Annotated in this window: 90 protein-coding genes and 6 tRNA genes; 69 read left to right on the top strand and 27 right to left on the bottom strand. The window is 66.8% G+C overall.

The annotated features are described in order from the left end of the window. A partial coding sequence (locus tag ABIS05_RS18360; protein WP_348012055.1) for a sodium-translocating pyrophosphatase occupies positions 1-1639 on the bottom strand: 1639 nt, incomplete at its 3' end. 162 nt (positions 1640-1801) lie between these two features. On the opposite strand from ABIS05_RS18360, the gene ppa reads away from it, so the two are divergent. Then, positions 1802-2341, top strand: a complete 540-nt coding sequence (gene ppa, locus ABIS05_RS18355; RefSeq protein ID WP_348012054.1) for an inorganic diphosphatase — start codon at positions 1802-1804, stop codon at positions 2339-2341. A gap of 18 nt (positions 2342-2359) precedes the next feature. Here the strand turns inward: ppa and ABIS05_RS18350 are convergent, their stop codons facing one another. Beyond that, the gene (locus ABIS05_RS18350) at positions 2360-3568 is read right to left on the bottom strand and encodes a GNAT family N-acetyltransferase (protein ID WP_348012053.1); all 1209 of its coding nucleotides are present in this window, start codon (positions 3566-3568) and stop codon (positions 2360-2362) included. Between ABIS05_RS18350 and ABIS05_RS18345 the strand changes: the two genes are divergently transcribed. Together ABIS05_RS18345 and ABIS05_RS18340 are read left to right on the top strand one after the other, a co-directional pair. Next, a complete protein-coding gene (locus ABIS05_RS18345) occupies positions 3567-5240 on the top strand; it encodes an NAD+ synthase (protein WP_348012052.1) in 1674 nt (557 codons plus the stop codon). The genes ABIS05_RS18350 and ABIS05_RS18345 overlap by 2 nt on opposite strands. Positions 5241-5267: 27 nt before the next feature. Next, positions 5268-5606, top strand: coding sequence for a P-II family nitrogen regulator (locus ABIS05_RS18340; RefSeq protein ID WP_056198291.1), 339 nt, complete (start codon positions 5268-5270; stop codon positions 5604-5606). Positions 5607-5830: 224 nt separating this feature from the next. On the opposite strand, the gene ABIS05_RS18335 is transcribed toward ABIS05_RS18340, so the two are convergent. The 7 genes from ABIS05_RS18335 to ABIS05_RS18305 form a co-directional block, all read right to left on the bottom strand. Further along, a complete protein-coding gene (locus ABIS05_RS18335) occupies positions 5831-6442 on the bottom strand; it encodes a LysE family translocator (protein WP_348012051.1) in 612 nt (203 codons plus the stop codon). A gap of 66 nt (positions 6443-6508) precedes the next feature. Then, entirely contained in the window at positions 6509-7300 is a 792-nt protein-coding gene (locus ABIS05_RS18330; RefSeq protein WP_348012050.1) for an AraC family transcriptional regulator, read from the bottom strand. Between the two features lie 18 nt (positions 7301-7318). Further along, positions 7319-7696, bottom strand: a complete 378-nt coding sequence (locus ABIS05_RS18325; RefSeq protein ID WP_348012049.1) for a diacylglycerol kinase — start codon at positions 7694-7696, stop codon at positions 7319-7321. A 73-nt stretch (positions 7697-7769) separates the two neighbouring features. Continuing rightward, positions 7770-8273, bottom strand: coding sequence for an RDD family protein (locus ABIS05_RS18320; protein ID WP_348012048.1), 504 nt, complete (start codon positions 8271-8273; stop codon positions 7770-7772). Then, complete coding sequence (locus ABIS05_RS18315) at positions 8270-9109, bottom strand: DUF3106 domain-containing protein (RefSeq protein ID WP_348012047.1); 840 nt, start codon at positions 9107-9109, stop codon at positions 8270-8272. Before ABIS05_RS18315 ends, ABIS05_RS18320 begins: the two co-directional genes overlap by 4 nt. Before the next feature lie 4 nt (positions 9110-9113). Further along, positions 9114-9587, bottom strand: a complete 474-nt coding sequence (locus ABIS05_RS18310; protein ID WP_348012046.1) for a DUF3619 family protein — start codon at positions 9585-9587, stop codon at positions 9114-9116. After that, positions 9584-10150 (bottom strand): RNA polymerase sigma factor, encoded by a 567-nt coding sequence (locus tag ABIS05_RS18305; protein ID WP_348012045.1) that lies wholly within the window; start codon positions 10148-10150, stop codon positions 9584-9586. The genes ABIS05_RS18310 and ABIS05_RS18305 overlap by 4 nt, the downstream gene beginning before the upstream one ends. 233 nt (positions 10151-10383) lie before the next feature. Here ABIS05_RS18305 and ABIS05_RS18300 point away from each other — a divergent pair, with 233 nt between their 5' ends. The 3 genes from ABIS05_RS18300 to ilvC all read left to right on the top strand — a co-directional run bounded on the left by ABIS05_RS18300 (position 10384) and on the right by ilvC (position 13882). After that, positions 10384-12165 carry an acetolactate synthase 3 catalytic subunit gene (locus ABIS05_RS18300; protein WP_348012044.1) on the top strand — a complete coding sequence of 594 codons (1782 nt, stop codon included), beginning with the start codon at positions 10384-10386 and terminating at the stop codon, positions 12163-12165. A gap of 164 nt (positions 12166-12329) precedes the next feature. Continuing rightward, positions 12330-12821: an acetolactate synthase small subunit gene (gene ilvN / locus ABIS05_RS18295; RefSeq protein WP_348012043.1), complete on the top strand. Its 492-nt coding sequence runs from the start codon at positions 12330-12332 to the stop codon at positions 12819-12821. Between the two features lie 44 nt (positions 12822-12865). Then, positions 12866-13882 carry a ketol-acid reductoisomerase gene (gene ilvC, locus ABIS05_RS18290; RefSeq protein ID WP_348012042.1) on the top strand — a complete coding sequence of 339 codons (1017 nt, stop codon included), beginning with the start codon at positions 12866-12868 and terminating at the stop codon, positions 13880-13882. Positions 13883-13941: 59 nt separating this feature from the next. On the opposite strand, the gene ABIS05_RS18285 is transcribed toward ilvC, so the two are convergent. Further along, positions 13942-14442, bottom strand: a complete 501-nt coding sequence (locus ABIS05_RS18285) for a DUF1579 domain-containing protein (RefSeq protein WP_348012041.1) — start codon at positions 14440-14442, stop codon at positions 13942-13944. 91 nt (positions 14443-14533) lie between these two features. Between ABIS05_RS18285 and pssA the strand changes: the two genes are divergently transcribed. The 4 genes from pssA (at position 14534) to pbpG (ending at position 20127) form a co-directional block, all read left to right on the top strand. Further along, positions 14534-15358, top strand: a complete 825-nt coding sequence (gene pssA, locus ABIS05_RS18280; protein WP_348012040.1) for a CDP-diacylglycerol--serine O-phosphatidyltransferase — start codon at positions 14534-14536, stop codon at positions 15356-15358. Between the two features lie 190 nt (positions 15359-15548). Then, complete coding sequence (gene leuA, locus ABIS05_RS18275) at positions 15549-17246, top strand: 2-isopropylmalate synthase (protein ID WP_348012039.1); 1698 nt, start codon at positions 15549-15551, stop codon at positions 17244-17246. Next, complete coding sequence (locus tag ABIS05_RS18270) at positions 17243-18784, top strand: 2-isopropylmalate synthase (RefSeq protein ID WP_348012038.1); 1542 nt, start codon at positions 17243-17245, stop codon at positions 18782-18784. Before leuA ends, ABIS05_RS18270 begins: the two co-directional genes overlap by 4 nt. A 407-nt stretch (positions 18785-19191) precedes the next feature. After that, the gene (gene pbpG, locus ABIS05_RS18265; RefSeq protein WP_348012057.1) at positions 19192-20127 is read left to right on the top strand and encodes a D-alanyl-D-alanine endopeptidase; all 936 of its coding nucleotides are present in this window, start codon (positions 19192-19194) and stop codon (positions 20125-20127) included. 51 nt (positions 20128-20178) lie between these two features. Here pbpG and ABIS05_RS18260 read toward each other — a convergent pair whose 3' ends face one another. Beyond that, entirely contained in the window at positions 20179-20949 is a 771-nt protein-coding gene (locus tag ABIS05_RS18260) for an IclR family transcriptional regulator (RefSeq protein WP_348012037.1), read from the bottom strand. A gap of 76 nt (positions 20950-21025) precedes the next feature. Here ABIS05_RS18260 and ABIS05_RS18255 point away from each other — a divergent pair, with 76 nt between their 5' ends. After that, positions 21026-22096, top strand: coding sequence for a TIGR03790 family protein (locus ABIS05_RS18255; protein WP_348012036.1), 1071 nt, complete (start codon positions 21026-21028; stop codon positions 22094-22096). Here the strand turns inward: ABIS05_RS18255 and hpnE are convergent. The 3 genes from hpnE to hpnC are packed head-to-tail and all read right to left on the bottom strand — an operon-like array spanning position 22024 to position 24990. Next, positions 22024-23310, bottom strand: a complete 1287-nt coding sequence (gene hpnE / locus ABIS05_RS18250) for a hydroxysqualene dehydroxylase HpnE (protein WP_348012035.1) — start codon at positions 23308-23310, stop codon at positions 22024-22026. The genes ABIS05_RS18255 and hpnE overlap by 73 nt on opposite strands. Continuing rightward, on the bottom strand, positions 23307-24155 hold the full coding sequence (hpnD, locus tag ABIS05_RS18245) for a presqualene diphosphate synthase HpnD (protein WP_348012034.1): 849 nt from the start codon (positions 24153-24155) through the stop codon (positions 23307-23309). The genes hpnE and hpnD overlap by 4 nt, the downstream gene beginning before the upstream one ends. A gap of 10 nt (positions 24156-24165) precedes the next feature. Continuing rightward, positions 24166-24990 carry a squalene synthase HpnC gene (gene hpnC / locus ABIS05_RS18240; RefSeq protein WP_348012033.1) on the bottom strand — a complete coding sequence of 275 codons (825 nt, stop codon included), beginning with the start codon at positions 24988-24990 and terminating at the stop codon, positions 24166-24168. A gap of 117 nt (positions 24991-25107) precedes the next feature. On the opposite strand from hpnC, the gene ABIS05_RS18235 reads away from it, so the two are divergent. The 26 genes from ABIS05_RS18235 to ABIS05_RS18110 all read left to right on the top strand — a co-directional run bounded on the left by ABIS05_RS18235 (position 25108) and on the right by ABIS05_RS18110 (position 47752). After that, positions 25108-26238, top strand: a complete 1131-nt coding sequence (locus tag ABIS05_RS18235; RefSeq protein WP_348012032.1) for an efflux RND transporter periplasmic adaptor subunit — start codon at positions 25108-25110, stop codon at positions 26236-26238. Positions 26239-26251: 13 nt separating this feature from the next. Continuing rightward, positions 26252-29437: an efflux RND transporter permease subunit gene (locus tag ABIS05_RS18230; RefSeq protein ID WP_348012031.1), complete on the top strand. Its 3186-nt coding sequence runs from the start codon at positions 26252-26254 to the stop codon at positions 29435-29437. 139 nt (positions 29438-29576) lie between these two features. Next, positions 29577-29663: transfer RNA gene (locus ABIS05_RS18225), tRNA-Leu, on the top strand. Between the two features lie 31 nt (positions 29664-29694). Further along, positions 29695-31008 (top strand): trigger factor, encoded by a 1314-nt coding sequence (gene tig / locus ABIS05_RS18220; protein ID WP_348012030.1) that lies wholly within the window; start codon positions 29695-29697, stop codon positions 31006-31008. A 110-nt stretch (positions 31009-31118) separates the two neighbouring features. Next, positions 31119-31727 (top strand): ATP-dependent Clp endopeptidase proteolytic subunit ClpP, encoded by a 609-nt coding sequence (clpP, locus tag ABIS05_RS18215; protein ID WP_348012029.1) that lies wholly within the window; start codon positions 31119-31121, stop codon positions 31725-31727. Positions 31728-31859: 132 nt separating this feature from the next. After that, positions 31860-33128, top strand: a complete 1269-nt coding sequence (clpX, locus tag ABIS05_RS18210) for an ATP-dependent Clp protease ATP-binding subunit ClpX (protein WP_348012028.1) — start codon at positions 31860-31862, stop codon at positions 33126-33128. A 70-nt stretch (positions 33129-33198) separates the two neighbouring features. Further along, the gene (lon, locus tag ABIS05_RS18205) at positions 33199-35616 is read left to right on the top strand and encodes an endopeptidase La (RefSeq protein ID WP_348012027.1); all 2418 of its coding nucleotides are present in this window, start codon (positions 33199-33201) and stop codon (positions 35614-35616) included. A gap of 76 nt (positions 35617-35692) precedes the next feature. Continuing rightward, a tRNA-Gly gene (locus tag ABIS05_RS18200) sits at positions 35693-35768 on the top strand. Between the two features lie 87 nt (positions 35769-35855). Beyond that, a tRNA-Cys gene (locus ABIS05_RS18195) sits at positions 35856-35929 on the top strand. A gap of 12 nt (positions 35930-35941) precedes the next feature. Continuing rightward, positions 35942-36017 (top strand) — tRNA-Gly (locus ABIS05_RS18190). A gap of 40 nt (positions 36018-36057) precedes the next feature. Continuing rightward, a tRNA-Gly gene (locus ABIS05_RS18185) sits at positions 36058-36133 on the top strand. 68 nt (positions 36134-36201) lie between these two features. Next, a tRNA-Leu gene (locus ABIS05_RS18180) sits at positions 36202-36289 on the top strand. Positions 36290-36475: 186 nt separating this feature from the next. Then, positions 36476-37726: a phage integrase central domain-containing protein gene (locus tag ABIS05_RS18175; protein WP_348012026.1), complete on the top strand. Its 1251-nt coding sequence runs from the start codon at positions 36476-36478 to the stop codon at positions 37724-37726. Positions 37727-37774: 48 nt separating this feature from the next. Next, a complete protein-coding gene (locus ABIS05_RS18170; protein ID WP_348012025.1) occupies positions 37775-38407 on the top strand; it encodes a hypothetical protein in 633 nt (210 codons plus the stop codon). Positions 38408-38507: 100 nt separating this feature from the next. After that, a complete protein-coding gene (locus tag ABIS05_RS18165) occupies positions 38508-38753 on the top strand; it encodes a hypothetical protein (RefSeq protein ID WP_348012024.1) in 246 nt (81 codons plus the stop codon). Beyond that, positions 38753-39019, top strand: a complete 267-nt coding sequence (locus ABIS05_RS18160; protein WP_348012023.1) for a hypothetical protein — start codon at positions 38753-38755, stop codon at positions 39017-39019. Before ABIS05_RS18165 ends, ABIS05_RS18160 begins: the two co-directional genes overlap by 1 nt. Then, on the top strand, positions 39016-39285 hold the full coding sequence (locus tag ABIS05_RS18155; protein ID WP_348012022.1) for a hypothetical protein: 270 nt from the start codon (positions 39016-39018) through the stop codon (positions 39283-39285). The genes ABIS05_RS18160 and ABIS05_RS18155 overlap by 4 nt, the downstream gene beginning before the upstream one ends. Then, entirely contained in the window at positions 39285-40268 is a 984-nt protein-coding gene (locus ABIS05_RS18150) for a hypothetical protein (protein ID WP_348012021.1), read from the top strand. The genes ABIS05_RS18155 and ABIS05_RS18150 overlap by 1 nt, the downstream gene beginning before the upstream one ends. Next, on the top strand, positions 40265-41104 hold the full coding sequence (locus tag ABIS05_RS18145) for a hypothetical protein (RefSeq protein WP_348012020.1): 840 nt from the start codon (positions 40265-40267) through the stop codon (positions 41102-41104). The genes ABIS05_RS18150 and ABIS05_RS18145 overlap by 4 nt, the downstream gene beginning before the upstream one ends. A gap of 40 nt (positions 41105-41144) precedes the next feature. Beyond that, on the top strand, positions 41145-42074 hold the full coding sequence (locus tag ABIS05_RS18140; RefSeq protein WP_348012019.1) for a helix-turn-helix transcriptional regulator: 930 nt from the start codon (positions 41145-41147) through the stop codon (positions 42072-42074). A gap of 186 nt (positions 42075-42260) precedes the next feature. Next, positions 42261-42479 (top strand): helix-turn-helix domain-containing protein, encoded by a 219-nt coding sequence (locus tag ABIS05_RS18135; protein WP_348012018.1) that lies wholly within the window; start codon positions 42261-42263, stop codon positions 42477-42479. A gap of 145 nt (positions 42480-42624) precedes the next feature. Continuing rightward, complete coding sequence (locus tag ABIS05_RS18130; RefSeq protein WP_348012017.1) at positions 42625-43452, top strand: hypothetical protein; 828 nt, start codon at positions 42625-42627, stop codon at positions 43450-43452. A gap of 74 nt (positions 43453-43526) precedes the next feature. Beyond that, positions 43527-44258 (top strand): hypothetical protein, encoded by a 732-nt coding sequence (locus ABIS05_RS18125; protein ID WP_348012016.1) that lies wholly within the window; start codon positions 43527-43529, stop codon positions 44256-44258. Next, positions 44255-44893 (top strand): hypothetical protein, encoded by a 639-nt coding sequence (locus ABIS05_RS18120; protein WP_348012015.1) that lies wholly within the window; start codon positions 44255-44257, stop codon positions 44891-44893. Before ABIS05_RS18125 ends, ABIS05_RS18120 begins: the two co-directional genes overlap by 4 nt. A gap of 5 nt (positions 44894-44898) precedes the next feature. Then, complete coding sequence (locus ABIS05_RS18115) at positions 44899-45708, top strand: terminase small subunit (protein ID WP_348012014.1); 810 nt, start codon at positions 44899-44901, stop codon at positions 45706-45708. A 1-nt stretch (position 45709) separates the two neighbouring features. Beyond that, entirely contained in the window at positions 45710-47752 is a 2043-nt protein-coding gene (locus ABIS05_RS18110) for a hypothetical protein (RefSeq protein ID WP_348012013.1), read from the top strand. Here the strand turns inward: ABIS05_RS18110 and ABIS05_RS18105 are convergent. From ABIS05_RS18105 to murI, 6 genes are all read right to left on the bottom strand, one after another. Then, positions 47749-48453, bottom strand: coding sequence for a hypothetical protein (locus ABIS05_RS18105; RefSeq protein ID WP_348012012.1), 705 nt, complete (start codon positions 48451-48453; stop codon positions 47749-47751). The two genes, ABIS05_RS18110 and ABIS05_RS18105, sit on opposite strands and share 4 nt — an antisense overlap. Continuing rightward, entirely contained in the window at positions 48453-49034 is a 582-nt protein-coding gene (locus ABIS05_RS18100; protein WP_348012011.1) for a Rha family transcriptional regulator, read from the bottom strand. The genes ABIS05_RS18105 and ABIS05_RS18100 overlap by 1 nt, the downstream gene beginning before the upstream one ends. Before the next feature lie 249 nt (positions 49035-49283). After that, positions 49284-49538, bottom strand: coding sequence for a helix-turn-helix domain-containing protein (locus ABIS05_RS18095; RefSeq protein ID WP_348012010.1), 255 nt, complete (start codon positions 49536-49538; stop codon positions 49284-49286). Continuing rightward, positions 49535-49831 carry a hypothetical protein gene (locus ABIS05_RS18090; protein ID WP_348012009.1) on the bottom strand — a complete coding sequence of 99 codons (297 nt, stop codon included), beginning with the start codon at positions 49829-49831 and terminating at the stop codon, positions 49535-49537. Before ABIS05_RS18090 ends, ABIS05_RS18095 begins: the two co-directional genes overlap by 4 nt. A 226-nt stretch (positions 49832-50057) precedes the next feature. Next, entirely contained in the window at positions 50058-50399 is a 342-nt protein-coding gene (locus ABIS05_RS18085; RefSeq protein ID WP_348012008.1) for a hypothetical protein, read from the bottom strand. A 294-nt stretch (positions 50400-50693) separates the two neighbouring features. Beyond that, a complete protein-coding gene (gene murI, locus ABIS05_RS18080; protein ID WP_348012007.1) occupies positions 50694-51536 on the bottom strand; it encodes a glutamate racemase in 843 nt (280 codons plus the stop codon). A gap of 171 nt (positions 51537-51707) precedes the next feature. On the opposite strand from murI, the gene ABIS05_RS18075 reads away from it, so the two are divergent. The 4 genes from ABIS05_RS18075 to ABIS05_RS18060 all read left to right on the top strand — a co-directional run bounded on the left by ABIS05_RS18075 (position 51708) and on the right by ABIS05_RS18060 (position 56219). After that, entirely contained in the window at positions 51708-52457 is a 750-nt protein-coding gene (locus ABIS05_RS18075; protein ID WP_348012006.1) for an electron transfer flavoprotein subunit beta/FixA family protein, read from the top strand. Next, positions 52457-53389 (top strand): FAD-binding protein, encoded by a 933-nt coding sequence (locus tag ABIS05_RS18070; RefSeq protein WP_348012005.1) that lies wholly within the window; start codon positions 52457-52459, stop codon positions 53387-53389. The genes ABIS05_RS18075 and ABIS05_RS18070 overlap by 1 nt, the downstream gene beginning before the upstream one ends. A gap of 77 nt (positions 53390-53466) precedes the next feature. Continuing rightward, positions 53467-55254 (top strand): acyl-CoA dehydrogenase, encoded by a 1788-nt coding sequence (locus tag ABIS05_RS18065; protein ID WP_348012004.1) that lies wholly within the window; start codon positions 53467-53469, stop codon positions 55252-55254. Positions 55255-55265: 11 nt separating this feature from the next. Then, positions 55266-56219, top strand: a complete 954-nt coding sequence (locus tag ABIS05_RS18060) for a nitronate monooxygenase family protein (protein WP_348012003.1) — start codon at positions 55266-55268, stop codon at positions 56217-56219. A gap of 213 nt (positions 56220-56432) precedes the next feature. On the opposite strand, the gene ABIS05_RS18055 is transcribed toward ABIS05_RS18060, so the two are convergent. The 5 genes from ABIS05_RS18055 to ABIS05_RS18035 form a co-directional block, all read right to left on the bottom strand. After that, positions 56433-56801 carry a hypothetical protein gene (locus ABIS05_RS18055; RefSeq protein WP_348012002.1) on the bottom strand — a complete coding sequence of 123 codons (369 nt, stop codon included), beginning with the start codon at positions 56799-56801 and terminating at the stop codon, positions 56433-56435. A gap of 11 nt (positions 56802-56812) precedes the next feature. Then, positions 56813-57460: a trimeric intracellular cation channel family protein gene (locus tag ABIS05_RS18050; protein ID WP_348012001.1), complete on the bottom strand. Its 648-nt coding sequence runs from the start codon at positions 57458-57460 to the stop codon at positions 56813-56815. Between the two features lie 8 nt (positions 57461-57468). Beyond that, positions 57469-59412 carry an ATP-dependent helicase gene (locus ABIS05_RS18045; RefSeq protein WP_348012000.1) on the bottom strand — a complete coding sequence of 648 codons (1944 nt, stop codon included), beginning with the start codon at positions 59410-59412 and terminating at the stop codon, positions 57469-57471. A 79-nt stretch (positions 59413-59491) separates the two neighbouring features. After that, positions 59492-61069: an ABC transporter substrate-binding protein gene (locus ABIS05_RS18040; RefSeq protein WP_348011999.1), complete on the bottom strand. Its 1578-nt coding sequence runs from the start codon at positions 61067-61069 to the stop codon at positions 59492-59494. A 342-nt stretch (positions 61070-61411) separates the two neighbouring features. Then, positions 61412-62254 carry a 2OG-Fe(II) oxygenase family protein gene (locus ABIS05_RS18035; RefSeq protein ID WP_348011998.1) on the bottom strand — a complete coding sequence of 281 codons (843 nt, stop codon included), beginning with the start codon at positions 62252-62254 and terminating at the stop codon, positions 61412-61414. Positions 62255-62550: 296 nt separating this feature from the next. On the opposite strand from ABIS05_RS18035, the gene ABIS05_RS18030 reads away from it, so the two are divergent. The 6 genes from ABIS05_RS18030 (at position 62551) to ABIS05_RS18005 (ending at position 70456) form a co-directional block, all read left to right on the top strand. Beyond that, positions 62551-65406, top strand: coding sequence for a 2-oxoglutarate dehydrogenase E1 component (locus ABIS05_RS18030; RefSeq protein WP_348011997.1), 2856 nt, complete (start codon positions 62551-62553; stop codon positions 65404-65406). An 89-nt stretch (positions 65407-65495) separates the two neighbouring features. Then, a complete protein-coding gene (odhB, locus tag ABIS05_RS18025) occupies positions 65496-66749 on the top strand; it encodes a 2-oxoglutarate dehydrogenase complex dihydrolipoyllysine-residue succinyltransferase (RefSeq protein WP_348011996.1) in 1254 nt (417 codons plus the stop codon). Between the two features lie 7 nt (positions 66750-66756). Continuing rightward, on the top strand, positions 66757-67284 hold the full coding sequence (locus ABIS05_RS18020; RefSeq protein ID WP_348011995.1) for a hypothetical protein: 528 nt from the start codon (positions 66757-66759) through the stop codon (positions 67282-67284). Next, positions 67285-68703, top strand: coding sequence for a dihydrolipoyl dehydrogenase (gene lpdA, locus ABIS05_RS18015; protein WP_348011994.1), 1419 nt, complete (start codon positions 67285-67287; stop codon positions 68701-68703). A 65-nt stretch (positions 68704-68768) separates the two neighbouring features. Next, positions 68769-69869 (top strand): cell division protein ZapE, encoded by a 1101-nt coding sequence (zapE, locus tag ABIS05_RS18010; RefSeq protein ID WP_348011993.1) that lies wholly within the window; start codon positions 68769-68771, stop codon positions 69867-69869. Beyond that, positions 69869-70456 carry a hypothetical protein gene (locus tag ABIS05_RS18005; RefSeq protein WP_348011992.1) on the top strand — a complete coding sequence of 196 codons (588 nt, stop codon included), beginning with the start codon at positions 69869-69871 and terminating at the stop codon, positions 70454-70456. Before zapE ends, ABIS05_RS18005 begins: the two co-directional genes overlap by 1 nt. On the opposite strand, the gene ABIS05_RS18000 is transcribed toward ABIS05_RS18005, so the two are convergent. Beyond that, entirely contained in the window at positions 70457-71227 is a 771-nt protein-coding gene (locus tag ABIS05_RS18000; protein WP_348011991.1) for a PP2C family serine/threonine-protein phosphatase, read from the bottom strand. A gap of 62 nt (positions 71228-71289) precedes the next feature. Between ABIS05_RS18000 and ABIS05_RS17995 the strand changes: the two genes are divergently transcribed. Together ABIS05_RS17995 and ABIS05_RS17990 are read left to right on the top strand one after the other, a co-directional pair. Next, positions 71290-71493 carry a YdcH family protein gene (locus ABIS05_RS17995; RefSeq protein ID WP_348011990.1) on the top strand — a complete coding sequence of 68 codons (204 nt, stop codon included), beginning with the start codon at positions 71290-71292 and terminating at the stop codon, positions 71491-71493. A gap of 483 nt (positions 71494-71976) precedes the next feature. After that, positions 71977-73860, top strand: coding sequence for an ATP-dependent DNA helicase (locus tag ABIS05_RS17990; protein ID WP_348012056.1), 1884 nt, complete (start codon positions 71977-71979; stop codon positions 73858-73860). Positions 73861-74006: 146 nt separating this feature from the next. Here the strand turns inward: ABIS05_RS17990 and ABIS05_RS17985 are convergent, their stop codons facing one another. After that, a complete protein-coding gene (locus ABIS05_RS17985; RefSeq protein WP_348011989.1) occupies positions 74007-74822 on the bottom strand; it encodes an outer membrane protein assembly factor BamD in 816 nt (271 codons plus the stop codon). 43 nt (positions 74823-74865) lie between these two features. On the opposite strand from ABIS05_RS17985, the gene ABIS05_RS17980 reads away from it, so the two are divergent. From ABIS05_RS17980 to ABIS05_RS17885, 20 genes are all read left to right on the top strand, one after another. Next, positions 74866-75885 (top strand): RluA family pseudouridine synthase, encoded by a 1020-nt coding sequence (locus ABIS05_RS17980; protein ID WP_407074867.1) that lies wholly within the window; start codon positions 74866-74868, stop codon positions 75883-75885. Between the two features lie 271 nt (positions 75886-76156). Further along, the gene (gene scpB / locus ABIS05_RS17975; RefSeq protein WP_348011987.1) at positions 76157-76924 is read left to right on the top strand and encodes an SMC-Scp complex subunit ScpB; all 768 of its coding nucleotides are present in this window, start codon (positions 76157-76159) and stop codon (positions 76922-76924) included. After that, positions 76921-79011 carry a pseudouridine synthase gene (locus tag ABIS05_RS17970; protein ID WP_348011986.1) on the top strand — a complete coding sequence of 697 codons (2091 nt, stop codon included), beginning with the start codon at positions 76921-76923 and terminating at the stop codon, positions 79009-79011. The genes scpB and ABIS05_RS17970 overlap by 4 nt, the downstream gene beginning before the upstream one ends. A gap of 86 nt (positions 79012-79097) precedes the next feature. After that, a complete protein-coding gene (gene ndk / locus ABIS05_RS17965) occupies positions 79098-79526 on the top strand; it encodes a nucleoside-diphosphate kinase (protein ID WP_348011985.1) in 429 nt (142 codons plus the stop codon). 40 nt (positions 79527-79566) lie between these two features. Continuing rightward, entirely contained in the window at positions 79567-80679 is a 1113-nt protein-coding gene (gene rlmN, locus ABIS05_RS17960; protein ID WP_348011984.1) for a 23S rRNA (adenine(2503)-C(2))-methyltransferase RlmN, read from the top strand. A gap of 29 nt (positions 80680-80708) precedes the next feature. Then, positions 80709-81500: a type IV pilus biogenesis/stability protein PilW gene (pilW, locus tag ABIS05_RS17955; RefSeq protein ID WP_348011983.1), complete on the top strand. Its 792-nt coding sequence runs from the start codon at positions 80709-80711 to the stop codon at positions 81498-81500. Positions 81501-81532: 32 nt separating this feature from the next. Beyond that, on the top strand, positions 81533-82420 hold the full coding sequence (locus ABIS05_RS17950; protein WP_348011982.1) for a helix-turn-helix domain-containing protein: 888 nt from the start codon (positions 81533-81535) through the stop codon (positions 82418-82420). Beyond that, positions 82420-83676 (top strand): flavodoxin-dependent (E)-4-hydroxy-3-methylbut-2-enyl-diphosphate synthase, encoded by a 1257-nt coding sequence (gene ispG, locus ABIS05_RS17945; protein ID WP_348011981.1) that lies wholly within the window; start codon positions 82420-82422, stop codon positions 83674-83676. The genes ABIS05_RS17950 and ispG overlap by 1 nt, the downstream gene beginning before the upstream one ends. Then, positions 83677-84981: a histidine--tRNA ligase gene (gene hisS / locus ABIS05_RS17940; protein WP_348011980.1), complete on the top strand. Its 1305-nt coding sequence runs from the start codon at positions 83677-83679 to the stop codon at positions 84979-84981. 36 nt (positions 84982-85017) lie between these two features. Further along, complete coding sequence (locus ABIS05_RS17935) at positions 85018-85686, top strand: tetratricopeptide repeat protein (protein ID WP_348011979.1); 669 nt, start codon at positions 85018-85020, stop codon at positions 85684-85686. Continuing rightward, entirely contained in the window at positions 85683-86828 is a 1146-nt protein-coding gene (bamB, locus tag ABIS05_RS17930; RefSeq protein ID WP_348011978.1) for an outer membrane protein assembly factor BamB, read from the top strand. Before ABIS05_RS17935 ends, bamB begins: the two co-directional genes overlap by 4 nt. Then, positions 86825-88162, top strand: coding sequence for a ribosome biogenesis GTPase Der (der, locus tag ABIS05_RS17925; protein ID WP_348011977.1), 1338 nt, complete (start codon positions 86825-86827; stop codon positions 88160-88162). Before bamB ends, der begins: the two co-directional genes overlap by 4 nt. A gap of 91 nt (positions 88163-88253) precedes the next feature. Beyond that, positions 88254-88496, top strand: a complete 243-nt coding sequence (gene hfq / locus ABIS05_RS17920) for an RNA chaperone Hfq (protein ID WP_056198163.1) — start codon at positions 88254-88256, stop codon at positions 88494-88496. Between the two features lie 5 nt (positions 88497-88501). Continuing rightward, the gene (hflX, locus tag ABIS05_RS17915) at positions 88502-89755 is read left to right on the top strand and encodes a GTPase HflX (RefSeq protein ID WP_348011976.1); all 1254 of its coding nucleotides are present in this window, start codon (positions 88502-88504) and stop codon (positions 89753-89755) included. A 47-nt stretch (positions 89756-89802) separates the two neighbouring features. Next, positions 89803-90999: an FtsH protease activity modulator HflK gene (gene hflK / locus ABIS05_RS17910; protein WP_407074866.1), complete on the top strand. Its 1197-nt coding sequence runs from the start codon at positions 89803-89805 to the stop codon at positions 90997-90999. 15 nt (positions 91000-91014) lie between these two features. Next, complete coding sequence (gene hflC / locus ABIS05_RS17905) at positions 91015-91911, top strand: protease modulator HflC (protein WP_348011974.1); 897 nt, start codon at positions 91015-91017, stop codon at positions 91909-91911. Further along, entirely contained in the window at positions 91908-92090 is a 183-nt protein-coding gene (locus ABIS05_RS17900; protein ID WP_348011973.1) for a DUF2065 domain-containing protein, read from the top strand. Before hflC ends, ABIS05_RS17900 begins: the two co-directional genes overlap by 4 nt. A gap of 62 nt (positions 92091-92152) precedes the next feature. Continuing rightward, positions 92153-93316, top strand: coding sequence for an ATP phosphoribosyltransferase regulatory subunit (locus tag ABIS05_RS17895; protein WP_348011972.1), 1164 nt, complete (start codon positions 92153-92155; stop codon positions 93314-93316). A 45-nt stretch (positions 93317-93361) separates the two neighbouring features. Further along, positions 93362-94696 carry an adenylosuccinate synthase gene (locus ABIS05_RS17890; RefSeq protein WP_348011971.1) on the top strand — a complete coding sequence of 445 codons (1335 nt, stop codon included), beginning with the start codon at positions 93362-93364 and terminating at the stop codon, positions 94694-94696. Between the two features lie 29 nt (positions 94697-94725). Continuing rightward, the gene (locus ABIS05_RS17885) at positions 94726-95247 is read left to right on the top strand and encodes a phosphoribosyltransferase (RefSeq protein ID WP_348011970.1); all 522 of its coding nucleotides are present in this window, start codon (positions 94726-94728) and stop codon (positions 95245-95247) included. Positions 95248-95323 lie beyond the last annotated feature (76 nt).

Raw genomic sequence — 95323 nt, 5'->3', positions numbered from 1 at the left:
CATCGGCGAACTGCTTGCGCACCTCGACGACGACCGCCCCGGCCGCGCGGCCCACCGCTTCCATCGCCATGGCGGCGAACAGGAAGGGGATCAGGCCACCGAGGAAGAGGCCGAGGATGACCTTGTGGTCGGACAGCGAGAACACCTCGTGCAGCCCGCGTGCTTCCAGCGCGTGCGTGTAGTCGGCAAACAGCACCAGCGCGGCCAGGCCGGCGGAGCCGATGGCATAGCCCTTGGTGACGGCCTTGGTGGTGTTGCCCACGGCGTCCAGCGGGTCGGTGACGTCACGCACGCTGGCCGGCAGCTCGGCCATCTCGGCAATGCCGCCGGCGTTGTCGGTGATGGGGCCATAGGCGTCGAGCGCAACGACGATGCCGGCCATGCTGAGCATGCTCGTTGCCGCCACTGCGATGCCGTAGAGGCCCGCCAGCGCAAAGGCCGAGTAGATGGCCGCGCAGACGAAGAGCACCGGCCAGGCGGTGGACTTCATCGACACGCCCAGGCCGGCGATGACGTTGGTGCCGTGGCCGGTGGTAGAGGCCTGCGCGACGTGCTGCACCGGGTGGTACTGCGTGCCGGTGTAGTACTCGGTGATCCAGACCATGGCCGCCGTCAGCAGCAGGCCGACCGTGCAGGCGCCGAACAGTGCCATCGCGCTCGTCGTGCCGCCAGCGGTCAGCTCGATGGGGCCGGGAAACATCGCCCTGGTGACGAAGAAGAAGGCGATCAGGCTCAGCACGCCGGCCACGATCAGGCCCTTGTACAGCGCCGGCATCACGTTCTTCATGCCCGGGCTGGCCTTGACGAAGTAGCAGCCGATGATGGACGCGATGATGGACACGCCGCCCAGCGCCAACGGGTAGACGACGCCGGCCAAGGCGCTTGTTCCGGTGATCATCAGCGAGGCCAGCGCCATCGCGGCGATCAGCGTGACGGCGTAGGTCTCGAACAGGTCGGCCGCCATGCCGGCGCAGTCGCCGACGTTGTCGCCCACGTTGTCCGCGATGACGGCCGGGTTGCGCGGGTCGTCCTCCGGGATGCCGGCTTCCACCTTGCCCACCAGGTCGGCGCCCACGTCGGCGCCCTTGGTGAAGATGCCGCCGCCCAGGCGCGCAAAGATCGAGATCAGCGACGAGCCGAAGGCCAGGCCCAGCATGGGCTTGAGCGCCGTGCTGTCATGCCCGCCGCCGATGGCAAGATAAAAGCCGCCCACGCCCAGCAGGCCCAGGCCCACCACCAGCATGCCGGTGATGGCGCCGCCCTTGAAGGCGACGTCCAGCGCCGGGCCGATGCCCTTGGAGGCGGCCTGCGCGGTGCGCACGTTGGCGCGCACCGAGATGTTCATGCCGATGAAGCCGCAGATGCCCGACAGCACCGCGCCGATGACGAAGCCGACGGCCGTCGTCAGGCCCAGGCCCGACACCGCGATGGCAATGGTCAGCACGACGCCGACGATGGCGATGGTGCGGTACTGCCGGCCGAGGTAGGCGGCGGCACCTTGCTGGATCGCCGCAGCGATCTCCTGCATGCGGGCATTGCCCGGGTCTTGGCTCAGGATCCAGCTTCGTTGTATGAAGCCATAAAGAACGGCCGCGAGGCCACAGGCCAGCGCAAAGTACAGCGCCATTTCCGTCGACATGTATGAGTCTCCTGTTCAGCGTGTGATCCATGGCCCGCAGCAGGGTAGGCGCGGACTCGGCGGTTTGAGCTTACGGGCCGGGCTTGACACCGCAGTTGCGCGTTTACCAGTGCAGTACGGGAAATCTAGAATGCGGGTTTTCCAGCCCCCAAGAACGAGACCATGAGCCTGCACAACGTGACCCCCGGCGCCAAGGTGCCCGACGAGTTCAACGTGATCATCGAGATCCCGATGAATGCCGACCCGATCAAGTACGAGGTGGACAAGGAGAGTGGCGCGTTGTTCGTCGATCGCTTCCTGACCACGCCGATGTACTACCCCTGCAACTACGGGTACATCCCCAGGACGCTGGCGGACGATGGCGACCCGGTCGATGTGCTGGTCATCACCCCGTTCGCGCTGACGCCCGGCGTTGTCGTGACCTGCCGCCCGCTGGGCGTGTTGATGATGGACGACGAAGCGGGTGGCGACGCCAAGCTGCTGGCCGTGCCGACCAACAAGATCCTGCCCATGTACAGCCACTGGGAAACGGTCGACGACGTGAACCAGATGCGCCTGAAGGCCATCCAGCATTTCTTCGAGCATTACAAGGACCTGGAGCCGAACAAATGGGTCAAGGTCAAGGGCTGGGAAGGCCCGGAGAAGGCCAAGTCCGAGATCACCGAAGGCATGGAAAACTACGCCAAGGCGCTGGCCAAGTAAGCCTCGCGCTGCCTTGACTCACGAAGACGCCGCATCAGCGGCGTCTTTCGCTTTGAAGGGTGCGTGTTCGCCCAGTTCGTTGATATAGCCGGCCATCGCCTCGCCCTCGCGCGCCAGGAAGTCGTCGACCGCATTGCGGAAGTCCGGGTGCTCCAGCCAGTGGCTCGATGCAGTCGGCGTCGGCATCAGCCCGCGTGCCATCTTGTGCTCACCCTGGGCGCCGCCTTCAAAGCGCGTGTAGCCGCTGGCGATGCACCAGGCCAGCGGCTGGTAGTAGCAGGCGTCGAAGTGCAGGTTGGGGATGTGCTCGGTCGCGCCCCAATAGCGGCCGAAGGCGGCGCGGCGGTCGGGGTCCAGCGCGATCAGCGACGTGGCGACGCGCTCCTCGCCGCCATCACCTCGTTTGGCCGTGAACATCAGCCAGTGCTCGGGCATGTCGCTCGCCATGCGGGCAAAGAAGTCGCGGCTGAGGTAGGGCGTGCTGTGGTGTTCGCGATAGGTCTGCTGGTAGCAGCGGTAGAAGTAGGCCCAGTCTTCCGCCGTGATGTCGCGGCCTTGGCGAGCTTCGAACACGACACCCGCCTCGCGCACGCGGCGCTGCTCCTGCTGGATCTTTTTGCGCTTGTCGCGTTGCAGCCGGGCGAGGAAGGTGGCGAAGTCGGCATCGCCCTCGCTCGTCCAGTGGAACTGCACGCCCGCGCGCGCCGTGCAGCCGGCCTCAAGGAGCGCCGCCTGGTCAGCCTCGTCGCCGAACAGCACATGCAGCGACGACGCGTCGGTCTCCTTCGCCAGCGCCCGCAGCGCCTGGGCCAGCAAGGCCCGCGCCTCGTCGTCCACCGCCAGCAGCCGGCTGCCCGGCACAGGCGTGAACGGCACGGCGACCAGCAGCTTGGGGTAGTAGGCGAGGCCGTGACGGCGGTAGGCGTCGGCCCAGGTCCAGTCGAAAACGTATTCGCCGTAGCTGTGCGTCTTGAGCCAGGCCGGGCAGGCCGCCACCAATTCGTCATCCAGCCAGATCGACACGAACTGCGGCTGCCAGCCGGTTTGGGCCGTCGCGCTGCCCGAGGCGTGCATGGCGCGCAGATAAGCCATGCGCATGAAGGGCGTCGGCCGTGCTTGCCGGGCGAGCAGCGCGTCCCACGCGTCCAGAGGCAGTGCCGCCGGGTCGGCATCGACCCGGATGACATAATTTTTTGCTGCCGTCGCACCGTTTGAAATGAGTCCCATGCCCTCGCCGTCCGTCAAAGTCGCCCTCGCCCAGATCAATGTCACCGTGGGCGACCTTGCGGGCAACGCGGACCGCATCATTGCGCAAGCGCGCCAGGCGCACGCGGCCGGGGTTGATCTGGTCGTCACGCCGGAGCTGGCGCTGTGCGGTTACCCGCCCGAGGACCTGCTGCTGCGCCCGGCCTTCCTGGCCGCCTGTGGCGTGCAGCTGCAGCGCATTGCCACCGAGCTGGCCGACCTGGCGGGCTTGCATGTGGTGGTGGGCCACCCGATGGCGCGCGAGGACGGCGTGGCCCGTGAGCGAAGCTGGTCGCTGCCGCCGTGCCTGAACGCGGCGTCGGTGCTGACGGGCGGCCACGTCACGCAGACCTACGCCAAGCGCGAGCTGCCCAACTACCAGGTCTTCGACGAACGCCGCTACTTCTATTCGGGCCGGGATGCGGGCCTCGGCCCCGTCGTCTTCGACGTGCGCGGCCTCAAGGTCGGCTTGCTGATCTGCGAGGACGCCTGGTTCGACGAGCCGGCCGCCGCCGCGCAAGCCGCAGGCGCCGAAGCACTGTGCGTCATCAACGCCTCGCCCTTCCACATCGGCAAGGTCGCGGAGCGCGAGGAGCGCATGGCCGAACGCGCACGCGCCTCGGGCCTGCCGCTGTTCTACGCCCACCTTGTTGGCGGGCAGGACGAGGTCGTCTTCGACGGCGCGTCGTTTGCCATGCAGGCCGACGGCACGCTGGCCGCGCGCGCGCCGCTGTTCGAGGAGGCGTTGGCCGTCGTCGAGGTGGACGTGGCCACCAAGCACCTCAGCGGCGCCATCGCCCCGGAGCCCGAGTTCGAGGCGCAAGTCTGGCAGGCCCTCGTCACCGGCGTGCGCGACTACCTTGGCAAGAACGGCTTCCCCGGCGCGCTGATCGGCCTGTCCGGTGGCATCGACTCGGCGTTGGTGCTAGCCATCGCGGTCGATGCGCTGGGCGCCGACAAGGTGCGCACGGTCATGATGCCGTCGCCCTACACGGCCGACATCTCATGGATCGATGCGCGTGACATGGCCGAACGCCTGGGCGTTCGCTACGACGAGAAATCCATCGTGCCGGAGTTCGATGCCTTCCTCGGCACGCTCGCCGACGAATTCAAGGGCCTGCCGCTGGACGCGACCGAAGAGAACATCCAGGCGCGCATCCGCGGCACGCTGTTGATGGCGCTGTCCAACAAGTTTGGCAGCATCGTGCTGACGACCGGCAACAAGAGCGAGATGGCCACCGGCTACTGCACGCTCTACGGCGACATGGCCGGCGGCTTCGCCGTCATCAAGGACGTGGCCAAGACGCTGGTCTTCCGCCTCGCCCGCTGGCGCAACGCGCAAGGCGCCGAGATCATCCCGGACCGCATCATCACGCGCCCGCCCTCGGCCGAGCTGCGCCCCGACCAGAAGGACGAGGACAGCCTGCCGCCTTACCCGGTGCTGGACGCCATCCTCGCCCTCTACATGGAGCAGGACCAGTCCATCGCCGAGATCGTCTCGGCCGGCTTCAAGCCCGAAGACGTCGAGCGCGTCACACGGCTGATCAAGATCAATGAATACAAGCGCCGCCAGGCGCCGGTGGGCATCCGCATCACCCACCGAGGCTTCGGCCGCGATTGGCGCTACCCCATCACATCCAAGTTCCGTGCGTAAACTCGGCACAGACAACCGGAGCCCGTCATGAAGCAGATCACCGCCATCATCAAACCCTTCAAGCTCGACGAGGTGCGCGAGGCGCTGGCCGAGGTGGGCGCCTCGGGTCTGACGGTCACCGAAGTCAAGGGTTTCGGTCGCCAGAAGGGCCACACCGAGTTGTACCGCGGCGCCGAGTACGTGGTCGACTTCCTGCCCAAGGTCAAGGTCGAGGTCGTCGTGAAGGACGACGAGGTCGATCGCTGCATCGACGCCATCCTGAAGGCCGCCAAGACCGGCAAGATCGGCGACGGCAAGATTTTCGTGCTGCCGGTCGAACAGGTCGTTCGCATCCGCACCGGCGAGACGGACGAAGCTGCAGTGTGAGGTGCCCCTCGCCCAGCCGCGCGAGCTGAACGCCGCGCAGTTGGTCGGTCTTGCAGACCGCGCTGCGGCAGTGCCGCAGCCCTTCGGCAGGCACATGCCGCCCACTGGGCGCCATGTGTCCGGCCTCAGCCCCGAGGGGACGGCGATGCTCGCGGCATTAGGCCGCGAGCACATCGCCAGACGGGCCGGCTTGGGAGCGGCCCGGCGCTCGGCCCAGAAGTGAATCAGCGCTCCGTCAGAGCCAGCTTCAAGCCCAGGGCCACGAATGTGGCCGCAAAGCTGCGACGCAACCACGCCATCGCCGTTGCGCTGCCCAGCACTCGGTCGCGCATACGGGCCGCGAAGGCGCCGTAGAGCGCGAAGACCGCGAAGGTCATGGCCATGAAGATGGCCGACAACCGCAGCATCGCGACGGTCGGCGCCGCTTCATCCTTCGCGATGAACTGCGGCAGGAAGGCCAGGAAGAACATCGACAGCTTGGGGTTGAGCAGGTTCACGAGCACGGCGTGCCGGATCACTTGCCAATCTGTGCGCCGGGCGCTGTCCGGCTCGATGCGCAGCACGCCTTGTTCGCGCCACGTCATCCAGGCGAGGTAGAGCAGGTAGGCGACCCCGGCGAACTTCACCGCCTCGAAGGCGAGGGCGCTGGCGTGCAGCAGCGCCGCCAGGCCGGTTACCGCCGCCAGCATGTGCGGCACGATGCCCAGCGTGCAGCCCAGGGCCGCGACGGCCGCCGTGCGCGTGCCGCGCGACAGGCCAGTGGCGATGGTCACCGCCGCGCCCGTGCCTGGCGAGGCGACGACGAGCAGCGAGACGGTCAGGAATTCGAGGTTCATATGGGCGCTCCTTGACGAGAGGGCCAATGCTGCGGCCGCCACCCAGGTGCCGTCTTGAACGAAATTTCAGCGGCGGTTGAACGGTGTGAAGGCGCCGGGTGTCAGCCCCAAGTTGCGCGCAAAGCAGCGCGTCATGTGGCTCTGGTCCGCAAAGCCGCTGGCTGCTGCGGCCTCGGCCAGCGGCAGGCCGCCGCGCACGAGCTGGCGGGCGCGCTGCACACGGCGCTGCAGCAGGTAGGCGTGGGGCGGCAGGCCGGTCAGGCGCGTGAAGGCGCGCAGGAACTGGTAGCGGCTCAGGCCGGCGCCGGTGGCCAGCGCTGCCAGCGTCAGTGTGGCGGCGGGGTCGTCGTCGATGCGCTCGCGCGCGGCGGTGACGCCGGCGCTCACGGCCGGGCGTTCGGCAGGCGAAGGCAGCAGCAGTTGGGCGGTCAGCGCCAGCAGCGCGGCCTCCGACTGCAGCGCGTCGTCGGTCGTCGCCGCGTCGAACAGCGCGCGAAAGCGGGCCGACAGCACCGCATCGCGAATGACTGGGGCCTTGAACTCGAAGGTCGAGGCGGGCGTGATGTCTGCCGCTGCGTCCAGCAACCGCGCCGGGTCGACGTAGAGCATGCGCCAGCGCCGCCCGCTCGCGTCGTTAGGTCGGCCGTCATGCACCTCGCCAGGGTTGACGGTGATCAGGTCGCCCGCACCGGCCTCGACGACGCCGCACCCGCTGGCCGATTTTTGCGCGCCGCGCTCGATGAGGCCGATGCCGAACTCATCATGCGTGTGGCGGCCGAAGGCTTGGGCGGAGTCGGCCAGCACCACCTCGACGCCGTCGACGCGGCTGGGGAGGAGGTTGAAACCGCGAGCCTTCACGGGCCCGACTTTGGCACGTCAGCGCAGGTGCTGCCAGGCGGCCGCGGCCCAGATGCCGGCTGCCAGGAGCAAGGCCATCAGCACGGCGGCGCTGGCGATGTCCTTGGCGCGCTTGGACAGCTCATGCCGCTCGAAGGACACGCGGTCGACGACCGCCTCGATGGCGGAGTTCAGCAGCTCGACGATGAGCAGCATCGCCAGCGAACCGAGCAGCAGCGCGATCTGCACCCAGCCCTGGCCCAGCCAGAACGCTAGCGGCGCGGCAATGACGCAAAGCCAGGTCTCCTGGCGGAAGGCGCTTTCGCCCGTGTAGGCGGCCTTGAGCCCGGCCCAGGAATAGCCGGCCGCGTGAATGATGCGGTCCAGGCCGGTTCGGCCCTTGTGCGGGTTGGTCATGGTGCACCCTTCGGCCTGCGGCCTTGTCCCGCCAGGCGGGAGCGAGCTTGCTTGGGGCGGCCCGGCGCGGCGCTCATGAACGCACCGGTAGTTGGGTGATGACGCGCGACCCGCAGATCGCATCGTGCAGGAATTGTCGCTGCGGGTGCAGGCGGGCGAGGAGCGCGTAGCCCACGATCCACGCCCCGATGCCCGCAGCCAACGCACCCCCTCGCGCGCCGAGCAGCCACAGGCTCAGCCCAGGCAGTATCCAGAGCCAGCTGAGCACGTAGCGGGCGAAGGCCCTGCCCACGCGCAGCGGCTGACCGTGCAGATCCACCACGCGCAGGTGCCAGGTCTTCAGCGCGAGGGTCTGGCCGCTGCGCGTCCAGAACGTCACGAAGTACACGCCCGGTACAACGAAGGCGAACACATAGCCTGGCAGTCCGAAGAGGGCGTCCTCTTGCCGGGTCAACACCACGTAGACGAAGCAGGCGAAGAACAGCACGCCGAACAGCAACACAGCTTCGTAGACGAAGGCCGCGAAGCGTCTCGCCAGGCCAGGAGGCGTGGCGTGCAGGTCGGCCGGCGCCGTCATTGCCGAGGGGCTGACGCGGGTCGCTGCGCCTTCAGTGACCGGGGCAGCAGCGTCTTCGGGTCGACAAGGGCGGGGTCGGCGATGACCTTGGTCTGTCCCGCCGACTGATGGTCGGGCAGGGCCGTGCCACGCGTCATCAGTACCGTCGTCGCGCCGGGTTTGGCCTGGACGAGACTGCCGGCCACCGGGGTCGGCGCCACCAGTTTGGGCGCGGCGGGGACGATGTTGGATTTCGCCTGGGCCGCGAGCGACTTGGGCGCACGCGCCGGCACGGCGGCCTGCGCCTGGCGTCGGGCGATGCCCCTGTCCGCCAATGCCTGGCGCTCCGCGAGCGGCAAGGCTTGATAGGCCTCCCAGCGGGCCTGCCGTTGCTCGGCGGTCACCTGTCTGGCGACCTGAAAGCCGATGCGCGCATTCACGCGTTCGGAGCCGCTCAGGCGCGTCCAGTCACGAATGCGGTCGTGCACACGCTTGATTTCGTCGCCCGACATCGTCGCCAGCGTGGGCGTGGCGCTGAGCCATTTGCTGCGTTGCGAATCGGAAATGTCGGCCCAGTCCCGCTCCAGCGGTGCGAGCAACGCCTGCTGCTTCGGAGTCAGGCCGCTCCATGTGGCGGGCGGCACGCTGAGGGCGGCCGGTGCCACCGGCTTGGCCAGCGGCGGCCTCTTGTTGCCCGGGGCTACAGGTGCAGCGGCCGCGCTTGCACCGGTTTCGGGCGCCGCAGTGGCGTCCGGCGCTTGCGCAAAAGCAGAAAGCCCCGCTGCGCTGAGCAGCAGGGCCAACAGCAGGCGGGGGAGGGTGGCGGGCAGCGTCGACGCGGCTCGGGTCTTGCGCATCCGGTCATTCTTCCCCGTCTCTGAGGAACTCTGCGAAACCCGGGTCGCTGAAGGCGGCGGGCGGCAGGTTGTCGCTGAGCAGGGCGGTGTCGACCTCTGCGGCCGCCGCAATCTGCTCGTTGACCTGGCCCTGCTGCATCAGCAGCAGGCCCGCCAGCAGCAGGATCAGCGGCAGCGCGGAACCGAGCTTGGCCCACAGGCCGTTGCCGCCATCGCCGCCGCGCGGGCCGCCGTTCAGCGCCAGCGTCGAACCCATCTGCACGGCTGCGGGGGCAGCGTTGCTGACGACAACGGCGCTGGCCGCGCGGGCCTGGACAGCGCGCGCGAGGGCCTGTTCGCGTGCAAATCGCAGGCGCTCCGACACGTCATGCGGCAGGGCGTTGTTACGTTCGGTCAGGCTGGCGGCGACACGCAGGCCGAAGCGCGTGATGCGGGCATCAAGTTCAGCGGGCGGTGCGGAAAAATTTGGCGAATTCATAGCGTGATCCCCTTGGCCTTGAGCGCCTTGGCCAGTGAGTGAACCGCTCGGGAGCAGTGCGTTTTGACACTGCCTTGCGAGCATCCCATCACGGCAGCCGTCTCGGCTACATCCAGTTCCTCCCAGTAACGCAGCAGGAAGGCTTCTCGTTGACGAGTCGGCAACTGTTCGACCTCGGCCTCGATGCGCTGCAAGATCTGCGCCCGGCTGACCTCGTCGGCGGCGCTCAAGGCGCCCAGTGCACCTTCCTGGGATTCGAGGACTTCCAGGATGTCAAAGTCTTCGTCGGACGAGCCGCCTTCGAAGTCGGACATGTTCGTCATGACCGACTGGCGCACCTTCTTGCGCCGGAAGTGGTCCATCGTCGCGTTCGACAGGATGCGCTGGAATAGCGGTGGCAGTTCGGCCGCAGGGCGGTCGAAATACTTCTCCGCCAGCTTGATCATGGCTTCCTGCACGATGTCGAGGGCGGCATCGTCGTCGCGAACGAGGTAGGCCGTGCGCTTGAAGGCGCGGCGGTCCACGGTACGCAGGAAGTCGTTGAGTTCTTTGTCGGTGGCCAAGGCTTGGGGCGTGGAGGTCCAGGCAGCAGCGCGGATTATGTCATTCGCCGGATACGAAGGCTCGGGCGTTTTCGACCGGCATAATACGGTTTCGCAATAGCGTCACTGGTCTCTTGGTGGCTGCCCGACTCGGGTCCCATCTGTTGATCGCGCAGGTTCCGAATCCACCTCATGAGGGTGAGAAGAGGAGCACCAATGGTTTTTCGTTAGAGAAATTCACAAAGGTTCTAAAAATGGACATGTCTGCCGCGGAAATCAAGCGCGCCTCCCAGGCGCAGCCGCATACCCCCTCCCAAACACCGACGGAGCTCAATGGCTCCGAAATCCTCGTTCGCTGCCTGCAGGCCGAAGGGGTGCGCCATCTCTGGGGTTACCCGGGCGGCGCGGTGCTCTATATCTACGACGCGCTCTACAAGCAGGACAGCATCCAGCACGTGCTGGTGCGCCACGAGCAGGCCGCCGTCCATGCCGCTGATGGCTTTGCCCGCGCGAGCGGTGAAGTCGGCGTGGCGTTGGTGACGTCGGGCCCGGGCGTGACGAATGCCGTGACCGGCATCGCGACGGCCTACATGGACTCGATCCCGATGGTCATCATCACGGGTCAGGTGCCGAGCGCGGCCATCGGCCTGGACGCCTTCCAGGAGTGCGACACGGTCGGCATTACGCGCCCCATCGTCAAGCACAACTTCCTGGTGAAGGACGTGCGCGACCTGGCTGTCACGCTGAAGAAGGCCTTCCACATCGCCCGCACTGGCCGTCCCGGCCCGGTCGTGGTGGACATCCCCAAGGACATCTCGCTGGCCCGCACGACGTTCAGCTACCCGGACCGCGTCGAGATGCGCTCCTACAACCCGGCGAAGAAAGGGCACAGCGGCCAGATCCGCAAGGCCGTGCAGCTGCTGCTGCAGGCCAAGCGGCCCTATATCTACACGGGTGGCGGCGTCATCCTCGGCGAGGCTTCTGCCGAGTTGCGCCAGTTGGTCGACATGCTCGGATTCCCGTGCACGAACACGCTGATGGGCCTGGGCGCCATGCCCGGCACCGATCCGCGCTTCCTGGGCATGCTGGGCATGCACGGCACGTATGAGGCCAACATGACCATGCAGCACTGTGACGTGCTGCTGGCCGTGGGCGCGCGCTTCGACGACCGCGTCATCGGCAACCCCAAGCACTTCGCTTCGGTCGAACGCAAGATCATCCACGTCGACATCGATCCCTCGTCGATCTCCAAGCGCGTGCGTGTCGACATCCCCATCGTCGGCGACGTGAAGGACGTGCTGCAGGAGCTGATCGCCCAGATCAAGGAGTTGCAGGCCAAGCCCGATGCCAACGCCCTCAGCGCCTGGTGGAACCAGATCAACGAGTGGCGCCGCAAGGACTGCCTGGTTTTCAAGGACTCGGACGAAGTCATCAAGCCGCAGATGGTGGTCGACACGTTGTGGAAGCTGACCCGCGACCGTGACACCTACATCACCAGCGACGTCGGCCAGCATCAGATGTGGGCCGCGCAGTACTACAAGTTCGACCAGCCGCGCCGCTGGATCAACTCCGGCGGCCTGGGCACGATGGGCGTGGGCTTGCCCTACGCGATGGGCATCAAGCTTGCCAAGCCGGAGGCGGACGTGTTCTGCATCACCGGCGAAGGCAGCATCCAGATGTGCATCCAGGAGTTGTCGACCTGCTTCCAGTACAAGACGCCGGTCAAGATCGTCTCGCTGAACAACCGCTACTTGGGCATGGTGCGCCAGTGGCAGCAGATCGATTACGGCAGCCGCTACTCGCACAGCTACATGGATGCGCTGCCCGACTTTGTGAAGCTGGCCGAGGCCTACGGTCACGTCGGCATCCTGGTTGAGAAGCCCTGCGACGTGGAGCCGGCGCTGAAGGAAGCGATGCGCCTCACGGACCGCACGGTCTTCCTCGACATCCGCACCGATCCGACCGAAAACGTCTGGCCCATGGTCAAGGCGGGCAAGGGCATTTCGGAAATGCTGCTGGGGTCGGAAGACCTGTAAGCGCCAGAAGCCGCGGGCTTTGACGGGGGTTACCGCCCTCGGTGAAGCGCACGGCGGACGTCGAGTACAGCCGACCCAACGCAATCCCCTCAACGATTCGAACCCGCTGCCAAGGCCCGCTGGTTACCGCCAGCGGGGCTGAAGAGCAGCAAGGACGAGATTCCATGAAACACATCATTGCCTTGCTCATCGAGAACGAGCCCGGTGCGCTGTCGCGCGTCGTCGGCCTGTTCTCCGCCCGTGGCTACAACATCGAGAGCCTGACCGTCGCGCCGACCGAGGACGCGTCCCTGTCGCGCATGACCATCGTGACGACGGGCAGCGACGAGGTCATCGAGCAGATCACCAAGCACCTGAATCGCCTCATCGAGGTCGTCAAGGTCGTCGATCTGACCGAAGGCAACTACACCGAGCGTGAGCTGATGCTCATCAAGGTGCGCGCCGTCGGCAAGGAACGCGAGGAGATGAAGCGCACCGCCGACATCTTCCGCGGCCGCATCATCGACGTCACCGAGAAGACCTACACCATCGAGCTGACCGGTGATGCCGGCAAGCTCGACGCCTTCATCGACGCGATCGACCGCGCCGCCATTCTCGAAACCGTCCGCACGGGTGCTTCCGGCATCGGCCGCGGCGAGCGCATCCTGCGCGTCTGATCCGTCTTCAACCCCCACACCCAATTTTTCCTGGAGCGACCCTCATGAACGTCTACTACGACAAAGACGCCGATCTGAGCCTGATCAAGGGCAAGAACGTCACCATCATCGGCTACGGCTCACAAGGTCATGCCCACGCGCAGAACCTGAACGACAGCGGCTGCAAGGTCACCGTCGCGCTGCGCAAGAGCGGCGCGTCCTGGGCCAAGGCCGAAGGCGCTGGCCTCAAGGTCGCGGAGATCGCCGACGCCGTGAAGTCGGCCGACGTCGTCATGATCCTGCTGCCCGACGAGCAGATCGCCGAGGTCTACAAGAACGAAGTCGAGCCCAACATCAAGGAAGGCGCGTCACTGGCCTTCGCGCACGGCTTCAACGTGCACTACGGCCAGGTCACGCCGCGTGCCGACCTGGACGTGTGGATGGTCGCCCCCAAGGCCCCCGGCCACACTGTGCGCGGCACGTACAAGCAAGGTGGCGGCGTGCCTCACCTGATCGCCGTCTACGCCGACAAGTCCGGCAAGGCGCGTGACCTGGCGCTGAGCTACGCCGCAGCCAACGGCGGCGGCAAGGCCGGCATCATCGAAACCAACTTCCGTGAAGAAACCGAGACCGATCTGTTCGGCGAGCAAGCCGTGCTGTGCGGCGGCGCCGTCGAGCTGATCAAGGCCGGTTTCGAGACGCTGACCGAGGCCGGTTACGCGCCGGAGATGGCCTACTTCGAGTGCCTGCATGAGCTCAAGCTCATCGTCGACCTGATCTATGAAGGCGGCATCGCCAACATGAACTACTCGATCTCGAACAACGCCGAATACGGTGAGTACGTGACCGGGCCCAAGGTCGTCACCTCTGCCACCAAGGAAGCGATGCGCCAGTGCCTGAAGGACATCCAGACCGGCGACTACGCGAAGAGCTTCATCCTGGAAAACAAGGCCGGCGCGCCGACGCTGCTGAGCCGTCGTCGCCTGAACGCCGAACACCCCATCGAGATCGTCGGCGAAAAGCTGCGCGAGATGATGCCCTGGATCAAGGCCAACAAGCTGGTCGACAAGGCCAAGAACTGATCAACGCGGTTCGCGTGATCTGAAAGGCCGGTGCCGCGAGGTGCCGGCCTTTTTTGCTTTCAGGCGGCGATGCGGATGAACTGCATGCGCCAGTTGGTTTCCCAAGTCGCGCCGGCGTCGGGCGAGAAGGCCTGCTGCCAGAGCGGATGCCCGTCGGCACCGATGGACCACGTGAAGCGCACGCGAATCGGCCGGCCGTCGAGCTGGTCGTCCGCGTAGAACTGGCCAACGCCTTGCTCGAAGGCGCCACGTACCGGTACGTCCAGCGTGTGGGGTGAGCGGCCGTCCAGCCACCAGATCGCCCACAGGCCGGTCGCGGCGTCGAAGGAGCGCATCGCTGCGGCGCGGTAGGGGCCCCCTTGGTCATGCGGCAGATGCAGCAGGTTGTCCTCGATGTTGCCCCAGCCGCCGAGGATCTTGCGCGTCGACGTGAGGCCTTCGAAGCGCGTCCATTCGGTGCAGCCATTCAGCCGCGAGTTCAGCCGCTCGTGCAGCACTCGCCAGTCGCCGATGATGAAATCGAAATCGGCGGGCGCCATGGGGTCGAGGTCTTGCAGCATGGCGGAGCTTCCAGAGTTGAGGAGTCGCGGCATGCTAGGTTTGACCGCCGACGAGACGTGTCAGCAGGCACCCTGCGCTATCCTGCCGCCCATGACCCCTGACCCTACCGAGGACGACGAGTCCAGCATCGCCGTCCGGCCCCGCCGCAAGGGCATCTACGCGCTGCCCAACGCCATCACGCTGGCCGCGCTGTTCAGCGCCTTCTACGCCATCATCATGGCCATGAACGGCCGCTTCGAGGTCGCCTGCGTCGCCATCTTTGCTGCGGCAGTGCTCGACAGCATGGACGGTCGCGTCGCGCGCATGACCAACACGCAGTCGGCCTTCGGCGAGCAGATGGACAGCCTGTCCGACATGGTTGCCTTCGGCGCCGCGCCGGCCCTCATCGTCTACATGTGGGCGCTCAAGGATATGGGCAAGCCCGGTTGGATCCCTGCCTTCGTCTACATCGCCGGTGCCGCGCTGCGCCTGGCGCGCTTCAACGTGAACATCGGCGTCATCGACAAGCGCTACTTCCAGGGCTTGCCCAGCCCAGCGGCGGCGGCCATCGTCATGGGTTTGATCTGGTGTGCGGTCGACGCGCCCTGGTACGACGGCGTGGGCAACATGCCCTGGCTGCGCTGGACGGCGTTTGGCGTGACCTTGTTCGCCGGGCTTTCGATGGTCACGAATGCGCCCTTCTACAGCTTCAAAGTCTTCGACCGCCGGCGCAGCGTGCCCTTCATCGTGCTGGTGGCCATCATGCTGGGCATCGGCCTCATCGCCCTCGATCCGCCCACGGTGTTGTTCGCGATCTTCTGCGTGTACGGCCTGTCGGGCTACGTCATCTACGGCTGGCGCAAGTCCAAGGGCAAGCCCGTCAGCGTCATCTCCACCAGCACCGATGAGCCCGATGAACGCGGCTTGCATCAGTAGGCTTTCGTGCTAGATTCCAACCCCATGAGTCGCGCCAGCATTTGCCTGCTACTAGCCCTAGAGGAACCACGGGTTCGCTAGTCAGTCACGCCTTCGCACTTCTGACACCAACGGCCCGTATGCAACCGCAGCGGGCCGTTCGTGTTTTCAAAGGCTGCAGGTTGCGCCACCCCACTCCCGGATGGAAACCATGTTGAAGCACCCGCAGCAGAAGTACCGCGCTTTCGCCCCCGTCACCTTGCCGGACCGCACCTGGCCCGACGCCGTGCTGACCCGCGCGCCGATCTGGTTGAGCACCGACCTGCGCGACGGCAACCAGGCGCTGATCGAGCCGATGGACATCGCCCGCAAGCTGCGCATGTTCCAGCAACTGGTGAAGATCGGCTTCAAGGAGATCGAGGTCGGCTTCCCGTCGGCGTCGCAGACCGAGTTCGATTTCGTGCGCCTGCTGATCGACGGCGGCCATATTCCCGACGACGTGACGATCCAGGTGCTGACGCAGGCCCGCGCCCACCTGATCGACCGCACCTTCGAGTCGCTGGACGGCGCCCAGCGCGTCATTGTCCACGTCTACAACGCGGTCGCGCCCATCATGCGTCGCGTCGTGCTGGGGCAGGACGAAGACGGCATCGTCGAGCTGGCCTCGTCGCACGCCCGCCAGATCAAGGAGCTGGCCGCAGCACGGCCGGGAGTGGATTGGCGCTTCGAGTACTCGCCCGAGATGTTCTCCAGCACGGAGCTGGCCTTCAGCAAGCGCGTCGTCGATGCGGTCACTGCGGTGTGGGCACCGACGCCTGAGCGCAAGTGCATCATCAACCTGCCGGCCACCGTCGAGCACAGCACGCCGAACATCTTTGCGGACATGATCGAGTGGATGCACCGCCACCTCGAACGCCGCGATTCCATCGTGCTGTCCGTCCACCCGCACAACGACCGCGGCACCGGCACGGCTGCGGCTGAGTTCGCGCTGATGGCGGGTGCCGACCGCGTCGAGGGTTGCCTGTTCGGCAACGGCGAGCGCACCGGCAACGTCGACATCGTCAACATCGCGCTGAACCTCTACACCCAGGGCGTCGACCCGCAGCTGGACTTCTCCGATATCGACGACGTGCGCCGCTGCGTCGAGCACTGCACGCAGATCCCCGTGCACCCGCGCCACCCCTACGTCGGCGACCTCGTCTACACCTCCTTCTCCGGCTCGCACCAGGATGCGATCAAGAAGGCCTTCGCCGCGCGCAAGGCCGGCGACATCTGGGACATGCCCTATCTGCCCATCGACCCCAAGGACCTCGGGCGCAGCTACGACGCCGTCATCCGCGTGAACAGCCAGTCCGGCAAGGGCGGCATCACCTATCTGCTTGAAACCGAATACGGGCTGGAGCTGCCGCGCCGCCTGCAGATCGAGTTCAGCCAGGTCGTGCAGCGCGTCATGGACGACGCCGGCAAGGAGCTGACGGCCGCCGACATCTACGCCATCTTCGAGCGCGAATACGGCATCGGTGACGCTACCGCCACCGTCGTGCAGCCACAGATGACCGAGGTGGCCGGCGGCGCCATGCGCTTGTCGGCCGAGGTTGTGCTGGGTGGCTGGATGGGCCATGTGCAGGGCGAGGGCAACGGCCCCATCGACGCCTTCGTCAACGCGCTGGCGGCCCGCCTCGGGCAGGAGGTGCGCGTGCTGGACTATCACGAACATTCCATGGGCTGCGGCGCCGATGCCCGTGCCGTGGCCTACCTGGAACTCCGCGTCGGCAATGTGACGCGCCACGGCGTGGGCATCGATGGCAGCATCGTGCGTGCGTCCATGCAGGCCATCCTTTCCGGCCTGGCGCGGGCGCCGTTGACCGTGCCGCCCATTCAATCCCAGCGAAAGGAGAGCGCGCGATGACCGACAAGCTCATCATCTTTGACACGACGTTGCGCGACGGCGAGCAATCGCCCGGCGCCTCGATGACGCGCGAGGAAAAGCTGCGCATCGCCCGCCAGCTCGAGCGCATGAAGGTCGACATCATCGAGGCGGGTTTTGCGGCGTCGAGCAACGGCGACTTCGAGGCCGTGAAAGCCATCGCTGCGGCGGTCAAGGACAGCACCGTCTGCTCGCTGGCTCGCGCCAACGACCGCGACATCTCGCGCGCGGCTGAAGCACTGGCCGGTGCCCACCGCGCGCGCATCCACACCTTCATCGCCACCAGCGAACTCCACATGGAGAAGAAGCTGCGCATGACACGCGAGCAGGTGCTGGAGCAGGCCACGCTGGCGGTGCGCTTCGCGCGCAACCTGTGCGGCGACATCGAGTTCTCGCCCGAGGACGGCTATCGCTCGGACATCGACTTCCTGGCGCGCGTCTGCGAGTCCGTCATCAAGGAAGGCGCTGGCACCATCAACATCCCCGACACCGTCGGCTACGGCATCCCTGAGCTGTACGGCGACTTCATCCGCCGCCTGCGCGAGAAGGTGCCCAACTCCGACCAGGCGATCTGGAGCGTGCACTGCCACAACGATCTCGGCATGGCCGTCGCCAACTCGCTGGCCGGCGTGAAGATCGGCGGCGCGCGCCAGATCGAATGCACGATCAACGGCCTGGGCGAGCGAGCCGGCAACTGTTCGCTTGAAGAAGTCGTTATGGCGCTCAAGACGCGGCGCGATTACTTCGGCCTGGACGTCGGCATCGACGCGACGCAGATCGTGCCTGCCTCCAGGCTGGTGTCGCAGACCACCGGCTTCGTCGTGCAGCCCAACAAGGCCGTCGTCGGCGCCAATGCGTTTGCGCACGCCAGCGGCATCCACCAGGACGGCGTACTGAAGGCGCGCGACACCTACGAAATCATGCGTGCCGAGGACGTCGGCTGGGCCGCCAACAAGATCGTGCTGGGCAAACTGTCGGGCCGCAATGCGTTCAAGGCGCGCCTGCAGGAATTGGGCATCCAGCTGGACAGCGAGACCGAGGTCAACGCGGCCTTCGTGCGCTTCAAGGATCTGGCCGACCGCAAGAACGAGATCTTCGACGAGGACATCCTGGCCCTGGTCATGGACGAGTCCGTCATCGCCGACCAGGAGCACTACCGGCTGCTGTCGTTATCCCAACGCAGCGAGACCGGCGAGCGCCCGCACGCGGCCATCGTCTTCTCCGTGGGAGGCCTGGAGCACCGCGCCGAGAGCGACGGCAACGGTCCGGTGGACGCAACGCTGCGCGCCATTGAGTCCGTCGTCGAGTCGGGCGCGGAAATGCAGCTGTACTCGGTGAACGCCATCACCAGCGGCAGCACCGAGGCACAGGGCGAGGTGACCGTGCGGCTGCAGCACGCGGGCCGCGTCGTCAACGGCGTGGGCGCCGACCCGGACATCGTCGTCGCCTCCGCCAAGGCTTATCTGAGTGCGCTGAACAAGCTGCAGAGCAAGGTCGAGCGCGTCGCGGCGCAGGGCTGATGCGGCTTTAGGCGCTGTAACCGGCGTGACCCGCGTCACGCCGGGCGCAATCGTTACCACGCGGCGTGGAATCTGACGCGTAAAGGCAAGGCTACTTGGGATCCGGATCGGGTGCCGCGCCGTCAGAATCGCCTCCAAGGTCGCCGCAGGCAGCGTGCGGAACCGGCGGGCAAGTGGTTTGCGGGGTGATCCCAATACCTTTGGCTTGTCAGCCGAGGCCTACTGGAACGCGTTGGAACTGCTGCACACGCAAAAGGGCCGTTGCCGAGACCTCACTTGAGGTATCGGGCCTAAGTTCTTATCTTGTCAGTGAAATTGACGTCACGTACACTGCCGTCCAGCTGTTGGGGAACCCGTTGAAGACTTCACTCGCCGCCGCACTTCTGAGCCTCAGCCTGCTGTCCTTCATGGGCACTACCCAGGCTGCTACCGCCAGAAAATCCACCAAGGCCATGAAGTCCAGGCCCGTTGCCACCCAGGTTCGCAAGACCAGGTCAGTGGTCGTTCGCAAGCCGGTCGCTTTCGTGCCGGCCGTGGCCACCTTCGGCATGGCCGCCGGCCTGCACGCGGCGGACGACCCGCTGGCGCTGAAATCCAGCGTCGCCTACGTGCTGGACCAGGACACCAACGAGGTCCTCTTTTCCAAAAATCCGCAGGCCGTGCTACCGATCGCTTCCATCACCAAGCTGATGACGGCGCTGGTCGTCGTCGAGTCGGGCCTGCCGATGGACGAAAAGCTGACGGTGACGGACGAAGACAAGGACACCGAGAAGGGCACCGGCTCGCGCCTGGCCTTCGGCACGACGCTGACACGCGGCGAGATGCTGCATCTGGCGCTGATGTCCAGCGAGAACCGCGCCGCTCATGCGTTGGGCCGCAACTATCCGGGTGGGCTGGAAGCCTTCGTTGCCGCGATGAACGCCAAGGCCATCAGCCTGGGCATGGCGGACACGCATTACGTCGAGCCCACCGGCCTGTCCAGCCGCAATCAGAGCAGCGCGGCCGACCTGGCCAAGCTCGTCAACGTGACCAGCCAGGTGCCGCTGCTGCGCGACCTGTCCACGTCCCGCGAGGCCCGTGTGGCGCTGGGCAAGCGTCTGGTGCAGTTCCGTTCCACCAACGGCCTGCTGTCCAACCCGCTTTGGGACATCGGCCTGCAAAAGACCGGCTTCATCAACGAGGCCGGTAAGTGCCTCGTCATGCAGGCCAGCATGGCAGGGCGCAAGCTCATCATGGTGTTCCTGGATTCCAGCGGCAAGGCCTCGCGGATCGCTGACGCCGAGCGCATGCGCAAGTGGCTGGCGACGCTGCCGGGCGAAGCGGCGGTGGCTGCGAAGCTCTGAGCTTCTGAACCCCATGCGAAGCGGCGCCTCGGCGCCGTTTTTGTTTTCGCGCTAGGCCCGATGTCCGAGCGACGCCGAAATCTGCACCGCCGTTTCCTTTAAACGCACCACCCAGCTTTCCTCCAGCCGGTCGGCCGGCGCCGAGATGGACAGGCCGGCCACCAGCTTGGCTTGGTCGTCGTAGATGCCGGCGGCCATGCAGCGCACGCCCAGTTCCAGCTCTTCGTCGTCGCGCGCAATGCCGCGCTGGCGCACCGTCGCCAGTTCGCGCTCCAGCGCGCCCACTTCGGTGAGGCTGTTGCGTGTGTGGCCGGCCAGACCGGTGCGCGCGGCATAGGCGCGCACGCGGGTGCTGTCGTCGCTCGCCAGGAAGAGCTTGCCCACCGACGTCAGATGCAGCGGCGCGCGGCCGCCGACGGCGCGGACGACCTGCATGCCCGAGCGTTCGGAGTAGGTGCGTTCGATGTAGACGATCTCGTCGCCCTGGCGCACGGATAGGTTGACCGGCTGGTGGGTGAACTTGTGTAGCTCGCGCATGGCGGGCAGGGCGGCGTCCCGAACGTCCAGCCGCGCCTTGACGAGATTGCCCATTTCCAGCATGCGCATGCCGAGGCGATAACTGCCGGCTTCGGGCCGGTCGACGTAACGGCCCATCGTCAGGTCATTGAGAATGCGGTGGGCCGTGGAGGGATGCAGGCCGGTGGCCTCGGAAAGCGCCTTCAGCGAGACCGGGTCCTGGTGGCTGGCGAGCACGTCCAGCAACGAGAACATGCGCCCCAGCACCTGGATGGCCGGGGTCTGCTGCGCCTCTTTGGATTTCATGGCTTCATTGTGGGGGAGATTGCCTGTGTTTTGTATGGCGAAAGCGGTGTTCAGCAGGTGGCAAGCCCTAGGAATATTGCTGTGCCTTTGCGTCACGGCGGCCCAGGCGGCTGAACCGCCGACGGCGGCGCGTTGGAGCCGCATACCCAAGCTGTATGGCCGCATCACAGCCAATGAGCTGGGCCTGGTCATCAACACCGCCGATCCGTATTCCGTCACCGTGGGCGAGCACTACGCCCGGCGGCGCGGCATCCCAGAGGCGCAGATCGTGCGGGTGCAGCTGCCTCATCGCGCCAGCTTGACGCGCGCAGAGTTCACCGCGTTGGACCAGGCCATCCGCAGCCAGATGCCCGAGAACGTCAACGGCCTGGCGCTGGCCTGGGTACAGCCCTATGCGGTGGACTGCAACTCGCTGACCAGCGCGCTGGGCATGGGCCTGCAGCCCGATGTCTGCGCCCACAGCTGCGCGGCAACGCGCGCCAGCCCCTACGCGAATTACTTCGGCGCGAAGCCGTGGATCGTGCTGGGCCTGCGCCCGGCAATGCAGTTGGCGGCGCGCTCCGTGCCGGCGGCGCTGGCCATGATCGAGCGCGGCATTGCGTCCGACCACACGCTGGCTGCCGGCGCACCCGAGCCGGCCGTCGCCTACCTGGCCGCCACGCCCGACAGCAACCGCAACGTGCGCGAGCGCCTGTTCCCGCCCGCCGGCCCGGTGCCTGGCGTGGCCGGTTTCGAGGTCGCGCGGGTGCGCAGCGACGCGCTGCCGGCCATGCGCCGCACGCTGATCTACGAAACCGGCCTGGCCCGCGTGCCCACGCCCTTGGGTGGCGAGTGGCTGCCCGGCGCACTGGCCGACCATCTGACGTCTTATGGCGGCCAACTCGACAAGCCGGCGGGCGAGGGGCAGATGAACATCCTCGACTGGATCGACGCGGGCGCGACGGCCAGCTACGGAACAGTCAGCGAGCCCTGCAACCATGTGCAGAAGTTCCCCCACCCGCAGGTGCTGATCCAGGCCTATGCCCAGGGTCTGAGCGCGCTGGAGGCCTACTGGCACAGCGTGGGCTGGCCGGCTCAGGGCGTGTTCGTGGGCGAGCCGTTGGCGGCGCCGTTCGCACCAGTCCCAGCGCCCGTGGCAACGCCCTGAGCGGCGGCGTGGCCCGAGCGCACGGCGCCTTCCAGCGTGGCGGGGTAGGGGCCGGCGATGTAGTCACCGGCCGCCCACAGGCCCGGTGCGATGAAGGCCGGAGGCCGGGCGAGACCGGGCGTGCAGGCGAAGGTGGCGCGTTTTTCGGTCAGCACCTTGTCGATGACGGGCGGCGTGGCCCAGCGCAGTTCGCGGGTCGCCTGGGCCAGCACGGCCTCGGCGCAGCCACCGCGTTCGACCCAGCTCGCAGCCCCGCTGACGACGAAGGCGAACCGCCCCGGCGTGCCGCCGAGTGCGCCATGGTCGAAGACGAACTGGGCCGGTGCGTCAGATCCTTCGCGCAGCGCCATCATGGGCGAGGGCAGGGCGCTGCCGGTGCTGTGCAGGTAGACCGTGATGATGGGCTCGAAGCCCAGGCCGTGGGCGACTGTGGACCAAGCGGGCGCGACGCCGGCGGTCAGCCGCGCGGCTTCGACGCTGGTGCAGGCGAGCACGACGGCGTCGAAGGCCTCGCCGTCGACGCGCCAGCCCGGCTCGATCTGCTTCACGCGAGCACCCAGGCGCAGCCGGTCCCCTAACCACGCCGTCGCAGGCCCGGCCAGCAGGTCGGACAGCGGCCGACGTGGCAGCAAAAGGTCGGCGCTGCCAGCACCGCTGAAGAGAGCGTCTTTCAGCACGCGCAGGAAGACGCGCGCGCTGGCCTGGGATGCCGGCGTGTTCAGCGCGGCCACGCACAGCGGCTCGACGAGGTCGCGCTTCACGACGACGGGCAGGCCGGCGCACAGTTCGGCGACGCTGAGGCTCGCGCCACAGCGGAAGCCGCGTGCGAGCCAGCCGCCGGCCGCTGCCAGCAGTCCGAACCGCGCGCTCAAGGGCCAGCCACTGTTGGCCAGCACGCCGCGCGCGAAGGCGATCAGCGGCGGTCCCGGCGGCAGGCGCAGCCCGGGCTCGGCGGGGTAGGGCAGGGCCAGCGGCAGGCGTTTCAGCACCTGTTCGGGGGCGACACCCAGGCGACGCATCAGCGTGAGGCTGTCGCGATAGGCGCCGATAAGGATGTGCTGGCCGTTGTCGTAGGGCGGCTCTCCCGCGACGCTGCGCGCCCGGCCGCCTAGCTGCGGTGCCATCTCGAACACGGCGATGTCGTGGCCCGCATCCGCCAGCGCAACCGCCGCCGCGATGCCGGCCCAGCCGCCGCCGACGACGGCCGCCTTCACCGCCCTCGCCAGTTCGTCTTCATCGCGATCCAGAGCTTGCGCAGCGGCGTCAGCGCGATGCGCTGGTGCAGCACCTGGAAGTTCTCGCGCTCGATCTCCACCAGCAACGCTCGGTAGATATTGGCCATCATCAGCCCGGGCTTTTGCGCGCTGCGGTCGGTCTCGGGCAGCAGGGCGACGGCCTCGTCGTAGATGCGATGCGCGCGCTCGGCCTGGAACTTCATCAGCGCCGTGAAGCGGTCCGAGTAGCCCCAGGGCTTGCTGCGCAGCAGGATGTCGCTGGCCTTGACGCCGAACTGCTGCAACTCGTTCACCGGCAGGTAGATGCGGCCGCGTCGCGCGTCGTCGCCGACGTCGCGAATGATGTTGGTCAGCTGCATCGCCAGGCCCAGCTTGTGGGCGTACTCAATGGTCTGCGGCTCGGTGCGGCCGAAGATGCCGCTGGCGACTTCGCCGACGACGCCGGCCACCAGGTGGCAGTAGCGCTGCAGGCCGGGAAAGTCGAGATAGCGCGTCTGCTGCAGGTCCATCTCGCAGCCTTCAATGACGGCGAGCAGGTGCTCCAGCCGGATGTCGTAGGTTGCGGTGTGCGGCATCAGCGCCTTCATGGCCGGGTGGCTGGGTTGGCCGGCGAAGGCACTGGCCGCCTCCTTGCGCCACCAGGCCAGCTTGGTCGCGGCCACACCCGCGTCCTGCGTCTCGTCGACGACGTCGTCCACCTCGCGGCAGAAGGCGTAGAAGGCCGTGATCGCCGCGCGGCGCGGTGGCGGCAGGAAGAGGAAGGCGTAGTAGAAGCTGGAGCCGCTGGCGGCGGCTTTTTCTTGGACGTATTGCTCGGGAGTCACGAATCGGGGCTCAGGATGTGGCGCGCATTGTCAGCGCACGCCAGGCCAGGCGCGGGACATCTCCCGCCGTGACGGCCGGGCGGCGCAGCAGGCTGTCGTGGCCGCCGGCGGTGATCTTGTCGAGGATGAGCAGGCCGCCCTGCACGACCAGGCGCAGCTCCAATCCTGCCCGACCGCGCAGCGTCAGGGCCAGCGGCGCGCCTTCGAGCATCAGCTCGCGCGCCCAGTTGCAAAGATCGCGAATCAGTGTGCGGGCGGCCGCGCTGTCCTGGCAGGCCAGCACCTCGTCGGCCGACACGCCGTGGCGCTCCAGGTCGGCTTGCGGCACGTAGAGCCGGGCGTTGGGCCCGTCGCGGGTGAAGTCCTGCCAGAAGTTGATGAGCTGCAGCGCCGAGCAGATCGCGTCCGAGCGGCGCAGCGAGGCCGCGTCGTTCACGCCGTACAAGCCCAGTAGCAGCCGCCCGACCGGGTTGGCCGAGCGCCGGCAGTAGTCCAGCAGGTGCGCCCGGTCGCGGTAGCGCGGCGGGGTCAGGTCCTGCTCGAAGGCGTCGAGCAGGTCATGCAGCAGGGGGGGCTGCAGGCGGTGAAGTTCGCGCCGCAGTGGCAAGAAGACCTGGGGCCATCGGGCGGAGGGCGCCTGGTCGGCGGCGACGGCGGCGAGGTCCGCACGGTAGTCGCGCAGCGCCTGAACCCGCTCTGCCGTCGTCACATCACCTTCGTCCGCGAGGTCGTCCGCCGTGCGGGCGAAGTGGTAGATGGCCACCACCGCCGGCCGCAGCGCCGGCGGGCACAGCACCGACGCGACAGGAAAGTTTTCGTAGTGTTCGACGCTCATCCGTTCTTGATGCCCGAGTTGTCAATGAGGTTTGACAGTTGTCACCAGGCCTGAATACATTACTGACCCGCCGGTCATTAAAGTTTGGGGCCGGCCGCTCACTCTGCCGAGGTCTGCATGCCCCATCTCTCGCGTCTCGCGCCGTCCCTGCTGGGGCTGGTACTGCTTACGGCCCTGATGTCGGGATGCAGCAAGCAAGCTGCCGCTCCCGAGCCGGTGCGGGCCGTGCGCACCCAGCTCGTTAGCGCGGGCGTCGCGAGCGCCAGCCATGAGTATGCGGCCGAGGTGAAGCCTCGCACCGAGTCGCGCCTGTCCTTCCGCGTCAACGGCAAGCTGCTGAGCCGCTCGGTCAACCTGGGCGACACGGTCAAGGCAGGCCAGGTGCTGGCCCGCATCGACGGGCAGGACCTGAAGCTGGCCGAAGTGGCCGCCGCAGCCGGTGTTGCCGCTGCGCGCACGAATCGCGACCAGATGGGGGCCGACTACAAGCGCTTCGTCGATCTGCAGCGTCAGGGCTTCATCAGCGCGGCCGAACTGGAGCGGCGTGACTCCGCCTTCAAGGCTTCGCAGGCGCAACTCGATCAGGCCAAGGCACAGGCCGACGTGCAGGGCAATCAATCCGGCTACGCGCAGTTGGTGGCCGATGGCGCAGGCGTCGTCACGGGCGTCGACGCCGAACCTGGCCAGGTGCTGGCCGCAGGCACGCCGGTCGTGCGAATTGCGATGGCCGGCCCGCGAGACATCGTTTTCTCGGTGCCTGAGGACCAGATCGGCCGCTTGAAGGCGGCGGCTGGCCGAGCCGGCGCGCTGAAGGTGCGGCTGTGGGGCAGCGACAAGACGTATCCGCTGACGTTGCGCGAGGTGTCCGCCGCAGCCGACCCGGTCACTCGCACCTTCCTGATCAAGGCCGATTCCGGCAAGCTGGACGTGAAGCTCGGCCAGTCCGCCACCGTCGAGCTGGATCTGCCGGAGACGGACGGTGTTATCAAGCTGCCGCTGTCGGCCGTGCTTCAGCAGGCAGGCAAGACCTCGGTCTGGGTGCTCGACGGCCCGTCGATGACGGTCAAGCCGGTGCCCGTGCAAGTGGGTGGCGCAGACGGCAACGCCGTCGTCATTGCCGGCGGGCTGAGTGCTGGCCAGGAGGTCGTCGTCGCCGGCGTGCACGTGCTGGCGCCCGGGCAGAAGGTCAAGCGCTACGTGCCACCGCGCACGACCGCTACCGTGCCTGCCCCTGCGGCCTCCCGCTGAGCCGAGGCTACGCATGAACATCCCCCCGAACAAGGCCGAGCTGGGCGAAGGCTTCAACGTCTCGCGCTGGGCGCTGGAGCACCCCGCCCTGACGCGCTACCTGATGGTGGTGCTGATGCTGATGGGCTTCGCGGCCTATTTCCAGCTCGGCCAGGACGAAGACCCGCCGTTTACCTTCCGCGTCATGGTCATCCAGGCCTATTGGCCCGGCGCCACGGCAGAGCAGATCGCCGACCAGGTCACCGACAAGATCGAGAAGACGCTGCAGGAGGTCAACTACGCGGACAAGATCCGCTCGTCCACCAAGCCTGGCGAGTCGATCACCGTCTTCGAGCTCAAGGACAGCACGCCGCCCAAGGAGGTGGCGGACGTCTGGTACCAGGTGCGCAAGAAGCTTGGCGACATGCGCGCCACGCTGCCGCAGGGCGTCATCGGTCCCCTGTTCAATGATGAGTTCGGTGACGTCTACGGCTCCATCTACGCGCTGTCCGCTGACGGCTTCAGTCGCGAGGAGCTGCGCGAGCACGCCGACCGCGTGCGCCAGACGCTGTTGCAGGTCAAGGACGTGGCCAAGGTCGAGATCTTCGGCATCCAGCCGGAGAAGCTCTTCGTCGAGATCTCGCAGAAGCGCCTCGCCCAGCTGGGCCTGGACTTCACGCAGGTCATCAACCAGATCGGCGCGCAGAACGCGGTCGAGGGCGCGGGCGTGATGAACGCAGGCAGCGCCAACTTCCAGATCCGCGTGCAGGGTCAGTTCACGACGGCCCAGGCGCTGGCCGAAGTGCCCATCCGCGCCATCAATCCGCAGACCGGCGTGGCCAGCCAGCTGCGCCTGGGTGACATCGCCACCATCCAGCGCGGCTACGTCGACCCGCCCACCACCAAGGTGCGCCACCAGGGCAAGGATGTGCTCGCGCTAGGTGTGTCCATGGCCAAGGGCGGCGACATCATTGCGATGGGCAAGGCCTTGGCTGTGGCAACCCACGCCATCGAGCGCGACCTGCCGGCCGGCATCCTGCTCGAGCGCGTTCAGGACCAGCCCAAGGCCGTGACGACCTCGGTCAGCGAGTTCGTGCATGTGCTCATCGAGGCCGTCGTCATCGTGTTGGCCGTCAGCTTCATCGCGCTGGGCCTGCACACGCGGCCGCTGCGAATCGACATCTGGCCCGGCCTCGTCGTCGGCATCACCATCCCGCTGGTGCTCGCCATCACTTTCGTGGCGATGTTCTATTGGGGCGTGGGCCTGCACAAGATCTCGCTGGGCTCGTTGATCATCGCGCTCGGCCTGCTGGTGGACGACGCCATCATTGCGGTCGAGATGATGGTGCGCAAGCTCGAAGAGGGCTACGACAAGATGCACGCCGCCACCTTCGCCTACGACGTGACGGCCATGCCCATGCTGACGGGCACGCTGATCACGGCCGTGGGCTTCCTGCCCATCGGCCTGGCGAAATCGGTGACCGGTGAATACACCTTCGCCATCTTTGCCGTGACGGCCGCTGCGCTGGTCATCTCCTGGGCCGTCTCGGTGTATTTCGTGCCCTACCTCGGCGCACTGTTGTTGAAGACCAAACATGTGGCCGAGGGCGAGGGGCATGAACTCTTCGACACGCCGTTCTACAACCGCTTCCGCAGCCTGGTGCGCTGGTGCGTGGAGAATCGCTGGAAGACCATCGCCATCACGCTGCTGGTGTTTGGGCTGGGCATCTTCGGCATGGGCCGGGTGCAGCAGCAGTTCTTCCCGGACTCCAGCCGACCCGAGGTGCTGGTGGACCTCTCGCTGCCCGAGGGCTCGACGATTCAGGAGACCGAGGCGCTGGCCAAGCGTTTTGAAGCCCGCATGCTGAAGGAGCCCGGCATAGCGACGGTGACGAGCTGGATAGGCGCTGGCGTGCCGCGCTTTTACCTGCCGCTGGACACGATCTTCCCGGCGTCCAACGTGACGCAGTCCATCCTGCTGCCCAAGGGCCTGGCCGAACGCGAGGAGTTGCGCAAGCGCCTGCCGACCCTGCTGGCCGAGGAGTTCCCCGAGGCGCGCGGCCGCGTGAAGCTGCTGCCCAACGGGCCGCCGGTGTCTTATCCGGTGCAGTTCCGTGTCACCGGTGCCGACCCCAAGATCGTGCGCGACTGGGCCGACAAGGCCAAGGACATCCTGCGCGCCAGCCCCAACATGCGCGGCGTCAATGACAACTGGAACGAGAACGTCAAGACGCTGAAGCTGAATATCGACCAGGACAAGGCGCGGGCGCTGGGCGTCACCAGCCAGAGCCTGGCGCAGTCGGCACGCACGCTGCTGTCGGGCAGCGTCATCGGCCAGTACCGCGAGGCCGACAAGCTCATCGACATCGTGCTGCGCCAGCCCGAGGACGAGCGCTCGGTCATCACCGACATCGCCAACGCCTACGTGCCGACGACCTCCGGCCGTGCCATCCCCTTGGCGCAGATCGCCAAGATCGAGTTCGCCTGGGAGCCCGGCGTGATGTGGCGTGAAGGGCGCCTGTATGCCGTCACGGTGCAGGGCGACGTCGCCGAAGGCCTGCAAGGCGCGACGGTGACGAAGGAGGTCTGGCCCAAGCTGGCTGAATTGCAGAAGCAGATGCCCATCGGCTACAGCATCAAGATCGCCGGCGCGGTGGAGGAAAGCAGCAAGGGCCAGCGCTCGATCGCCGCCGGCGTGCCCGTCATGCTGTTCATCACCTTCACGCTGTTGATGCTGCAGTTGCAGAGCTTCAGCCGCGCGATGCTGGTCTTCCTGACCGGGCCTCTCGGCATCGCCGGCGTCGCCGCCGCACTGTTGCTGCTCAACCGGCCGTTCGGCTTCGTTGCGCTGCTCGGCGTGGTCGCGTTGATGGGCATGATCATGCGCAACTCCGTCATCCTGATCGACCAGATCGAGCAGGACCGCGCCCGTGGCTTGCCGGACTGGTCGGCCATCGTCGAGTCTGCCGTGCGGCGCTTCCGCCCCATCGTGTTGACGGCGGCGGCGGCGGTGCTCGCCATGATCCCGCTGTCCCGCAGCGTGTTCTGGGGGCCGATGGCCGTGGCCATCATGGGCGGCCTCATCGTCGCCACGGTGTTGACTCTGCTGGCCCTGCCGGCCATGTATGCCGCCTGGTTCCGCGTCGTGCGCCCGCGTGAAGAAGAGCACAGCCGCATGCACAGCGAGTTCGACGACACCGAAGTAGTCGAGCCAACGTAGCCGGCTTCCAGGGTTTTACCGTCCCGCGCCCCGGGGCGGTGGGCAGCCGGCGCGGCATCGCTACAATCGCCGGTTTGCCGAATCGCCTACGGGGTTGCCAGGTCATCTAACGGTGCAGGGGCAGCCCAACCCAAGAATCGCGCGGGTGGCGAAATTGGTAGACGCACCAGGTTTAGGTCCTGACGCCTTCACGGGCGTGCCGGTTCGAGTCCGGCCCCGCGCACCACTACTGTTCTTCAACTGTTCCCGAGTCCATCATGGCCGTCACCGTCGAAACCCTCGAAAAGCTGGAACGCCGCATCACTCTGCACGTGGCGGCCACTGACATCAACAGCGAAGTCGAAGCTCGCCTGAAGAAGCTGGCGCGCACCGTCAAGGCCGACGGCTTCCGCCCCGGCAAGGTGCCGATGAGCGTCGTCGCCCAGCGCTACGGCTATTCGGTGCAATACGAGGTCGTCAACGACAAGCTCGGCGCCGCGTTCAATACCGCCGCCAACGAAGCCCAGCTGCGCGTTGCCGGTGCTCCGCGCATCGAGCAGAAGGACCAGGCCCCTGAAGGCCAGATGGCCTTCGACGCCACCTTCGAGATCTACCCAGAAGTCAAGATCGGCGACCTGGCCGCAGCGGAAGTCGAGCGCGTCACCAGCGACGTGACCGAGGAAGCCATCGACAAGACCGTGGAGATCCTGCGCAAGCAACGCCGCAGCTTCGCCCAGCGCCCGGCGGCTGACGTCGCCGAGGCGGGCGACCGTGTCACCATCGACTTCGAAGGCAAGATCGATGGCGAGCCCTTCCAGGGCGGCAAGGCCGAAGGATTCCAGTTCCTGATTGGCGAAGGCCAGATGCTGGAAGCATTCGACGCTGCCGTGCGCGGCATGAAGGCCGGCGAGAGCAAGACCTTCCCGCTGCAGTTCCCCGAGGACTATCACGGCAAGGACGTGGCCGGCAAGGAAGCCGACTTCCTCGTCACCGTCAAGAAGATCGAAGCCCAGCACCTGCCCGAAGTGAACGAGGCGTTCGCCAAGGCCCTGGGCATCAAGGACGCTTCCGTCGAAGCCCTGCGCGCCGACATCAAGAAGAACCTTGAGCGCGAAGTGAAGTTCCGTGTGCTGGCCCGCAACAAGGGCGCCGTCATGGACGCGCTGGTGGCCGTCTCCGAACTCGATGTGCCTAACGCCCTGGTGCAGGGTGAAGCCGAACGCATGGTCGGCCAGGCCCGCGAGGACCTGAAGAAGCGCGGCGTCAAGGATGCCGACAAGGCCGAGATCCCCGCCGACATCTTCAAGCCGCAAGCCGAGCGCCGCGTGCGCCTGGGCCTGGTGGTCGCCGAGCTGGTGCGCTCCAACAACCTGCAGGCCAAGCCGGCCCAGTTGCAGGCGCACATCGAAGAGCTGTCGCAGAGCTATGAGAAGCCCGCTGAAGTCATGCGCTGGTACCTGAGCGACCGCGAGCGCATGGCCGAAGTCGAAGCCGTCGTTGTCGAGAACAACGTCACGGAATTCGTGCTCGCCAACGCCAAGGTCAGCGACAAGGCCCTGCCTTTCGACGAGCTGATGGCCGCCGGCAACTGATTTGCCCACACGCCCGGAAGGCGCCGCGCCGCGAGGCCCGGCGCCTTCTTTCTTGCGTGGCCATAATTCGTCCCCATGTCAGTCGACAACGCCAATTTCCAAGGATCTGAATGAGCGCGCTTGAAACCAGCAATCTGGGCATGGTGCCCATGGTCATCGAACAGTCGGGTCGCGGCGAGCGCGCGTACGACATCTACTCGCGCCTGCTGCGCGAGCGCATCATTTTCCTGGTCGGCCCGGTCAACGACGGCGTGGCCAACCTCGTCGTCGCCCAGCTGCTGTTCCTTGAGAGCGAGAACCCCGACAAGGAAATCTCGCTCTACATCAACAGCCCCGGCGGCAGCGTGTCGGCCGGCATGTCCATCTTTGACACCATTCAGTTCATCAAGCCCGAGGTCTCGACGCTCTGTATGGGCATGGCGGCCAGCATGGGCGCCTTCCTGCTTGCAGCCGGCGCCAAGGGCAAGCGCTTCTCGCTGCCCAACGCCAAGGTCATGATTCATCAGCCGCTGGGCGGTGCTCAGGGCCAGGCGACCGACATTGAAATCCATGCGCGTGAAATCCTGAAGACTCGCGACACGCTGAATCGCCTGCTGGCCGAGCGCACGGGCCAGACCCTGGAGAAAATCCAGGCCGACACCGAGCGCGACTATTTCATGTCCGCCGCCGAGGCCAAGGACTACGGCCTGATCGACCAGGTGCTGGAACACCGCCCCTGAGTCGTGAGGGGCTGTAACTGGCCCCCGGATTCGCAGCGAAATCGGGGCCCTTATCCCCGCAAGGGCCCCGAGATCGTTTGGACTATCATCATTCAGGCACCCGCCTGATCACTGGCATCCCCGAGCAGACCCATGGCCGACAAAAAAGGCACCTCCAGCGAAAAAGTTCTGTACTGCTCGTTCTGCGGCAAGAGCCAGCACGAGGTCAAGAAGCTGATCGCCGGTCCGTCGGTCTTCATCTGCGACGAGTGCATCGAACTCTGCAACGACATCGTCCGCGACGAGATTCCCGCGCCCGCGCCCGCCGCCCGCGCCGGCAAGTCCGACCTGCCCGTGCCGAGCGAGATCAAGGCCAGCCTCGACCAGTACGTCATCGGCCAGGACGTCGCCAAGCGCACCCTCGCCGTCGCCGTCTACAACCATTACAAGCGCCTGCGCCACATGGCGACGAGTAAGGACTCGGTCGAGCTGTCCAAGAGCAACATCCTGCTGATCGGCCCAACCGGCTCCGGCAAGACGCTGCTGGCACAGACGCTGGCCCGCCTGCTCAACGTGCCGTTCGTCATCGCCGACGCGACGACGCTGACCGAAGCCGGTTACGTCGGCGAGGACGTCGAGAACATCATCCAGAAGCTGCTGCAGAACTGCAATTACGACGTCGAGCGTGCGCAGCGCGGCATCGTCTACATCGACGAGATCGACAAGATCTCGCGCAAGGCCGATAACCCCTCCATCACGCGGGACGTGTCCGGCGAGGGCGTGCAGCAGGCGCTGCTCAAGCTCGTCGAAGGCACGATGGCTTCGGTGCCGCCGCAGGGCGGCCGCAAGCACCCCAACCAGGATTTCCTGCAGATCGACACGACCAACATCCTGTTCATCTGCGGTGGCGCTTTTGATGGCCTGGAAAAGGTCATCCAGAACCGCAGCGAGAAGTCCGGCATCGGCTTCGGCGCGACCGTGAAGAGCAAGTCCGACAAGCGCGTCGGCGAGGTCTTCCGCGAGTGCGAGCCCGAGGACATCATCAAGTTCGGCCTCATCCCCGAACTCGTCGGCCGCCTGCCCGTCGTCGCGACGTTGGGCGAACTGACGGAGGACGCGCTGGTGCAGATCCTGACCGAGCCCAAGAACGCGCTGCTGAAACAGTACCAGCAGCTGTTCCAGATGGACGGTGTGGAGCTTGAAATCCGCAAGCCGGCACTCGCCGCCATCGCCCGCAAGGCGCTGGCCCGCAAGACCGGCGCGCGCGGCCTGCGTTCCATCATGGAACAGTCGCTGATCGACACCATGTTCGACCTGCCCGCGCTTGATGGCGTCGAGAAGGTCGTGCTGGACGAGCACAACATCGAGGACACCTCGGCACGTCCCTTGCTGGTTTATCGCGAACAAAAAGCCAGCGCCTGAACCCCCACTAAGCCCTCAACTTGCAATCGCCCCCTCAGGCCGCACATCGGCCTGAGAAAGAGAGGTCTTCATGTCCGGACACCCCATCCTCCCCGCCGACCCCATCACGCTGCCGCTGCTGCCGCTGCGCGATGTTGTCGTCTTCCCGCACATGGTCATCCCGCTGTTCGTCGGGCGCCCCAAATCCATCAAGGCCTTGGAAGCCGCGATGGAGGCCGGCCGCCAGATCATGCTGGTCGCCCAGAAGGCCGCCGGCAAGGACGAGCCCAAGCCCGAAGACATGTTCGAGGTCGGCTGCGTCTCCAGCATCCTGCAGATGCTGAAGCTGCCCGACGGCACCGTGAAGGTGTTGGTCGAAGGCCTGCAACGTGCGACGACCCTGTCCATCACCGAGCCGGGCGAGCACTTCGTTGCCGAAGTCACGCCCATCCCGCCCGAGACCGAGCACGCGCCTGAAGTCGAGGCCCTGCGCCGCGCCGTCACGCAGCAGTTCGATCAATACGTCAAGCTAAATAAGAAGATCCCGCCCGAAATCCTCACGTCCATCGGCGGCATCGACGATCCGGGCCGCCTGGGTGACACCATCGCCGCCCATCTGCCGCTCAAGCTTGACGCCAAGCAGGCCGTGCTGGATCTAGCCGAAGTGGCCAAGCGCCTGGAGAAGCTGCTCGACCTGCTCGAGCATGAAGTCGACATCTTGCAGGTTGAAAAGCGCATCCGAGGCCGCGTCAAGCGCCAGATGGAAAAGAGCCAGCGCGAGTACTACCTGAACGAGCAGGTCAAGGCCATCCAGAAGGAACTCGGTGACGGCGAAGAAGGCGCCGACATGGAGGAGCTCGAGAAGAAGATCGTCGCGGCCCGCATGCCCAAGGAGGCACGCAAGAAGGCTGACGCCGAGCTGAAGAAGCTCAAGCTGATGTCGCCCATGTCCGCCGAGGCGACCGTGGTGCGCAACTACATCGACACCCTGGTCAACCTGCCCTGGAGCAAGAAGACCAAGATCAAGCATGACCTCAAGAACGCCGAGGACGTGCTGAACGAAGACCACTACGGCCTTGAGAAGGTCAAGGACCGCATCCTTGAATATCTCGCGGTGCAACAGCGCGTCGAGAAGGTCAAGGCACCCATCCTGTGCCTGGTCGGCCCCCCGGGCGTCGGCAAGACCTCGCTCGGCCAGAGCGTGGCGCGAGCCACCGGCCGCAAGTTCATCCGCATGGCGCTGGGCGGCGTGCGCGATGAAGCCGAGATCCGCGGCCACCGCCGCACTTACATCGGCTCCATGCCGGGCAAGGTGCTGCAGAGCCTGTCCAAGGTCGGCACGCGCAACCCGCTGTTCCTGCTCGACGAGATCGACAAGCTGGGCATGGATTTCCGCGGCGACCCCTCGTCGGCCCTGCTCGAAGTGCTGGACCCCGAGCAGAACCACACTTTCGGCGATCACTACGTCGAGGTCGACTTCGACCTGTCCGACGTGATGTTCGTGGCCACCTCCAACTCGATGAATATCCCGCCGGCCCTGCTGGACCGGATGGAAGTCATTCGCCTGTCGGGCTACACCGAGGACGAGAAGGTCAACATCGCGCAGACGTATCTGCTGCCCAAGCAACGCAAGAACAACGGCGTGCTGGACGAGGAGATGGACGTCACCGAGTCCGCCGTGCGCGGCATCATTCGCTACTACACCCGTGAAGCCGGTGTGCGCTCGCTTGAACGCGAGATGTCCAAGATCTGCCGCAAGGTGGTCAAGGGCGTTCAGCTCAAGACTTACGAGGGCAAGGTCACGGTCACCGAGGACAACCTCAACGACTTCCTCGGCGTGCGCAAGTACGACTTCGGTCGCGCCGAGAAGAAGAACCAGGTCGGCCAAGTCGTCGGCCTTGCATGGACCGAAGTGGGCGGCGATCTGCTGACCATCGAAGCCACCGCGATGCCGGGCAAGGGCAACATCATCCGTACCGGCTCGCTGGGCGACGTGATGAAGGAGTCCGTCGAGGCCGCACGCACCGTGGTGCGTTCACGCGCCCGTCGCTTGGGGCTGAAGGACGAGGTCTTCGAAAAGCGTGACGTGCACGTCCACGTGCCCGACGGGGCAACACCCAAGGACGGCCCGAGCGCCGGTGCTGCGATGACGACGGCCTTCGTGTCGGCGCTGACCGGCATCCCGGTGCGCGCCGATGTGGCGATGACCGGCGAAATCACGCTGCGCGGCGAGGTGACGGCGATTGGCGGTTTGAAGGAGAAGCTGCTCGCGGCTCACCGTGGTGGCATCAAGACCGTGATGATTCCGGAAGACAACGTCAAGGACCTGCAGGACATCCCCGAGAACGTGAAGAACCAGCTCGAGATCGTTCCGGTCCGCTGGATCGAGCACGTCCTTGAGGTCGCTCTGGAAACCATGCCCTTGCCGCTGCCGGACGAAGAAGTCGCCGTCGCGGCGGCCAAGCCGGAAGAGGCGGCGGCGGCCAAGAGCACGGTCGTGCCTCACTGAGTGCAGCCGGCTTGTCATCCGACCAAAAATCGGGTTACACTGCCGGCTTCGCTGAACGGGCAACTGTTCAGCAAATGCGGGATTAGCTCAGTTGGTAGAGCGATACCTTGCCAAGGTATAGGTCGAGAGTTCGAGTCTCTTATCCCGCTCCAGGTTTTTCAGGAATTTTTCCGAAAGGGAAGCCCAGGCTTCCCTTTTTCGTCAAAGCCGCGCCAAACGGTTTTGATAGGGTTTACGGCGGCGCGATAGCAAAGCGGTTATGCCCCGGATTGCAAATCCGGTTAGTCCGGTTCGACTCCGGATCGCGCCTCCACAAAAAGACACTGCGGGATTAGCTCAGTTGGTAGAGCGATACCTTGCCAAGGTATAGGTCGAGAGTTCGAGTCTCTTATCCCGCTCCAGTGTTTAACGCCACGATGTGCTGCAAGGCATGTCGGCGATGCGGGATTAGCTCAGTTGGTAGAGCGATACCTTGCCAAGGTATAGGTCGAGAGTTCGAGTCTCTTATCCCGCTCCACTCCTTACGGGAGATTCGTTGATCGAATCTCCCGTTTTCATTTGTGCGGGCTGGATAATTCGATAGCTGCGCGGGTGGCGAAATCGGTAAACGCAGCGGACTTAAAATCCGCCGCCCTCAACAGGCGTACGGGTTCAAGTCCCGTCCCGCGCACCACATCAGTGAATCAGGACTGCTCACAACGCCTCAGGCGCCTAGGTCAATCAACGGCTTAGGCACCTTTTTCGTGTCAGGTCCGCTCACAATGGCTCTTTACATCTCGGGGGAACAAGGGGAACATCCGGGGGAATAGATCACCATTCCCCCGCAGCGGGGCCAAACGTTCCCCCAAGGTGTTCCCCCATGCTGACCGACGCCGCCTGCCGCAACGCCAGTTGCCCGCCCGACAAGCCCCGTGCACGGCTCGCTGACGCGGGCGGCCTATACCTGGAGGTGGCCGCCACCGGATCGAAGCGCTGGTTCGTCAAGTATCGGTTCGGCGGCAAGGAAAAGCGGCTTGCCCTGGGCAACTACCCGGCGGTCAGCCTCAAGGAAGCCCGGGAAGGGCGCGAGAAGGCGCGAAAGAGCCGCGAGGAGGGCAGGGATCCCGTCCAGGCCCGTCGCGTCGCCAAGGTCGCTGCGATGGTCAACAGCGCGCAGACCTTTGAAGTCGTGGCGCGGGAGTTCCACGCCAGCCAGGCCAAGGGCTGGAGCGAAGGCCACGCGAAGCACTGGCTGCGCGCCGTCGAGAAGGATCTGTTCCCCTGGCTCGGCTCTGTTCCCCTGCCTGAAGTCACCGCTCCGCTGCTGTTGCAGACAATCCGCCGCGTTGAGGCGAGGGGCGCTACGCAGATGGCTCACGACTTGCGCGGCTCCGCTGGCCAGGTCTTCAAGTACGGCATCGCCACAGGACGCTGCACCAGCAACCCAGCCGGCGACCTGCGGGGCGCCTTAGTAGCCCACAACGTCAAGCACATGGCCGCCATCCTTGAGCCGGCGAAGGTGGGCGAGCTGCTGCGCGGCTTCGACAGCTATACCGGTCAGCCTGCCACGCGGGTGGCGCTGGTCCTGTCTGCCCTGCTCTTCCAGCGGCCGGGGAACATCCGCGCAATGGAGTGGGCCGAGGTAAACCTCGACGAGGGGCTGTGGACGATCCCGGCGGGCAAGATGAAGCGCACCATCCATGGCAAAGAGAATGGCCGGCCACACCTCGTGCCGCTTGCCTCGCAGGCCGTGGCGCTGCTGAAGGAACTGCAGCCGCTGACGGGGCATGGCCGCTACGCGTTCCCGTCGCTGCTGACCGGCGAACGCTGCATGAGCGAGAACACCGTCCGCACGGCGCTGCGCCGCCTGGGGTACGAGAACGGCGAGATGACACCGCACGGCTTTCGCGCGATGGCCCGCACGCTGATCATTGAGCGCCTGCCTGGCGTCTCGCCCGATGTCATTGAGGCCCAGCTCGCGCACGGCAAGTCCGGCCCGCTGGGCATGGCCTACGACCGCGCCGAGTTCATGGAGCAGCGCCGGGCGCTGATGAAGGCTTGGGCGGACTACCTGGACCAGCTCAAGGGCGGCGCCAAGGTGATCGAGTTCAAAGCGGCAGGACGCCATTGAAAATGCTGGCCTTAACGGTTGCCCTAACTGATTGACGCTTCAACGCACATGGATCACCCCGCCCGCTCGGCCATCAACAAGATCCTCAACGAGGATCAAGTTCGACAAGGAGACATTGCGAAGGCAGAGACCCTTTCAAGCACCGATATCAAAGCTCTGGCCGCGCCGCCTCTCGACCCGAACGACTTGTTGTCTCCCTTGCAGTTCAGTGCGCGTTTTTTTGGATTGGATGAGCGCAGCCGCTTTGTTTGGCCTAGCTGGGCCGCAGAGTTTGCGGAGAAGGTCGCCGATGCCGAAGCAAGCAAGTTGCTCATATCGCATGTGCAGTTGATCGCGCTCCTGACCCGCAAACTAGACCCAGCTCGAACAGGCGTAGTCGACGTCAGTGAAGCGCTGACACTGGCTGTCGAACGCTTTGGAAGCGAATCCGAGAAAGCCGGTGCTGTGCCGACGCAGCTGAAAAATGGGCGGCCGAGGCTGACGAGCGAGCAGCGGGATACGAATATCCTCGAAAAGCTTCGGCAGCGAGATATCGACCCGCTGAAGATGCCAAAGGCACCTCTCGGCAACAAGCCCTGGCCTCTCAGGGAATCGATAGGCGTTGAACTTGGCTACAGCCCGGAAATGATGTTGCGCGCATGGAAACGAATGCGCGCCGACGGGCGAATTAAGGACGCCTGACTTCGGGCGGCTACCCCGGGCAGAACTGGCCCGGTGCCCGGCCTTGTGGCGCCCAGGGTACGACCTTGAACATCGGTGCATGTCCATTCAAGACGCACCCATGAAGTCCACAACAACGACGGCGGCTCGCGGCAACGACCACAACCCGCAACCCCTCCAGGTCCTGCAACTCGAAGACGCGCTGCTGCGCATCAAGACGTTTGCCCAGGCAGCGGGCCTTTCGACTTCCACCGTCAACCGCAAGATCGCTGCGGGCGAACTGGCGGTCGTAAAGATGGGAAAGCGCTGCACGCGCATCCGCTCCTCCGAAGCCCGACGTTTCATCCAGGCCCAGGGCAACACGTAATGAACGGTAGCCAAACGCACAAGGGTCCGATCAGTACCCGTGCAGCACTGCCGCCGACCGCCGCTGCCAATGACGCTCGCGCCCGCGCCCGCTGCAGCGAACTGCTGGACGTGTTCATGACTTCGGGCGATCCGACCGTGCGTGTCGACGTTTTGGCCGCCCTGCTGAACGAGGCCGCGAGCGGTCCCCGGCCGTGGCATGCCTTGCGGGGCGTGGCTGAGGCACTCGCGCCCCTGGTCGCGATTGGCATGGAGCAGGAAGAGTGACCCCCCGCCTCAACGACCAAACCGCCGTGCCGACAGTGGCCGTCAACGCTGCCCACCCAAGCATCGCGTACTTCACCGGCGCCTACCCCGGTCAGGCCGTCGTCAAGGGTCGCCCGAACCGCCTTCGCCGCGCCGCGCATTACGCCCGTGCGGCCTACATCGCCGCTCAGAGCGGCAATGCGGCCCTCTCGGCGGCTTGGACGGCAGTGCTGAAGAAGCTGCCATTGGAGCTTGACGAGCTGGCCGAAGGCCGCGAGGGCGACTGATGGCACGCGCCCGCAATATCAAGCCGGCCATCATGGACAACGAGCAGCTTGCCGAGCTGCCGGCCCTGACGCGCCTGTTGTTCACGTACCTCTGGATGCTCGCCGACAGGGAGGGGCGGCTGGAGGACCGGCCGAAGCGCATCGCCGCCCAGGCACTGCCCTACGACCGCAGCGCCGACGCCGAGGAAATGCTGGCGGCCCTGCAGCGGGAAGGCTTCGTCCAGCGCTTCGACATGCACGGCAAGCGCATCATTCAGATCGTCAAGTTTCGCAAGCATCAGACCCCCCACGGCACCGAAAAGGACGGTGCACTCCCCGATGAGGATGGTCTGTACTGGGTGCACCAAAGGGGCAAGAACGGTTACGCAACAGGCGTCGTCGAGTTGAAGAACGAGGCGGGAACCGTCGTCAAACAGGTCAGCAACAAGGCTTTAACTGTTAAGGAACCTCCTGATACCGGATTCACTGATTTACTGATTCCTGATTCACCGATACCTGATACCGGATTGCCTGAACCTTCAGCGCCTGCGGCCCCGGCAGAAGCGTCCAAGTCCAAACGCCAGCGCGGCGATGCACGTCGGGCAAGCCTTGACACCATGATGGCCGATGGCGTGGCGGAGAAGGTCGCTGCGGACTGGCTCACGATCCGCAGGGAGAAAAATCTTCCCTGGACGAAGACCGCATGGGACGACACCAAAGCTGAGGCGGCCAAGGCCGGCATGACGCTCGACGAGGCGATCCACTACTCGGTCGTGCGCAGCCGGGGCGGCTTCCGTGCGGTATGGATCTCCTCGGATGCGCCGAGGGCGTCGAGCCTGGCGACCGGCCGAGTGCCCATGTCCGACGCAGCCCGTCAGGCCGCCAACGATGAATCAACGGCCGAGGCGTTGCGATTGTTGCTCGCACGGCGGGGTGGCGGCGAAGTCATCGAAGGCGTCGTGCGCGAGGTTCAGGGCCAGAAGCAGATCGGCGGTGGCGCATGACCATCGACGACTTCAAGGCCTTCTGCGAAGCGCTCGACGGCTACTGGGCCATGAAGGGCCAGGCGATGACGGCGGCCGGCCGGGCATCGTTCTTCGAGGTACTGCAGGACCACCCGCTTCTGGAAGTGCGTTATGGCCTGAAGGCCCATTTCAACGACCCCGAGCGCGGACGCTTCCTGCCAATGCCGGCGGACGTGGTTGCGCAGATCAAGAGGGTGGTCGCCGATGACGGCCGCCCCGGCCCCGAGGAGGCTTGGGCGCAGGCGTTCAAAGCGCTGGACGAGCGAGCCACTGTGGTCTGGACAGCCGAGGCCGCCGAGGCCTACGCCATCGCGTCGCCGGTGCTGCAGGCCGGCGATGAGGTTGGCGCCCGGATGGCGTTCCGTGAGGCCTACAACCGGTTGGTGGCCGAGGCGCGCGAGGTGAGGGCGCCGGTGCGCTGGGCCGCCACCATCGGTGACGACGACGAGCTGCGCGACCGAGTGCTTCTGCCGCATGTGCTGGCCGGCCGTCTCTCGGCGGACGAGCTGAAGCGGCCCGAGCTGGTCGAGCTGTCGCGCACCGGTGCCCCCGCTGGTCCGGCCCTGGGGCTTGACTCGCTGCTGGCGCTGCCTACCCCCGCCGACGCGAGCGCGGAGGCCGTGGCGGCCCGCGAGAAGGCCCGCGCGGCACTGGCCGCGACGCGAGCAGCGATCCAGGCGCGGCAGAGTGCACCGACGCCATCGGCCGTTGCCGCACAGGTCGACCGCGAGCGCGTGGAAATGCTCAAGGCCGAGTCCGCTGGAAAGCTGCGCGACTACATCGAAACGAGGCAGCTAACTCAGACCGCCGTCTGAATGGCCCGTCGTGCCCACTGACCGCCAACCAACTATCCTCATGAAGACCAACTCGCTCTCCTTGATCACCCCTCTCGCGCGTGCCGCAGCAATTGCGTGCTCCTCTAGCCCGGCCAAGATCGCATCCGCCGTGGCCGACCACCCAGCACCGTGCGTCGAGGCTGTTTCGCCAGGACTAGTCGACAACGAGCCACCCCAAACGAGCAGCACCGAACATGAGGCCGCCGCGCCGCTGGCAAGCATTGCCCGCCATCTTGGCCAGCAACTCCTCAGCGATCAGCCGGACAGGCACGCCTTAGCAGCCAACGACGAAGGTGGCGGCGACGGCGACGATGGTGGCGATGACGCCGAGCAGCTGCTCTCCGTCACTGCCGCCCCGACCGAGCGCAAAGCGGCTTTGCGTTGGATCATCGGCCGCCGTCTTCGCGCTGCCCGGTCGCTGCAGGGCCTTGACCAGACAAGCGCCGCCGAACTGCTGGGCTACGTCAGTTCCGCTCAGCTCTCGCAGCAGGAATCCGGCAAGCGCCTCGCACCCCTTGAGCGCATCGTTGCAGCGGCAGGTGCGTACGGCGTCACGACTGACTTCCTGCTGGGCTTGAGTGATGAGCCTGATCGCGACACGCATCGCGCGCTGCGCGCCGCCACGACGCGAGGCGTGCGCGGCATGCTCGAAGCGGCCACCGAAGGCGTCATAGGTCTCTTCGAAAGCCATGCGACGCTGATGGGACCGGCAGCGTCCAACCTGGCCGCGCTGGTCGACGCGGGCCAGGCGCTCCAGGACGCGATAGCGGTGCTGATGCGCTGCAACGGCGAGGCGTTCGAAGAGATGCGCGGCGGGGCAACCGTGGTGCGGCGCGCTGCCGACTTTGACCAACTGATCCAGAGCGCGCGGTGCCGACTCGTCGCCCATACGGAGTTCGGCGACGGCCTCCAGGCCCAGCTGAAGCGTGCGATGGCGACGCCGGCATAGCGCCGCTGTTCACTCGACCGTGGCACAGGCCCGCGTCCGGCAACTCGCGGGCGACGCGGGCCTGGAGCTGCCCACCAGCGCGCATCGGACTCAGTAGGCCCAGGGGCTCACAAAACCGGAAAAACGGCCATTGGCCGTGCACCGGGCGTCACGAAGATGACCGCAACACCACTACCGAGGTCAGCCATGCACAAACCAGCACCCGAGACCGCCGACGACGATCTGATGGATGCCGCGCAAGTCGCGGGGCTGTGCGGCGTGAAGGCGTCCACCGTTGCGCGATGGCGCTCGCGGGCACGGGCTCAGCCCCTGGCCTTCCACAAGATCGGCGGTCGCTGTCTCTACCGCCGAACCGACGTGCAGGCCTTCGTCGCAGCCGGCCGCCAGGTGCCGGTCAAGGCTTGACATGCGCTGGTTCATGACGGACCTCATCCAGCGGCACTTCGCCCGGTGCCCAGCGCCCCCAGCTGTCGCCGAGACGCCCGTGCAGCTGACTGCGCGCCCGGACGCCGCCCCTCAAGAAACCCCTGCCCAAAAGCGCAACCCCAACATGACAAAACCTCAACGCCAGTACCCGGCCGCCGCCCTGTCCAGGGACGACCTCCAACCCGCGCAGGTCGCGCGCATCTGCGTCCTGCACCGCGACCCTCACATCCAGCGCGCCATCGTCGACGTGCAACGCGAGGTCTGCCGCCTCGTCGAGGCAAGCGGCCTCGGACTGATGGCGCAGGCCCTGGAGCGGGCCGGCGGCGAAGCCATCGAGCACATCACGCCGGCCCAGGTGCTCGCCGGCCTTCACGAACTCCGCGACGAGGCGGTTGCTGAGGCAGCATTGGCGGCCGACGAAAGGGCGCTCCACGCCCGCACCTTTCGCGATGCGTTGGCTCCGATCCTCATGCTGCGCGACCTGGTATCCCAGCGCGGCGCACAAGCCAAGGCAGAGGCCTGGACGCTGCGGCAGAAGGTGCAGGCCCTCAGCGAGTGGCGCCCTGGTCAGCCCAACGACCGTGCCGTCGCATTGCGCCAGCACCTGAGCGACGAACAGCTCGCAGCTCTTGGCGTGGTCGACAACCCGACCCAGGTCGCTGAGCTGAAAGAGCGCCTGGTGACGCTGGACGCGACGGTGCGGGCCTGCGACGCCTTCTGCGCCGACGATCACTTCGACCCGCGCCACCTCGACGGCCTTGGCTTCGAGTCGGACATCGACGCCGCGCGCGCGGCGGGCGCGGTGCTGCCGGCATGGCCGTCCCACGCATCGGCAATGCCACGTCGGCATTCAACCGGCGGGCGCTGGACGAGCTGGCAAGCCGTCGACAGGCCTCAACAATTTTGCACCCGGAAGAAGTCGGCGGCCGTCTCTCGCCCGCCCGGCTCCTGACGACGACGCTGGGCGGCAAGGTCCGTCCGATCACGCCGGCCGACCTCGCAGCGTTCCGCAAGAGCGTCGCCGCCTTGGGCGACCGCGCGCAAGTCGGCCTGACCGCCGCTGAAGCCCTTGCGCTGTCCACCCCGGCAGACATTCGGCGGGCGAACCAACAAATCAAGTACGCACTGCCGAGTCGGCTCCAGGCGGGCAGCGTGCGCTTCGTGACCAACGCCGGGCCGGTGAGCCGCGCGACCCGGCACTTCGTGAATCTGGAATTCATCGGCTTCAGCGCCGCCGTGGCAAGACCTGGCACGCCGGCCCAGGCCGCACTAGAGCTGACGAAGCAAGGTCGATTGCGCTTCGAGTGCAGCTGCGAACACTTCCGCTACGTGCTGCGCTTCGTGGCGACCGCAGGCGGGTGGGTCGCCGGTCGGCCCGAACACGGCATGCCGAAGTTGACGAACCCGACGCTGGACGGCGCCTGCTGCAAGCACATCGCTCGCGTCATGACCGACCTTCAGATGAGCGTCGCCTTGCGCCAGAGGGTGGCCGCGATGATCGAGGCCGAGCGCGCCCGCGTGGACCGCCCGGGGGGCAAGGCCACGCCCAGGGCGGTCACGCTGCGTCAGGCTGAGGCTGAGCGCGTGGTGCCGACGAACGCGCGACGGATCGCCGTGCCGCGCGTCGCGAAGCTGCCTCCGCCGGCCAGCGCCGCCGACTTGCGTGCGGCCATTGCCACCTACAGGGGCAAGACCGACCCGACCAGCGTTGCCATCGCGCGCGCGCTGAATGCGCTGCTGAAAGGCTCGGCCCCATGAGCGACGAACCCGACATCGAGAAGATGCTCCGCCAAGCCGCCAGGCTGAAGACGCTGGTCGCCATCAGCCGGGCAAAACGAACCCTCGCCGAGGGGGAACAAGTGATGACCAAGCTCATGAGCACCAAGCCTCGGCTATTCCGGGAAACGCCTGAATCTCCGGCCACCTCATCAGGACTCGCGCAATCCGTACAGGCCGAGCTGCTTCGCCACTTGGTCCTGAAGGCCGATGGCTCGACGTTCGGCGATACCGCCGAGGAGCTTGAAGCGATGGAGGGCGCCACGCCGGTGCTGGTGAGCCTCGGCACGGTGACGCTTCGCGTCGTCGACGCAAACCCCGTCGCACTCGCCCGCGCCACCGGCGCTGCTGACGACGAAGACGGCCAGCCGCCGCTGTGCATGCTGGTGGAGTGCACTGAAGACAGTGAGGCTCAGCCCTGCACCGGTCAGTTCTTGGTCATGCCTACGGGGATTGCGGGCGTCGCCTTGACCCTGCGGGTATGGATTAGCCACAGCGATCTTCGCGGCCCCGACGCGCTCGACATGGGGCCTGACGCTGAGCGCAACCCTGACTTGGACGGCATCGGCCCCAATCAGGCGCTGCTCGTCCTTGAGCTGCCGACGGAAACGGAGTGAACGGCATGGACGCACATTCGACCGTCGATGACACCATGGGCTGCACCCGCCGCGAGGCCCAGTTCGTTGACCTCTACCTCCTGCTGAACTTCAACGGCACGCAGGCCTACACAGAGGCCGGCTACACCGCCAGGAACGCGAATGTCGCAGCCGTTGAGGCGTCGCGCCTCCTCAGAAAACCTAAGGTTCGCAACTTGCTGGGTGCGCGAGCGAAGGCGATGGTGGGCAACATCGAGGCCGAGAAGGCACGGCTGATGCGCTGCCTCACTGCCGTGGCGTACGCCGACCCTCGCGAGCTGGTGGCCTATCACCGGGGCTCGTGCCGCTTCTGCTGGGGCAAGGGCCACCGGTACCAGTTCAGCGCTGGCGAGTGGGACGCGAAGATGCTGGCCTTCGAGGAGCGTGAGGAGAAGGCCGCCGACACGGGCGGCACGCCGCCGCAATCCCCCGACACGCGCGGTGGCACCGGCTACAGCTGGAACCGCGAGCCGCACCCGCAATGCCCCGAGTGCTACGGCCTTGGCGAGGGCCGGCAGATCATTGCCGACATGCGCCACGTCTCACCGGATGTGCTGGCGCTGTTCGCCGGCATCGAGACGACCAGCGACGGCGGGGTGCGGGTCAGGATGCACGATCAGATGAAAGCGCGAGAGGTGCTCGCCAAGATCTACAGGCTGGTCGACGACGCGCCCCAAGTCAACGTCGCCGTCGTGTCCGCAGAGGCGCTGAACGCAATTTACGCAGAGGGCATGCGTCGTGCGCAGGAACGGTCAGCAGAAGTGCGCCGCACGCGCTTTGGCGAAACGGAGAGTTGAGATGCCGATTTTCAAGAGTGACGCACAAGGCTTCATCATTGGCGAGCGCCTGCTGGATGCCCAGCAGAGCATGCTGGCCGCACAGAACCGCGCGCTGCCGGTGTGGCGCGAGATCCGCCGCGACGTGCGCGCCATCGTGCGCCAGCTCGGCGTGCAGACAGCCGCCGTGCGCCGCGTGTCCAACACGCCGCCGACGCGCTCCGTGCCAATGGTCGTGGCTGAGCCGGCCGGGCGTCGCAGCGGTTCGCGACCGGGCGGCACCAGCACGCAGGCCGCACCGCTCCTGCAGCGTCAGCGCGCCGTGAGCCAACCCGTGGCGCTCCCGCAGCGCGGCGCGGGCGGGCGCTTCACTGCGGCCGGCGGCAAGGGCGACGGCAAGGGTGGCGGCGGTGTGAAGTCATCCGGTCGCGCGATGACACCCCGCCTGGCGCGCATAGCCGAGCGCCTTGAGCGCGCCGGCGCCAACCTCGGCGGCGCCACCGAGAACCTGGACCCTACGCTGAACGCAGCGAAGGAGGTCCGCGCCGCTATCGCGCCGATTGGCCGTGGTCTGGGCGGCCTGTTCGGGCGAAACGCTGAGCGCAAAAAGGAGCGCTGGTATCAGCGGATCTGGAAGGCCCTTTCGGAGCGCAACAAGAGCGACAAGAAGGCAGCGGCCAACGCGGCGGTGCCGGCGCGCGGTGGCCTGTTGGGCACCGCGCTGAGCGCGGGCGCTTCGCTTGGTGGCGGCGTCATGGGCCTGCTCCGCAAGGGAGGCGGCCTGCTGCGCCGCGTGCCGCTGCTGGGCGCGCTGCTGAGCGGTGGCCTCGCCCTGGGCGGCGCCTTCGGCATGAATGACGACCCGAGCAAGTCGGCCGAGGAAAATCGGTCGATGCGCTACCGGAGCGCGGGCGACGCCGCAGGCATGGGCCTCGGTGGCGTGGTGGGCGGGGTGCTTGGCTCCGTGCTCGGCCCGCTTGGCACCCTCGGCGGCGCCTGGCTTGGCGGCATGATCGGCGAGAAGCTCGGCGGCGCACTCGGCGACTGGTCGAAGTCGATGATCGACGCCAAGGTGCCCGAGAAAGTCGTGGCCTACGCTAGCGCGGCCTGGGACTCGGTGACCGGCGAAGCCAAGGCTGCCTGGTCCGTCGTCACGGCCAAGGTCGGGTCCTGGGCCGAGGCCGTCGGCAGCGCGGCCACGGCCGTGAACGAGCGGATCAAGCAGAAAACCGGCGTGGACGTGGCCGCCACGGCCAAGGGCGCATGGAACGCCACCAAGGGCGCGGTCTCAACAGCAGCGGGTGCTGCCGTGGACTTCACCAAGCAGAACGCCGGCAAGCTGGTCCCCGAGACGGTGAAGCGCGCGGCGGCGGCGGGTGAGCGCGCTGTTGGTGACATGATGGGCATCAGCAAGGTCGTCGAGACGGGCGCCGGCTACAACGTCGTGCAGCGTGGCGATGGCTCAGTCGTGCGGCAAGAGGGCGCGCGCAACTGGCGCAACAACAACCCGGGCAACATCGAGTTCGGCGACTTCGCCAAGCGGCACGGCGCGACGGGCAGCGATGGCCGATTCGCGATCTTCCCCACCTATGAGGCCGGGCGCGCGGCTCAAGAAGCGCTGTTCTTCGACGGGAAGAACTACAAGAACCTGAAGCTGTCCGATGCCATCGCCAGATGGGCGCCGCCGAGCGAGAACAACACGACCGCTTACCAGGCGGCGGTGCTCGGATCGGTGGGCGGGCGAGACAGGCTCACGAGCGAGTACACCCCCGAAGAGCGGCGCGCCATCATGGACGCCAAGCAGCGGGTCGAGGGCTTCAAGGTTGGCACCGTGCGGCCGATGGCGCCGCTGGCTTTGCCGAGCCCCGTGCTCCCCAGCGTGCCGACGCTGGGCATCGCAGACCTGCCGAAGGCGCCCGAGATCCAGACGCCGGCCACGCGGCTGAACTCAGGGCACGACGACAAGCCGATGTCCGTCAGCGTGCGCGTGCAGGAAAAGCTCGGTCAGGACGTGCCAGACCGTGCGCTGGCTCACATTTGCAGCGGCGGGATTGGCGGGCCTTAGCCGCCCTGCTCTTGCTTCTTCTTCAGGAAGCCGGTGGTCAGCAGGCCCTGCAAAGAGGAGATGCGGCCGACGTGCACCACGAGCTGCGCGCTCTGCTTCTGGGCGGAGAAGACGATGGGCACGTTGTAGCGTCGGCGGTCAGCTGGGCCGGAGAACGACTGCGGAAGCGCGGCCAGCACGTCCGGGTCATTCGCCAGCGTCATCTGAATAGCCTGGTCAACGGTGGTGTCCAGGCCGTGCCAGGCCTCAACGCTCAACGTGCCTCGGCATTCGACCAGATTCAGCGGGGCATCGGTCCTGGTCGTAGAGACGGCGTCCACGCGCGTGGCGTCGCTGAATGTCTTCGGTTCGATGCGGCCCAGCCATGCTGGAAGCATTTTTTCATGGACGGTCTGCTTGACTAGATCCGCCACCTGCGAGCTGCCGCAAATTGCAAGGATGCCGGTTGGCGCCTTCTGCGCGAATGTGCTGCCAGCAGCTGCGGCTATCGAAAACGCGACCACGAGTTTCATTCCGATCCCCCCGAGAAGTTGCATGAATTCTGCGTTGCCTGCCGACGATATGGGCGCCCGCCTGCAGCCGGCCGCTTCGAGCGCAAGCCGGAGCAGCATCCCGCCACCGGTTCTGTCGCGGTACCGAGCCGAGAACTCGGCGCAGTTGATATCGAGCTGCGTCAGCACGTTGCTCGACAGGTGAAACATCAACGTGCAGCCGCGAGGGTCCTCTTCCCGGCGCATGGCTCAAGACTGAGCCATCGGCGCAGCGGCGCGGAGTAGCCGGCCACCAGTGTGATGGTCAAGTCCTTTGGCAGGTTGAACACCTCCAGAGGGCGGCCATAGCTGTCTTGCGACATGCCCTCAAAACTGAGGGCATCTTTTTCAAACTCCTGCAGCAGGGCGCGGATGTCACGGCGAACATTGAAATGCTCCTTTCCGGTCAGTTCGGCGATCTCGCGGCTGCTCATGGTCAGCACCGGTTCGTTGGCAGCCTCGACGGTGAAGTGATATTCGGTGACGCGCTTGCGGCCGCTCACGTGCTGCTCCCCCTGTTGGGTGAGCAGGTAGTCGCGCCCCTCGACCAGCCGCCCACGCTGCACCTGGGCCTTGGCCCAGCTCGTCAAGTCCTTCGACACACCGAGGCGCGCATGCAGCACGCGGCCACGAACGGTAGGGGTATCCATGACGTTGGACTCGACAGGCACCAGCGCCTCGCCGTCGTCGTCATTGGCTGCAATGTCGCGGCGGCTTGGCGCCGGGCGGCGGATCAGTTGGCTAGGGTTCATGCGGCCCACAGCCACAAGCCCATAGATCACTGCTGGCAGTCACGACGCGGATCGCGGGGTGGCTGGATGCGCCCGGCCGCAACTGCCTGAATGGCGGCACCGGGCTGCAGGCGGCGAGCAACCCGCTCCTTTTCCTCAGGCGTAGGAAAAGGGAGCGCGCGTGCTACCCCCGGCTGCCCCCTCGCGGGCAACTGCCGGATTCCCGGTAGATGCGGACACGGCACCGGTGCTCCCCTGCAGTTCGGCAAGCTACCGACCGACCCGGCGCCGCCGCTTCACCGGCACCTTTGCGAACGGATCTGCTGGCGTGACACGGCGCATGCGCTCGGCCGTCTGCTTGACGATCTCACGCTCGATCAGCGCCATCACGTCCTTCGTGAGCATGACGTAGGCGCGCCCGATGCGCGCCGCCGGCAGCGCGCCGCTGTCGATGTGGTCGGCCACCGTCTTGGGATGGATTTTCATCAGTGCGGCCGCTTCGTTGAGGTCGCAGGTCTGGCTCACGCGCGGGGCACGCTTTCGAGGATGCGCTGGCCCGTCGTCGGCTCGCCCACGCCCCAAACCGCCGCCAGGTCCGCTGTGCAATCGTCGACGGATGCGTCGGCCGCGAAGCCAATCCGCCGGACGTGTTGCAGCAGCATGCTCACCGCTTCGCGGGCCTCGCCACTGGTCAGGCCCAGCGCCACCTGGCCGAGGTCCAGCGCCTGGGCGGCGTGGTCGGCGATGTCGTCGACGACGGACAGTAGTTGTGGCGGTGCCAGCCTGAACTCGGGGACATGGGCCTGGACGTGTTGCATGGGTCGTTTCTCCGGATCTCCGCTTGGCGCTATTGCCATCGGTCGAACCAGACTTTGCCGCCCTTTGGCTTGCGCTCCCAATTGATTTGCTGTATTGCAACCCATGTTGCCGAGTCAGTGACAACCGTTATCGCGGTGACAGGTGTTGCGCCTGCAACCGCTTCACCGTTCCGGCGGTGGCTCCATGCGCCGCTGATGCCTGCCAGCTCGCCACAGCGTCCAGCGGTCAGCGGCGAAACCAGTGCCCCGCTCCTTGCCAGCGACCGGCCAAGGGTCGGACTCGAAATCTGATCCCGGGCAGCGCCGCCAGTGACAAGGCCAGGGGCGGGCGGCCCAGGTCAATCAGCGCGGACCGATCCAGACGCCAGTAGCCTGCGGTTTCAAGGGCTGGCGCGTCGGCTTCCTGAACACACCAGAACGGGCCGGGCCGAACCTCGCTGCCCATAAAAAAGGGGACGCGCGCACCAGCGTTCTCGATGACGCGCACGGCCTGCTCGGGCGCGGCCACGGCTATGCAGTCGTGCAACATGAAGCCCCGGCGCTTGAGTTCGTGGAGCAGCATGTTCATGCGCTTGATTCTGCTCGGGCTGCCCGGTGCGCGCAAAGCTGCGCCGGTTTGCGCAGGAACGTAGAAGACGATGCACGACTGAACGGAGACTACCCGATCACCCGGTTGGATGAGCAGGGCGCGGCGGCAGTCACCCGTAGGTTATGGGTGAGGGCGTGACATCGCCGCCTACCGCTGAGCAGCCGGGGGAACAAATGGGGGAACAGTGCTCGATGCCGGTCAGCGAGAGCTAGCAACCACGCGGCCTAGCGGGCAGTGTTCAGTGCCCGTCCCGGCACCAACTGTCGACAGCTCTCAAACGGTCAGCGCCTGCTGGCCGTTGCTGTTTTCTGGCTGCCAGGCTTGGACGTTCACGCTCTGCCAGCCCAGCACCTGCGCGATCCAGCCGCGCAGAACGACGGGATCGCCGCTGGTCTCGATGTCGAGGTCGGCGTGATTGGCAGGCGCCGGCGACCAGAGGTCAACCGCACGGCGCGCAACCGCCGTCTCGATGCGCAGCAGCGTCACCTCGGGGCCAAGCGCCGCCTGCCAAAGCGGCTCGATCAGCGGGTAGTGCGTGCAGCCGAGCAGTGCCGTGTCGACGCCAGCAACGCACAGTGGTTCGCAGTAACGGTCGATCAGCGTACGCAGTTCCGTGCTGGTGAGATCACCCGCCTCGATGCGATCGACGATGCCGGCGCAGCCCTGGACCACGACCTGCCGGTCTCCCGCATGTCGCTCGATCAGCGCGCGCAGCCGTGCACTCGCGGCAGTGGCCGGCGTGGCCAGCAGGCCGATGCGGCTATTGCGTGTGACCGCGACGGCCGGCTTGATGCCTGGCTCGGTGCCGACGAAGGGCAGGCTGGGCCAGCGGGCCCGCAGCGCGTCAATGGCATGCGCGGTGGCGGTGTTGCAGGCGACGACGATCAGCTTCGCGTCCTGCGCGATCAGGTGCTCGGTGATGGCGAAGCTGCGTGCGCGGATGTCTTCCGGGCTGCGGTTGCCGTAGGGTGCGTAGGCCGTGTCGGCCAGGTAGCGCAGCCGGGTGGTGGGCAGCAGCGCGCGCAACTCGCGCAGCACCGTGAAGCCGCCGACGCCTGAGTCGAAAACTCCGATGCTTGCGCCGAATTCTCGCTGCGGTGTGGAGGCAATCTTCATGGGTGAAAGCAGTCTAGCTTCTCGATTCGAGAGGGTCTCCTAAAAGACTTTTCTCGAGGTACGCAGACCTCTGGCTAGAATAGAACGATCGTGCTTTTTTGTGCACAGCTCCGCACGGAGCGCCCCGTAGAATCAACTTAACGTTTACGTCAATTCGAGCTGGAGTTTTCGATGAAAGTCTTGGTCCCGGTAAAGCGCGTCGTCGACTACAACGTCAAGGTGCGAGTGAAAAGCGACGGCACGGGTGTCGACATCGCCAACGTGAAGATGTCGATGAACCCCTTCGACGAGATCGCCGTTGAAGAGGCCGTGCGCCTCAGGGAGAAGGGCGTCGTCACCGAGGTGATCGCCGTGTCCTGCGGCGTCACGCAGTGCCAGGAAACGCTGCGCACGGCGATGGCCATCGGCGCCGACCGCGCCATCCTGGTCGAGACCACCGAAGAGCTGCAGCCGCTGGCAGTCGCCAAGCTGCTGAAGGCGCTGGTCGACAAGGAAGGCCCCAGCCTGGTCATCCTGGGCAAGCAGGCCATCGATGACGACTGCAACCAGACCGGCCAGATGCTGGCTGCACTGACCGGCATGCCGCAAGGCACCTTCGCGTCCAAGGTCGAAGTGACCGGCGACAAGGTGGCCGTCACCCGCGAGGTCGACGGCGGCCTGGAGACGGTGTCGCTGAGCCTGCCTGCCGTCATCACAACCGACCTGCGTCTGAACGAGCCGCGTTATGTGACGCTGCCCAACATCATGAAGGCCAAGAAGAAGCAGCTCGACATCTTCAAGCCGGCCGACCTGGGAGTGGACGTGACGCCGCGCATCAAGACGCTCAAGGTCAGCGAGCCGCCCAAGCGTGGCGCAGGCGTGAAGGTGCCCGATGTGGCCACGCTGGTGAACAAACTGAAGACTGAAGCGAAGGTGATCTGATGACTGCGCTCGTTATTGCTGAACACGACAACGCCTCGATCAAGGGCGCGACGCTGAACACCGTCTCCGCCGCCGTAGCGATTGGCGGCGAGGTGCACGTGCTGGTCGCCGGCCACAACGCCGCAGCAGCCGCTGCTGCGGCGGCGCAGATCGCCGGTGTCACCAAGGTGCTGCACGCCGATTCGGCCGCACTGGCCGAAGGCCTGGCCGAGAACGTTGCCGCGCAGGTGATCGCGCTGGCCTCGGGGTACAGCCACCTTCTTTTCCCGTCGACCGCCGCTGGCAAGAACGTCGCGCCGCGTGTGGCCGCCTTGCTCGACGTCGCTCAGCTGAGCGACGTGACCAAGGTCATCAGTGCCGACACCTTCGAGCGTCCGATCTACGCCGGCAACGCGATTGCAACCGTGCAGAGCAGCGATGCGACCAAGGTGCTGACCGTGCGCACGACGGGCTTCGATCCGGCTGCTGCGACCGGCGGCTCTGCAGCTGTCGAGACGGTGGCCGCCGCTGCCGACAGCGGCAAGAGCAGCTTCGTGGGCCGTGAGGTGACGAAGAGCGACCGCCCCGAGCTGACTGCCGCCAAGATCATCGTGTCGGGCGGCCGGGCTCTCGGCAGCAACGACAAGTTCATGGAAGTGCTGACGCCGCTGGCCGACAAGCTGGGCGCCGCCCTCGGCGCCTCGCGCGCTGCCGTCGATGCGGGCTACGCGCCCAACGACTGGCAGGTGGGCCAGACCGGCAAGATCGTCGCGCCGCAGCTCTACATCGCGGCCGGCATCTCGGGTGCCATCCAGCATCTGGCCGGCATGAAGGACTCCAAGGTCATCGTCGCGATCAACAAGGACCCGGAAGCGCCGATCTTCTCGGTGGCCGATTACGGTCTTGAGGCTGACTTGTTCGTGGCCGTGCCTGAACTCGTCGCCGCGCTGTAAACCCAAGCGCCGACCCGCACCCGGGCGCCCGACTTTCTCTGTCGCGGCGCCCTTTTTGTATCCGGCAGGAGGAACAAATGAGTTACCAAGCCCCCATCAAGGACATGCTCTTCAACCTCCAGCACCTCGCCGGGCTGGAGACGTTGACACAGCAGGTCCCTGCCTTCGCCGACTTCGGCCTGGACACGGCCGCTGCCGTGCTGGAGGAATGCGCCAAGCTGACCGAGGATGTCATCGCGCCGCTGAACTTCGAGGGTGACAAGAATCCGTCGTCTTGGAAGGACGGCGTGGTCACGACGACGCCCGGCTTCAAGCAGGCCTTCCGCGCCTATGCCGAAGGCGGCTGGCAGGGCTTGGTGCACCCGACCGAGTTCGGCGGCCAGGGTGCGCCCAAGACGATCGCCGCAGCCTGCAACGAGATGCTGCAGGCGGCCAACATGAGTTTCGCGCTGTGCCCGCTGCTGACCGATGGCGCCGTCGAGGCGCTGCTGACCGCGGGGACCGACGAGCAGCGCTCCGTCTATATCCCAAAGCTGCTGGACGGCTCGTGGACGGGCACGATGAACCTCACCGAGCCACAGGCCGGCTCGGACCTGGCACTGGTGCGTACGCGCGCCGAGCCGCAAGGCGACGGCACGTACAAGATCTTCGGCACCAAGATCTTCATCACCTACGGTGAGCACGACATGGCCGAGAACATCTGCCACCTGGTGCTGGCCCGCGTGGCGGGTGCGCCGGAGGGCGTGAAGGGCATCAGCCTGTTCCTGGTGCCGAAGTTCCTCGTCAACGCGGACGGGACGTTAGGCGCGCGCAACGACGCGCACTGCGTGTCCATCGAGCACAAGATGGGCATCAAGGCCAGCCCGACGGCGGTGCTTCAGTTCGGCGACAACGGCGGTGCGATCGGTACTCTCGTCGGCCAGGAGAACCGCGGCCTGGAGGTCATGTTCATCATGATGAACGCGGCCCGCTACGGCGTCGGCCTGCAGGGCATTGCCATCGCCGACCGCGCCTATCAAAAGGCCGTCGGCTACGCGAAGGACCGCGTGCAGTCCCGCCCGGTGGACGGCTCGGTGGCCGGCAGCGCGGCCATCATTCATCACCCCGACGTGCGCCGCATGCTGATGACGATGCGCTCGCTGACCGAGGGCTGCCGCGCGATGGCGAGCACGGCGGCGGCCACGTTCGACGCCGCCCATCACCATCCCGACGCCGACACGCGCAAGCAGAACCAGGCCTTCTACGAATTCATGGTGCCGCTGGTGAAGGGCTACAGCACCGAGATGAGCCTGGAGGTCACGAGTCTGGGCGTGCAGGTACATGGCGGCATGGGCTTCATTGAGGAAACCGGCGCGGCGCAGTACTACCGCGACGCGAAGATCCTGACCATCTACGAAGGCACGACGGCCATTCAGGCCAACGACCTGGTCAGCCGCAAGACGGCGCGCGACGGCGGCCAACTGGCGCGTGCCGTGGCCGGCCAGATCGAGGGGACCGAAGCAGTCCTGACCAAGCGAGACAGCGTCGCCGCACGCGCCGTGCTGAAGGCGCTGCGCGCTTCGCGTGAGGACTACCTTGCCGTGGTCGACTTCATTGCGGCGCAGGCCAAGGCCAACCCGAACGCGGCCTATGCCGGCTCGGTGCCCTACCTGATGCTGGCTGGCAACCTCGTCGCCGGCTGGCAGCTTGCCCGCGCGCTGCTGGCGGCGGAAGACGCAATGGCGACCGACAAGGCTTTCATGGAAGCCAAGATCGTCACCGCGCGTTTCTACGCCGAGCACATCCTGCCGCGCACCGCGTCACTGCGAGCGGCAATAGTCGACGGCGCTGACAGCGTGACCGCCATGTCGCTCGAAGCTTTCTGAGGAGATTGAACTTGGCCCTGCCTCCCATCCTGAAGAACCTGCCGCTGCCCATCATCGGCTCGCCGCTCTTCATCATCAGCAACCCCAAGCTTGTCATCGAACAGTGCAAAGCCGGCATCGTCGGCTCCATGCCGGCACTCAACGCGCGGCCTGCCGAACTGCTCGACGAGTGGCTGGCGGAGATCACCGAGACGCTGGCGGCCTACAACAAGGCCAACCCCGACAAGCCGGCCGCACCGTTCGCCATCAACCAGATCGTGCACAAGAGCAACGAGCGGCTGGAGCACGATATGCAGGTCTGCGCCAAGTACAAGGTGCCGATCATCATCACCAGCCTGGGCGCGCGTGAAGACGTCAACAACGCCGTGCACGCCTGGGGCGGCATCGTGCTGCACGACATCATCAACAACAAGTTCGCCCGCAAGGCCATCGAGAAGGGCGCTGACGGCCTCATCGCCGTCGCGGCAGGGGCCGGTGGGCACGCGGGTGTGAAAAGCCCGTTTGCGCTGATCCAGGAGATCCGCGAGTGGTTCGACGGCCCGGTGGCGCTGTCGGGCGCCATCGCCAGCGGCGACGCCGTGCTGGCCGCGCAGGCCATGGGCGCCGACTTCGGCTACATCGGCTCGGCCTTCATCGCGACCGACGAGGCCCGCGCCAGCGACGCCTACAAGCAGATGATCGTCGCCAGCAACAGCGACGACATCGTCTACAGCAACCTCTTCACCGGCGTGCACGGCAACTACCTGCGCGGCTCCATCGTCGCGGCCGGCATGGACCCGGACAAGCTGCCCGAGAGCGACCCGAGCGCGATGAACTTCGGCGGCAGTGCGGCCAAGGCCTGGAAGGAAATCTGGGGCAGCGGCCAGGGCATCGGCGCGGTGCGCGAGGTGCTTCCGACGGCGCAGCTCGTGGCGCGGCTCAAGCGCGAATACCTGGCGGCGCGGGAGCGCCTCGCGCTGGGCTGAGAGCTTGCTCGGACCAACGAACGGCGGCCCTCGGGCGGCCGTTCCTTTTTGGGCGCACCTACGACGACGTGGGCGGCTTCAGCGCGTCGCGGTACACGGCGTCGCCGACGACGGTGACGTTCACGATCGGCTGTAGTTCCGGCGCGCCTCACAGCGTCGATGGTCTGGAGGCGCCAGCGCCAGCCCTTGTGCGCAGGTGCCACCTCCTTGATCTCAGCGCTGCGACTCGGCGTCGTCGGCAATGCGCTGTAGAAGAGGTCCAAGCGTGCCGTCTGGAAAAACGCGCCGAAATCCTTCGGGGCTTGGCTCGTACATCGGCGGGGCCGGCTTGGCCATGAATTCAGGAACGTAGCCGATAGAGCATGCGGTGCAATAGAGACCTTGGATAAATGGCCCTTGGTCGAAAAATTCCGGTTTCAGGTCGTCGAGCGAAAAGCCCTCGCAGGCGCAACCGTGACGCCAGACCGAGGGTGACGCTCCGGGGTGATCGCTGGCGGCGTTGATCAGCAGGAGCTTTTCGCTAACGTGAGTGGTCAGCTTGCAGCGTGGACATGCTTCCATCGTGAGAGTGGCAGTGTTCATCGTGATTGAGTTCATCGCATGTGGATGCGCCAAGCCGGCAGCGTCCAGCCCGTCCACAGCGCCAGGCCACGCAGCAGCACCGCCGTTGCGGCCGCCGCGCTGATGGCGGCCCATTGCGGCGCGTCCAGCTGCACGGCCGCCACCAGCACCCAGGCGCCGACGAAGCTGCACAGCGCGTAGGGCCGGTGGTCATGGAAGGCCGCAGGGATCTCGTTGCAGACGATGTCCCGCAGCACGCCGCCGAAGGTGGCCGTGATAACGCCCATCAGCACGGCGACGATGGGCGGCTGGCCCAGGTCCAGCGCGATCAGCGTGCCGTTGGCCGTGAACAGGCCCAGGCCCAGCGCATCGGGCCACTGGATGGCCTTCTCGGTCAGCGCCAGATGACGCCCGCGCATGAAGAGCATCGCGGCGAAGGACAGGGCCATCAGCGCCCACAGCCAGTCGGCATGCTCGACCCAGAAGAAGGGCCGCCGGTCCAGCAGGACGTCGCGCAGCGTGCCGCCGCCGAAAGCGGACAGCCCCGCAATGATGCACAGCCCGACGACATCTAGCTGCTTGCGCGCGCCGGCCAGCAGGCCGGACAGCGCGAAGGCCAGCGTGGCGGTGATCTCCACGGCCGCCTGCAGCGTGGAGAAATTGATGACGGGAGGCTTCATGGCGGCTCTCAGATCAGGCCCGCGTCTTTCAGGAAGCGGGACGGCCGGTCGGGATCGAAGGTCAGCGTCAGGCGGCGGCGGGCGCGCGTCATCGCGACGTAGAGCAGGTTGCGGTTCTCCGTGGAGCCCTCGCCGAACTCGCCTTGGGAGAGGTGGGGGATGAGCACATGGTCGAACTCGAGGCCTTTGGCGGCCTCGATGCTGGACAGCACCACGGCTTCGCTGGCGCGCAGGCTGCGGCGCGTCTTGTCCATGGCCGAGAACATGCGAAAGGCGCCGTCCACGCCCGCGTCCTCGGCCTCGGCGAGGCGGTGCAGCTGCATGACGTTGTCGGCCACCTGGGCGGCCTCGTCCTTGCGCACGAACACGCGGGCGGCGAGTTGCAGTGGATCCAGCGCCTTCAGGAAAGACGCCTCGAAGGCGTCGAAGTCGTTGCTGCGCAGGATGGCCAGGGCCGCGTCCAGCTGGCGCCTCGCCGCCGGGTCGGCACTGCGCAGCACGTGGGCTTCGATGAAGGTGTGCGTGGAGTCCAGTTGGGTCGACGCCTCGGCGACGGCGGCGCGCTGGGCCGCGTTGCTGTCCAGGTGTCGCAGCTCCAGACTGTCGACCTTGGCGCCGGAGAACATCAGCAAGGCGTCGAGCAGCCGCACGCGCTGCGCCGTCTCCTCGAAGCCCGTGAAGTCGTGGCGCGCGTAGGCATACAGGCCGCGCACCAGCAGCGTTTCGGGGCGCTCCAGGTAGGGCGCGAAGCCCACCGAGCCGTAGGGCACGCCCATGCGCAGCAGCTCGTGCTCGATCAGCACCGACTGCGCGGCGTGGCGCAACAGCACGCGCAGGCTGGTGAGCGTCTTCTGCTGGTGGTGGGCCTGGGCCTGGCGGGCGACGAACTCGGCGGCCAGGCGTGAGGTTTCGCAGCGCTCCAGGTGGATGTCGGTGTGCAGCGCTTCGTCGGCTGCGTAGGGCTTGCGGGCGAGCTTCCCCATGTGCCGGGCAAGCTGGGGGCTGAAGCGTCGGCTCTGCGTGAGCGGCAGCACTTGCGGCATCCCGATCTCGGCCTTGAAGTGCGCATCCATGAAGCTCGCCTCGGCGCCGGTCTGCGCGTGGATGACCTGGTCGCGGTCGCCCACGCCCACGAAGGCCGCGCGGGGGTTGGCGGCCAGCACCGCCTTGAGTACGGTGAAGGCGGCGCGGTTCACGTCGTGCATCTCGTCGACGCAGACCAGCGAGAGGCGCAGATCGAGTGTGTCGTCGCTGGCCGCGATCTCGCCGCTCGTCAGCAGGCGGGCGAGGTCGTAGCTGCCGTCGCCATCGAACCGGTACTCGGGGTGGTCGGGGTGGCCGCCCTTGCGGATGAACTCGTAGCACTGCCACACCCGCATCGTGAAGTAGCCGAAGCCCAGCTCGTCGGCCAGCGCGGGCGTCACGCGGTCCTCAGGCGCAAGGTGCTCGACCACCATGCGGCCCTTGAGCACGTCGAAGGACTTGAGCAGGCCCTCGACGAGGTCGCCTGGCCTGGCGTTGTTCATCAGCTCGTCGGGGTAGGGCTCCTCGGGCGCCAACTGGGCGCGCTCGATGGCGCGCACGACAAACGGCTTCACCTGCTCGTGCGACGCGATTGCGCGCGTCTTCACGCCTTCGAAGGTGGCCAGCACCGCGAGGCTGAAGGCCTCGAAGGTCTGGATGCGCAGCTGCTGCGCGGTGGCTTTGGGCACACCGATGTGAGCCAGGCGCTCCCGCAGGGCCTGGACGGCCGGCGCGGTGGACGTGAGCGCCAGCACGGTCGCGGGCGGTGCGCCGCGCTGCAGGGCCTGGGCGATGCGCAGGGCCAGCGTGGTGGTCTTGGCTGCGCCGGCATTGGCCTCGACGAGCAGCAGGCGGCTTCTCAGCAGCTGGATAGCGAGTTGCTCGTCACTCGGCGTGATGTGGGTGGGCTGGAAGGGCGCGTCGCTCATGGTGCGGATTGGACCGCAGATGACGGCCGGGTCGCCCCGGCCGCTCACCGTCAATGCGCCGTCACTTCACCGAGCTGCCCTATTTGATGGTCGTGTAGCGCGCTTCGAAGTAGTCGTTGGAGCGGTGGATGGTGTCCACGCCCGGCTTCATCGCCCAGGGTCGGATCTGGTGATGGATGGGAATAAAGAGGGCCTCGTCGCGGATGCGCAGCAGTGCCTCCTTGATCAGCGCATTGCGCTTGGGCACGTCGGGTTCGAACTTGATCTTCTGGATCAGGCCGTCCAGCGTCGCGTCGCTGACCTTGCCGAAGTTGAAGTTGCCGTCCGCGCCGTTGGTGCGCGTGTGGCCCCAGGCCTGCATGGCATACAGCGCGTCATAGGTCGACACGCCCCAGCCCAGCATGTAGAACGGCGACTCGCCGCGCTGGAAGGTCTGGCTGTGCGTGGAAAACGGCTGGGCGATCAGGCGCACCTTGACGCCCACCTTGGCCCACATCGACGCCGCCGCTTGGCAGACCTGCTCGTCGTTGACGTAGCGGTTGTTGGGGCAGTGCAGCGGCACCTCGAAGCCCTGCGGGTAGCCGGCCTCGGTCAGCAGCTTGCGGGCCTTGTCGAGGTCGGGCTTGGGCGGCGTGTCCAGTGCCGCGTCATAGCCATTGACGCCCGGCGGGATCATCAACGCCCCGGGCACCGACAGGCCGCGCATGATGCTGCGCTTGATGGCCTCGCGGTCCAGCGCCAGGTTCATGGCCTCGCGCACGCGTTTGTCCTTGAACGGGTTCTTGCCCTTCACGCTGGACTCGCGCAACTCCTCGCTGCCCTGGTCCATGACGAAGAAGATGGTGCGGATCTCCGCGCCCTCCAGCAGCTTGACCTTGCCTTCCTCCTTGAGCTTGAAGAAGTCCTGCGGCGGCAGATCGGTGACCAGGTCGACATCGCCCGACAGCAGCGCCGCCACACGCGTCGGCGCGGACTTGATCGGCAGGTAGCTCAGCTCCGTCACATTGCCCGGGTTCTTGTCCCACCAGTCCTTGTTGGCCACCATCTTGACGGCCTGGTCGGGCTGCCAGCTCACCAGCTTGTAGGGCCCGGTGCCATTGGCATTGCGCGACGCGAAGTTTTCTTCCTTGGCTTTGTAGTCCTGCGTGTTCGTCGTCTTGTTCTTGGTCGACCAAGCCTTGCTCATGATGGGGAAGCTGATGATGTTCTGCAGCAGCATCGGCGTGGGCGCTTCGAGGATCAGGTCGACGGTGAGGTCGTCGATCTTCTTCACCTCCTTGATGCCCGATACATAGGTCTGCTTGGTGCCCTGCGGCTGCGTGATGCGGCCGAAGCTGAAGACCACGTCGTCCGCCGTGAACGGCGAGCCGTCGTGGAACTTGACGCCCTTGCGCAACTCGAAGCGCACCTGGGTTTGCGTGAGGTAGGTCCACTTGGTGGCCAGCGACGGCTCGGGCCGGTACTCCTTGCTCAGCCGCGTCAGGCCCTCGTAGATGTGGGTGCCGATGGCGTTGGAGGTGTTGTGGTCCTGCGCGTGAGGGTCCAGCGTCAGGATGTCGTTCTGGGCGGCCCAGCGCAGTGGGGCGGCCTGGGCGGTGGTCACCACCCCCAGCGTCAGCGCGGCCAGCAGGGGCAGGAGTCGGAGCAGGGATTTCATGCGGCTTCCTAGGTACGGCAGAAGCCAAAAATACTAGCCGCGACTGAGGGCCTTTCGGTTAGGGCTTGCCCGCTACTTCTAGGGAGCAGTCGCAGCCAGCACCGGCCGCAATCCAGCGCCGCACCAGCCAGCCGCGCACCCCGGTGGGTTGTGCCGTCAGCGCACCGCACGCATATCGGGCGCCGTCCCATTGCAAGGCGACGCACGCACCTTTGAGGCGCCGGCTCAGGATGGCGCCGAGCGGGCACGGGTCAGTGAGGCAGCAGACGCCGCAGCCGTTGCACGCGGCCCCGAGCGCCGGCTTGGGCGGCGCGTCGGGGTGGATATGGATGACTCGGTGGTTCAGGTCTTCACGCCCAGCTCGCGCAGGCGTTCGTTCAGATAGCTTTCCGCCGTGTAGCGGTCGCTCAGCACCACGTCATCGCGCGGGTGCAGGAACAGCGGCAGCGACACGCGGCTCTTCTTCGCGCCTTCGCCGGTCGGGTTGACGACGCGGTGCTGGGTCGACGGGTAGTAGCCCTCGGAGGCCTCCTGCAGCATGTCGCCGATGTTGATGGTCAGCGTGCCGAAGTCGCAGGGCACGGCGTGCCAAGCGTCGTCGGTACCCAGCACTTGCAGCCCGGGCTCGTTGGCGGCGGGCAGGATGGTCAGCAGGTTGATGTCGCCATGGGCCGCAGCGCGGATCGAGCCTTCGGGCTCGGCGCCCGTCAGCGGCGGGTAGCGCAGCACGCGCAGCAGCGTCTTGGAACTGCCCTGGATCATGTTCGACAGCGGCTCGCGGTACCTCGCCGCGATCTCCGGCGGCGTGTAGCGCTCGACCCAGCCGAGCAGTTCCTCCGCCAGCGCATTGGCCTCGCGGTAGTAGGCGAGGGCGTCTTCCTTCAGCTGTTCCGGGATGCGGCCCCAGGGGTAGACGTGGAAGTACTCCTTGATGTCCTTCTGCTTGGAGCCCTTCGCGGTTTCCGAGATGGCGGTGGAGAAATACCCATCCTGCGTTTCCTTCGAGAAGGCGAAACCATGTTTGGACTCGCTGTTGAAGAAGGCCAGCCAGTCGGCATAGATCTTCTCGACTAGCGCCTGCCGGATCGGGTGGTTGGTCAGCACGCCGAAGCCGGTTTCGTGCAGGGAGCGGGTGAACTTTTCGGCCGCGTCGGGTGAGCGGTAGTCGACGACCTGAACTTGCATGGGATCTCCTGAATGCCCCTCGCGAACAGCCATTCAATGTCGGGGCCGACGCGCGGCGAAGTTTACGAGCCAGTCAACTTTCCGGCATCACGCCGTGTGAACTTTGTCGCGCCCCCAACAACGGCTCGGGCAAACCCGCAGTGCTAGAGTCCGTCCCCTGAAAGTTTTATTCCTTCCCGTCCCTTTTGCTGGCAGCAGCGAAGGTGGGTCGCAATCCGCCAACCGGTCGAGCCGTGTCGCGGAAGGTTCTTCAACCAGCCAACTCCCTGGAAGCCGGGGCATGAGGTGAGCGAAAGATGATGCAGCAATACCAATCGAACTCTTATTTGTTCGGTGGAAACGCGCCGTATGTCGAAGAGATGTACGAGGCCTACCTCGACAACCCCGGTTCCGTCCCCGACAACTGGCGCGCCTATTTCGACGCGTTGCAGCATGTCCCCGCGACGGACGGCAGCGAATCACCCGACGTGGCCCACGCCCCGGTGATCGAATCCTTCGCCCAGCGCGCCAAGGCCAATGCCTTCGCGAACAAGGCTTCCAGCGCCGATCTGGCCGTGGCCCGCAAGCAGGTGCACGTGCAGTCGCTGATCGCGGCCTACCGCTTCATCGGCAACCGCTGGGCCGAGTTGGACCCCCTCAAGCGCGCCGAGCGCCCCAAGATCCCCGAGCTCGACCCGGCGTTCTACGACCTGACCGAGTCCGACATGGACATCTCGTTCAGCGCCGTGAACAGCTACTTCGGTGGCGAGACGATGACGCTGCGCCAGATCGTGCAGGCCCTGCGCGAGACCTACTGCAGCAGCATCGGCTCCGAGTTCATGCACGGCTCCGACCCGGCCGAGAAGCGCTGGTGGCAGGAACGCCTGGAGAAGGCGCGCGGCAAGCCCAACTTCACGGCCGACGAGAAGAAGCACATCCTCGACCGCCTGACCGCGGCCGAAGGCCTGGAGCGCTACCTCCACACCAAGTACGTTGGCCAGAAGCGCTTCTCGCTCGAAGGCGGCGAGAGCTTCATCGCGGCGATGGACGAACTGATCCAGCGTGGCGGCGGGTCCGGCGTGCAGGAAATCGTCATCGGCATGGCTCACCGCGGCCGTCTGAACGTGCTGGTCAACACGCTGGGCAAGATGCCCGCCGACTTGTTTGCCGAGTTTGAGCACAAGGCCGCCGAAGACCTGCCTGCGGGCGACGTGAAGTACCACCAGGGTTTCAGCTCCGATGTGCCCACCAAGGGCGGCCCGGTGCACCTGTCGCTGGCCTTCAACCCGTCCCACCTTGAAATCGTCAACCCGGTCGTGGAAGGCAGCGTGCGCGCCCGCCAGGACCGCCGTGGCGACACGGTCGGCGCCCAGGTGCTGCCCGTGCTGGTGCACGGTGACGCGGCCTTCGGTGGCCAGGGCGTCGTGCAGGAAACGCTGGCGATGGCCCAGACGCGTGGCTATCGCACCGGCGGCACGGTGCATGTCGTCATCAACAACCAGATCGGCTTCACCACCAGTGACCCGCGCGACCTGCGCTCGACCTGGTACTGCACCGACGTCGTCAAGATGATCGAGGCGCCGGTGCTGCACGTGAACGGCGACGACCCCGAGGCCGTCGTGTGGGCCACGCAGCTGTGCATGGACTACCGCGTCGAGTTCAAGAAAGACGTCGTTCTCGACATCGTCTGCTTCCGCAAGCTCGGCCACAACGAGCAGGACACGCCGGCGCTGACTCAGCCGATGATGTACAAAAAGATCGCTGCTCACCCCGGCACGCGCAAGGTCTACGGCGACAAGCTGGTGGCGCAGAACGTGCTGCCGGCCGAAGGCCCGGACGACATGGTCAAGGCCTACCGTGCCGCCATGGACGAAGGCCGCCACACGGTCGACCCCGTGCTGACCAACTTCAAGAGCAAGTTCGCGACCGACTGGTCGCCCTTCCTCGGCAAGAAGTGGACCGACAGCTGCGACACCGCCATCCCCGTGGCCGAGTGGAAGCGCCTGGCCGAGAAGCTGACGACCATCCCCAAGGACTTCGCCGCCCACAACCTGGTGCAGAAGCTCTACGGCGACCGCGCCGCGATGGGTCGTGGCGAGGTCAACATCGACTGGGGCATGGGCGAGAGCATGGCCTACGCGTCGCTGGTGGCCAGCGGCTACCCGGTGCGCCTGTCGGGCGAGGACAGCGGCCGTGGCACCTTCACCCACCGCCACGCCGTGCTGCACGACCAGAACCGCAGCAACTGGGATGACGGCATCTACATCCCGCTGCAGAACGTCGCCGACGGCCAGGCCCCGTTCAACGTCATCGACTCCATCCTGTCGGAGGAGGCGGTGCTGGGCTTCGAGTACGGCTACGCCGCCGCCGAGCCCAACACGCTGACCATCTGGGAAGCGCAGTTCGGCGACTTCGTCAACGGCGCCCAGGTCGTCATCGACCAGTTCATCGCATCCGGTGAAGTGAAGTGGGGCCGCTCCAATGGCCTGACGATGCTGCTGCCGCACGGCTACGAAGGCCAAGGCCCCGAGCACAGCTCGGCGCGCCTGGAGCGCTTCATGCAACTGGCCGCAGACAACAACATGCAGATCGTGCAGCCCACCAACGCCGCGCAGATCTTCCATGTGCTGCGCCGCCAGATGCTGCGCATGTTCCGCAAGCCTTTGGTCATCATGACGCCCAAGAGCCTGCTGCGTGCCAAGGACGCCACCTCGCCGCTGGTCGACTTCACCAAGGGTGATTTCAAGACCGTCATCGGTGAGCAGGACGCGACCGTGAACGCCGAGAAGGTCAAGCGCGTCATCGTCTGCTCGGGCAAGGTCTATTACGACCTCGTCAAGGCACGTGCCGAGAAAAAGGCCAGCGACGTGGTCGTCCTGCGCGTCGAGCAGCTCTATCCCTTCCCGCACAAGGCCTTCGCGGCCGAGCTGAAGAAGTACCCGAACGTGACCGACCTCGTCTGGTGCCAGGACGAGCCGCAGAACCAGGGCGCCTGGTTCTTCGTGCAGCACTATGTGCACGAGAACATGAGCGACGGCCAGAAGCTCGGCTATGCCGGCCGCCCGGCCAGCGCCAGCCCCGCCTGCGGCTACGCCCACCTGCACCAGGAGCAGCAGAAGGCGCTGCTGGATCAGGCCTTCGCCAAGCTCAAGGGCTTCATCCTCACCAAATAAGAACGCAAGCCGCAGCGCCACCCTAGGCGCTGCGTTTGCTCGTGCCTGCGCGCACATCACACCCAATAAAAGACACGGAGCCTCACACCATGGCCATCGTTGACGTCAAGACCCCCCAGTTTTCCGAATCGGTTTCCGAAGGCACGCTGCTCACCTGGAAGAAGAAGCCCGGCGAAGCCGTCACCATTGACGAAACCCTCGTCGAGATCGAGACCGACAAGGTCGTGCTCGAAGTGCCCTCGCCCGCCTCGGGCGTGCTGGCTCAAGTGCTCAAGGGCGACGGTGACACCGTCATCAGCGAGGAATTGCTCGCCCGCATCGACACCGACGCCGCCGCGCAAGTCAGCCCGATGCAAGTGGCCGCCGTGCCCGCGCCCGCTGCTGCGCCCGCTGCCGCCACCGCGGCTCCAGCTACGGGCGGCAGCAAGGGCGATGTGGCCATGCCGGCCGCCGCCAAGATCCTGGCCGAGAAGGGCCTGCAAGCCACCGACGTCGCCGGCTCCGGCAAGGACGGCCGCGTCACCAAGGGCGATGCCCTCGGCGCTTCCGTCAAGCCCGCCGTGCCGGCGCTCGTCGCCGTGGCAGCGCCTGCCGCCAAGCTGCTGCCCGCCGTCGCCGCGCCCGCTCAGCAGAACCTGGGTGACCGCCCTGAGCAGCGCGTGCCCATGACCCGCCTGCGTGCCCGCATCGCCGAGCGCCTGGTGCAGTCGCAGTCGACCAACGCCATCCTGACCACTTTCAATGAAGTCAACATGGCCCCGGTCATGGAGATGCGCAAGAAGTTCCAGGAGAAGTTCGAGAAGGAACATGGCGTCAAGCTCGGCTTCATGAGCTTCTTCGTCAAGGCGGCCGTTGCGGCGCTGAAGAAGTACCCGATCATCAACGCTTCGGTCGACGGCAACGACATCGTCTACCACGGCTACTTCGACATCGGCATCGCGGTCGGCTCGCCGCGCGGCCTCGTCGTGCCGGTGCTGCGCAATGTCGACCAGATGAGCTTCGCCGACATCGAGAAGAAGATCGCCGAGTTCGGCCAGAAGGCCAAGGACGGCAAGCTGTCCATCGACGACCTGACCGGCGGCACCTTCTCCATCTCGAACGGCGGCACCTTCGGCTCCATGCTGTCCACGCCCATCATCAACCCGCCGCAGTCGGCCATCTTGGGCGTGCACGCCACCAAGGACCGCGCCGTGGTCGAGAACGGCCAGGTCGTCGTGCGCCCGATCAACTACCTCGCCATGTCCTATGATCACCGCATCATCGACGGCCGCGAAGCCGTGCTGGGGCTGGTGACGATGAAGGAAGCGCTGGAAGACCCGGCGCGCCTGCTGTTCGACATTTGAGTCGCAGATGAGCCGCTGGACCGCCGCTTTGTTTGCATGTCTGTTGGGTGCCGTTGCGGCCTGCCCTGCGGTGCATGCGGCCGATGCGGCTAGCCCGGTGATTGCGCGCTTCGAGTCCGGCGCTGCAGCGGATGGCAAGCGCCTGGTGCTGGCGTGCGCCAAGAGCGCGCCAGGGGCCGCCGTGGCCTGCGGGCTGGGCCAGTTGGCCGCTACCGCGGCGGCGCCTGGCCTCAGCATGCAGTTCCAGCTGCTGCCCCCAGATCGCGCCTACCTGCTCAGTCTCGTCCGAAATGCCGTCGAGGCCCAGGTACGTGATCCACGGGTGGTGGAGGGCATTTCGCTAATTCCGGCGGACGCAATGGCTCTTCAGCAGGTGGCGAAGAACCCGGCCGTCTGCGTAGGGGACGAGAACACTGCGGATGTGATGTTGGCGTGTCCCACAGGCAAGCGTTTCGAGGACGCCGTGGTCATGCTGTTTCGTGGGCTGTGTGACCGCTGCGAGTTCCAGCCCATCGTTGTGAGAAAGGTTAATTGAATGTCTAAGCAATTCGACGTCGTCGTCATCGGCGGCGGCCCCGGCGGCTACATCGCGGCCATCCGCGCGGCCCAGTTGGGCATGAACGTGGCCTGCATCGACGAGTGGAAGAACGACAAGGGCGGCCCCGCCCTCGGCGGCACCTGCACCAACGTCGGCTGCATCCCGTCCAAGGCGCTGCTGCAGTCCAGCGAGCACTACGAGCACCTGAACCACCACTTTGCCGACCACGGCATCACGGCCGACAACGTCAAGATCGACGTCGCCAAGATGCTGGCCCGCAAGGACCTGGTCGTGAAGCAGAACAACGACGGCATCGTCTATTTGTTCAAGAAGAACAAGGTCACGTTCTTCCACGGCCGTGGCTCCTTCGTTGCCGCCAAGGATGGCGGTTATGAGCTCAAGGCCGGCGAGGAAGTCATCCAGGCCAAGCAGGTGGTCATCGCCACAGGCTCCAACGCCCGTGCGCTGCCTGGCGTGCCTTTCGACGAAGTGAACATCCTGTCCAACGACGGCGCCCTGCGCGTCGGTGCGACGCCCAAGAAGCTGGGCCTGATCGGCGCTGGCGTCATCGGTCTGGAAATGGGTTCCGTCTGGCGCCGCCTGGGCGCGGAAGTCACCGTGCTGGAAGGCCTGCCGGCCTTCCTCGGCGCGGTGGACGAGTCCGTCGCCAAGGAAGCCGCCAAGGTCTTCAAGAAGCAGGGCCTGGACATCCAGCTCGGTGTGAAGGTCGGCGAGATCAAGACCGGCAAGAAGGGTGTCAGCGTCGCCTACACGGACGCCAAGGGCGAGGCCAAGACGCTGGAGGTCGACAAGCTCATCGTCTCCATCGGCCGCGTGCCGAACACGATCGGCCTGGCGGCTGATGCGGTGGGCCTGAAGCTCGACGAGCGCGGTGCCATTGAAGTCGATGCGGACTGCAAGACCAACCTGCCCGGCGTCTGGGCCATCGGCGACGTCGTGCGCGGCCCCATGCTGGCGCACAAGGCCGAGGAAGAGGGCGTGGCCGTGGCCGAGCGCATGGCCGGCCAGCACGGGCACGTCAACTTCAACACCGTGCCCTGGGTCATCTACACCAGCCCGGAGATCGCCTGGGTCGGCAGGACCGAACAGCAGCTCAAGGCCGACGGCGTGGCCTACAAGGCGGGGCAGTTCCCCTTCCTGGCCAACGGCCGGGCGCGCGCGCTGGGCGACACGACCGGCTTCGTCAAGTTTCTGGCCGACGCCAAGACCGACGAGATCCTGGGCGTGCACATCATTGGCCCGATGGCCTCGGAGTTGATCTCCGAAGCCGTCGTCGCGATGGAGTTCAAAGCCTCGGCCGAGGACATCGCGCGCATCTGCCACGCGCACCCGTCCTTGTCCGAAGCGACCAAGGAAGCGGCGCTGGCCATCGACAAGCGCACGCTGAACTTCTGATCGAGCAACGCAAGCGACCAGGGGCGGCCATTCAGTCGCCCCTTTTTCTTAGATGACCAGCCTGTATGCCGTCAGTTAGCGAGCTCTACCAGCAGACCCTCGCCGAGCGCGGCTACAAGGCCGATGCGGCGCAGTTGCGTGCCGTCGAGGCCCTGCAGCGCTGCCAGGACGAGTGGGCCAGCTACAAGGCCCGCCGCGCCAACGCCGTCACCAAGCTGCTGGTGCGCCCGCCCATCCCGCGCGGCGTCTACATGTACGGCGGCGTCGGTCGCGGCAAGAGCTTCCTGATGGACTGCTTCTTCCAGGCCGTGCCGCTGACACGCAAGACGCGGCTGCACTTCCACGAGTTCATGCGCGAGGTGCACCGTGAGCTGCAGGAGCTCAAGGGCATCGCCGACCCGCTGGACGAACTCGGCAAGCGCATCGCAAGGCGCTTTCGCCTCATCTGCTTCGACGAGTTCCACGTTGCCGACGTGACCGACGCGATGATCCTGCACCGGCTGCTGGACGCCCTGTTCCGCAACCGCGTGTCCATCATCACGACGTCCAATTTCCACCCGGACGGGCTCTACCCCAACGGCCTGCACCGGGACCGCATCCTGCCGGCCATCGAACTGCTGAAGGCCAACCTGGAGGTCATCAACGTCGACGCCGGCACCGACTACCGGCGCCGCACGCTGGAGGACATGAACCTCTACCTGACACCTCTCAACGACGAGAACGAAGCCGCGCTGACCGCAGCCTTCGAGTCGCTTGCCGAGGCGCAGGACGAAGACAACAAGCTGATGATCGAACACCGAGCGCTCCATGCGCGGCGGCGCGCCGGTGGCGTCGTCTGGTTCGACTTCCAGACCCTCTGCGGCGGCCCGCGCTCGCAGAACGACTACCTCGAACTGGCCAGCCAGTTCCACACCGTCATCCTGTCTGATGTGCCGGAGATGCCGGTGCGCCTGGCCAGCGAGGCGCGCCGCTTCACCTGGCTGGTCGACGTGCTCTACGACCGCCGCGTCAAGCTCATCATCTCGGCCGCCGTGCCGGCCGATCAGCTCTACACCGAGGGGCCGCTGGCCCACGAGTTCCCGCGCACCGTGTCCCGCTTGCAGGAAATGCGATCGGCGGAGTACCTTGCGCTGGCCCGCCGTGAAGTTGATACGTCACTGACCTGATGACCCCTCTGCTGATCCTGCTTGCTGCTGCTGCCTCGGCCCCCGTGAGCCCGCTGTCGGCTACCCGTGCCGAGGTCGCTGCCCAGCGCGTGGCCGTGGAGCAGCGCTTCGCGCGCGAGCAGGCCGAGTGTGAGCAGCGTTTTGCCGTCAGCCCCTGCCTGGAAGACCTTCGCCAGCGCCGCCAGGACGCGCTCGCGCCGTTGGTGCGGCATGAGCACCAACTCGCCGCCGAAGAGCGCCGTGCCCGCGCGGCCGCTCAGGCGCAGCGCGTGAAGGATCGGGAGCTTGCCGCCGCTCAGGACGAGGGCCAGCGCCGCCAGCGCCTTGTGGCGGCGCCGCCTCCGCCGCCACCGGTAACGCCCGCGTCCCATCCGGCCAAGGGCCGCAGCCCCGAAGAGGCCGAGCGCCTGCGCCGCCAGGCCGTCAGCAAGGCCGAAGCCGGCGCCGCCGAGCGCCGCGAACGGGCGCAGGAGCGTGAGAAGCGCATGCAGCAACGCGTCGCCGACAACGAGGCCAAGCAGAAGTCGCGCGGGCAGCCCGCTGCGCCACTGCCTTTGCCCCTGCCGGGCGCGTCTGCGCCGAAGTGATCAGTCCAGGTTCTCGAGCTTGACGATGGCGACCGACAGGTTGTCGCCGCCCCCGCGTGCCCGCTGGCGTGCCTTGCTGACCAGCAACTCCGCCGCCTCGCGCGGCGGCAGGCTGTAGAGCACGCTGCCCAGCTCCTGGGCAGTGAAGTAGTGCCACAGGCCGTCGCTGCAGCACATCAGCGTGTCGCCCACTTCCAGGCCTTCGAAGCGCTCCGACGTCGAGGTCGGGTCCTGCACCGTGCCCAGGCAGGCCGTCAGCAGATTGCTCTGCGGATGCGAGCTGGCCTCGGCCTCGGTCAGCTGGCCCTCGTCGACGAGGCGCTGCACGTAGGAATGGTCCATCGAGCGCTGCACGAGCCGCGCGCCGCGGAACCAGTAGATGCGCGAGTCGCCGGAGTGGATCCAGTGCACGCTGCGGTCACTGCTGACGACGAAGCCGGCGATGGTGCTGTGCGGCTCCTCCTCGGCGGAGATGGCCGTCAGCTTGATCATCAGATGCGCCTCGGACGTGATCTGCCCGAGCAGCTCGGCGGGCGATTCGTCATCGGGCGAATAGCGCTCGAACAGCTGGCGCGCGGTCAGGATGACCTGGTCCGCCGCCTTGCGGCCGCCGCTCTTGCCGCCCATGCCGTCGGCCACGATGCCCATCACGCAGCCCTCGATGCGAGGGTGGGCAACGACGGCCACCTGATCCTGCTGATAGGCGCGGTCGCCGCGATGGGTGCCGGTGGCGGCGTTGAGTCGGAATCCGACGGCGGAGGAGGTTGCCATGCCGAAAACTATACTGGCCCGTTCGCTTTGGCTCGTCGCGACCTTCCCTTGCAAACCCCCGGATGGATGAACAACTTCACTCGTTGACGCGACGCCTGATCGAGTTGCGCATGGAGCATGCCGATCTGAACGCGATGATCGACCGACTCGCCGAACAGGCGCCGCTGGACGAATTGGCGCTGCGGCGGCTGAAGAAACGGCGTCTCGCACTGCGCGACCTGATCGCCCAGCTGGAATTGACCAACGAGCCCGATGACCTCGCCTAGGAGTGTGTTTGCACGCCGGGCATGGCGCCCGCAAGGCAGCCCGGCAGCGCAGTGCAGGCTGGCTGCCTGCACAAGCTGCGCAACGACGAGTGCGTTGGCGGGCTGCCTTGCCCTTCGGGTTGCCCCGCAAAAGCAGCGTCTGCGGCGTTGCACGCCTTGCAGGCCGCGCCAAGCCAGAGGCTTGGCCCTTCGCCAGGCACGGGCAGGCCGCAGGGCCTGCCCGTGTCAGGGCTTTGCCTCGCCGGGCGGCGAGCCCGGCTCCGGTTTGCGCCTTGCATCCACTACTTTTGCGGGGCAACGGGCGCTATGACCAGCGTGCAAACACACTCCCACGACGACTGGCTCGACGCCCTCGATCAGGCCACCCCTCCCGCCCCGCCGGCCGCCGACGACCTCGAACAGGCCGTGCTGGCTGCCTTCGACGTCGACGGCCCGCTGGCGCGGCTGGACCCGGGCTACAAGCCGCGCGAGCAGCAGCTGCAGATGAGCCGGGCCGTCGCCCGCGCGCTGAGCCGCCGCCACGCGCTGGTTGTCGAGGCCGGCACGGGCGTCGGCAAGACCTTCGCCTACCTCGTACCGACGCTGCTGGCCGGCAGCCGGGCGCTCATCAGCACGGCCACCAAGAGCCTGCAGGACCAGCTCTTCCTGCGCGACCTGCCACGGCTGACCAAGGCGTTGAACATGCCCGTGCGCCTGGCCTTGCTGAAGGGCCGCAGCAGCTATCTCTGCCTGCACCGCATGAAGGAGGCGCGCGTGACCGGCGAATTCCCGGACCGCCGCACGGCGCTGTCACTGGCGCGCATCGAACGCTGGGCGCTGGGCACGACGACGGGCGATTTCGCCGAGATCGACGGCCTGGACGAGCGCTCGCCCATCATCCCCATCGTCAGCTCCAGCCGCGAGAACTGCCTGGGCCAGGAGTGCCCGGACTGGAAGGCTTGCCACGTCGTCAAGGCGCGGCGCGAGGCGATGGACGCCGACGTCGTCGTCGTCAACCACCATCTCTTCTTCGCTGATGTGACCTTGCGCGACACCGGCGTGGCCGAGCTGCTGCCCAGCGTCGAGATCGCCGTCTTCGACGAGGCCCACCAGCTTGCCGAGGCCGGCGTGCAGTTCCTCGGCACGCTGCTTGGCACGGCTGCGTTGATCGACTTCGCCCGCGACGTGCTGGCCCAGGGCCTGGCCCATGCGCGCGGCGTGCATGACTGGCAGGGCCTGCATGCCGCCGTCGAGAAAGCGGCGCGCGAGCTGCGCCTGGCGGCGGCCGGCGCGCTGGCCACGGCCGGCCGCGAACTGCGCGGCACGCTCAAGTTGGGCTGGAAGGAGCGCGCCACTCAGCCGGCCTTCGGCGCGGCGCTGGTGGGCGTCGAGACAGCCTGCGCACAGGCGCTCGAAGCGCTGACGGCCGTGCGCGAAGCCGCCGCCGATTTCGCGCGCCTGTGCGAGCGCGCCCAGGAGCTGCGTGACCTGGCCAAGCGCTTTGCCACTGACCCCGACCCCGGCGACGTGCGCTGGATCGACATCAGCCCTCATGCGGCCCGCCTCGTCGAGTCGCCGCTGGACATCCGCGAAGCGATGCAGGCACAGCTCGAAGGCCCGCCCAAGGCCTGGGTCTTCACGTCGGCCACGCTGGGCGACGACGAAGGCCTGACCTGGTTCACCGAGCCAGCCGGCCTGACCGGCGCCGAGGTGCTGCGCGTGGGCAGCCCCTTCGACTACCCGGCCAACGCGCGCCTGTACGTGCCGCGCGGCTTCCCCAAGCCCAGTGAGCCCACGCACCCGGCCAGCGTCGCGCTGCTGGCCTCGCGCCTGGCGCAGGCCCTGGGTGGCCGCACCTTCGTGCTGACGACGACGCTGCGCAATCTGCAGACCGTGGCCGATGGGCTGCGCGAGCGCTTCGAAGCGACCGGTACCGCCATCGCCGTGCTGCAGCAGGGCGCGGCGCCCAAACGTGTGCTGCTGCAGCGCTTCATCGACAACCCGTACTCCGTGCTGGTCGGCTCGGCGAGCTTCTGGGAAGGCATCGACGTGCCGGGCGACGCGCTGCAATGCGTGGTCATCGACAAGCTGCCCTTCCCGCCGCCCAACGACCCGCTCGTGGAGGCGCGTGTGCAGCGCCTGGAGGCTGCCGGCCGCAATGCCTTCTCGGAGTATTTCGTCGCGGAGGCGGCCATCGCGTTGAAGCAGGGCGCCGGCCGCCTGATCCGCACCGAGACCGACCGTGGCCTGCTGGTGGTGTGCGACCCGCGGATGGCGGGCATGAACTACGGCCGCCGCCTGCGTGCCGCGCTGCCGCCGATGACGGCGGTGGCCAATGAGGCCGAGGCGCTGGCCTGGCTTCAGTTCCTCAATGCAGAACGGGCCTAACGGCCTGTCTTTACGAGCCGAGCGCTGGGCCGCTCCCAAGCCGGCCCGTGTGGGCTCGCTGGCGGCTCAATGCCGCGAGTGGGCTCGTCCCCTCGGGGGACCGACTGGACTCGCTCGCGTTCAGCGATGCGAGGCCAGGCGAGGGGTCACCAGACCTTCCACCAGGGCTTCTTGCGCTTGCCGCCGTTGGAGGCGTATTCGCTGTCGGGGAAGTTCTTGTCGAGCACGCGGCGCGCGTCGTCGCGCAGCTGCGTCAGGCCAAGTTTGTCGTAGCTCTCGCCCATGATGAACAGGGCTTCTTCAATGCCGGGCGCGTACTGGAACTCGGCCACGGCCGTCTGGGCGCGGTTGGCCGCAGCGACGTAGGCCTTGCGGTTGAAGTAGTAGCGCGCGACGTGCACCTCGTAGGCCGCCAGCGTGTTGGAGATGAAGTTGGCGCGCGTCGTCGCGTCGGGCGCGTAGCGGGATTCGGGGAATTGCTCGACGAGTTGGCGGAAGGCCAGCAGCGCCTCGCGCGACGCCTGCTGGTCGCGCTCGGAGACGTCCTGACCGGCCAGGCGGCCGAACAGGCCCAGGTCTTCGTTGAAGTTGACGAGGCCCTTCATGTAGAGGGCGTAGTCCATCGCCGGGCTGGACGGGTTGAGCTTGATGAAGCGGTCCAGCGTCGTCACGGCCTGGGCGCGTTCGGCGGTCTTGTAGTAGGCCCAGGCCAGATCTAGCGTGGCCTGCTGGCCCATCGGCGTGCCGGCGGCGCGGCCTTCGATCTTCTCCAGCGTCTTGATGGCGCGGTCGTAGCTGCCGGAGTTCAGATCGTCTTTGGCGTCTGAATACAATTTGTCGAGGGCGGCCTGGGAATTCGGGTCGTCCTTGCCCATGGAGCCACAACCACTCATGCCAAGCGCGAACGCCATCAGGGCGACGCTGGCGACGATGCGGAAGGCTTTGAATTTCACAACAAACATGTCTGAAGTCGACGGCGATGCTGCCGGCTGGTCACGGGGAACAATGGACGCGGAGTATAGGTCGGGGGGTCTGCATGACCCGGAGGACGAGACCGGAGACATCGGCGCTGAAGACTCGCCCGAGCGGCGCGTGGCCGATGTCGATGCGGCCGGCCACGGCGAGCGCCTGGACCGCTGGCTCACCGGCATTGCGCCGGAATTCTCGCGTAACCACCTGCAGGTCCTCATCGAGCGCGGCTGCGTCACGGCCGACGGCAAGCCGGTGGCCAAGCCCGCCCATAAGCTGCGCGCCGGTCAGCGTGTCGAAGTCGAGCTGCAGCCCACCGACGAGAGCCGTGCCTTCCGCGCCGAGGCGATGGCGCTGGACTTCGTCTTCGAGGACGAGCATCTGCTCGTCGTCAACAAGCCTGCCGGGCTGGTCGTGCACCCGGCTGCGGGCAACTGGTCGGGCACGTTGATGAACGGCCTGCTGGCCCACCACCCGGCCGCTGCGGGCCTGCCGCGCGCCGGCATCGTGCACCGGCTGGACAAGGACACCAGCGGCCTGATGATCGTTGGCAAGACGCTGGCGGCCGTCACGGCGCTGAGCCGCCAGATCGCCGCCCGCGAGGTGCACCGTGAATACCTGGCCCTGGCCTGGGGTCGCGCCGACGAGGCCTTTGTCGTCGAGCAGCCGCTGCGCCGCGATCCGATCTCGCGCGTGAAGATGGCCGTGGCACCCGCCAACATGGGCAAGCCGGCGCGCACCGACGTCTTCCCGCTGGGTGTGGGCGAAGTCGACATGAGCGTGCAAACCCGCCCCGTCAGCGCCGTGCACTGCGTGCTGCACAGCGGCCGCACGCACCAGATCCGCGTCCACCTCATGCACAGCGGCCACCCCCTCGTGGCGGACACGCTCTACGGCGGCGTGCAGGCCCTGGGCCTGGTGCGCCAGGCCCTGCATGCGGCGCGGCTGTCGTTCACGCATCCGGCCACCGGCGAGACCCTGACGCTGAGTGCGCCGCTGCCCGCCGATCTGGCTTCAGCCTGGCGTGAAATCGGTGCTGCGGGCCTGCCGGATTGACATGGCTACAATGCGCTTCGGTTGTCGTGCCTGAGCGCTGCCCGATTTGGATGCAGCCCGTTGCGGGATCGCAGTCCACCCGAAGCCGCCAACCACCTCGCCGGCGCACCCGGCCCTAGAAGGCCAGGGCCGCGCCCGATGCAAGCAAGACCTGCAAGCAAAAGCTGCAAGCAAGACCGCCCCAGCCGCCTGACGAACGCTTGATTGAAAGCGTCCAGACCCGGGGGCCTACCGCCAGAGCTCTACCCATTGAGGGTGCGAAGTTGAGTTCATGAATACACAGGATGCCAAGCGCGTCCTCGAAACCGCGCTGATCTGTGCCTCGCAACCGCTGATGCTGCGCGAGATGCGCAGCCTGTTCGCCGACGAGCTGGGTGCCGACAGCGTGCGCAGCCTGCTCGACGAACTCTCCCGTGACTGGGAGGGCAAGGGCGTCGAGCTGGTCGCACTCGCCTCGGGCTGGCGTTTCCAGAGCCGCCCCGAGTTGCGCGAGTACCTCGACCGGCTTCATCCCGAGAAGCCGCCGCGCTACTCACGCGCCGTGCTGGAAACGCTGGCCATCATTGCCTACCGCCAGCCCGTCACGCGCGGCGACATCGAGGACATCCGCGGCGTCATCGTCGCGACGCAAATCGTCAAGCAGCTCGAAGACCGCGGCTGGATCGAGGCCATCGGCCACCGCGAGACGCCCGGCCGCCCGGCGCTTTATGCGACGACCAAGGCCTTTCTCGATGACCTGGGCCTGGCCAGCCTGGAGCAGCTGCCGACCCTGGAAGTCGGCAGCGAGCCGCCGGCCTTCGAGGCGCTGCAAGGTCAGTTGCTGAGCGACGTCGACGACGCGCCGCCGGCTGCGGCCCCCGAAGACGCGTCAGCAACGACGCCCGATCAAGTGCCCGACCAGGCGCAGGAAGCTGCGCCTGTCGAGACGCCCGACGCGCCTGCGTTGTCGCGCAGCCTCTTTGGCGACGACGGCACGCCCGCACTACCCAATCCCGACCCCACCGATACGCCCCCGCAACCCCAGCATTCACCCGCATGAACGACGCTGCCGACCAAGACAAGACCCTGCCTCCCGCCGCTGATACGGAAGCGCCTGCCGCTCCCAAGCGTCGGCGTACGACGGCCAAGGCCACGGCCGACGCTGCGCCCGAAGCCGCTGACGCGGTTCAGGCTGCCGCAGTCGCCGAGGCTGCCGCGCCCGTGAAGCGCACGCGCCGCAAGGCCGAAGCGGTTGCGGAAGAGGCGGCAGCGGTGCCCGAGGCCGCGCCCGTGGAGGATGCGCCGGCGCCAGCCCGCAAGCGCGCGCCCCGCAAGACGGCGGCTGCCCCGGTGGAAGACGCCGCGCCGGCTCAGCTTGCCGAAGCGCCGGTGCCCGTGCAGACGCCGATGTTCACGCTGGCCGACGAAGTGCCGGCAGTGGCGGCACCGGCCGCCGATGGCGGCGCGGATGGCGAGGAAGGTGCAGAAGGTGCAGAAGGTGATGGCGACGGTGAAGACGGCGAACGTGGCGGCCGAGGCCGCAACCGCCGCCGCAACCGCAAGGAGCGCGCCGAGCGGGTGGACGGCGAGGTGACCGGTAGCGCCGGCAGCGGCGGCGCCGGTGATTTGCCGGTGCCGGTCCTGTCGCTGGAACTCGTCGAGGCTGCGGGGGCGCGCTTTGCCGATGTGCTATCGGGCAATCTGGATGTGGAGTCCGAAGGTCCGGTTGGCGAGCCGCCGCAGCTGCGGCCCGAGTCGGGCGGTGAAGAGTCGGAAGAAGCCGGCGAGGGCGAAACCAAACGTGTGCTGGCGCCCGACGCCGACGCGCCCAAGCTGCAGAAGGTGCTGGCCCAGTCCGGCATCGGCTCGCGCCGCGACATCGAGGAGTGGATCGCCGAGGGCAAGATCGAGGTGAACGGCCAGGTCGCCCACGTCGGCCAGCGCATCTCCTTCGGCGACCGCGTGCGCGTCAACGGCAAGGATGTGCGCGTGCGCATCTCGCCGCCCAACCCGCGCATCCTGGCTTATCACAAGCCCACCGGCGAAGTCTCGACCTTCAACGACCCCGAAGGCCGCCCGACGGTGTTCCGCTCGCTGCCGCGCGTGCAGGGTCAGAAGTGGCAGTCCGTTGGTCGCCTGGACATCAACACCGAAGGCCTGCTGCTGTTCACCAACTCCGGTGAACTGGCCAACCAGCTGATGCACCCGCGCTTCGGCGTCGAGCGTGAGTACGCCGCGCGCGTGCTGGGTGCACTGAGCGACGAGCAGCGCGCCAAGCTGCTGGCCGGCGTCAACGTCGAGGGCCAGACGGCCGCGTTCAAGAGCATCGAGGACGGCGGCGGCGAAGGTGCCAACCGCTGGTACCGCGTCGTCATCACCGAAGGCCGCAACCGCGAGGTGCGCAAGCTCTTCGAGGCCGTCGGCATGGTCGTCAGCCGGCTGATCCGCATCCGCTACGGCACCGTTGTGCTGCCGCGCGGCTTGAAGCGCGGCGTCTGGGTCGAGCTGGGCGACGACGACGTGCGCGTCATCCGCCGCCTGGCGGGCCACACGTCCAACAGCGGCGAGGGCCAGCAGGGCGAAGGTTTTAACCAGGGCCAGCGGCCCAATCCGGGCCACGGCGGCCAAGGTGGCCAGCAAGGCAGGGCCCAGCCGCCGCAGCAGCAGGGCAACAAGAACGACCGCAACAAGCGCCGCAATGACGAGCGCCACGGCGGCACTGGCGGCCCGCGCCCGAGCCGCCCGCCGGAGGCGCAGCAGCCGCAACAGCAGGTGCGCCCGCCGCGGGAGGAGCGCGCACCGCGCCGCGACGACGACGAGGACGACGGCTTCATTCCGCACCACATCAATCCGTTGGAGCAGACCTTCGACCGGCGCCAAGCCACCAGCGGCAAGCGCGGCTTCCCGCAGGGCTTCGGTGCCGGCGGCAGTCAGCAGGACAACAAACCCGGCCAGGGCGGCGGCAACAAGGGCAACGGCCCGCGTGAGCCCGATCCGATGCAGACCTCGGTGGGCTACATCGGCGGCGACGCCTTCCTGCGCCGCAGCGGCGGTGGTGGTCGTGGTGGCAAGGGCGGCGGTGGTGGTGGTAGCGGTGGTGGCGGTGGCGGTGGTCGTTCCGGCGGCGGCTACGGCGGTCGTCGCTGACGGCTGGCGCGGGTGACCCTGACTAGGGTCATCCCTGGCCGCTACAATCGCGGGCTTTGTCCAATACAGCCCTTCAGGAGAATTCCATGGCGATCGAAACCACCCTGTCCATCATCAAGCCCGATGCCGTGGCGAAGAACGTCATCGGCCAGATCTACGCTCGCTTCGAAGGCGCCGGCCTGAAGATCGTGGCGGCCAAGCTGGTGCAACTGTCGCGCGCCGATGCTGAAGCCTTCTACGCCGTGCACAAGGCACGCCCCTTCTTCAACGACCTGGTGAGCTTCATGATCTCCGGTCCGGTGATGATCCAGGCGCTGCAAGGCGAAGGCGCCATCCTCAAGAACCGTGACCTGATGGGCGCAACCGACCCGAAGAAGGCCGAGAAGGGCACCATCCGTGCCGACTTCGCCGACAGCATCGACGCCAATGCCGTGCACGGCTCTGACGCCGCCGAAACGGCCGCCGTCGAAGTGGCGTTCTTCTTCCCCGGCATGAACGTCTACGCTGCCAAGTAAACCCCCAACGGGGTCGGTGACCCCGGCCCGGGAGCTCGCGATGGATGCGGTCAACCTGCTCGGATTCGATCTGCAAGGGCTGGCCGCCTACTGCGAGCAACTGGGCGAAAAGAAGTTTCGTGCGACCCAGCTGTTCCGCTGGATCCACCAGAAAGGCGCGTCGGACTTCGAGCAGATGTCCGACCTCGCCAAGTCCTTGCGCGACAAGCTCAAGGGCCGCGCCCAGATCAGCGCGCTGCCGATCATCTCCGAGCATGTCTCGACGGACGGCACCATCAAGTGGCTGTTCGACGTCGGCAACGGCGACGCGGTCGAGGCCGTGTTCATCCCGGAAGATGATCGAGGCACCCTCTGCATTTCCAGCCAGGCCGGCTGCGCCGTCGGCTGCCGCTTCTGCTCGACGGGGCATCAAGGCTTCAGCCGCAACCTGTCGACGGCCGAGATCACGGCCCAGCTCTGGTTCGCCGAGCACAGCCTGCGCAAACGCCTCAACACGACGGAGCGTGTCATCTCCAACGTCGTCATGATGGGCATGGGCGAGCCGCTGCAGAACTACGACCAGCTCGTGCCGTCGCTCAAGACCATGCTGGACGACCATGGCTACGGCCTGAGCCGCCGCCGCGTGACGGTCTCGACCTCCGGCGTCGTACCGATGATCGATCGCTTGCGCGACGACTGCCCCGTAGCCATGGCCGTCAGCCTGCACGCGCCGACCGACCCGCTGCGCGACCAGCTCGTGCCGCTGAACAAGAAGTACCCCATCGCCGAGCTGCTGGACGCCTGCAACCGCTACCTCGACAAGGCGCCGCGCGACTTCATCACCTTCGAGTACTGCATGTTGCAGGAGGTGAACGACTCGCCGGAGCAGGCGCGTGAGTTGGTCAAGCTGGTGAAGAGTCGGATCAATTGCAAAATCAATTTGATCCCGTTCAACCCCTTCCCGGCCTCGGGCCTCACGCGCAGCACGGATGCGCGCGTGAAGGCCTTTGCCGAGGTGCTGGTCCATGCCGGTATCGTGACGACGGTGCGCAAGACACGCGGCGACGACATCGACGCGGCCTGCGGCCAGTTGGCGGGCGAGGTGCAGGATCGCACCCGCGCGCATATCCGCATGGTCAGGGCGCCGGTGTCGGTGGCCAAATCCGCCCCGTGACACGTTTGGTGCCCAACCCAGAGGATTTGATGAAGCGACTGCTAATTGCCCTAACCGCCACTCTGCTTGCCGCCTGTGCGAGCACCGGCACCGGCACCGCGCCCACCGCCGAGCGCGAGATCAAGACCGATTCGGATCAGACCGACACCGACCGCCGGGCGGCCATTCGTCTGGAGCTGGCGCAGGGCTATTTTTCGCGTGGCCAGTTCAACACGGCGCTGGACGAGCTCAAGCTGGCGCTGCAGGCCAAGCCCGACATGCGCGAGGCCGTCAACCTGCGCGGCCTCATCTACGCCGCCATGGGCGACTTCCCGCTCGCCGAGGAAACCTTCCGCCGCGCGCTGGCCGTCTACCCCAACGACCCCGACACCCTGCACAACTACGGCTGGTTCATGTGCCAGCAGCAGCGCTGGCCGACGGCCGACTCGCTGTTCGACCAGGCGCTGGCCCAGTCCACCTACCGCGCGCCGGCCCGCACGCTGCTGGCCAAGGGCGTTTGCGAGGCCCGCGCCGGGCGCCTGCTGGTGGCCGAGAAGACGCTGTCGCGCGCCTTCGAGCTGGACCCGAGCAGTCCCGTCATTGCCTTCAATCTGGCCGAGGTGCTGTTCCGCAACCGCGAGCTGGAGCGGGCGCGCTTCTACGTGAAGCGGGTCAACGACCAGCCCGAACAGATCAATGCCCAGAGCCTGTGGCTGCAGCTGCGCATCGAGCGCAAGCTCGGCCACGGCGGCACGGTCGACGAAATGTCCCAGCTGCTGCGCCGCAAATTCCCGCAGTCCCCCGAGACGCAGGCGCTGGACGCCGGCCGTTACGAAGATTGAGTCGCCCAGCGGCTCACCAAAAGAACAAGACGATGGAACCCATCTCCGAGGGACGAGCCCAAGCGACCACGGCCGGCGCCTGGCTCAAGAACGCCCGCCAGCAGCGGGGCCTGCACATCGCGGCGCTGGCCGTGATGCTCAAGGTGCCGCAGGCCAAGCTGGAGGCGCTGGAGGGTGACCGCTTCACCGAACTGCCCGATGCGACCTTTGCGCGCGCGCTGGCCACGGCGGTGTGCCGTGCACTCAAGGTCGACTCGGGCCCCGTGCTGGCCTTGCTGCCGCGCACCAGCGAGCTGGGTTTCGACGTGCGCCCGGGGCTGAACCAGCCTTTTCGCGAGCGCGGCGCCGGCCCTGCCGACGGTGGCGTGCTGGCCCTGTTGAAGCGGCCCATCGTCTGGGGCCTCGGGCTGCTGCTGATCGTGGCGGCGGCCATCTACTGGGTGCCGGCTGGCTGGCTGCCTACGGCCGAGCCGACGCCGGCGTTTGCGCCCGCCTCAGGCGTCGGGTCGAGTGCGGCCAGTGCGCCGGTCGAGTATGTTTCCGCGCCGGTGGCGGCGTCGGAGCCGGTCCTGTCGGCGTCAGCGGTTGTGGCCGCTTCGGCACCCGTCATTGCGCCGGCGGTGGTCGCTTCCGCGCCGCTGCAGGTGCGTGACGCAGCACAGCCGCTCCCCGTGTCGGCGACTGGCCCGGTGCTGCGTGTCACGGCCGTTGCGGAGAGCTGGATCGAGGTCGTCGACGGCAAGGGTCAGACGTTGCTGTCGCGTGTGATGCGCCTGGGCGAGCAGCAGGAATTCAGCGGTGCGGCGCCCTACAAGGTGCGTGTCGGCAACGTGGGCGGCACCCGCCTTGAATGGCGTGGCAGTGCCTTCGACCTGCATGCCCGCGCCACCAACAACATCGCTCGAGTGGAGTTGAACTGATGAGCGAGACCATCATTCCCGAAGCGGCACCCGCGCCGCGCAAGAGTCGCCAGGCTCGCGTGACCTGGGGCAGCCGCGTTGTCACCGTCGGCGGCGACGCGCCGGTGCGTGTGCAGTCCATGACCAACACCGACACGGTGGACGCCATCGGCACGGCCATCCAGGTCAAGGAGCTGGCGATTGCCGGCTCGGAGATGGTGCGCATCACCGTCAACACGCCCGAGGCCGCCGAGCAGGTGCCCTACATCCGCGAGCAGCTCGACCGCATGGGCATCGACGTGCCGCTGGTGGGCGACTTCCACTACAACGGTCACCGCCTGCTGACCGATTTCCCGGCCATGGCGCAGGCGCTGTCCAAGTACCGCATCAACCCCGGCAACGTCGGCAAGGGCGACAAGAAGGACCGCCAGTTCGCGATGATGGTCGAGGCCGCCGCGAAGTACGACAAAGTCGTGCGCATCGGCGTCAATTGGGGCAGCCTGGACCAGGAACTGCTCGCGCAGTTCATGGACGAGAACGCCAAGCGCGCGCAGCCGTGGGACGCCAAGCCGGTCATGTACCAGGCCCTCATCGAGTCCGCACTCACCTCGGCTGACTACGCCGCCGAGCTGGGCCTGAACCGCGACAACATCATCATCAGCTGCAAAGTTAGCGGCGTGCAGGACCTGATCTCGGTCTACCGCGAACTGGCCCGTCGCTGCGACTACGCGCTGCACCTGGGCCTGACTGAAGCGGGCATGGGCACCAAGGGCACCGTGGCCTCGTCGGTGGCGCTCGGCATCCTGGCGCAAGAGGGCATTGGCGACACCATCCGCGTCAGCCTCACACCCCAGCCGGGCGAGTCGCGCACGCAGGAAGTCGTCGTCGCGCTGGAGATCCTGCAGGCGCTGGGCCTGCGCCACTTCAACCCGAGCGTGACCGCCTGCCCCGGCTGCGGCCGCACTACCAGCACCACCTTCCAGGAACTGGCCAAGCAGATCGACGACTTCCTGCGCCTGCAGATGCCCGTCTGGCGCGGCAAGTACCCGGGTGTGGAGGAGATGAAGGTGGCCGTCATGGGCTGCATCGTCAACGGTCCCGGCGAGAGCAAGCATGCCGACATCGGCATCAGCCTGCCCGGCACCGGCGAGGCCCCGGCCGCGCCCGTCTTCATCGACGGTGTGAAGGCGCTGACCCTGCGCGGCGACAACATCGCCAACGATTTCCACGCGCTGGTCGAGAACTACATCGAGAAGCGCTTCGGCGCCACGGCTTGAATGACTGAGAAGAAGTTGCAGCCCTTGCAGGCTGTCAAGGGCATGAACGACATCCTGCCGCCGGAGTCGGCGCGTTGGGAGTCGTTGGAAGCCACGATGCGCGGCGTGCTGCAGCGCTACGGCTACCAGAACGTGCGCGTGCCCATCGTCGAGCCCACGGCGCTGTTTGTGCGCGGCATCGGCGAGGTGACCGATATCGTCGAGAAGGAGATGTACGCCTTCGAGGACCGCGCCGACAAGCATGGCCAGGCCGAGCACCTGGCGCTGCGCCCCGAGGGCACGGCGGGTGTCGTGCGGGCCATGATCGAACACAGCTATCTGCGCGATAGCCCGCGCCGCCTGTACTACGTTGGCCCGATGTTCCGCCGCGAGAAGCCGCAGAAGGGCCGCTACCGCCAGTTCCACCAGATGGGCATCGAGGCGCTGGGCTTTGCCGGCCCGGATGTGGACGCCGAGGTCATCCTGCTGGCACGCACGCTGTGGCGCGAGCTGGGCCTGAAGGAAGGCGAGGACGTTTCGCTGGAGATCAACTGCCTGGGCCAGCCCGAGGAGCGCCGTGCGCACCGCGAAGCCCTCATCGCCTACCTGGAACAGCACGTCGACGTGCTGGACGAAGAAGCCAAGCGCCGAATGCACAGCAACCCGCTGCGCGTGCTGGACACCAAGAACCCCGCCATGCAGGCCATGGCCGAGGGCGCGCCGCAGCTGCTCGACTTCCTCGGTGCCGAATCCCAGGCCCACTTCGACGGCGTGAAGGCGTTGCTGGAGTCGGTCGGCCTGGCCTACCGTATCAACCCCCGCCTCGTGCGCGGTCTGGACTACTACAACCTGACCGTCTTCGAGTGGGTGACGACCAAGCTCGGCGCCCAGGGCACGGTCTGCGCCGGTGGCCGCTACGACGGCCTCGTCGAGCAGCTCGGCGGCAAGCCCACGCCGGCCGTGGGCTTCGGCCTCGGCCTGGAGCGCCTGCTGCTGCTGCTGGAGACGCTGGGCCTGCAATCGCCCGCGCCGGTGCCGGATGCCTACGCCGTCGTGCCCGACCCGGCAGAGCTGCCCCGCATCCTGCCCACGCTGGAGGCGCTGCGTGCGGCCGGCGTCGCCGTGCAAATGCACGCCGGCGGCGGCTCGTTCAAATCGCAGTTCAAGAAGGCCGACGCCTCGGGCGCCCGCTTCGCGCTGGTCTTCGGCGGCGACGAGCTGGCGCGCGGCGAAGTGGCCGTGAAGCCTCTTCGTGACGGCGCCGAACAGTTCGCCCGCTCTCTCGCCGACGTGGCCGCCTGGGCGGCCGAGTTGCGCACCGCATAATCCCGGGCCCCGCCCGCACCACGCTGTATTCCTCTCATGGCATCGCATCTCGACCTCGAAGAACAAGAACAACTCGACCAGCTCAAGGCCTTCTGGAAGCGCTGGGGCAATCTCATCACCTGGGTGCTGACGGCTGTCCTCGCCGCCTTTGCCGCCTGGCAGGGCTGGACCTGGTATCAGCGTGAGCAAGCCGCCAAGGCCGCCGCGATGTACGAGGAGTTCGACCGCGCCATGACCGCCCAGGATGCCGACAAGGCCGCCGCCGCTGCGGGCGACCTGAAGACGCGCTACGCCAGCACCGGCTATGCCGCCCAGGCCGGCCTGCAGGTCGCCAAGCTGCAGCTCGACAAGGGCAAGGTTGACGACGCCAAGCAAAGCCTGGCCTGGGTGGTAGAGCAGGGCTCTGAAGCGGCCTATCGCGACCTCGCCCGTCTGCGCCTGGCCGGTCTGCAACTCGACGCCAAGGCGTTCGATGAAGCGACCAAGACGCTGGACGCCATCAAGTCTGCCGAGTTCGCCGCCCTGGTGGCCGACCGCCGCGGCGACGCGCTGCTGATGCAGGACAAGCGAGACGCCGCCAAGGCCGAGTACCAGAAGGCGCTGGCCGGCCTGGAGAAGACGCAGGACTACCGCCGTATCGTCGAAGCCAAGCTCGCCACGCTGGGCGTGCCCACCGCCGTCGAAGCCACCGGAGCCGCGCAATGAAGCGCCTCGTTCAGATCACGCTGATTTCGCTGGCCGCAGCCTCGCTGTCCGGCTGCTCCACCATCAGCTCGACGTGGAACAACTGGTTCGGCGACGCGAAGAACAAGCCCGCCGTGCTGGAGACGCTCTCCGGCCCGGCCACCGGCCGCGTCGTCTGGAGTGCCAAGGGCGGTGATGTCAGCTTCCCGCTCAGCATTGCGACGCTCGGCGACAGCTTCATCGTCGCCAGCAACGACGGCACTGTGCGCGCCCTGGCCGCCGCCGATGGCCGCGAGCTGTGGCGCGTTGAGGCCGGTGGCAAGCTGGCTGCCGGTGTCGGCAGCGACGGCCGCTTCTCCGCAGTCGTCAACCGCGACAACGAACTCGTCGTGCTGGAAGCCGGCCGGGTGGTCTGGAAGAAGGCGCTGCCCACGCCCGTCATCGCCGCGCCGCTGGTGGCCGGCGAGCGTGTCTTCGCGCTGACGCTGGACCGCCAGGTGCTGGCGTACGACGCCCTCGATGGCCGCAAGATCTGGGAGGTGCGCCGCCCCGGCGAGCCGCTGACGCTGGCCAAGGCCGGCGTGCTGCTGGCCTACAAAGACACGCTCATCGTCGGCCAGGGCGCACGCCTGGCTGGCATTGACCCGCTCAAGGGTGAGTTGCGCTGGGAGGCCAGCGTGGCCACGCCGCGCGGCACGAATGAGGTCGAGCGCCTGGCTGACCTCGTCGGCCCGGCCGTCCGCCAGGGCGAAGTGATCTGCGCGCGCGCCTTCCAGTCTTCGGTGGGCTGCGTGAACGCCGAGCGCGGCAGCGCGCTGTGGAACCGCGTCGTCGGTGGCACCAACGGCATCGGTGCGGACGACCAGGTCGTCGTTGCCGGTGACGCCTCGGACCGCCTGTCGGCCTGGAAGCTGGCCAACGGCGACCTGGCCTGGTCCGCCGACCAGTTCCAGCTGCGCAAGCTCTCCGCGCCCGTGTTGCTGAACAAGCAGGTGCTGGTGGGCGACTACGAAGGCCAGTTGCACCTGCTGGACCGCGACACCGGCAAGACCCGCTCGCGCATCGCCACCGACGGCTCGCCCGTGGCCGCCATCGCGCTGCTGGGCGACACCGCGCTGGTCGCGACCAAGAACGGTGGCCTCTTCGCCATCAAGGCCGAATGAAACCTGTCATCGCCCTCGTCGGCCGCCCCAACGTAGGCAAGTCGACGCTGTTCAACCGCCTGACGAAGTCGCGCGACGCCATCGTGGCCGACTTCGCCGGCCTGACGCGCGACCGCCATTACGGCGACGGCCGCATGGGCGACCGCGAGTTCATCTGCATCGACACCGGCGGCTTCGAGCCCGATAGCAGCACCGGCATCGTCAAGGAGATGGCCAAGCAGACCAAGCAGGCCGTCGCCGAGGCCGACGCGGTCATCTTCGTCGTCGACATCCGCTTGGGGCTTTCCGCCCATGACAGTGACATCGCGCGCTATCTGCGCAGCGTCAACAAGCGCGTGCACCTCGCCGTCAACAAGGCCGAGGGAATGAGCGAGTCGCCGCTGATGAACGAGTTCCATGAGCTCGGCATGGGCGAGCCGCACCCGATCTCGTCGGCCCACGGCCAGGGCATCCGCAGCCTGCTGGACGCGGTGCTGGAACCGTTTGAAGACGCCACCGAGGAGTTCGGTGCCGGCCCGCAGGAAGACGGCGTGATCCGCCTCGCCGTCGCCGGCCGCCCCAACGTCGGCAAGAGCACGCTGATCAACACCTGGCTCGGCGAAGAGCGCCTCGTCGCCTTCGACATGCCGGGCACCACGCGCGACGCCATCACGGTGGACTTCGAGCGCAATGGCCAGAAGTTCAAGCTCATCGACACCGCCGGCCTGCGCCGCAAGGGCAAGGTCTTCGAGGCCATCGAGAAGTTCTCGGTCGTGAAGACGCTGCAGGCGATTGCCGACGCCCACGTCGTACTACTGCTGCTGGATGCCACGCAAGGCGTGACCGACCAGGACGCCCACATCGCCGGCTACATCCTCGACAGCGGCCGCGCGGTGGTGCTTGCGCTGAACAAGTGGGACGCCGTCGACAGCTACCAGCGCGAGACGCTGCAGCGCCAGATCGAGCAGCGCCTGACCTTCCTGAAGTTCGCGCCCATGCACAACATCTCGGCGCTCAAGCGCCAGGGCTTGTCGCCGGTGTGGAACTCACTGGCCGATGCCTATGCCTCGGCCTACCGCAAGATGACGACGCCAGTGCTGACCCGCCTCATCCAGGAGGCCACCGAACACCAGCAGCCCAAGCGCTCGGGCGTGTCCCGCCCCAAGATGCGCTACGCCCACCAGGGAGGCCAGAACCCGCCCATCGTCGTCATCCACGGCAACTCGCTGGACGGTGTCACCGAGGTCTACAAGCGCTACCTGGAAGGCCGCATCCGCGCGCACTACAAATTGGTCGGAACGCCGCTAAAAATAGAGCTACGTTCTTCGAAGAATCCCTTCGACGAAAAGACCTAGGGTGACGGACGGGTGAGGCAAAACCCTGTGTTAAGGTCCAACCCGCATTCCCAGTTCCCCCACTCTTCCCCCGAAAACTCGGAGCATACCGATGAGCAACAAAGGCCAACTTTTGCAGGACCCTTTTTTGAACCTGCTGCGCAAAGAGCATGTGCCGGTCTCGATCTATCTGGTCAACGGCATCAAGCTACAAGGCCACATCGAATCGTTTGACCAATACGTCGTGCTGCTGCGCAACACCGTGACCCAGATGGTCTACAAGCACGCGATCTCCACCGTCGTGCCGGGCCGCGCGGTCAACTTCCACGCTGGCGACGCGCCGGCCGACGCCTGACCTCCTTGTCATCCACTCAATCGCACGATGCAACGCCGCCCTCCGAGGCGGCGCGCGCCATTCTTGTGGGTGTCGATTTCGGTCGGCAGTCCGCTAAGCAGGGCTTCGACGAAAGCCTGGATGAACTGGCGCTGCTGGCCGAGTCTGCTGGCGACACCCCCGTCGCCAAGGTCATCGCCCGCCGCCAGGCACCCGACGCAGCCCTCTTCGTCGGCTCCGGCAAGGCCGATGAGATCAAGCTCCTCGTGCAGGCCCACCAAGCCCACACGGTGCTGTTCGATCAGGCGATCTCACCGGCCCAGCAGCGCAACCTCGAACGCGTGCTCGGCGTGCCCGTCGCCGACCGCACGGCGCTGATCCTCGAGATCTTTGCCGCCCGTGCGCAAAGCCACGAGGGCAAGCTGCAGGTCGAACTGGCGCGGCTGCAATACCTGTCCACGCGCCTCGTGCGGCGCTGGAGCCATCTGGAACGTCAGAGCGGCGGCATCGGCATGCGCGGCGGTCCTGGCGAGGCCCAGATCGAGCTGGATCGCCGCATGATCGAGGACCGCATCAAGAAGACCAAGGAACGCCTGAAGCAGGTGCAGCGCCAGCGCAGCACGCAGCGCAAGGCCCGCGCGCGCAATGGTGTGTTCAAGGTCTCGCTGGTCGGCTACACGAACGCGGGCAAGAGCACGCTGTTCAACGCGCTGACCAAAGCGCGCGCCTATGCCGCCAACCAGCTTTTCGCGACGCTGGACACGACGACACGCTCGCTCTACCTGGAGCAGGCCGGCGCCAGCGTCTCGCTGTCGGACACCGTCGGCTTCATCCGCGACCTGCCGCACAAGCTCGTCGAGGCCTTCCGCGCGACGCTGCAGGAGGCGGCCGATGCCGATCTGCTGCTGCACGTGGTGGATGCCTCCAGCCCCGTGCTGGACGAGCAGATCGCAGAAGTCGAGCGTGTGCTGGCCGAGATCGGCGCGGCCGACGTGCCGCAGGTTCTCGTCTACAACAAGCAGGATCTGCTGGCCGACGACCAGCGCCCGCGCGAGATCGTCGATGCGGTGCTGCGCGCCGCTGGCGGCACCGGCCCCACGCCGCGCGTCTTTGTCAGCTCGCTCGATGGCAGCGGGCTGCCCGAGCTGCGCCAACTCATCGCCACGGCGATGCAGGCCCAGCCCTTGATTCCCGACGAACGGGACCCACGTTTCGACTCCGATCCGTCGCCTGAATGGGATGACGGCGAGCCTTCTTCCTCAGACCCTTCCCAGCCATGAGCAGCACTTCCCAAACATCGCCCCGCAGCCCTTGGGCGCAGCGTCTGATGACGCCCATCGCCAGAGCCGCGGGCCGACTGCTGAACAACGGCCGCAACGACGGCCCGCCCGACCTCGACGAGCTCTGGCGCGATTTCAACCGCAAGCTGTCCGGCATGTTCGGCGGCAAGTCCGGCGGCCCGTCGGGCGGTGGCACCTCGGGTGGCACGCCCGACATGAAGGGCGCCGGCATCGGCGCGGGCCTGATTGCGGGCGTCGTCCTGCTGGGCTGGCTGGCCAGCGGCTTCTTCATCGTGCAGGAAGGCCAGCAGGGTGTCGTGACGTCCTTCGGCAAGTACAGCAAGACGGTCGAGGCCGGCTTCCAGTGGCGCCTGCCGTATCCGATGCAGCAGCACGAGATCGTGTCGGTCACGCAGCTGCAGCAGGTCGAGGTGGGTCACAACACAATGGTTGCAGCGACCGGCCTGCGCGATTCATCCATGCTGACGCAGGACGAGAACATCGTCGACATCCGCTTCACGGTGCAGTACACGATCAAGGACGCGCGCGAATTCCTGTTTGAGAACCGCGAGCCTCGCGAGGCGGTGACGCTGGCTGCGGAGTCGGCGGTTCGCGAGATCGTTGGCAAGAGCACGATGGACTCCGTGCTGTATGAGCAGCGCGACGCCATCGCGACCGACCTCGCCAAATCCGTGCAGTTGCAGCTCGACCGCCTGAAGGCCGGCATCCAGATCAAGAACGTCAACGTACAGAGCGTGCAGCCGCCCGAGCAGGTGCAGGCCGCCTTCGAAGACGCCTTCAAGGCCGGGCAGAACAAGGAACAGACCAAGAACGAGGCGCAGGCCTACGCCAATGACGTCATTCCGCGCGCTCGGGGTGAGGCCGCCAAGCGTCTTGAGCAGGCCGAAGGCTACAAGGCCAGCGTCATCGCCACTGCCGAAGGTGACGGCGCGCGCTTCAAGAGCGTGTTGGCGGAGTACCAGAAGGCGCCGCAGGTCACGCGTGACCGTATCTACATCGACACGATGAGGCAGGTCTACAGCAACGTCAGCAAGGTCATGGTGGACAGCAGGAGCGGCTCCAACATGCTCTACCTGCCGCTGGACAAGCTGATGCAGCAGGGCAGCAGCGGCAGCGTGACCGTGTCCGCGCCCCAGCCCGCTGCGCTGCCCGACATGCAGACCGTGCCCAGTGCCAACGATCTGCGCAGCCGTGACAACCAGCGCAGCCGTGACGGCCGCTGATCGAGGACTCTCTTCATGAACCGAATTGCCGCCATCGTCGCCGGCGCCCTCGTCGCGCTGATGCTGCTGTCGTCCACACTCTTCATCGTCGACCAGCGCCAGTTCGCTGCGGTCTACGCGCTGGGCGAGATCAAGGAAGTCGTCACCGAGCCGGGGCTGAAGTTCAAGCTGCCGCCGCCGTTCCAGAACGTCGTGCTGCTGGACCGTCGCGTGCAGACGCTGGACAGCACCGAGTCTCGCCCTATCTTCACTGCCGAGAAGAAGAGCCTGGTCATCGACTGGCTCATCAAGTGGCGCATCACCGAGCCGCGCCAGTTCATCCGCAACAACGGCGCCGACATCCGCAACATCGAGAACCGGCTGACCCCCGTCGTGCAGGCCGCCTTCAACGAAGAAGTGACCAAGCGCACCGTGCTCGCCGTGCTGGCCACCGAGCGCGAGAAGGTCATGAACGATGTGCGCAAGCGCCTGGCCGACGAGGCCAAGCAGTTCGGCATCGAGATCGTCGACGTGCGCATCAAGCGTGTCGACTTCGCCTCAGGCATCACCGATTCGGTCTACCGCCGCATGCAGTCCGAACGCCAGCGTGTCGCTGCCGAGTCGCGCTCCACCGGTGGTGCCGAGGGCGAGAAGATCAAGGCCGACGCCGACCGGCAGCGCGACATCATCGTCGCCGAGGCCGACCGTGACGCTCAGAAGATCAAGGGCGAGGGCGATGCCAAGGCCTCGGCCCTGTATGCCGAAGCCTTCGGCCGCGATCCGCAATTCGCGCAGTTCTATCGCTCGCTGGAGGCCTACCGCGCCAGCTTCGCGAAGAAGAGCGACGTGATGGTCGTCGACCCCGGCAGTGACTTCTTCAAAGCCATGCGCGGCGCTGGCGCCGCACCTGCCGCCGCCCCAGCGCGCAAGTGAACGAGCTGCTGGCCGCGCTGGCGCTGGTGGCGGTGATCGAGGGGCTGATGCCCTTGATCAGCCCGGCGCGCTGGCGAGAGGTCTTCAGCCGCGTGCTGGCCATGAGCGACGGCCAGATCCGCTTCATCGGCCTGGCCAGCATCCTGGCCGGCTTGTTGGGGCTGCTCTGGTTGCGCTGATCTGGGGTCTGCGGCCGGCAGGGCACCGGTAGAATGCCTTTTTTAACCGCCTGCCTTCGCCCATGTCCTCTGCTTGGCTGCTGCCCGAGCACATCGCCGATGTCCTGCCTTCGCAGGCGCGCCGCATCGAAGAGCTGCGTAGAGAACTGCTCGACATGGCCCGCAGCTATGGCTGCGAGCTGGTCATCCCGCCGCTGCTGGAGCACCTCGACTCGCTGCTGTCCGGCACGGGCAGCGGCTCCGACATCAAGCTCTTCAAGCTGGTCGACCAGCTCTCCGGCCGCTCGCTCGGCCTGCGCGCCGACACGACGCCCCAGGTCGCCCGCATCGACGCCCACCTGCTGAACCGCCAGGGCGTGACCCGCCTCTGCTATTGCGGCCCGGTGGCACACACGCGGCCTGATGGCCTCAACACCAGCCGCGAGCCGCTGCAGTTCGGCGTCGAGATCTACGGCCACGCAGGCCTGGAAGCCGATCTCGAAGTCCACGAGCTGGCGCTGGACGCGCTCCGTCGTGCCGGCTTGGCCCACGTCATGCTGGACCTGGGCGACGCCCGGCTGCTGCAAGGCGTGCTCGATGGCATCAAGCTGGCGCCCGAAGCGCTTGAGGCGCTGACCGCCGCGCTGGCCGCCAAGGATCTTTCCGCGCTATCCGCATTGAGCACCGACATGCCCGCCGTCACCCGCGAGGCGCTGCTGGCGCTGCCCAGCCTGTTCGGCGGCCGCGAGGTGCTGGCCGAGGCCGCGCGCCGCCTGCCCGACCATCCCCTCGTCAAGGCGGCCCTGGCTGACCTGGACTGGCTGGCCGGCCATCTGGCGACCGTCCACCCCGAGGTCAGCCTGGGCTTCGACCTGGCCGACCTTCAGGGCTATGCCTACTACACCGGCATCCGCTTCGCGGCCTATGCGTCGGGCTGCTCGGACGCCGTGCTGCGCGGCGGGCGCTACGACGAAGTCGGCGCCGCGTTCGGTCGCCGTCGTCCGGCGGTGGGCTTCAGCCTCGACCTGAAGACACTGGTGACGTTGGCGCCCGTCACGCCGCTGCGTGCTGCGGTGCGAGCGCCCTGGGGCGATGAAGCCTCGCTGCGCCAGGCCGTGCGGCGCTTGCGCGAGCAGGGCGAGACGGTGGTCTGCATGCTGCCCGGGCATGAGCACGAGGCCGATGAATTCGACTGTGATCGCGAGCTGGTTCGCGAGCACGCTGACTGGGTCGTCCGCGCGCTTTGAGCGCGGCGGCGGCCTTCTCCAATCTCAAGTAAGCAGGCAAACAAGATGCAGAGCCAAACCGCGCGTGGACGCAATGTGGTCGTCGTCGGCACCCAGTGGGGTGATGAAGGCAAGGGCAAGGTCGTTGACTGGATGACGGACCATGCCCAGGGCGTGGTGCGCTTTCAGGGTGGCCACAACGCTGGCCACACGCTGGTCATCAAGGGTGTCAAGACTGCTCTGCAGCTCATCCCCAGCGGCATCATGCGCGACGGCGTGGCCTGCTACGTCGGCAACGGCGTCGTGGTCGACCCGACCCATCTGCTGCTCGAGATTGAGCGCCTGGAAGCCGCCGGCGTCGAGGTGCGTTCGCGCCTCTTCATCAGCGAGTCCTGCCCGCTGATCCTGCCCTTTCACGTCGCCGTCGACAAGGCGCGCGAGCTGCTGCGCGAGAGCAGCGGCAGCGGCAAGATCGGCACCACCGGCAAGGGCATCGGCCCAGCCTATGAAGACAAGGTCGCCCGCCGCGCGCTGCGCGCCCAGGACCTGAAGCATCCCGAGCGTTTCGCCAAGAAACTGCGCGAGCTGCTGGAACTGCACAACTTCGCGCTCACGGGTTACCTGAAGTCGGAGGCGCTGGCCTTCGAGCCGATCTTCGAGCAAGCCATGAAGATGGCCGAGCAGATCAAGCCCATGCTGGCCGACGTCGGCTACCTGATCCACAAGGCCCACCAGGCCGGCGCCAACATCCTGTTCGAGGGCGCCCAGGGCACGCTGCTGGACATCGACCACGGCACCTATCCCTACGTCACGTCCAGCAACTGCGTGGCCGGCAACGCGGCCGCCGGTGCCGGCGTCGGCCCGCAACTGCTGCAGTACATGCTGGGCATCACCAAGGCCTACACGACCCGCGTCGGCTCCGGCCCCTTCCCGACCGAACTGGACTGGGAAGTGCCGGGCACCGTCGGCTACCACCTCTCGACCGTCGGGCAGGAGCGTGGCACCGTCACCGGCCGCGCGCGCCGCTGTGGCTGGCTGGACGCCGCCGCGCTCAAGCGCTCGATGATCATCAACGGCATCAGCGGCCTGTGCCTGACCAAGCTCGACGTGCTGGACGGTCTGACCGAGATCAAGATGTGCGTGGGCTACGAGCTGAACGGCCGCCAGCTCGACATCCTGCCGCTGGATGCCGACGAGATCGACGCCTGTACGCCGGTGTTCGAGACCTTTCCGGGCTGGACCGAGATCACCTTCGGCATCACATCGTGGGACGCACTGCCCGCGAACGCGCGCAGCTATCTGAAGCGTGTCGAAGAAGTCATTGGCACGCCCATCCACATGGTGTCGACCGGTCCCGACCGTGAGCACACCATCGTGCTGCGCCATCCTTATTCCGCCTGACTCTCTTTACTCACGGAGCCGCGATCAACATGCTGACCGACGACGGTAAACATCTCTACGTGTCCTGGGACGAATACCACCTGCTCACCGAGCGGCTGGCACTCAAGGTGCACGCCTCGGGCTGGCAGTTCGACCAGATCCTCTGCCTGGCCCGCGGCGGCATGCGCCCGGGCGACGTGCTGTCGCGCGTCTTCGACAAGCCGCTGGGCATCATGTCCACCAGCTCCTACCGCGCCGAGGCCGGCACCATCCAGGGTCGCCTGGACCTGGCCAAGTACATCACCATGCCCAAGGGCGAACTGGCCGGTCGCGTGCTGCTGGTGGACGACCTGGCCGACTCCGGCGTCACGCTGAAGGCCGTGGTGGAGCGCTTGCGTGGCATGCCATCCATCACCGAACTGCGTTCGGCGGTCATCTGGACGAAGCAGGTTTCGGCCTATACGCCCGACTACTACTGCGACATGCTGGAGACCTCGCCGTGGATCCATCAGCCGTTCGAGGAGTACGACGGCATGGGCCCGGAAGCGTTGGCTAAGAAGTTCGTCGTTTGAGGGCGGCCGTGCGCGGATCGAACGAAGCTCGGTTTGTGCCATCACTCGACGAAGCGCCCATCGAGGGCGCCTCGTC

The organism is Roseateles sp. (assembly GCF_039929605.1).
GTDB lineage: Bacteria > Pseudomonadota > Gammaproteobacteria > Burkholderiales > Burkholderiaceae_C > Pelomonas.
Note: the sequence above shows the minus strand (reverse complement) of the source record. Positions and strands in the feature narration are given on the sequence as shown.

What these genes read in the sequence shown, in the direction of transcription:
- hpnC (WP_348012033.1), bottom strand. Translation starts at nt 24,990, where the DNA reads ATGAGCGTCGAACACTACGAAAACTTTCCTGTCGCGTCGGTGCTGTGC.
- ABIS05_RS18340 (WP_056198291.1), top strand. Translation starts at nt 5,268, where the DNA reads ATGAAGCAGATCACCGCCATCATCAAACCCTTCAAGCTCGACGAGGTG.
- hisS (WP_348011980.1), top strand. Translation starts at nt 83,677, where the DNA reads ATGACTGAGAAGAAGTTGCAGCCCTTGCAGGCTGTCAAGGGCATGAAC.
- der (WP_348011977.1), top strand. Translation starts at nt 86,825, where the DNA reads ATGAAACCTGTCATCGCCCTCGTCGGCCGCCCCAACGTAGGCAAGTCG.
- ABIS05_RS18350 (WP_348012053.1), bottom strand. Translation starts at nt 3,568, where the DNA reads ATGGGACTCATTTCAAACGGTGCGACGGCAGCAAAAAATTATGTCATC.
- ABIS05_RS17950 (WP_348011982.1), top strand. Translation starts at nt 81,533, where the DNA reads ATGGAACCCATCTCCGAGGGACGAGCCCAAGCGACCACGGCCGGCGCC.
- ABIS05_RS17990 (WP_348012056.1), top strand. Translation starts at nt 71,977, where the DNA reads ATGAGCCGGGCCGTCGCCCGCGCGCTGAGCCGCCGCCACGCGCTGGTT.
- ABIS05_RS18115 (WP_348012014.1), top strand. Translation starts at nt 44,899, where the DNA reads ATGGACGCACATTCGACCGTCGATGACACCATGGGCTGCACCCGCCGC.
- ABIS05_RS18325 (WP_348012049.1), bottom strand. Translation starts at nt 7,696, where the DNA reads ATGACCAACCCGCACAAGGGCCGAACCGGCCTGGACCGCATCATTCAC.
- ABIS05_RS18020 (WP_348011995.1), top strand. Translation starts at nt 66,757, where the DNA reads ATGAGCCGCTGGACCGCCGCTTTGTTTGCATGTCTGTTGGGTGCCGTT.
- ilvN (WP_348012043.1), top strand. Translation starts at nt 12,330, where the DNA reads ATGAAACACATCATTGCCTTGCTCATCGAGAACGAGCCCGGTGCGCTG.
- ABIS05_RS18315 (WP_348012047.1), bottom strand. Translation starts at nt 9,109, where the DNA reads ATGCGCAAGACCCGAGCCGCGTCGACGCTGCCCGCCACCCTCCCCCGC.
- ABIS05_RS17895 (WP_348011972.1), top strand. Translation starts at nt 92,153, where the DNA reads ATGTCCTCTGCTTGGCTGCTGCCCGAGCACATCGCCGATGTCCTGCCT.
- ABIS05_RS18160 (WP_348012023.1), top strand. Translation starts at nt 38,753, where the DNA reads ATGAACGGTAGCCAAACGCACAAGGGTCCGATCAGTACCCGTGCAGCA.
- ABIS05_RS18345 (WP_348012052.1), top strand. Translation starts at nt 3,567, where the DNA reads ATGCCCTCGCCGTCCGTCAAAGTCGCCCTCGCCCAGATCAATGTCACC.
- rlmN (WP_348011984.1), top strand. Translation starts at nt 79,567, where the DNA reads ATGGATGCGGTCAACCTGCTCGGATTCGATCTGCAAGGGCTGGCCGCC.
- ilvC (WP_348012042.1), top strand. Translation starts at nt 12,866, where the DNA reads ATGAACGTCTACTACGACAAAGACGCCGATCTGAGCCTGATCAAGGGC.
- clpX (WP_348012028.1), top strand. Translation starts at nt 31,860, where the DNA reads ATGGCCGACAAAAAAGGCACCTCCAGCGAAAAAGTTCTGTACTGCTCG.
- zapE (WP_348011993.1), top strand. Translation starts at nt 68,769, where the DNA reads ATGCCGTCAGTTAGCGAGCTCTACCAGCAGACCCTCGCCGAGCGCGGC.
- ABIS05_RS18175 (WP_348012026.1), top strand. Translation starts at nt 36,476, where the DNA reads ATGCTGACCGACGCCGCCTGCCGCAACGCCAGTTGCCCGCCCGACAAG.
- ABIS05_RS18030 (WP_348011997.1), top strand. Translation starts at nt 62,551, where the DNA reads ATGATGCAGCAATACCAATCGAACTCTTATTTGTTCGGTGGAAACGCG.
- bamB (WP_348011978.1), top strand. Translation starts at nt 85,683, where the DNA reads ATGAAGCGCCTCGTTCAGATCACGCTGATTTCGCTGGCCGCAGCCTCG.
- ABIS05_RS17995 (WP_348011990.1), top strand. Translation starts at nt 71,290, where the DNA reads ATGGATGAACAACTTCACTCGTTGACGCGACGCCTGATCGAGTTGCGC.
- ABIS05_RS17935 (WP_348011979.1), top strand. Translation starts at nt 85,018, where the DNA reads ATGGCATCGCATCTCGACCTCGAAGAACAAGAACAACTCGACCAGCTC.
- ndk (WP_348011985.1), top strand. Translation starts at nt 79,098, where the DNA reads ATGGCGATCGAAACCACCCTGTCCATCATCAAGCCCGATGCCGTGGCG.
- ABIS05_RS18170 (WP_348012025.1), top strand. Translation starts at nt 37,775, where the DNA reads ATGGATCACCCCGCCCGCTCGGCCATCAACAAGATCCTCAACGAGGAT.
- ABIS05_RS18300 (WP_348012044.1), top strand. Translation starts at nt 10,384, where the DNA reads ATGGACATGTCTGCCGCGGAAATCAAGCGCGCCTCCCAGGCGCAGCCG.
- ABIS05_RS18110 (WP_348012013.1), top strand. Translation starts at nt 45,710, where the DNA reads ATGCCGATTTTCAAGAGTGACGCACAAGGCTTCATCATTGGCGAGCGC.
- ABIS05_RS18000 (WP_348011991.1), bottom strand. Translation starts at nt 71,227, where the DNA reads ATGGCAACCTCCTCCGCCGTCGGATTCCGACTCAACGCCGCCACCGGC.
- hfq (WP_056198163.1), top strand. Translation starts at nt 88,254, where the DNA reads ATGAGCAACAAAGGCCAACTTTTGCAGGACCCTTTTTTGAACCTGCTG.
- ABIS05_RS18090 (WP_348012009.1), bottom strand. Translation starts at nt 49,831, where the DNA reads ATGCAACACGTCCAGGCCCATGTCCCCGAGTTCAGGCTGGCACCGCCA.
- scpB (WP_348011987.1), top strand. Translation starts at nt 76,157, where the DNA reads ATGAATACACAGGATGCCAAGCGCGTCCTCGAAACCGCGCTGATCTGT.
- ABIS05_RS18230 (WP_348012031.1), top strand. Translation starts at nt 26,252, where the DNA reads ATGAACATCCCCCCGAACAAGGCCGAGCTGGGCGAAGGCTTCAACGTC.
- ABIS05_RS17885 (WP_348011970.1), top strand. Translation starts at nt 94,726, where the DNA reads ATGCTGACCGACGACGGTAAACATCTCTACGTGTCCTGGGACGAATAC.
- ABIS05_RS18045 (WP_348012000.1), bottom strand. Translation starts at nt 59,412, where the DNA reads ATGAGCGACGCGCCCTTCCAGCCCACCCACATCACGCCGAGTGACGAG.
- ABIS05_RS18150 (WP_348012021.1), top strand. Translation starts at nt 39,285, where the DNA reads ATGGCACGCGCCCGCAATATCAAGCCGGCCATCATGGACAACGAGCAG.
- ABIS05_RS18320 (WP_348012048.1), bottom strand. Translation starts at nt 8,273, where the DNA reads ATGACGGCGCCGGCCGACCTGCACGCCACGCCTCCTGGCCTGGCGAGA.
- ABIS05_RS18140 (WP_348012019.1), top strand. Translation starts at nt 41,145, where the DNA reads ATGAAGACCAACTCGCTCTCCTTGATCACCCCTCTCGCGCGTGCCGCA.
- lon (WP_348012027.1), top strand. Translation starts at nt 33,199, where the DNA reads ATGTCCGGACACCCCATCCTCCCCGCCGACCCCATCACGCTGCCGCTG.
- ispG (WP_348011981.1), top strand. Translation starts at nt 82,420, where the DNA reads ATGAGCGAGACCATCATTCCCGAAGCGGCACCCGCGCCGCGCAAGAGT.
- ABIS05_RS18235 (WP_348012032.1), top strand. Translation starts at nt 25,108, where the DNA reads ATGCCCCATCTCTCGCGTCTCGCGCCGTCCCTGCTGGGGCTGGTACTG.
- ABIS05_RS18070 (WP_348012005.1), top strand. Translation starts at nt 52,457, where the DNA reads ATGACTGCGCTCGTTATTGCTGAACACGACAACGCCTCGATCAAGGGC.
- ABIS05_RS17970 (WP_348011986.1), top strand. Translation starts at nt 76,921, where the DNA reads ATGAACGACGCTGCCGACCAAGACAAGACCCTGCCTCCCGCCGCTGAT.
- ABIS05_RS18135 (WP_348012018.1), top strand. Translation starts at nt 42,261, where the DNA reads ATGCACAAACCAGCACCCGAGACCGCCGACGACGATCTGATGGATGCC.
- hflK (WP_407074866.1), top strand. Translation starts at nt 89,803, where the DNA reads ATGACGCCCATCGCCAGAGCCGCGGGCCGACTGCTGAACAACGGCCGC.
- ABIS05_RS18270 (WP_348012038.1), top strand. Translation starts at nt 17,243, where the DNA reads ATGACCGACAAGCTCATCATCTTTGACACGACGTTGCGCGACGGCGAG.
- ABIS05_RS18085 (WP_348012008.1), bottom strand. Translation starts at nt 50,399, where the DNA reads ATGAACATGCTGCTCCACGAACTCAAGCGCCGGGGCTTCATGTTGCAC.
- ABIS05_RS18050 (WP_348012001.1), bottom strand. Translation starts at nt 57,460, where the DNA reads ATGAAGCCTCCCGTCATCAATTTCTCCACGCTGCAGGCGGCCGTGGAG.
- ABIS05_RS17985 (WP_348011989.1), bottom strand. Translation starts at nt 74,822, where the DNA reads ATGTTTGTTGTGAAATTCAAAGCCTTCCGCATCGTCGCCAGCGTCGCC.
- hflC (WP_348011974.1), top strand. Translation starts at nt 91,015, where the DNA reads ATGAACCGAATTGCCGCCATCGTCGCCGGCGCCCTCGTCGCGCTGATG.
- ABIS05_RS17980 (WP_407074867.1), top strand. Translation starts at nt 74,866, where the DNA reads ATGGACGCGGAGTATAGGTCGGGGGGTCTGCATGACCCGGAGGACGAG.
- ABIS05_RS18335 (WP_348012051.1), bottom strand. Translation starts at nt 6,442, where the DNA reads ATGAACCTCGAATTCCTGACCGTCTCGCTGCTCGTCGTCGCCTCGCCA.
- ABIS05_RS18040 (WP_348011999.1), bottom strand. Translation starts at nt 61,069, where the DNA reads ATGAAATCCCTGCTCCGACTCCTGCCCCTGCTGGCCGCGCTGACGCTG.
- odhB (WP_348011996.1), top strand. Translation starts at nt 65,496, where the DNA reads ATGGCCATCGTTGACGTCAAGACCCCCCAGTTTTCCGAATCGGTTTCC.
- murI (WP_348012007.1), bottom strand. Translation starts at nt 51,536, where the DNA reads ATGAAGATTGCCTCCACACCGCAGCGAGAATTCGGCGCAAGCATCGGA.
- ABIS05_RS18075 (WP_348012006.1), top strand. Translation starts at nt 51,708, where the DNA reads ATGAAAGTCTTGGTCCCGGTAAAGCGCGTCGTCGACTACAACGTCAAG.
- ppa (WP_348012054.1), top strand. Translation starts at nt 1,802, where the DNA reads ATGAGCCTGCACAACGTGACCCCCGGCGCCAAGGTGCCCGACGAGTTC.
- lpdA (WP_348011994.1), top strand. Translation starts at nt 67,285, where the DNA reads ATGTCTAAGCAATTCGACGTCGTCGTCATCGGCGGCGGCCCCGGCGGC.
- ABIS05_RS18065 (WP_348012004.1), top strand. Translation starts at nt 53,467, where the DNA reads ATGAGTTACCAAGCCCCCATCAAGGACATGCTCTTCAACCTCCAGCAC.
- leuA (WP_348012039.1), top strand. Translation starts at nt 15,549, where the DNA reads ATGTTGAAGCACCCGCAGCAGAAGTACCGCGCTTTCGCCCCCGTCACC.
- ABIS05_RS18005 (WP_348011992.1), top strand. Translation starts at nt 69,869, where the DNA reads ATGACCCCTCTGCTGATCCTGCTTGCTGCTGCTGCCTCGGCCCCCGTG.
- ABIS05_RS18285 (WP_348012041.1), bottom strand. Translation starts at nt 14,442, where the DNA reads ATGCTGCAAGACCTCGACCCCATGGCGCCCGCCGATTTCGATTTCATC.
- ABIS05_RS18145 (WP_348012020.1), top strand. Translation starts at nt 40,265, where the DNA reads ATGACCATCGACGACTTCAAGGCCTTCTGCGAAGCGCTCGACGGCTAC.
- pbpG (WP_348012057.1), top strand. Translation starts at nt 19,192, where the DNA reads ATGGGCACTACCCAGGCTGCTACCGCCAGAAAATCCACCAAGGCCATG.
- pilW (WP_348011983.1), top strand. Translation starts at nt 80,709, where the DNA reads ATGAAGCGACTGCTAATTGCCCTAACCGCCACTCTGCTTGCCGCCTGT.
- ABIS05_RS18035 (WP_348011998.1), bottom strand. Translation starts at nt 62,254, where the DNA reads ATGCAAGTTCAGGTCGTCGACTACCGCTCACCCGACGCGGCCGAAAAG.
- ABIS05_RS17890 (WP_348011971.1), top strand. Translation starts at nt 93,362, where the DNA reads ATGCAGAGCCAAACCGCGCGTGGACGCAATGTGGTCGTCGTCGGCACC.
- ABIS05_RS18130 (WP_348012017.1), top strand. Translation starts at nt 42,625, where the DNA reads ATGACAAAACCTCAACGCCAGTACCCGGCCGCCGCCCTGTCCAGGGAC.
- pssA (WP_348012040.1), top strand. Translation starts at nt 14,534, where the DNA reads ATGACCCCTGACCCTACCGAGGACGACGAGTCCAGCATCGCCGTCCGG.
- clpP (WP_348012029.1), top strand. Translation starts at nt 31,119, where the DNA reads ATGAGCGCGCTTGAAACCAGCAATCTGGGCATGGTGCCCATGGTCATC.
- tig (WP_348012030.1), top strand. Translation starts at nt 29,695, where the DNA reads ATGGCCGTCACCGTCGAAACCCTCGAAAAGCTGGAACGCCGCATCACT.
- ABIS05_RS18260 (WP_348012037.1), bottom strand. Translation starts at nt 20,949, where the DNA reads ATGAAATCCAAAGAGGCGCAGCAGACCCCGGCCATCCAGGTGCTGGGG.
- ABIS05_RS18165 (WP_348012024.1), top strand. Translation starts at nt 38,508, where the DNA reads ATGAAGTCCACAACAACGACGGCGGCTCGCGGCAACGACCACAACCCG.
- ABIS05_RS18120 (WP_348012015.1), top strand. Translation starts at nt 44,255, where the DNA reads ATGAGCGACGAACCCGACATCGAGAAGATGCTCCGCCAAGCCGCCAGG.
- ABIS05_RS18100 (WP_348012011.1), bottom strand. Translation starts at nt 49,034, where the DNA reads ATGAACCCTAGCCAACTGATCCGCCGCCCGGCGCCAAGCCGCCGCGAC.
- ABIS05_RS18310 (WP_348012046.1), bottom strand. Translation starts at nt 9,587, where the DNA reads ATGAATTCGCCAAATTTTTCCGCACCGCCCGCTGAACTTGATGCCCGC.
- ABIS05_RS18055 (WP_348012002.1), bottom strand. Translation starts at nt 56,801, where the DNA reads ATGAACACTGCCACTCTCACGATGGAAGCATGTCCACGCTGCAAGCTG.
- ABIS05_RS18105 (WP_348012012.1), bottom strand. Translation starts at nt 48,453, where the DNA reads ATGTTTCACCTGTCGAGCAACGTGCTGACGCAGCTCGATATCAACTGC.